The organism is Providencia sp. UF-183, assembly GCF_058246155.1.
The window spans coordinates 1-115,343 of the sequence record NZ_JBSICD010000008.1; the positions used below are offsets into that span (position 1 = coordinate 1).

Below are 115,343 nucleotides of genomic sequence, written 5' to 3' on the forward strand. Positions count from 1 at the left end.
CCATCTCAGCTAATCCCAATACCTAATCAAGTAAAACTCAGTCGGTTAGCAAAACCTCGATAAGCTGGTTGCAGGTTTAGGCCGAAGGCTAAATTCACAGAATTTAAATCCTGCACGACCCACCATCTCAGCTAATCCCAATACCTAATCAAGTAAAACTCAGTCGGTTAGCAAAACCTCGATAAGCTGGTTGCAGGTTCAGGCCGAAGGCTAAATTCGCAGAATTTAAATCCTGCACGACCCACCATCTCAATACTCAATCAAGTAAAACTCAGTCGGTTAGCAAAACCTCGACAAGCTGGTTGCAGGTTCAGGCCGAAGGCTAAATTCGTAGAATTTAAATCCTGCACGACCCACCATCTCAGCTAATCCCAATACCTAATCAAGTAAAACTCACTCGGTTATCAATGCCTCGATAAGCTGGTTGCAGGTTCAGAAACATCGAGCAAATCAAAAAACAGCATTCCCTTGCTGCTCATTATTTATAAATTACAATCCTTCAGGCAGCAGTCCGTTATCCTGTAAAAAACCAATCACTAATTCTTGCATTTTTTCAGCCATATCATGCATATCGTCATAACCTTGTAGGTTGGCGAGATCGGTACCGACTTCGGCAAAGCATTGCATTAAACACTGTAATGACAACGCCGCTTTCTCTGCTGTGCCGCAATTAAAAATGGTTTCTAGCGCTTGAACATACTTCTGTGGCATCCATTCATGGTATTTACGGCCTTTATACCAAACATGATGACCTTGAAGGGAAACAAGACCTTCAATCAGCGTTAGAAAATACTGCTTCATATCTGCGCTTCGTGACCAGGCCACCCATAACTCATCGCGGGTTAATGCAATCGCCACTTGATGGGCTTCATGCCAAAAATCGGTAACAATGTCTGCAAATTCAGAAGTGCTTAAAGGCGTAGGTAGCAGCGATGTTGAATTGGCATCCTCAGGTAGACCATCGGTGATCCCCGTTTTATCTAATAAAACAGCAAAACCCCGTGAGAATGTGGCGTCTAGGCCTTCACGCTTCATTTTTTCTAGACGTTCAGGTTCTGCAAAGGTGAAATCTACTTTACGGCCTTCTTCGTAGATAACTAAACACGTTGGCCAATCTGGCGCATCATCTTCTAAGTTTAGTAAATGGAGCGCGGCTAATGGTTTGCCAAAGTTATCAATCCAGTGCTTTTGTTGAAAGAGTTCTGTGACGCCATAGCCGATTAATTCAATATCAATATCAGAATAATGGTCGATATCTTGCTCACGACCACGTGAACCGGTTAGTACCACGGCTTCAATTCTCGGGTCGAGTAGTGAAATAGAAATTATTTTATTTATTAACGATGCAGGTGATTCCATAACTGGCCCATTTAATATAACAGGATGCGCTAAGATACCGATAAAGTGCAGTAAAAGCGAAGCTTCAAGCGTAAAAAGAATCGAAAAGCGAAAAGAATGTCTGAAAATACGTCTCAATAAATAAAATGAGTGGAGACTTATTAAGCAAAGTGGAGTATCTTGTTTAGTATATAAAACAAGAGTTGCTTTATTTTGTGGTTTTAAGCTTAAAATAAGCCTTAAAATCGCTTTATGCTAAACAGAGGCAAGAAATGAGCGTGTTTATCGATTTTGAACAGTCAGTTTACCCATTTCCACCCAAACCTGCGCTATTAAGCTCGGATGAGAAAGTGTTTTATCGCGAACAAATTAAATCACTGCTGATTGAAAAAAATGCGGTTATCGTTGCACATTACTACACCGATCCTGAAATTCAAGCATTGGCAGAAGAAACTGGCGGGTGTGTCGCAGACTCACTCGAAATGGCGCGTTTTGGCGCCAAGCATCCAGCATCAACATTGGTCGTTGCTGGGGTTAAATTTATGGGCGAAACGGCCAAAATACTTAGCCCAGAAAAAAACGTCCTAATGCCTACACTAGATGCGCAATGCTCCCTTGATTTAGGTTGCCCAGAAGAGGAATTTATTCGCTTTTGCGATGCGCATCCCGATAGAACAGTGGTCGTGTATGCCAATACATCCGCGGCGGTAAAAGCACGAGCGGATTGGGTCGTCACATCCAGTATTGCTGTTGAATTAATCGAGTACTTAGATAGCCTCGGAGAGAAAATCATTTGGGCCCCTGACCGCCATCTTGGACGCTATGTACAGCAACAAACTGGCGCAGATATTTTGTGCTGGGAAGGGGCGTGTATTGTACACGATGAATTTAAAACGCAGTCTTTAGAAAAAATGAAAGCGCTTTACCCTGAAGCTGCGGTGTTGGTTCACCCTGAATCTCCTCAAGCTATTGTCGAGCTTGCTGATGCAGTGGGATCCACAAGCCAATTAATTAAAGCAGCACAAAGTTTGCCGAATCCATCGATGATTGTGGCAACGGATAAAGGTATTTTCTATAAAATGCAGCAAGCCTGCCCAGAAAAGGCTTTATACATTGCGCCTACAGCAGGAGAGGGGGCAACCTGCCGAACTTGTGCCCATTGTCCTTGGATGGCAATGAACGGCTTAAAAGCGATTGCAGAGGCATTAGAAGGGAACGCTAATAACCATCAAATTCATGTCAGTGATGATTTACGTAAAAAAGCGTTATTACCACTGAATAAAATGCTAGATTTTGCACAGAGTCTAAAATAAAAATAACCGTGTCATTAAATGAAGTACTGAGCAATACAACATTGACTAACATTAAAAGGGTTTCGGGATGGATTTCTTTAGTACAGCCAATACATTAGTGCAGCTCCCGCTTTGGGGTTCAGTGTATGATTTATCGTATATTGAGGCCGTGGGGACAATCGCGGGCTTGCTTTGCATTTTACTGGCAAGTTTAGAAAAAACGATTAATTACCTGTTTGGTTTAATCAACGTTTCTCTGTTTGCCGTTATTTTCTTTCAGATTCAATTGTATGCAAACTTACTTTTACAGATATTTTTCTTTGTTGCGAATATCTATGGTTGGTATGCATGGAGCCGTGTGAGCAGCTCTCAACAAGCGGAATTAAAAATTCGCTGGTTAAGTTTACCGAAAGCCTCTGTCACGCTAGTCATTTCCGTATTAGCGGTGCTCTATCTTACTTTTAACATTGATGCGGTATTTGGCGTTCTTGCGACTTGGGCTGTTGAGATCTTGAATATGTTTGGTGCCAATTTAGCGATGCCAACCATAGAGCCTGATGCATTCCCATTCTGGGATTCCGCCATGACGATCCTTTCTGTAGTTGCGATGATTTTAATGACGCGCAAATACGTAGAAAACTGGCTGCTTTGGGTGATCATCAATGTGATAAGCATTGTGATTTTCTTTATCCAAGGGGTATATGCAATGTCGTTGGAATATCTGATTTTGCTGGGTATCGCCTTGAATGGCTCTCGACTTTGGATAAAATCAGCAAAAGAGAATGGCTCAGCGCCTTTGTCTCGCCCATAGACTCAAAAAAAACAGAAAACGGCTAAAGTAACATCCTCGTTATTTAGCCGTTTTACTTATTTTTAACACTGCAAAATGTGAATTTAGCCTATTTATTGTGCTGAATATCGCTATTTCACCTCATTTTATAATCAGCCCTAAATAAACCCCTTATTTCTGCGTGCGTTTGGCTGTTTACAGATGTTCGCTGAACGGTTAGATTAAAAATTCGATGCCGATTATCTTTTAAGTTATCAATTCATCTTTAAAGCGCGTTGAGGGAACTTACAGGCGATTTTTGCGCGCTAACTTGAGATAAAAAAGGTATGCAAATCAACAACAGTAAAAAATAATAAACATTGGATATACAGGTATGAACTATCAGAACGATGACGTCAGAATAAAACAAATAAAAGAATTATTACCTCCTATTGCTCTGCTTGAAAAATTTCCAGCAACCGATAAAGCTGCGTTTACCGTTCATGAAGCACGCCTTGCTATTCATAATATTTTAGCGGGTAAAGATGACCGCCTTGTGGTGGTGATTGGCCCATGTTCGATTCATGACACCAAAGCTGCACTTGAGTATGCGGAACGTTTAGCTCCGTTACGTGAAGAATTAAAAGATTCGTTAGAAATCGTTATGCGAGTCTATTTTGAAAAACCACGTACAACGGTTGGTTGGAAAGGCTTAATTAATGACCCTCGTATGGATCATAGCTTTGATATCAACGAAGGCTTGCGTATTGCGCGTGAATTATTATTAACGATTAATAACCAAGGCTTACCAACTGCAGGTGAGTTTTTGGATGTGATTAGCCCACAATATGTTGCTGACTTAATGAGCTGGGGCGCAATTGGCGCACGTACGACTGAGTCACAAATTCACCGCGAATTAGCGTCAGGTCTGTCTTGCCCTGTTGGTTTTAAAAATGGGACAGATGGCACAATTAAAATTGCCATTGATGCGATTAACTCTGCGCGTTCCGCTCACTGTTTCTTATCTGTGACTAAATGGGGGCATTCAGCCATCGTCAACACAGGCGGTAACCCTGATTGCCATATTATCTTACGTGGTGGTAAAGAGCCAAATTACAGTGCGAAACATGTGAAAGAAGTGCGTGAAGGCTTAGAAAAAGCAGGTTTAGTGCCAAGCATTATGATTGATTTTAGCCATGCTAATAGCTGTAAAAAATTCGAAAAGCAAATGGAAGTGGCGACGGATGTTAGCGAACAAATTAGCAATGGCGACCGCTCAATTACGGGTATTATGATTGAAAGTAATTTGGTTGAAGGTAACCAAAACTTAGAGTCAGGTGAACCATTAGTGTACGGTAAAAGTGTTACTGATGCGTGCATTGGCTGGGCAGATACTGAAAAAGTGTTACGTCAATTATCCGATGCAGTGATTGCTCGTCGCAATAAATAAATATATTTATATCTAAAAAGCCAATTCATAAACGAATTGGCTTTTTTATTTGTGCCTTTTAATTTATAGGTTAAATATTATTTGAAAAATTAATAATTTCAATATTATTTATCTTAAAACTAAATTTGTTTTTGGTTTTTATTTGGTATATTTTCATCTTTCACATTTTATAATTTTTATCTGTATTTTTTAAATTAATCTAATTGAATTTTTATTACACCAACCAACATGGTTTAAAGGGACTTAAATGAATAACAGTGATATAAACTATCAAGTTAAGCTAATTGACGATAGTCATTATCTTAAAGAAAAAATGGATTTTTTATTGAATCTCAAAAAGGAATATATCGAAAAAACATCGGTATATTTTAAGTCTTATTCACCTGCTAATTTGCTCAGTAACTTTGTTTTATCACCTAAAACATTGGAATACACTTATGCCATTAATCAATATAAAAAAAAGATAGGTGATATAAATTCAAAATTTGAGATATTTCAAAAAGGATTTGAGTCTTATCTCAAAGATAGAACACGTAGTAACTACGAATTATTGAAGGATTTCCATAAGGATATCAAATCGATACCTATTGATTATCCAAGGTATAATCCTTATATACAGAGGCTTAGAAGAAGGTTAAGCACTGAAAATAATAAAGATATGCAAGCATTGGAAGGAGAAACTCGCCAACTTAATCATGAGCTTAAAGGCATAGGAAATATTATTGATGATATGATGGAGACGGTTGAGTTATTTGAAATTCAAGGTGTTTATGATGGAAAAGATTATATTAAACATTCTGACTACACAAAAGAGATGAAAGGTATATGTGAAGGTTTTATTGAAGCTAAAAAAGAAATTTTAAATACTAAAGCTCATGATTATTCAGATGATGATATTGAATTGATAGAAATGGATATTCTTTATTATGAAAATAAGAACAAAGAATATTTGAAATTTATTGAAATGGTGGAGGGTGTAATTAAAAATCAAATATCTAAAAAACACACCTCTGAACTAAGCCAAATTAAAGCTGTGGATAGTAGTCAGCTAGATATATTAACTAATTTAATAGCGAGCTCTCAGGTAGTAAGTTTGAATACAATAGCAAACGATAAAAAAATAGGGAGCGCAGTTACCGATTTTTTCTTTCCAAATCAACAAATAGTATAATTTAAACTTAGTTAAACCCCTGCCAGTTAAGTGGCAGGGGTGTTCGCAAAAATTATTTTGGAATATGGTTTAGAAAAGCTTCAAGTTTCTCTTTTTCTTCTGGTGTTGCATTTGCTGGAGTTGCCGTTAATTGTAAAACACCCTCTGGCATTTGGACGTCAAAGAACACTTTCCCTTTTTCGCCTTTCACATAAGTGACATCTTTTAGTGGAATGCGGTAGCAATGCGCAAAAATATTTGGGCGAATATAAAACTGGGCATCTTTAACGGCTAAATAGAGGTTATCACCGGCTTTTTTACCAAAGTAACCAAGGAAAATGGTTAGGACAAACAAAAACATGCCTAAACTTTGGCTCAGTAAAATAAAGGCAATACTGATAATACCGAGGGAAATCACGACAATACGGTTATTGCGTTTATTAAATTCAATTTTTTGTGTAAAACCGATATTGAGGCTAGTATCAAATGGTTCTAATTGGCGATAACGCCAGCGAGTAGCCGAAAAAATCATTCCCATAGCAAATACAATGGTAATTGGCATCAATGCAACGCTACTGATAATTGCTAAAGCGATAGAAAGTTTAGGCTTATAGGCCAGCACCATCATGCTGACAATTTGAATTGGAAAGCTAACACAAGCAATGATCATTAGGGTTTTCATGAGCTCATGATTAGCCGCGCCATTTGAGCCATCTATAACCAGTTCCCCTGCATTGATCATGTACAGAAGCGAGCCCAAAATACTGGCGCTGAGGACTAAACCTACCCAAACATAGATATTAAATTTATTCATTTCGTTGTTTTATCAACCTTTCAAAAAATTTTCCCTATGATAGTCGGTTATTGGGTTTTCTGACACCTCGAGTTCGTGTTTTTTATGAAGAGGAGAATTATGGGCAATAAAAAAGGCTAAGCTTTCGCTTAACCTTTTATTAGCAAAATAGAGTGAATACTTACTTCGCTTTACCTTGGTTCGCTACCGCAGCTTGTTTTGCAGCGATTTCGTCTTGGTTACCTAAGTAGTAACGTTTGATTGGTTTCATGTTTTCATCGAATTCATAAACCATCGGTACCGCTGTTGGGATGTTCAGGTTCAGAATTTCATCTTCGCCCATGTTATCCAAGTATTTCACTAGCGCACGCAGTGAGTTACCGTGTGCTGCAATGATGACTTTCTCACCGCTTGCAACACGTGGCTTAATCACTTCTTCCCAATAAGGAACAACACGGTCGATAGTGGTTGCTAAGCTTTCAGTTACAGGTAATTCGCTTTCTGATAATTTTGCATAGCGTGGGTCGTGACCTGGGTAACGCTCATCATCTTTAGTCAGATCTGGTGGGGTGATTGCGAAACCACGACGCCACAGTTTCACTTGCTCGTCACCGTATTTTGCCGCAGTTTCTGATTTGTCTAAACCTTGCAGGGCACCGTAGTGGCGCTCATTCAGTTTCCAGCTTTTTTCAACTGGCAGCCATTGCTGTTCAACTTGATCAAGAATGTTCCACAGGGTGTGGATAGCACGTTTTAGAACAGAAGTGTATGCAAAATCAAAGACAAAGCCTTCATCTTTCAGTAATTGGCCCGCAACTTTTGCTTCTTCGCGGCCTTTATCCGATAACTCAACATCCGTCCAACCTGTGAAGCGGTTTTCTTTGTTCCACTCACTTTCACCGTGTCTTACTAAAACCAGTTTAGTTACAGCCATAGCTAAAACTCCTATCAGTACATTCTAATTAGAAATGAATTGTTGCTGACCTACATTATAGGGATAGTCAACTTGAACGCTAGTAGCAACTTGCGTTTTCTCCCTATCGATGTGAAAAACAAATTTTACACCCTGAGTGTGATTTGTTTTCTAGGTTGATAAACTTTTTCGATACACTAAATTTAACTCGAATTGAATCGATACAGCAAGCGATAAAATAACTGTTTACACATTCTCATGACTGACATCAAGCAAAGCACCTCGCTGTTTTAAGGAAAGTGGTCAGCAGCTCGCTGATTTTACGAATGACTAAGAATTATCGTTTTTGCCAGCTTAAATTGGGTGTCATGTTTAGGAAAAATTTTCAATGATGTAAGGTTAGTGGCTTGTTAAAGTACTGAAATTAGCATGGTGTGCTTAATAAATGACCAGATCAATGGCGCCATTATTGCTTCCATACATATTCAAAGCTTATTGCCGAAATAATTGAAATGACAGTTCATAGAAAACAATTATCCCGACCTATCTTAAATTACTTGCTGTTATAGTTTAACGTTTCACGGTAATTCCCTTATTAAGGGCAGTTAATGGAATCGTGTTTTATATAAAATCATATGAAATTAAGGTTTATTGAATCAATATAAATTTCTGGATTAATTACGCTGATTATTTTTGAATATTTAGTTTGTTATTCTGATTGTTATTTTAATAAAAAATTTTTTAAAATAAAAAATATAGTTTATATTGTTGCTAAGTACTTATTAATCAATTTTTTATTGGCAATCAAAAAAATAAAAAATACTTTTTTAGATTAAATATCAATCCAATTTAATAAATGAGGGTGGAATCACAGTAATTCTTTATTTTATAAGTTTAGAATGATGCTAATTTCTAAAGGGGAACATGATGACTTTGCATTTTGCTTCATTTTTTAAAGCCTGCTTTTTAATTTTGCTTTCGTGTGATGGCAGAGTTAAGGCTTTATTGAGCAAAATTTGCTGGTTCGTTCCGGTGTCCTCTTTAGAAAAAGATGAATCAGAGCAGGTTGATCAATTTGAAAATGATTTTTCTGTCAATTGGTCACAGTTATGGTTAAGTGCACAGAAGCTTTATACCGCTGTATTTGATAGCGAACCGAGTAAATTAGAAAGAAAATCTTGTGCGAAGCCAATGATAGCATTAAGCATTATCAAGCGTTATGAGTTATTGTTTTTATTCCTTATTTCGAGTTTACGTCACTTGATGACTTGTCGTCACTCTAGTGGTGCGCCTGGAAATATGGCTCACTTATTTTTATTGCCTTTTAAAAGCACAATGCGCGTTTTCGCCATTGTGCTTTTTTTATTACCTGAATTAAATTCTTAAGGAGTTTTTATGTTTATTGTCTGTGTCGCAGCTTGCCCTACCGGTGTCGCTCATACCTATATGGCTGCAGAATCGTTAGATATTGTTGGAAAAAAACGAGGCCACGAAATTAAAGTTGAGACCCAAGGAAGCATGGGGATTGAAAATGAAATTACGAGCGAGGACTTAGCACGCGCAGACGCAGTTATTTTAGCCGCAGATGTTGCAGTAATTAATAAGGAACGATTCGATGGAATGATTAAGCTTGAATGCAGTGTTGCAGACCCGATCAAGTATGGCGATGCAATTATTGATGCAATTGAGGAGGAAATGAAGAATGGGGCAGTTTAGTGGTGGGTCTAAATTAGGCGTTGGTACGGAAATTAAAAATGCCATTATGACGGGCGTATCATGGATGCTGCCATTTGTTATTGCTGGTGCAGTGATAATGGGGATATCGCGTATTGGTGCATCACTCTATGGTATTGATAATATTTGGGATGCTAGTCATCTTGAAGCGACAAATGTTATGGTGCAAATGTTGCACAAATTTGATGGGTTCGGTGGATTAGCCTTATCTCTCATGTTACCCATTGTTGCAGGGTATATTAGCTTTGCTATTGCGAATAAGCCCGGATTAGCGCCGGGAATGGTTGGCGGTTTATTGGCTAGCAATTTAGGGACGGGGTTTTTAGGTGCGTTGGCTGCTGGATTTATTGCAGGTTATATCGTTCGCCTGCTAGCCAAATACACCAAATTACCCAAATCGCTTGCGTCCGCAGGGCCTATCTTTATTTTGCCCGTCGGCGGTACACTACTAACCTGCATTATTATGGCATTTGTGATAGGCGCTCCATTAGCAGCACTCAATCATGGCATGGAGCAATGGCTTCTATCTATGTCGGGTTCAAATAAGGTTATTTTAGCCGCAGTGATCGGTGCGATGGTCGGTTTTGACCTTGGTGGCCCCGTTAATAAAGCGGCGGTAACGACAGCAATGGCATTATTAGCGTCAGAAATTTATGAGCCAAATACGGCAGCACAGGTTGCAATTATTATTCCACCGATTGGCATTGGTCTAGCAACGCTTATTTGGGCTAAGCGTTTCCCTGAGTCTTTACGAGAGGCGGGGAAAGCCTCAACACTCATGGGACTCATTGGTGTTTCAGAAGGCGCAATACCTTTTGCATTAGCAAATCCCAAAATCATTATTATCAATATCATAGGTGCGGCAACGGGAGCTGCGATGGCTGTGGGATTAGGGGCAATAAATCATGCTCCAATTTCGGGTTTTTATGGGTGGTTAGCCGTAGATAAATGGCCAATATATATATTATCTGTAGCTGTTGGTTCTGCAATTATCACCATTGGTTCTTTATTAATATTTCGTGGAAACGAAACGATAGAAGCTAAAAAAGCAGAAGCACCTGCACCTAAATTTAAAGTCGGACGTTAGCTGAATATTTATATTCTTAATTAGGTAGTGTTAATTATCGCGAATAACGTGACGGGTTCGTTCGGTCAAAATTATTTAAAGGTTACATCATGAAAACTGTACATTTAATTCAACATACACACTGGGATCGTGAATGGTATTTCACTGAGAATGATTCCAAAATTGTTCTTTATTATTTTATGAATGACTTAATTAAACACTTACAAGAAGATCCTTCTCTTGGGCCATTTATATTAGATGGGCAAACCGTGGTGTTGGAAGATTATTTACAGGTAGCACCGGAACAGCGTCAATGTTTACAACAATTAATTAAACAAGGACGGATTTTAATTGGGCCTTGGTACACACAAACGGACTTTTTAGTGGTAGGCGCTGAGTCCATCACGCGAAATTTACTGTTGGGTAAAGCAGATTGTGCACTATGGGGAAATTATATGCCTGTGGGATATGTGCCTGATTCATTTGGGCAAAGTGCACAGCTCCCTATGTTTTTGCAAGAGTTTGGCATTGAAAATGCGGTTGTATGGCGTGGCTGGTGTGAGCATGATATTGCAAGTAGTGAATTTATTTGGAAAGCAAAATCTGGTCATCAAGTTATTACCGCAGTATTACCTTGGGGTTACGGTTGTGCAAAATGGTTGCCCGATAATCCAGAAAAAGCATTAACGGTTTTACCTGCAATTTTAGAAAAACAGGCGCGTTTTGCTCATTCAGACCAAATATTATTACCAAATGGGAATGACCAATCGCCATTTGAATATGCTGTGCCAGCGATGCTTGAGCAGCTCAATAAAACACAAAATGAATATTATTTTGTCAAAAGCAGTTTTAGTCAGTTTTTTGATGAAATTAAAGCTAATAGCACTACATTGCCTGAGTTTGAAGGGGAACTACTGAGTCCGAAATATATGCGTGTTCATCGTGGTATTTTTTCGGCTCGCATGGACATCAAATTATTAAATACAAAGTTAGAGCAATTTGTTAGCCAGCAACTAGAACCACTGTTGTCAATTAATTGGCGACTTGGTTTACCGTATCCTCAAATCGCGGTTGATAATATTTGGCGTAAAGCTATGCAGTCACATGCTCATGACAGTATCGGCGGATGTAACTCTGACCGTGTTAATAGCATGGTGAAAGCACGCTTAAAAGATGGTTTAGAAAGCGCTAATCAATTATTTGACCTGAATATGAAGATGTTAGCGCGAGGTATTGAGGCTAAGCAAGACGGTAAAAAAATCATCATTTTTAATACGTTACCACACAAAAGAGATGCACAGGTTCGTATTACACTTTACACACCTGAAAATGATTTTTGTATTAAAGATAATACAGGAAAGCCTTGTCTCTGGCAGCTTGTTAGTGAAGAAAAACAAGATATGTCATTGATTGTACAAGAGTTGGCGAATAGCACGACAACGACATGGTATCGCAAATGCGAGATCTTACTTGAAGCGAAAGACTTACCTTCTTGTGGTTATCAGACTTTTTATTTAGTTGAAGGTGAAAGCGCAGGTTTTGAACTTAAAACGGATACTCAGGTAGAAAACACATTAGAAAATGAATGGCTAAAACTTGAAGTTAATCAAGGGCAACTGACGCTAATCGATAAGCGTAATCAACAACAATACCCGAATATTCTTCGCTTAATTGATAGTGGTGATGCGGGGGATAACTACAATTATTCGCCTCCTGAAAACGACTGGTTAATCAATAGTGATGGGCACTTACAACAATGTGATTGTGTGAGAGCACCTTTAATGGATTCATTTGTACTCCAGTGGTCTATTCCTGTTCCGCAAGATGCTGCTGCGCGTCAAGAAAAACGAGCTAATGCACATTTAGTCGCTAGCATGAAAGTCTCTTTGCCTCATGATAAGGCATGGTTAGATGTTGAAGTGACGATTAATAATACGACCGAAGATCATCGAGTTCAGGTTGAAATTCCAACGAACGTCCAACAGGCATTTCATTTTGCAGATCAGCCATTTGGCTTAATTCAACGTGAAAATAGCCCCGCAGCAATGAAAGTGTGGCGAGATGAGAGCTGGACAGAGGCACCAACAGCACTTTATCCAATGCAAAGTCTAGTTATGCAACATGATGATAAAAAAGGTATTTGTGTTGTTACTGAAGGGCTTCGAGAGTACGAAATACCTGCGAGTCATACTGAAACTATTCGAGTAACGCTTTTGAGAAGTGTCGGGTGGCTTGGTCAAGCAAACCTCACTTGGCGACCAGGTAGAGCATCGGGCATGGTGCTACCGTCACCTGAGTCACAAATACAGGGCTCGCATCATTTCCATTTTGCTGTGTTGCCAATAAGCGATGGCCTGAGTACGAAGCTTTGGCGCGATATTGAGCATTGGCGTTTGCCTGCATTTGGTTACCTAGACTCAGGTTGGTCTCAATTTAAAATGAATCCACATAATATTGTTTTCCCAAATCATTATAGCTTACTGACATGGGATAGTGAGTTACATTTCAGTACGTTAAAAAAAGCACAGAACCAAGAGTCACTCATTTTACGTGGATGGAACCCAACGAACGAAACTAAAACATATTCAGAACCAAAATCAAATACACAAATACACCAAGTAACTTTATCGGAATCGGTATGCATAAATACGGCTAAAGCAGCTCCTTGTACACCAGTGTCTTGGTTAATTAGTTAATTAGAAAAGGAAAATATTATGCAAACACTACCATTTTGTTGTGAGTTACCCAATGGTATTCATGCAAGACCAGCGAGTGCTATTGAACAAAATACCGTTGGTTTTCAATCGGATATTATATTGTTTAATCAAAGTAAAACTCGCCAAGCGAATGCCAAAAGTGTGTTGGCACTTGTGGGGGCGGACGTTACTCATGGTGATGAATGCTATTTTACAATTAGTGGCCATGATGAAAATCTCGCTTATGCAAAATTAAAGGCCTTTATTGAACACGAATTTATTCATTGCGACGAAAAATTCCCGCAAAAAGATAAGCAGGAACAAAGCATTATTCCTGTTTACCTAAGTCGAACGACTTCTCAAATGGTTCGTGGTCATGGTATTAGTCAAGGCATTGCAAAAGGAAAGGCCGTTTATGTGCAATCGTTTGATTTACAACAAATTGCCTGGTCTGAGCCCTCGAGTACCCAAGCAGAGCAAGGCGCTGCGTTAACACATGCGTTGCAATGTGCTCGTCAGCAGTTTACTCAAGATATTGAACAAGCTGATAAGGTGGCAATAAATATTTTAGAGGCGCAGAGCCAATTACTCGATGATGAGGATGTTGAGGCGTGTCTATTGGAGCCCAGAGAAGCGCATAATGCGATAGCCGCATTATCAATGGCAATTGAAGAGCTGAGTTTGCCATTTCGGGAAAGTAGTAATGAATATTTACGCCAACGCGAGCTAGATATTCAAGATTTAGGTTTGCGTATTGCAAAGTACCTTGGTATTCAAACTAAAATACAATTTCCTGAATTAACAGAAGATTCAATTGTTGTCTGCCAAGGGGTATTAACGCCAAGCGAATTATTGGCGTTAAGAGGAGAATATCTGCAAGGTATTGTAATGGGGCAAGGGGCAGAAACATCCCATACCGCTATTTTGGCACAGTCTTTTGCTCTGCCTTTAATGTGTGTAGCACCTCCAACTATTGAGTCGATTCAATCTGCTCAAGTCATATTATTAGACTCGAAATATGATTTGTTAGTACTTGAACCCGATGCTTATGCAGATAATTGGCTAAAATTTGAAAAAGAAAAATTATCTCACTTATCAGTGTCTTTAGATGAATCGAATATTGAATATGCTGTATTGAGCCCATCCTTAATTTTACTTGATGAAAGTATGGCAAGTAAGGATGAGGTTATTAAACGGTTAACAGATAACTTAGAAATTAATCATCGAACAAATTCTGGTGTGCAAGTTGAGCAAGCAATATGGCAAAGAGAGGAAATATTTAGTACAGCCTTAGGGTTTTCAATTGCAATTCCACACTGTAAATCACCTTTTGTTAAACATAGTAGTATTTCAGTATTACGTTTACCTAATGAATTAGCGTGGGGGGATAACGTAGATGTTAAATTAGTTATTATGTTAACGATTAATGATTCTGATGAAAGTCAACATATGCGAATATTTTCTATATTAGCTCGCAAATTAATGCATGAATCTTTTCGAGAGAAAATATTAAAAGCAAAAAATGAAATTGATATTGTTGAATTGTTAAAAGTTGAGTTGGAATTATGACTTAATTAAATGAGAGTCTAATTAAAATAAAATCCTTACCTTCCTTTTTAGTTTTACTTTAAAGGCTGAGACTCTTTGTTTTTAAAATATATGAAATTAGATAGTTAGACTGGAGGGGACATACCATAAAAAACCAAAATTTAAAGAAGAATTAATAATTTTCACTATTTAATACAACAAAATAAATATTAATTATATAGGAATGAACTTATGAAACATTTAACTCTAGGTATCTCTACATTATTATTTTGCACAGCAGCGAATGCGACGTATATAGACTATCGCCATGAGTGGTTAGGTGATGAACACCGTCATGAAGACCGTGTCAAAATTGGACACAGCATGAAAAATGGGACTTATTTCAGTCTTGAAGGTAAATGGCGAAGTCGAGATGGTGGATTTGGTGAAAATTTATCATCAAAAGGAAATGAAGTTGAAGTCGGTTACAAATATAAAGCGACAAAAGATTTTGTTTTAACGCCTTCTTTTGCTTTAGATTCAGGGGATAAAGATACGGCTTATAAATTTAGTGTCAAAGCTGCTTATAACTTAACAGATGATTTTAATGTTGGTACTCGTTTACGTTATGGAGTAAGGCATTTTGACAATTCCAATAAACCGAAAAAAGATAACCAGCATTATTGGCAGAGTAATTTTTATTTAGGCTATAAAATACAAGATGTTTCATTAAGTTATGACTTTGAATATAAGTTTGATACAGACTACCCTGCATATAAAGGAAAAGAAAAAGATTATGCACATAATCTAAATGTATCTTGGATTGGGAATAAAACTTGGGTTCCTTATGTTGAATTAGGGTATGTCTCTTACGATGATGGTTCATATGTCAAAGATGGAAAAACTTACCGCGATGCATGGCAGTGGCGTTATCGCGTTGGAATTGCCTATAACTTCTGATAGAAATAGCTAATTATCTAAAGGGAACAAATATGAACAATAAAATCAAATACGGTTTTGCCCTTGCTTTGATGTCTGCGGGAACGCTGGCATTGGCTAATGATTCAACGAGTAACGCGTATAACTATCGTGTTGCTTTTATGCCGGACATCCATTTTCATGACGTATATGGCCAATTTTCCGATAATGCATTTGATGGGTTAAAAAACAGTAAAAGCGGCCAAAATGCAGTTATTCGTTCTATGTATGCACAATTAACCTCTACTCGCTTGTTTAATGAAAATTATTTTGCATTGCGTGCGGCGTTAGATGATGCAGGCAAGAAAGGAATTAAGCTCATTGCATTACCCGGTGATTTTACCGATGACGGGCAGCCTATCCATTTGCGTGGTTTAGTGAAAGTTTTACAAGAATACGAGCAAAAATACGGTATGCGTTTTTTTGCAACACCGGGCAACCATGATCCAAATCGTCCATTTGATATGCCGGCAGGAAAGGAAGATTTTCTTGGTGTAGATGGTAAAACGCAACGTATCTTTAGTTTAGGTGCCAGTGAATGTACGGGGTACCAAGGTAAAACAGCGATTATAGAAACGGGCGCTGAACTCCCCACCATTTGCTCAGAGGAGATGGTCTACAGTGGCTACGGTCGTGTAATGGATGCAATGAAGTCCTTTGGTATTAATCCCCTACCGGAAGATATTTATTGGGAAACACCTTACTCGAACTACGGCTCAAAAGGTTATAGCTATGAAGCCGCTCTAAATGCGAGTGAATTTAGCCAAAGACAGTATGAAATTTGTGCTCAGGGAACCGGTGGACAATACAAACAAGCAGGTTATGGTCCTTGTTTTGATGTGGCAGATAGTAGCTATCTTGTTGAGCCAGTTCCAGGTTTGTGGTTAATGGCGGTTGATGCCAATGTTTATGTACCTTCAGAAAAGGCGGATATTAATAATCCGAAAGCCGCTAAAAACTTTGCAGGTTCAGGCAATGCAGGTTACAACAAAATGTTGACGCACAAACAGCACACTGTTGAATGGATGACGGATGTCGCCAAACGCGCTAAAGAGCAAAACAAAACACTAATCACCTTCAGCCATTTTCCGATGGTTGAATTTGATAATGGAGCAGCTGACGACCTTGAAACTATTTTTGGTAAAGGCAAATTCCAGTTAGAAAGGGCGCCTAAAGAAGACACTAGCCATGCAATGGCAAAAACGGGAATTGGTGTTCATGTCGGCGGTCATATGCATTTTAATGATACGGGTGTGCGTCAGTATCCAGATGGTAGTTTGCTTTTTAATATTCAGGCTCCATCGATGGCGGCATATGTTCCAGCGTATAAAATCTTGAATTTTAAAAATGCCAATGAGATTGACGTACAAACTATTGTCATAGAAGACGTTCCACGTTTTGATGAGCTATTTGAGCACTACCAGCAAGAGTGGGATCATCTCAAGAATACAAACTCGTCACATCTTTGGAATAAAGATATTTTAAAAGCGAGTAACTATTATGATTTCACAAATTGGCATATTACGGAGCTCACTCGCTTACGTTTTATTCCTGAAGAGTGGCCATGTGAAATTCGCCAAATGTTATTTAGTTTAAATGGCGAAGAAATGCTGATTTTGAGCCAATTAGATACTCAGAATGCTTACAGTGATGTGTTAACCGCTCCACTAAGTCAAAATCATGAAATATGCGTGAAAGATTCAGACCCTGGAACCGTCAATATCACTGAGGTTTATTTAAAGAAAGATTCAGATGCATGGAAAAAAGCTCGTGATAAAGCCGCTGTCGTGGCGAAGAAAGCTGGCTACCAATTAAATGATTTTGCGAAGTGGAATGGTTTTGATCTTGCTGTTGATTTTTACCGTTTACGCAATGCTGATGAACTTGCATTGCAAGATATTCCTGTCGAAAGGTTGAATCAGTATCGTTTTCTAACAGGAACATTATTATCATCGTTACCAAGCACAACAGACAAAATTAATACTGATAGTACTTTCGAAAATATTTTTAAATTACGTTTTGGCAGTATTTTCACGGTGATTGATAAATACTTACAAGGTAATCCTAGCCGAGATTTTTATATCAACGTTGAAACAGGTGAAATTAAGCCGATGAATGTAGAGCAGGGAAATAAGTAATTTAAATGTTGTAGTTAATAAATAAGATAATAAAAATCACTGGCAATATTGTGTTGTCAGTGATTTTTTTATGCATAAAGCCACTCAAAGAAGAGTGGCTTGGATAGGTTTTAACTAATTGATTTATTGATAAACTTCTTCAATATCGTAACGATATTTTCCGTTTTCAGGAACGAAAGTTAGCCGGTGAGTAATACAGGCTGGTGCATCTTCTTGATGGTGAGTGACAAATAGCAGCTGAGTGTTGCCTTGCTTGAGCATCACATCAATAAAGCGCAGAACGAGTAAACGGTTCAGTCCATCAAGCCCTTGAAGCGGCTCATCTAAAATCAGCATCGCTGGGTGTTTGACAAGTGCCCGTGCGATTAATACTAACCGTTGTTGACCCCACGAAAGGCTATGGAAAGGTTGTTGTGCAGTTTGGGTTGGGAATCCCAACAGCGCTAACCATTCATATGCTAATTGTATCTGGCGGTCTGATGGTGTTTGGTATAAACCGATTGAATCATGGAAGCCTGAAATGATTACATTCAGCACGCTAGTGGCAACACGGTATTCTTGGTGAATACTGTTACTGACATAACCGATATGGCGTTTGATGTCCCAAATGGTTTCTCCGCTACCACGGCGACGACCAAATAAGGTTAAGTCGTTGCTATAGCCTTGCGGATGGTCACCCGTGATTAAACTTAATAAGGTGGATTTCCCCGCGCCATTTTCACCGATAATTTGCCAATGCTCACCGGGGTTAACATGCCAAGTTAACCCATGCAGAATGGGTTTGTCGTTATAACTGATAACACCATTATTTAATATGATGCGAGGCGTCGTATCATCCAGTTTTTCATCGTTTGTTGGGTCTTCCGTTTCAGGAATGGCAAGCTGCTTAATTTTTTCACTGTGCTGTAACTGGCTGATTAGGGTGTTAGCAAGTACTGACTCTCTATCACCAGACATTGTTAATTTACAATCAGCGACCACCCCCATGTTTTCAATATAATCAGGAAGTTCATCAAAGCGGTTTAACACCAAGACTATCGTAAGGCCTTTTTCAGATAAACTGTAGAGCAACTCACTCAAGTTACTTCGTGAATAGACGTCTAAGCCATCAAAGGGCTCATCTAAAATTAATAGGTCGGGATTGCCCATTAATGTTTGGCATAACAGTACCTTACGTGTTTCCCCTGTAGAAAGGTATTTAAAGCGGCGAGAAAGTAAATCGCGAATGCCAAACCGTGTGGCGAGCTCTAAGCAATATTCATTGTCTTTATGGTTTAATTGAATGATTTCAGCAGCGGTATAACCCGTATCTTCCTCATCATCACTGAGCAAGTCGGTATTATTGCGTTGCCACTCTTCGCTAATAATCTTTTGTAGCTGCTCAAATGAAAGACGAACAGGGGAGTTAAAGGTATTTTTAACAACTCCAGAAAGCGGTTTGAGTTCATTCGATAGAACACGTGCCAGTGAGGATTTACCACTGCCGTTAGAACCGATAAATGCCCAGCTTTCACCCTTATTAATATTGAGTTGTTGAATATCAAGTGTTTGCGTTTCGCTGAGCTTAAAGCTGCTATGTTGTATTGTTATTGAGCTCATCAAGCTTCCTTATCATGAATATTTACCTTGTCACCTAACAGGAATAATCAGGATTGGGGATAAAGTCAACAATTGAGCGAAGAGGGGCGAAAAAAAAGGTGAATGCTTACTTACTTTCTCAAGCAAGTAAGCCGATTTATTTAGCAAAGGGTAGCAACAATCACTTGGTCTGCATTGAAAAGTGCCGTAATCGTATCGTTAACTTGCAAAGATTGTGCATCAACATCACTATTTGGCAGGGTTGAGCAGAGCGTTTCGCCGCCTGTTAGTGTGACAATCACTTCGCTATTATCTTTACCACGTTCTAATGTGGTGATTTTGCCTTCAAGGCGGTTATCGAACTCAGTTTGGTTTGGTTTCTTGCTGAGCTTAACCCAAGGTGCTTTAATTAATGCGAGCACTTCTTTGCCTTCGACTAACCCTAAACGGTTAGCACTTTGCTCAGTCAATGCGGCATTGATCACCGTACTGTTATCCGCTAAACGGATTTGCACGTGTTGTTGGACATGCGTATGGTCACGAGCAATCAAGGTGCCGAAAAACTGGTTACGTGCACTGGTTTGCAGTGAAAAGCGTGAGATTGCTGCAAGTAGGCTATCAAGAGGCAAATTGTCTTCTTTGAGAACATCAAAGGCTTTTTGTTGAATTTGTGCTAATAAATCATATAACTGAAGCAGTCTTTCACCGTAATGGGTTAATGTGGTGCCGCCACCGCCTTTCCCCCCAGTTGCACGGTCAACCAGAATATCATCGGTGAGTTGGTTCATCTCATTGATAGCATCCCAAGCACTTTTATAACTGATACCAGCGAGTTTGGCACCTTGGCTGATAGAACCTGTCGCTTTAATTTGTTTGAGTAGCGCGATACGGCGTGGATCAGCAAATAAACTGCCTTGCAATTTAAGTGTGAGTAAAATTTCTGCCTGCATATTTTTCTCCCTTCCGGCTCGGTTGGTGGTGACAGAGTTAAAAAGCACGTTTAGTATGTCGTTAGTATAATATTTTGTCTAAAATAGTCTGCATTATAACGCTATTATGCGTTATTATTTTGATTTGATTTATAATCATTGTGTTTATAATAGATGTATTGAGAGTCGAATTTTCCCTCGTCAGCGTATCTTGTAGGCTGGTGGGTACAGTATCACTGAAGAGGCTTTTTTATGTTAGAACTCATTAAAAGTTTAGGTTTCGCTCTGATGATGGTCCCAGTAGTGATGTTTTTAATCATGGGCTTGATTTACGGCTTAGGCGCATTTTTTAACTTGTTGTCGAAAGCGCACGTACCTCATCATCATAACACTGAGAACAAGTAACGCTTAGCGAGTGCTGTTCGAATTGATCATAGACCCCTTGATTGTTAATGCAATCAGGGGGTTTTGCATTCTATCCCGTCCAAAATATGCACTAAGCCATCATTTTTAGATGAATGTTAATTAAATTATGCACTATATGACTATGAGTAATTTTATTATTAAATAAAAAACTTAATATCATCATGGTTTTTATTTACCTGTAATACCTATTGAAAAAACGGTTATTTAAAATATATTATGGTGTTAAAATTCTTATAGGCCAAACTATCAATATAGGTGCATTATGAAACGTACAGCAACAATACTTCTGTCATTATTTTTCACTAATATCTCTTTTGCTTCTACGCTCATTAATAATTTATTACAGTGTGATACTTCATTCTTTCAATCAGCAAAGAAAATGCGCCAATTTACACCCATAATTGAAGATTTCTATCAGCAAAAACTTACTGATAGCATAAATTATACGAAACCCGTTAATATGGTTGAAAATGGCGTTAAAATAGTTAACTTTACGGTGACATATACGGATTTCGATAAATACAAAGGTCTTATTCCTAATACACCAATGGGTAAATATTATTATTGGGGAGTTGAATCTTCCCAACCTATCGATGAGGTAGTAGCTATTTTATCTAAAGATATCCACTTGATTAAGTTAGATAAAGATAATTATGTGTATAACCCAATGTATCGAAAATCACCTTCTGAAGATTGGCTAGTAAATAGCTCTCCTGCGGGTAGCATTGCCCCAAGTGAACAAGAGGCTGAAAAATTATTAATTGTCGAAAATGACAGTGAAAATAACAAAGTAAAAATCTTTTGTACGTTACAAGGTAATTTAACAGAAAAAGATTTACGCCATGCAGGGTTAGTTAAATGAAAACAAAATTGGTCATACTCTTATTAAATGGGTTTGTTTTAATAGGGTGTCAAAAAAATACGCTGAATGAAAAAGCAAAAGATAATCACGAAGAAGCAATTCCTGAAAATTATACAAAAGCCTTTGAGACTTCTGTCGGCGTAAATTATTTTGTGAGGGAGGAATCTTTATTTTATCGAAATAACCCAGACCTCGTTCAAATAGATTTAGTCACATCTCTGAGTAAAGAAGATGAACTAAATGGCGTTAAAATTAACTCCATGAAGACTAAACATATTTTTGATTGTCGCCAGAAATATAAATACACAGAAAAACCAGAGGGTTTTTTTACCAATCGCTATGCAACAGGCAAGCCTACTGTGCCTTATCCGGCAAGTAGTAGTGTATGGAAAATAGCTGAAGAAAATTCATTAGATGGTATGTTCTGGACAAATTTATGTGACATCAAAGATCAAATAAATCTGATTGCGGATGCTTTCGTCACGACCACCAATGACAAAGCACCGTATGTGTTGGATGAAAATACGATAATTAAAAGTGCTATTAATGAAGCGGGTGCGGTAAAAATTAACTACCAAATAGTTAACCAAGATAAAGCGTCGTTTATGAAGCGTTACCCTGATATCCAAGCGAAGAAAAAACAGGACTTCTGCTTAACAAATGCCTCGTTTAAAGGTTTATTGAAGCCTCGAATGGCAATCCATGAATATTTTATTGAAAGCCAATCGATAGCCAAATTTGAAATCAGCACACAAGATTGTCATTAAGTAAATATGTCATAAGTTCATTATCATGCATGTAACCTTGAAAACTAAAGTTACATGCATGATTGTCGATATTGGATTTAATTGAGCTTACTGTTTTGAGTCGTTTCTTATTTATAAATTTATTTTCCAGTTAGCAAAATTGCATCATTTCTTGAGCCAGCACACTTTTATACGTAGTTTAACTTTAAGTTATCGCTGTGTCCTGATATATATAGCGTGTTAACTCATACTATGGTGGATTAAAATGAAAAAAGGTTTGGTATCTCTTCTTGCTGGTGCAACATTAACGTTAACCATGGCAAGCAACAGCTTTGCCGCTGATAAAATTACCGTTTTCGCTGCTGCCTCTTTAACTAACGCGCTGAATGAAATTTCAGAGCAATACAAAAAAGAGTCCAATGTAGAAGTGGTGGCATCTTATGCTTCGTCTTCAACATTAGCCCGTCAAATTGAACAGGGCGCACCTGCTAATCTGTTTATTTCTGCTGACCAACAGTGGATGGATTACGCTATCGATAAAAAATTAATGGTCGAAAATACACGCTACACCTTATTAGGTAATGAGCTAGTATTGATCGCACCAAAAGATTCAAAAATCGATAAAGTCGAAATTAATAAACAAACAGATTGGAAAAAACTGTTAGATGGTGGCCGTTTAGCCGTGGGTGACCCTGATCACGTGCCAGTCGGTATCTATGCTAAAGAAGCATTAGGTAACTTAGGTGCATGGGAAACCGTAGATCCATTATTAGCGCGTACCAATAACGTGCGTAGTGGTATGGCACTGGTTGAACGCCAAGAAGCCCCTTTAGGCATTGTTTATGGCTCTGATGCGGTTGCAAGCCAAAAAGTAAAAGTTGTGGGTATTTTCCCAGCAGATTCACATAAACCTGTTGAATACCCAATGGCTATCGTTAAAGATCAAGACAATAAAGCAACTCGTGACTACTACGAATACCTGAAAACCCCAGCGGCTTCTGAAGTGTTCAAACGTTACGGTTTTGAGCCACGTACTAAATAAAAATTAAGAGAGTGTTTCGTTGCAGATGTTAAGTCCTTATGAATGGGAAGCAATCTACCTGAGTCTTAAAGTATCCAGTGTCGCTGTGATCCTCAGCTTACCACTTGGTATTTTAACGGCTTGGATACTGGTTCGCTGTAATTTCCCAGGTAAAACACTGCTCGATAGTATTATCCATCTACCATTGGTGCTGCCACCAGTGGTAGTGGGGTATTTATTATTGATCAGCATGGGAAAACGCGGTTTTATTGGTGAATGGCTGTATAACTGGTTTGGTTTTAGCTTCACATTTAGTTGGCGAGGTGCCGCACTTGCATCTGCGGTGGTGGCTTTTCCCTTAATGGTGCGAGCGATCCGTTTAGCACTGGAAGCGGTTGACCGAAAACTAGAACAAGCCGCAAGGACGTTAGGGGCTACGCCGCTGCGCGTCTTCTTCACTATCACTATTCCACTTTCTTTACCGGGTATTATCGTGGGTACTGTGCTGGCTTTCGCTCGTTCTCTGGGTGAATTTGGTGCCACGATTACCTTCGTGTCCAATATACCGGGTGAAACCCAAACTATTCCCCTTGCCATGTATACACTGATTGAAACACCCGGCGCGGAAGTTGATGCTGCCCGCTTGTGTATCATTGCCATCGTTTTAGCCTTGATTTCATTATTAATTTCAGAATGGCTAACCCGTTGGGGTAAAAAACGTTTGGGGGTAGCGTAATATGTTAGAACTCGACTTTTTCCAAAAGTTAGGGGATTTACAGTTGGAAGTGAATACCCAGCTACCCACTGAAAGTATTACTGCCGTTTTTGGGTTATCAGGGGCAGGAAAAACCTCCTTAATTAACGTGATTGGTGGGCTAACGAAGCCTAACAAAGGGCGCATTGTGTTAAATGGCCGTACGTTAGTCGATATCGAAAAGAAAATCTGTTTGCCACCTGAAAAGCGCCATATTGGTTATGTATTCCAAGATGCTCGGCTCTTCCCGCATTATCGTGTCAAAAATAATTTACGTTATGGCATGGCACCCGAAATGAAATCGCGTTTTGACGATATTGTTGAATTATTGGGTATTGAACAACTGCTTAATCGCTACCCAATCACCTTATCGGGTGGGGAAAAACAGCGTGTTGCTATTGGCCGTGCATTGTTAACTGCGCCTGAAATTTTATTGATGGATGAACCGCTAGCCTCTTTAGATTTACCACGCAAACGCGAGCTATTGCCTTATTTAGAAAAGCTGTCTCAAGACGTTAAAATTCCCATTTTGTATGTAAGCCATAGTTTAGATGAAATCTTGCGCTTGGCGGATAAAGTGATTGTGATGGCAGACGGGAAGGTCAAAGCGTTTGGCCCACTTGAAGAAGTGTGGGCGAGCAGTGCGCTACGCCCTTGGCTACAAAAAGAAACGTTAAGCAGCGTTGTCAGTGCCACAGTACACAGCCAGCACCCAGATTATGACATGACTGCGGTGGTTGTTGGTGGTCAAAAATTATGGATCCCGCGAGTTGATAGCCAGCAAGGTGCAGAATTACGTATCCGTGTCGATGCATCGGATGTTTCGTTGGTGCTAGAAAAACCGCAAGTCAGCAGTATTCGCAATATTCTCTCCGCAGAAGTGGTTGAATGGATTGAAGATGGCGAGCAAATAGATGTGAAGCTGGATTTAGGCGATGAGCACTATTTGTGGGCGCGTATTACGCGTTGGGCACGAGATGAGCTGTCGATTCGTAAAGGTCGCAAGGTGTATGCGCAGGTTAAGGCGGTGTCGTTGTCTCGCCATTTATAATTTTACTCGTCGTCCTTGGCGCCGTGGCGTTGTTGGCTTCAATCAGCCAATCAAGTCACATACTTATGTATGCTCCTCAATCCTCGTCATATTTCGTACTACAGCGTTGTTGGCTTCATTCAGCTACCCAAGTCACATACTTTTGTATGCTCCTTGGGATAGCTTCATTTGCCGCCTAGCTGTAGTGCGAACTATTTAGAGGATTGACGTAAAAGTTTTAATAGAAAACAGAAAAAGGAAAGCGGGGCTTTCCTTTGGATTGATAAGTAAAAATGGGGTTACAGAACGTATTTGCGGATCACTTCAGCGATACCGGGTTCGGTATTTTCGCGGGTGACCAGTTTGGCTTGCTGTTTGATTTCATCGACGGCATTGCCCATTGCGACGCCAAGACCTGCGGTGGTGAGCATGCTTAAGTCATTGAAGTTATCTCCAAAAGCGACAACGTTCTCCATTGTCATACCTTGGGATTCAACCCACTCTTTTAAACGTTGGCCTTTACTATTACCTTTGCGGCCAACATCCACCTGATCCATCCAAGACCATTCACAATCTAAGCCAAAATCATTTTCGATTTCGTTGACGACTTGGTGCAGCTGTTCTTTATCTTGTGAGCTAACCGCAAATTTCCATATTGAATCGTAGTTGTGCATCACATCCGCGTAGTCTTCAACAAATTCAATGGTTGGACGTTGTGCGGTGGGTAATGAATCGGCCCAGTTCAATGTGCGTTTAATGCCTTCTGTTTTTGCGTTATATAACATCGCATTATCCACATACATTAAATGTTGGATATCGGTTCCGCGCAGTTTATCAATCATTTGTGTGACGGAATCGAGGGTCATTGGGTTTGATTTAAGCACTTTTTTCCCAAGATAGTCATATAGGTATGTGCCGTTACAGCAAATAGCCGGAGTATCCAGATCAAGGGCTTGGTAAAAGGGGTGAATAGCGACATGGTGACGACCGGTCACGATGATCACTTTAACGCCTTGGCGACGGGCTTCTTGTAGGACAGCTAACGATTCAGGCAGGATCTTCTTTTGATGATCAAGCAGTGTTCCATCGAGATCGAGCGCAATAACGCGGTATGACATAAACGGCTCCACGTGATTTTAGAAGTGACCTATAGGCGAGCTATAGGAATGAGGTCATTTTATCATCATAGCTGATAATAGTAACGAACTGAACCGTTTTAGTTTAACGTTTTTGGTTTAAGCTAATAGCGACATTGGCGTTAATTACTCACAGTAATTTAAAAAATATAAGGTATAGTGGCCTAATACATTTAGGTTATCGATGCGGCTGAGCATTTTTATCATGAATTAAGGAGTCAGGATGAATCAGGTTGTTTATATTGCGAGTCCCGAAAGTCAGCAAATTCACGTGTGGTCAATGAATGAAGTGGGGGAGTTGACGCTTCTGCAAACTGTGAACACACCGGGGCAGGTACAGCCAATGGTGTTAAGCCATGATAAAAAGCACCTGTATATTGGTGTACGCCCGAATTTCCGTGTCGTCACCTATGCGATTGAAGAAAAAGGCACACTACGTTTAAAAGCACAAACGTCGGTACCCGGTACACCAGTTCACTTATCCCTTGATAATACGGGTAAATACTTGTTTGTTCCTTCTTATCATCAACACAATTTATCTGTGTTGTCGATCAACCAAGATGGCGTGCCTAGCCAAGTGATCCAAGTACTTGAAGGCCTACGTAACCCGCATTCTTCTCATGTGGATGTCGACAATCAACAGCTTTGGGTTCCTTGTTTAGGGGAAGATCATATCCGCTTGTTTGATCTGAATGAAAATGGCTATTTAACAGAAGCGACGGCAGACCAAATCACGACAGCGCCAAATTCAGGCCCACGTCATTTGGCATTCCACCCAACGCAGAAAGTGATTTACTGCGTAAATGAGCTGGATTCAACTATTGGTGTTTACCGTAAATTCACCCGTTACCGCACCATGCTAACGCTGGCAAACTACCCAGCAGGCAATGAAAGCCAACGCTGGGCAGCCGATATCCATGTGACGCCAAATGGTCGCCATTTATATGTCAGCGAGCGTTCAGAAAGCTACATCAGCCACTATATAATTTCTGATGATGGTTGTGAGCTCACGTTAGAGGCGCGTTACCCAACCGAGGTACACCCTAGGGGCTTTAATATCGATGCAACAGGGCGCTTTTTAATCTCCAGCGGGCAAAAGTCTGACCATATTTCGGTCTCAGAGATTGACCCGATCACAGGAAAATTGACGCAAATAGGTAGGTATAAAGTAGGTAAAGGCCCTATGTGGGTACTGTCTTTCATCCTTTGAGCCGTAGCTGCGTTAGCTACGCTTACTAACCCTAGTCACATACTTATGTATGCTCCTAGGGCTTAGTTTCACTTGCCGCCTTGCTACAACTCAAATGATTTTAGATATTAATGCCCTATTATAATTTCGAGTTGTAGCAGTGTTAGCTTCACTGGATACCCTCGATTGCTGCCTTGCTATAACTCAAATTATTTAGGAGATTATTTGTTTAAAAATCTGTTTAAAACAAATAATTAATGGTATCGCGCTGATTACCCTAATACTTTTGTCATAGTCGCGGTGACCTTCGTGAGCTGCTCAGGGGTAATGATATAGGGCGGCATAATATAAATTAACTTGCCAAATGGGCGTACCCACACGCCATTTTCCACAAATACCTTTTGCAAAGCAGCGGTATTTACCGGTTGCTTCATTTCAATCACGCCAATGGCGCCAAGAACACGCACATCTGCAACAGCAGAGTGAGAAGCTAAAGGCAGCAGTTCGGTTTTTAATTGCTGTTCAATATCAGCAATCGTGTGTTGCCAAGGGCTATTGAGCAACAGGGTTAGGCTTGCATCGGCGACAGCGCAGGCAAGGGGGTTACCCATAAAGGTCGGCCCGTGCATAAAACAACCCGCTTCACCGTTGCTAATCGTGTCTGCAACGTGGCGCGTTGTGAGTGTCGCTGAAAGTGTCATATAACCGCCAGTTAATGCTTTGCCTAAGCACATAATATCCGGTGATATATTGGCATGATGGCAGGCAAACAGTTTCCCTGTGCGGCCAAAACCGGTAGCGATTTCATCGGCAATCAGCAAGATCCCATATTCATCACATAACTGGCGCACACCTTTCAAATACTCAGGGTGATATATCCGCATACCGCCAGCCCCTTGCACGATCGGCTCTAAGATGATCGCCGCGACTTCACTGTGTTTTTTTGCTAATTCATCGATTAACGGTACAAGATCATTTGGATCCCATTCATCATAAAAACCGCATTGTGGTGCATCCACAAAGAGATGCGGTGGTAAATAACCTTTGTACAGGCCGTGCATGGAGTTATCTGGGTCGCAAACGGCCATTGCACCAAAGGTATCCCCATGATATCCATGGCGTAATGTTAAAATTCGTTGACGTTTTTCACCTCTTGCCTGCCAGTATTGCAACGCCATTTTTAGTGCAACTTCGACGGCAACGGAGCCTGAATCCGCCAAAAACACACACTCCAAAAGCTCAGGTGTAATGGCGACTAACTGCCTGCATAAATTTACAGCTGGTGGGTGAGTTATTCCGCCAAACATCACGTGAGACATCTGACTTAGCTGATTTGTAACGGCTTGGTTGAGCACGGGATGATTATAGCCATGAATAGCTGACCACCACGAAGCCATCCCATCAATCAATTTTTTTCCATCAGCCATTTCGAGCTCAACCCCGTGCGCAGCAACAATAGGGTAGGCTGGAATAGGGCGGCTCATTGAGGTGTAAGGGTGCCAAATGTGTTGGCTATCAAAAGCGATATCGTGACTATTCATGATTATCCATCGTAAACTTTTTTAGATCATTTTGGTTGACATGATAACCACAATATTTAAACTGGCAACAACTTTTTCAACGGGAGCGTCTCCATGAGTACATTAAAACAGTGGACAATAAAACAAGCTAATGAACTGTTTTCAATACCTTTTTTTGAGTTGTTATTTCAGGCTCAGCAAACACATCGCCAACACTTTGACCCACAGCAAGTGCAAGTTAGCACCTTGTTGTCTATCAAAACAGGCGCGTGCCCTGAAGATTGCAAATACTGCGCGCAGAGTGCTCGCTATAAAACAGGTTTGGAAACTGAACGTTTGATGGAAGTGCAGCAAGTACTTGAATCTGCGAAAAAAGCCAAGCAAGCTGGGTCAACACGTTTTTGCATGGGGGCAGCATGGCGCAACCCAAAAGAGCGTGATATGCCTTACCTAGAAATGATGGTGAAAGAGGTGAAATCCCTAGGGATGGAGACCTGCATGACCTTAGGCATGATTGATGATACTCAAGCCCAGCGCCTTGCTGAAGCGGGTTTAGACTATTACAACCACAACCTTGATACATCCCCTGAATATTACGGCAATATTATCACCACAAGAACATATCAAGACCGTTTGGATACCTTGGGCAATGTTCGCAATGCAGGGATTAAAGTCTGTTCAGGCGGTATTTTGGGTTTAGGCGAAAAAGTCAGCGACCGTGCCGCATTGCTGGTGCAATTAGCCAATTTACCCAAACCACCAGAAAGTGTTCCAATCAACATGCTCATGAAAGTTGAAGGCACGCCAATGGCAGACAATGAAGATGTTGATGCCTTTGATTTTATTCGCACTATTGCGGTTGCCCGTATTATGATGCCGACCTCATATGTCCGTTTATCTGCGGGTCGCGAATATATGAATGAGCAAACGCAAGCACTCTGTTTTATGGCAGGTGCAAACTCAGTTTTCTATGGCTGTAAGTTACTAACCACACCAAACCCAGATGAAAACAAAGACTTAGCTCTGTTTAGAAAGCTGGATATTAACCCTGAGCGAATTGATACAGACGAAGGGGATAACCTGCAAGCCGCTAAATTGGCAGAAACATTGTTAACCGCGGATAACGCCCAATTCTATAACGCAGCGGTATGATGAGCTGGCAAACATTTCTACAAGAGCAGGAAGAACAGCGCAAACGCTCGTCGATTTGGCGTCAGCGGCAATGCATTGATGGCGCTAATGGCCGAGAACTGCACCAGCATGGAAAGAAATACCTTAATTTCTCCTCTAATGATTATTTAGGGTTATCTCATCACCCGAACATTATTGCTGCATGGCAACGCGGTGCGGATATTTATGGGGTCGGTAGTGGGGGCTCTGGTCATACCACGGGGTATACCCAAGCCCATGCCGAACTAGAAACGGAGCTGGCGCAGTGGTTGGGGTACTCGAAAGCGCTGTTGTTTATTTCGGGCTTTGCAGCAAACCATGCGGTAATTACGGCGTTAATGATGCCAAATGACCGCATACTGGCCGATAAACTCAGCCATGCGTCGATCATAGAAGCCTCGATACATTCAGCGGCTCAATTAAGGCGGTTTCATCATAACAATACATCTTCACTTGAAAATTTAATTCATAAGCCAGCAGCAGGGAAAACCCTCGTGATAAGCGAGGGGGTTTTTAGTATGGATGGGGATAGTGCTCCCCTTGATACCTTGCATGATATTGCGAAAAAACACTGTGCATGGTTAATGGTTGATGATGCACATGGTATTGGTGTTTGGGGGGAGCAAGGACGAGGAAGTTGCTCTGCTTATGGTATCAAACCTGAAATTTTAGTCGTCACATTCGGTAAAGCGTTTGGCTCAAGCGGAGCAGCCGTGCTTTGTGATGAGCAAACCGCCGATTATTTGCTTCAGTCTGCGCGCCATTTGATTTACAGCACGTCTATGCCACCCGCGCAGGCAGTTGCATTATTAGAAGCCGTTAAACAGATTAAATTGGCAGATAAACCGCGTGAAACTCTTAATCATCATATTGAATACTTAAGAGAAAATACCAATTTTAAGCAGATGAAATTAGCGGATTCAAAGACAGCTATCCAGCCTTTAATTATTGGTGATAATGAAGCATGCCAACATGCAGCCGCATTTTTACGCCAGAAAGGTATTTGGGTACAAGGGATCCGCCCGCCAACGGTTCCGCCAGGAAGTGCACGGTTGCGGATCACGTTGAGTGCAGCACATCAACAAGACGATCTTGATAAATTGTTGGAGGCGTTATATGACTTCGATAATTTGTCATGATAAGCAAAAAATTGCGGCGGCATTTGGTCGAGCAGCGGCAAGTTACGATGCAATTGCGAATTATCAGCAAGGGACAGGAAATCAACTGCTCAATAAATTGAAATCGACCCTTGTTGCAAAGCAAATCAACAAGCCCTTACGGGTATTAGATGCTGGATGTGGGACGGGTTTTTTTAGCCAAAAACTGAAGAATCAAGGCTATATTGTTACTGCGTTAGACTTATCTTCAGGCATGTTAGATGTCGCCAAAAGCAAAGATGCAGCAGATGAATATGTGTGTGCGGATATGGAGTCGATCCCTGTTAGTTCAGCACAGTTTGATGTGGTGTTTTCCAATTTATCCATTCAATGGTGTGAAAGCTTGCATGGTGTATTGAGCGAATTGTACCGCGTGACAAAACGTGGTGGTGTGATTGTTTTTACAACGCTTGCAGAGAATTCGCTGAGTGAATTATCACAAGCTTGGCAGTCACTAGATGGATATTCTCATGTGAATACCTTTTTAAGCTCACAAGACATTACTGCGAGTTGCCAAACATGGCGTCATGATGTGTCTTTTCATCAAGATACGTTGCTTTTCCCTGATTTAATCAGCTTATTGAATTCGCTAAAAGGGATCGGTGCAACCCATTTAACGGCAGGGCGCCAAGCTGGGCTCATGACGCGTAAGCGCCTTCAACAATTAGCTTTAGCTTACCCGATGGCTCACCAAGGGCTACCGTTAACTTATCAAACCGTATTTGGAGTCATCTATTGTGACTAAAACGTATTTTGTAACAGGAACGGACACTGAAGTCGGTAAAACCGTGGCGAGTTGCGCTTTATTACAAGCCGCTAATGCGCAAGGGGCTAATGCAATAGGTTATAAGCCTGTCGCTTCTGGCAGCGAACAGACTTCAGAAGGGCTGCGTAATAACGATGCTTTATTATTGCAAGCCAATAGCCGCGTGAAATTACCTTATTCAATGATAAACCCCATCGTATTTGAAGCACCGACTTCACCGCATATTATAAGTGAAAAAATGGGGTTACCTATTGATTTCTCTGTCATTAATCAAGGGTTATTAGATATTCAGAGACAAGGTGATTGGGTGCTAGTTGAAGGTGCTGGTGGCTGGTATACCCCATTATCCACTGAAAAAACCTATGCAGATTGGGTCATTGAACAGCAACTTCCGGTTATTTTAGTGGTGGGTGTGAAGCTGGGTTGTATTAATCATGCACTATTAACACTAGAGGCGATTCATGCTGCTGGGTTATTGGTTGCCGGCTGGATTGCTAATGAAGTGGAACCTGCTGGGGCTTATCAAGCTGAATACCTTGCCACACTCAAACGCATGATTAAGCCGCCTTGCTTGGGGATCCTTCCTTATCAACCTGAACTTAATGAATCTACATTAGGGCAATATTTGGATCTTTCATTATTGTGAAATAAATAAAGGGCTTAGCATTATCGTTAAAGCCCTTTTTTCCTTCGTAAAAAAAGATCAATTGTTAAATGTTCGGTTGATCTTGTGTAACGTTCTTAACCTATTTTTTGTCAAGTTTTACCGTAGAAATAGTCTGACGATCGAACTAAAACAGATAAAATCCCTTTTTATTAGCGGATACTACGTAAAAATTTTTTCATATAACTGCCATCATTTTGTCATTTAGTCCACGTTTATCAAATTTTACCAATGTCGAGAAAGCATGAGCCCTAAGGGCTTCAAGAGTTATCCACCATTTCTGTGGATAACCTTGTGCATTAACGTTATAAAACGACTTCTATGCTAGGCGACGAGCGGCTTTGCCTTTATTTGATGTGATTCTGGACTTAAAAATAATTTCATTTAAATACAAATGGTTAAATAAAATCAAGACTTCAATTTGCATTTGCGATAGGGCGATAAAAACCAATAGCATAAAATATAAAGTTTTCCAAAGGTCAAGCATTATTTTGGGGATAACATTTTTATAAACTCATTGGAACGTCGGATAGACAAAATATTAAATTCAGGACTTGAAGCTGTTTTTTTATCCAGTATTATAGCAAAAGAGATAAGTGATGAGGCGGTAATATGAGTAAGGATTTTAAGCTGTATTCTGAGTTTCAGCCTGCAGGGGACCAACCTGAAGCAATTCGTAAATTACGCGAAGGGCTGCAAGACGGCTTAGCACATCAAACCTTATTAGGTGTTACAGGGTCAGGGAAAACATTTACGATAGCCAACGTTATTGCAAAAGAAAATCGCCCAACCATGTTGATGGCACATAATAAGACCTTGGCGGCGCAGCTCTACAGCGAAATGAAAGCGTTTTTCCCTGATAACGCAGTGGAGTATTTCGTTTCTTATTATGATTATTACCAGCCTGAAGCTTATGTACCTAGCTCTGATACATTTATCGAGAAAGATGCTTCTGTAAACGAACACATTGAGCAGATGCGCTTATCGGCGACTAAGGCCTTACTTGAACGTCGTGACGTGATTGTAGTGGCTTCAGTCTCAGCCATATACGGGTTGGGCGACCCAGATAGCTACTTAAAAATGATGCTGCACCTAACGGATGGCATGATCATTGACCAACGCTCTATTTTGAGGCGTTTAGCTGATCTGCAATACAGTCGTAACGACCAAGCTTTTACTCGCGGTACTTTCCGTGTTCGGGGGGAAGTGATAGACATTTTCCCTGCAGAATCTGATGAATACGCGCTACGTGTCGAGCTATTTGATGATGAAGTCGAGCGCCTATCTCTTTTTGACCCTCTGACGGGGCAAATCCAACACCGTGTGCCTCGCTTTACGGTTTACCCAAAAACGCACTATGTCACCCCAAGAGAGCGTATTTTGGAAGCGATGGAGCATATCAAAGAAGAGCTGGTGGATAGACGAAAAGTGTTGTTGGAAAACCATAAACTGGTTGAAGAGCAGCGCATTACCCAGCGCACTCAGTTCGATTTAGAAATGATGAATGAACTAGGTTATTGCTCAGGGATTGAAAACTATTCACGTTATTTATCCGGTCGTGCACCGGGCGAGCCACCTCCGACACTGTTTGATTATTTACCAGCGGATGGCCTACTGGTGGTGGATGAATCTCACGTGACGATCCCACAAATTGGGGCGATGTACAAAGGTGACCGCTCCCGTAAAGAAACCTTAGTCGAATACGGTTTCCGTTTGCCTTCGGCATTGGATAACCGGCCAATGCGTTTTGAAGAATTCGAAGCTCTAGCACCGCAATCTATCTATGTCTCTGCAACACCGGGCAAATATGAGCTGGAAAAATCGGGCAATGAAGTCATTGAGCAAGTGGTTAGGCCAACAGGCTTACTTGACCCGATCATTGAAGTTCGTCCTGTCACCACGCAAGTGGATGATCTACTGTCTGAAATTCGTATTCGTGTACAGAAAAATGAGCGAGTGTTGGTCACCACATTGACCAAACGGATGGCGGAAGATTTAACGGAATATCTGGAAGAGCATGGGGAGCGTGTTCGCTACCTTCACTCAGATATTGATACGGTTGAACGAGTGGAAATCATCCGTGATTTACGGCTCGGTGAATTTGATGTGCTTGTTGGGATCAACTTATTGAGGGAAGGTCTCGACATGCCAGAAGTTTCGTTAGTGGCTATTTTAGACGCTGACAAAGAAGGCTTCCTGCGTTCAGAACGCTCTTTAATTCAGACAATAGGCCGTGCAGCGCGTAACTTAAACGGTAAAGCGATCCTCTACGGCGACCGAATCACCAATTCGATGGAAAAAGCGATAGCAGAAACCGAACGCCGTCGTGCAAAACAAATGGCGTTCAATGAAGAACATGGCATCGTGCCGCAAGGGCTGAACAAGAAAATTGGTGATATTCTGCAAATTGGCCATAAAGTGGGTGGAAAAGGCAAAGGTCGCTCAAAAGACAACGCCAAAAATGAGATATCAATTGATATCCAAGGCATGTCAACGAAAGAGTTGGAGCAACGTATTTCACAACTTGAAGCGCAAATGTATAAGCACGCACAAGACTTGGAGTTTGAAGCGGCAGCGCGTGTGCGTGATGAGTTGCAAGAGATTCGGTCTCAGTTTATCGCTAATTCCTAATCTTCTTCATATTTCGCGTTGTGGGGGTGTTGGCTACGCTCAATCACTCGGGTCACATACTTATGTATGCTCCCCGAGATGCTTTCGCTTGCCGCCTACCCACAACACGAACTATTTTGAAAATGATTTTTCATTGTATTTCATTATGTTGGGAAGCAGGGCAATCACTCGGGTCACATACTTATGTATGCTCTCCGAGATGCTTTCGCTTGCCGCCTACCCACAACGCAAATTATTTTGAAGATGATTTTTCATTGTATTTCATTATGTTGGGGAGATCAGGGGCCATCACTCGGATCACATACTTGTGTATGCTCCTTGGAATAAACTCTTTTGCCGCCTAGCCACAATGCTAGCTATTTAGAGGATTTGCGTGAAAATAATTAGAAAATCAATAGGATTGATATAAAAATTGTCTTTAAAATAGAGAAATATTCCACCTCTGGGAGCCAAAGGTGGAATAAATTACAATAGCGGGATGGTTTCTTCGATGGCTTGTAGGAGCAGCTTTCTATCGTGGCGGTAAGGGATATCGTCCGCTTCGAGGACACGCTGGATAATCTTACGGTCACTGCTGATATCACTGATTTTTGTGCGTGGGCCAAGGATCAACGCATCAATTTTTTTGCAGCCAATATAGTTTTCCATCATCTGCAATTTTTCAGGCAAAGTTAAATTTGCGGCGGAGGAGCACACTTCTTTACCTAAGTTGCCAATATAAATCATCGGTGCTTTACATTCGCGCAGGGCTGTTGCAACTTCTTCAAGTAACAGCAGTGGCATTAAACTGGTGAAGAAACTGCCGGGGCCAATAAGAATCAAATCAGCTTGGTGAATAGCATCTAACGCTTCTCGTGTGGCTTTCACGGAAGGGTATAAGCGTAACTCTTTCGGGATTTCGCGTAGAGCGTCTACATTGACCTCGCCATAAACTTCATTACCCATCTCATCAATTGCCATCAAATCAACGGGGGATTCTGACATTGGAATGAGTTGTGCATCCACTTTGAGCATATTACGAATTAAATTAATCGCCTCAAGTGGTCTAACACTCAGGTGATCTAATGACTTTAACATTAGGTTACCCAAATTATGGCCAGACAGCTCGCCATTGCCACCGAAACGGTATTCAAACATCGCCGAAGCAATCGACGGTTCAGTAATTAACTGATTCAAGCAGTTCCGCATATCGCCCCAAGCAATCCCGCCTTCAGAACGACGAATTCGACCTGTAGACCCCCCATTATCCGTGGTGGTTACAATTCCAGTTAGGCGAGGCCCTAAAGAGGAAAGGGAAGACATTACGCGGCCCAGCCCATGCCCGCCACCAAGGGCAACAACATGTTTCAGGCTCGCCAGACTACTATTTGGCATAGTGTTCCTATATCAATCAGTCAATATTCGGCAAATAAACAGCCACTACTTGAGGCTTTTTATCTGTGATTTTGCCGTGTTTACAGAACCGAACGTATTAAAAATGAAATCTAAAATAAATTGGGCGTTAATCTACCATAAAATATCATTGCCCGCTGAGTTACTGTGATAAAAAACAATAAAAGGCAATATTCCAGATTTACCTTAATTTCTTCGCAAAAAAATACCTGAATGTTTCCATTTTGCACATTTACCTATATAGTGTAAATAATTCTCATTTTCACTATTTGTGTTATGGCTCAATATGTCTGATTCTGAGTTGCAACGCTTGTTTGCACGCCATTCTTCCTCATTATGTCGCTATCTCAACATGTACCTTAAAGACCATAGTTTAAGCATGGATATTGTGCAGGAAAGTTTTGTGCGAATGGCTGAATTGATGAAACACTCGACGATCCAAGACTTTGATGCTTATCTTTATCGCGTAGCGAAAAACCTGATGATTGATCACTTTAGGGAACAAAAAGCTCGCCCTTCAATGGCCATCAGTGATGAGCAGTGGCATGAAATACCAGCACAAACAAAAAGTCTTGAAGCAACGGCAATCAGAGAGCAGCAACTGAGCCAGATACAAACCATTATTCAAACATTGCCTGAGAGAACACAGGCTATTTTTCGTTTGCACAGAGAAGAGGGATTGACGCAAACCGAAGTGGCTCAATTGTTGAATATTTCGCTCAGTACCGTTGAAAAGCATTTAGCCAATGCATTGGCTGTTCTGATTCATCAATGGAAGGATTAATCATGAAACCAACATCTCCATCTGAAATCGAAAATACAGCAGCGATGTGGGTCATCAAAACCACACAAAGAGAACTAAACGCGCAAGAAAATAGCGAGTTCCAGCACTGGGTGAGCGCATCAACAGAGCATGCAAATGCTTATTACCGTGCAAGGCAAATCTGGGCATTAACTTCCTGTCATCAACAGCCTAAAAAAATAATAAAACCGATTAAAGCGGCAAATAGTTATTTGAAAAAAACCATTGCAGCTAGCGTATTAGTGTGTGGCTTGGCGACGCTACTTTGGTGGAGTGAAAATCACGAACAGATTGATTACCAAACCAAAATTGGTGAGGTTCAACACATTACATTGCCCGATGGTAGCCAAGTTGACCTCGATAGTGGTGCGCAATTACAGTTAGCTTTTGACGGGCAATATCGGCAAGTTAATTTGCTTCAAGGACGCGCCTATTTCTCTGTTGCGCCTACCACTGGCAGTGAACTTCGTCCTTTTCAAGTTAAGGCGAAAAATGGAGTAACGCAAGCACTGGGAACCGAGTTTGCTATTGATAATGAAGAGGATAATGTTGATGTGAGTGTTTATCAGCACAGCGTTAAAATATCGCTATTATCAGGACAAGAAGTGGTGGTTAAAGCGGGCAACTTTACACAATACCAACAGCAAATTTCCCCTATATTGCCTCTCGCCAAACAGAATTCAGAAGGGTGGCGTGAGGGGCAGATTATTTTTCAACAGCAAACGCTTTCTGAGATCGCCGCTAAAATCAGCCGTTACCATAAAAAGCAAATTATTATTTTAGCCAATGACAATGATGGGAGGTTAAGTGGCGTATTGCAAATAAACGCGCTAGAAAGCGGGCTTAAGCACCTTGCGTCATCAAAAGGGCTTTCGGTTTATGAAGTGCCATTCTTCACATTAATCTACTGATAGATAATAACATTATTATTTTTCACAATTATTTAAATTATTTTTCACAATTATTTAAATTATTTTTTACGGGTTTCTTGCATTTCTGCGTCTTAATCTAAGTGATTATGATTTTTATTACCATTATCATTTTAGGGATGGGAAATGACTCAAAAAAAGCACCAATATAAAAAAGCCTCACTCTGTGTTTACCTTGTATTAGGGGCACTACCTGCATATTCATTGTTTAACATTGCACACGCGAATCAACCAATAACGGCTGCACAGCAGAAAATTTCATTTTCGATAGGGGCAGGCTCACTTGAGAACGCGTTGTTACAATTTGCCCAACAGGCAAAAGTTGAAATTATTATTAATAGCCAAGAAATGAATGGCTTAAAAAGCCAAGGCATCAAAGGACAGTTAACCTTGCAAGAAGGGTTACAGCAGCTTGTTGGTGCAAATCCAGTTCAGTACCAAATACACAATAATCGTATTTCTATTCATCGGGTAACTAACTCCCCCGCGGGTGAAAAAGTCATCAAGCTAGATAATATTACGGTGACTGCAAGCCAAATTCAGCAAGGGGACTGGGTTTACAGTAGCCCCTCATCGGTGAGTGTGATCAGTAAAAAGCAAATTGAAGACAGGCCACCGAAGCATATTGCTGATGTATTGGAACTCACGACGGGCGTGTATTCCAGTGTCAGCCAGCAAGACCCGTCATTATCAGTGAATATTCGTGGGATCCAAGATTATGGGCGTGTGAATATGAATATTGATGGGATGCGGCAAAACTTCCAAAAAAGCGGCCATGGGCAGCGTAACGGTTCAATGTATATTGATTCTGAGCTACTTTCTGGCGTTGAAATTCAAAAAGGAAATAGTAGTGGGATGGGGAGTGGGGGAACACTCGGCGGTGTTGCCACATTTAATACGGTAAATGCATCTGATTTTTTATCGAAAGATAAAACATTTGGTGGAAAATTACACGCAAGCACAGGGACAAACAATACCCATTTTATCGGCAGTAGCGCATTTGCCTTGGGTAATGAAAAAGGGGACTTACTGTTTGCCGCCAGTGAACGTCGATTAGGTGACTATAAACCAGGGACGCACGGCAGTATTGGTGACATCCGTGTTAACAATGAAACGGGGCATTATGACGAATTAGTACGTGGTTTAAAACATAGCCGAATTAACGATAGCAATTACCAAATGACGTCCTATCTGGCGAAAGCAGGCTGGAATCTCAGTGAGTCACAACGTTTACAATTCAATTATTTAGAAACCAAAGTGGCAACCCCTAATGCAGGAACGTTGACCAATTTGACGCAAACATGGCCGTACAAGCTTGGGTGGAAAAGTAGTGGATTTAGTGATGTGACAACTCAGAATTACTCTCTTGATTATACACAATTTAGTGACAGTCCATGGAGCACTGAATTTAAAGGGAAAGTATATTTTGTCGATACGAAGGACGACACGGAAACTTATTCAACCAGCCCTGTTTTTAATAATGGCTACCAGATGGATACTCGGGTTAAAACACTCGGGTTACAACTTGAAAATCATTCAGAGGTTGAATTTAATCATAATAATGTAGTAAAAGCGCATTATGGTTTTGAAACTTTCCAAGATAAAGCCAGTAGCTCATCAACGCGTGAAGCCGCATCAGGAGTGACACCGGATGGAAAACGCACGTTGAGCTCTCTGTTTACTAATTTAACATATGAATATGATGACTGGCTGACCGTCGAAGGGGGAGTGCGTTACGACTACTATACCCTTAAAGGGCAAACCAGTATGCGTTATCCTATCTTTCCCTATACCAAAGAAAACCCATGTACGGGGAGGCGGTTACGTGATTGCCCTAGCACGATGTACACAGAGCATTGGAATGTTGATAAATCAGAAGGAGCGTTTTCACCTAACGCTCGACTGGCTATCCGTCCCGGCGTTGAATGGATGGAGTTCTTTACCAGTTATGGCCGTTCGTGGCGTCCGCCTGCGATCACTGAAACACTCACCACGGGCAGTGCTCACAGCTCCTCAACACAGTATCCTAACCCATTTTTGAAAGCAGAACGTTCGAATGCGTGGGAAGTCGGGATGAACCTGAATTACCCGCAACTGGTGCTCGAAGAAGACCGACTATTGGCTAAAGTGGCTTATTTTGATACGCGAGTTGATAACTACATCAACCTTTCTATTAACCGAACTAAGCCAGGATTGGTTAACCCAAGTATTGGAAATGCTGCGTACAGCAATAACTTAAATACGACACGTTTTAGAGGGTTTGAATACCAACTCAACTATGATGCAGGGTTTGTGTATGCCGATTTAACGTTCACTCATATGATTGGCAAAAATAAATTCTGTGCTAACCGTGCGTGGTTAGGTGGCGTCTTGAAATTCCCAGAAGGTGTGGGGCCTGGTAATTGGTACGCAGAATCTGATGAGCAAGCAAACAATTATGTGAACTGTGATAGCGGCTCCATCTTTGGTAGCGCAGCAAACCTGCCCGGTGACAGAGGGTCATTCACACTTGGTGGACGTGCCTTTGATAGAAAATTGGATGGTGGAATGGTTATCCGTTTTACCCCCGGCTTCCAAGACTATTCCGCACAATCAAATTACCCATATTTAGCGGATTGGCCGAAGTATACCCTTGTGGATTTATACGCAAGTTATTCAATTACCGATAATTTAATTATCCGCGGGAATGTGGAGAACTTAACCAATCGGGCCTATGTGGTGAGCTACGGAGAAAGCTTAGCGAACACGCTAGGACGTGGAAGGACGATATCTGGCGGGATTGAGTACCGTTTCTAAATACGTTCAATTAGTTGGAGCATAGGCGTTCGCTTTTGATTGGCATAATGCTTAGCGAGAAATACGAAGCGATTGGTAACAATATTTATAACGGAAACAATAGGATGGGGAGCTTGCTCCCCATTTTAGATCTATATCAAGAAATGTTTAATTAAATAATAAGAGATGTTAATCATTTAAAGTGAAATTGTATCTGTGACTAGGCTATTTTTAAGAAAATTGTCTATGATAATAAGAGCTTCGGAGATTACCGCTGATGTTCTGTAAGTCGTTGTATATTATATTATATACCGAATTCTGATTCGCTTTTTCATATTCTATACGCTAGAATCCTTACAGAAATTAAGTGAACAAAGTGGCCTGTTTTCGTTATTAAATTAGCGGCTTTGTTCCAAATAAAACTCCTAGCCTTTGCGTCTAAGTTTGTTTCCACAAATATGATGCTCTGGCCGTGGCCTTAGAGCCACCAGGGTGCAAGATAGAAATGTCTGCATCTCCCGTATTTGGAAAGGTGTGATTATGCAGCAACTCGTCGATCAATTTGACCGAAAATTTTACTATCTTCGGCTTTCTATAACAGATGTTTGCAACTTCCGTTGCACATACTGTCTACCTAATGGTTATCAGCCAAGTGGCCGCCATGAATTCCTCACACTGGATGAAATTCGCCGTGTCAGCAGCGCATTCGCTGAATTAGGCACAGAAAAAGTGCGTATCACAGGCGGTGAGCCTACCATGCGCAAAGATTTCAGTGAAATCATTGCCGCAATTCATGAAAATGCCGCGATCAAAAAAATTGCAGTGACCACTAACGGTTATCGCATGGCGAGAGACGTTCAAGCATGGAAAGATGCAGGTCTAAATGCGATTAACGTCAGTGTGGACAGCTTAGATCCACGTCAGTTTGCGGCAATCACCGGGCAAGACAAATTCTTCCAAGTGATGAAAGGAATTGATGCTGCGTTTGAGGCTGGTTTTGAAAAAGTGAAAGTCAACGCTGTGCTGATGAAAAATGTCAACGATATCGGGCTGAAGTCATTCCTAAATTGGATTAAGCACCGCCCAATTCAACTGCGTTTTATTGAATTAATGGAAACAGGGGATGGCAGTGATGTTTTCCAGCGTTTTCATGTTTCTGGCGAAACCATTCGCGACCGTTTAATTGAAGAAGGTTGGTATCGACTTCCTCGGTCACGCAATGATGGTCCTGCTCAAGTCTTTAGTCATCCTGATTACCAAGGTGAAATCGGTCTTATCATGCCGTATGAAAAAGACTTTTGCCAAAGCTGCAATCGCCTTCGCGTATCTTCTTTAGGCAACCTCCATTTGTGCCTATTTGGTGAAAATGGCATTCCTCTACGTGATTTGTTAGGGGACGATAACCAAAACGAAGCACTAAAAGCGCGGATACAACGTGGTTTGCATCACAAACGCGAAACGCACTTTCTACATATGGGTGATAGCGGTATTACCCCTAATTTATCCGTTATTGGCGGTTAACTCTTTTTCAGATTTTCAGGAGAAAATATGTCCCAACTGACTCACCTCAATGCGTCGGGCGAGGCGCATATGGTTGATGTTTCAGCTAAAGCTGAAACTGTCCGTGAAGCTCGTGCAGAAGCTTATGTCACAATGACCCCCGAAACCTTAGCCATGATTGTTGATGGCAGCCACCATAAAGGGGATGTGTTTGCAACGGCACGTATTGCAGGCATCCAAGCCGCTAAAAATACATGGCAGTTAATTCCATTATGCCATCCACTGTTGTTAACTAAAGTGGAAGTCACCCTTGAAGCAGAACAAGCACATAACCGTGTTCGTATCGAAACATGTTGCCGCCTAACCGGTAAAACTGGGGTGGAGATGGAAGCATTAACGGCGGCCTCGGTAGCGGCATTGACCATCTATGACATGTGCAAAGCAGTACAAAAAGACATGGTCATTGGCCCTGTTCGTTTGTTAGAAAAAACAGGCGGCAAATCTGGACATTTTAAGGTGGAATGATGATTACCGTATTATTCTTTGCACAAGTTCGCGAATTAGTGGGAACAGATAAACTCGAAATAACTGAAAAATATCAAACGGTTGAGTCTCTACGCTTTGCCCTGTCACAAAAAGGTGATCGCTGGGCACTGGCGTTAGAAAACGGCAAATTGCTGGCGGCAGTTAATCAATCATTTGTTTCCCTAGAACATCCTCTGGTGGAAGGGGATGAAGTGGCCTTTTTCCCACCGGTGACAGGGGGATAATCATGGAAAACACCCATATTGCTGTCCAAACACACAATTTTAGTGTTGGTGAACAATATCAGTGGCTTGCGAAGTGTGATAGTGATGGCGCTGTCGTTACTTTCACTGGCAAAGTTCGCAATCACAACCTTGGTGATAGTGTCGCAGCCTTAACCCTTGAGCATTATCCAGGAATGACGGAAAAGGCCTTAGCAAACATTGTCATAGAGGCAAGAGAACGTTGGCCTTTGCAGCGTGTGAGTGTGATTCACCGCATTGGTACTTTGCAGCCGGGGGAAGAAATCGTATTTGTTGGGGTGACGAGCGCACACCGTAATGCAGCATTTCAAGCCGCTGAATTTATTATGGATTACTTAAAGACGAAAGCACCGTTTTGGAAAAAAGAGACCTTGCCAGATAACGAACGCTGGGTTGAAGCGAAAGATAGCGATGAAGCATCAGCAAACCGCTGGTAATCGCACTTTTTCCTCCGAAAAATACGAATTTGCCGAATGGTAATGTCATAATAATGTGTTAGACTTTGGTTAATTTTCTCCGATTGCAGTATTTTTACTGTGTCGATTTTTATTTTAGCGGAAGGGTAACCATCATGGGTCAGTTTGATCAACGTAATGATTCTCTTGTCCAGAGGGCCGAAACTGGCGTTCAGGCATTTATGTCTCAGGTCTACGGCTGGATGACAGTCGGTCTACTGTTGACAGCATTTGTGGCTTGGTATTCAGTGAGCAGCGGTTTGTGGTTCACCATTGCCTCAAATAAAATTTTATTTTTTGGAATGATCATTGCTGAACTGGGTTTGGTAATGGGAATTTCATTCTTACTGCAAAGAATTAGTGGAATGATGGCAACGGGCATGTTTATGCTCTATTCATTACTAACTGGTTTAACTATTTCTGTCATTCTTGCGGCGTATACTGGTGAATCTGTTGCGAGCACCTTTGTTATCACTGCGGTCATGTTTGGTGCATTAAGCTTCTACGGCTACACCACTAAGCGCAGCTTAACAGGAATGGGTAACTTTCTGTTTATGGCACTGATTGGTATCGTTGTGGCTTCTTTAGTTAACATCTGGCTACAAAGCACAATGATGTACTGGGTGATCACTTACGGTGGTGTGTTACTGTTTGCTGCGTTGACGGCTTATGACACACAAAAACTGAAAGAAATGGGCTCACAAATTAATGAAGATGACAGAGAAACAATGCGTAAATACTCCATCATGGGTGCGTTGTCTCTATACTTAGACTTCATCAACCTGTTCCTGATGTTACTGCGTATTTTCGGTGACCGTCGCTAATTGCGAGTAACGCATTCATTAGTTGAATGTTTTAACCAGTAAAACTCAAAACCCTTGTTGCTTCGGTAGCAAGGGTTTTTTCATGGTAATCGTACCAAAAAATATAATTTGATTATTATTTACTCGCTAATTCAGGGTTTAGTTAAGTGCTTTACAACGCTAAATCTATTCACCTTAATAACGGCATTAGGCAATTTTCTTTCTAAAGAGATAATACGCTGCAGAACTGGTGATGATAGCGATAATCAGTAATGGCCATAAACTTTGGAAAATCACCGAAAAATCAGCGTCTTTTAAGTAGATTTGTTTAGTGATTTCAGTAAAGTGGCGAATAGGGTTAACCCAAGTGATATCTTGCAGCCAAACAGGCATGTTCTCGACTGGGGATATATAACCAGATAGCAGTACAGCTGGCATCATAAACACAAACACCCCAATGAAGGCTTGTTGTTGCGTCGAGCAAAGGGCTGAAATTAATAAGCCAAACCCCACTAATGACAAACCATAAAATAGCATCGTGGCATAGAACAGTAGCAGTGAACCTGCAAATGGGATCTGGTAACAAAAAATGCCGATAACCAACACAAGGCTTGCTTGGGCTGTCGCCACAATTAACGCAGGTACTGCTTTACCAATAAAAATTTGCCATGTTGTTAATGGGGAAACCAGGAGTTGATCCAGCGTCCCTTGCTCCCTTTCGCGTGCAATGGAAAGCGAGGTCACAATCAGCACGCCAATCGTTGTTATGAGCGCCACTAAAGAGGGCACAATAAACCACTTATAATCTAAGTTTGGGTTATACCAGTTACGAATAACCAACTCACTATTATTGGGCTTGATTTGGTTTTGTGTTAACTCTTGCTGATATTGCATCACAATTTGTTCGACATAATTCGCTGCAATTTGCGAACTGTTTGAATTACGCCCATCGAGTAATAACAACATATTTGCAGGGGAATGCGAGTCGATATCTGCACTAAAGTTTTGGCTAAAACGCACGGCTAACAGGGCTTTACGGTTATCGAGGGTATCGCGTACTTCATGCTCACTTTTGACGAGTAACACGTGGGAAAATGCACTGGCTTTGGCTAACCGTTGAGTAAGCTCAACAGCGTGTTTACCGCCATCTTGGTCAAAAATTGCAATAGTGGTATTTGTTACTTCTAATGTGGCGGCAAGCGGGAACAAAATCATTTGAAAAATAACAGGTAAAATCAAAATAACTCGAGTTTGTGGCTCTTGTAATAATGATTGTAACTCTTTCATAATTAAGGTGTATAAACGATAAAACATAGTGCACCTCAATCAAGACGGCGGCGAGTTTTCAGCGCCGTCAGACCAATAAATAAGATTGCAGAGGCAATCAATAATAAGAAATCAACCAGCAACACCCAGTAAATATCCCCTGCAAGGAACAACGTTTGCAAGCTGCTGACAAAGTAACGTGCTGGGATAAAATAGGTTACCCACTGAATGATGGCTGGCATGCTATCAATCTCAAAAATAAACCCTGATAGCATAATTGCAGGCAAAAATGCCGCATTTAAGGCCACCATCGCGGCATTAAATTGGTTGCGAGTAATCGTTGATATTAATAGCCCCATGCCAAGGGCGGTTGCAAGGTACAGGCTCGTAATAACAAACAGCACTAATAATGACCCGCGATACGGTACGCCCAGAACAAAGGTTGTCACGACCATGCACAGCACCATCACAAAAGTGCCAAGAACTTGGTAAGGTAATAATTTTGAGAGCAACAATTCAGTGCGAGTGATTTGGGTTGAAAGCAAGGCTTCCATAGTGCCGCGCTCCCATTCACGGGCAACCACCAGTGACGTTAAAATCGCCCCCACAACGGTGATAATAATGCTAATGGCGCCTGGAATAATAAAATGTTGGCTGATTGCCGCCTCATTAAACCAGTAACGCATATTAAGCTCAATTAATGGTGAAACTGTATTTGCACGGTTTTCACCTTGTTGCTGCTGCCATATTTGCCAGACGCCTTTGGTGTAAGCTTGAACAAAGTTAGCCGTGTTCGGTTCACTTCCATCGGTGATAATTTGTATCGCAGCGTGCCCTTCAGGTTGCAGTAATTGGGCCGAAAAATTCACTGGGATCACGACAATTCCACGAATTTCACCTGCTTGCATTTTGTCGATTAACGCTTTTCGGTTATCACTGATAGTGGCATCAACAAAAGGAGAACCTGTAAAGGTATCCACGAGCTCGCGTGCAGGCTGGCTTTGTTGCTCCATTAAAATGCCAAGACGTAATTTACTTGAATCCAAGTTAATGCCGTAGCCAAAAATAAATAGCAGCATCAATGGGATCAACACTGCAATTAAGGCACTACTGGGGTCGCGGACAATTTGTTTGGTTTCTTTCCAGCACAACGCTTTTAGTCGGCGCCATGAAAAATGAGAGGTAGAATGATTCATTTTACCCCCTGTTGTTTGTCGTAATTCATAATGAGCTCGATAAACGCATCTTCCATAGAGGGATCTGGGTTATCACGGGTAGCAACTTGCTGTTTTAGCTCATCAGGTGTGCCAGCTGCGATAATTTTGCCGTGGTACACAAGCCCAATTCGGTCGCAATATTCTGCCTCATCCATAAAATGAGTCGTCACCATTACGGTCACACCTTTATCTACCATCCCATTGATATGTAGCCAAAATTCTCGGCGAGTTAATGGGTCGACACCTGAAGTGGGTTCATCTAAAAATAAAATATCAGGTTCATGCATGAGTGAACAAGCAAGGGCAAGGCGCTGTTTATAGCCCAAAGGAAGGGATTCAGTGATTTGATTGATAATAGGCTTAAAGCTAAAGGCATCAACCATTTCTTGGATTTTGCTAGACTGCTGTTTATGGTGCAATCCATAAACTCCAGAGAAAAATTTTAGGTTTTGCCCTACCTTTAAATTGCCATAGAGCGAAAATTTTTGTGCCATATAGCCAAGGTGTTGCCTTGCTTTATTAGAACTGGTTTTTAAATCCATACCCAGCACTAAAGCTTGCCCTTCAGTGGGTTTCATTAGGGCACACATCATTTTAAAGGTGGTGGATTTCCCTGCGCCATTAGGCCCTAATAGGCCAAAAATTTCCCCGCGCTTGACTTGGAAATTGACGTGGTCCGTCGCTGCAAAATCACCAAACCTTTTAGTCAGATTGCGAGCTTCGATCACTGTTTCTTGGGGATTAGCAGGGATCTGCGGCACAATGGCCGCTAATTCTGAACGGTGGGAAGGGCCGCCACCAAGAAGGTCAATGAACGCATCTTCAAATCGTGGTTGTGCGGCAATTAGCTTATTTTCTTGCATATTGAGTGCATTTAACAGATTTTCTTGAGATGCATCAGGTTTTAGAATTAAGCGAACATAACGGCCTTGGATCACGCCATCTGTTGTTTCAGGAAGTACTAATGCATTTTGCAATACCGTACGTTTTTGTGCGGCTGGAACTTCAAGTAAATAGGAACGACCCGCCATTTTTTGTGTTAATAACTCAGGTTTTCCCGAGTAAAGCAGTTGGCCTTTATTGAGGAGAAGGACCTCTTTACATTGCTGGGCTTCATCTAAATACGAAGTACTCCACAATATTAACATTCCATCATCAGCAAGAGTATGAACCATCTGCCAGAGTTCACGTCTTGCGATAGGATCGACACCAACACCCGGTTCATCCAATAGCAAAACTTTCGGTTTACCCAGTAAAGTACAGGCTAAACCCAGTTTTTGCTTCATGCCGCCTGAAAGCTTACCCGCAAGGCGCTTAGTAAAAGGGGCAAGGTTAGTGAATGAAAGTAACTGTTGGTAGGTTTTTTCTCGCTCTTCTCCAATAACACTGCGCAAATCGGCGTATAAGTCCAAATTTTCTTGAACCGTTAAATCTTCATATAAACCAAACTTTTGGGGCATATAACCAAGGTTTGCACGTACTGCGATACTGTCTTTAATGGGGTCTAAACCCATCACGCTAATCTGCCCTGCATCAGGTTTAAGCAACCCAGCGAGCATACGCATTAACGTCGTTTTCCCTGCGCCATCGGGACCCACTAACCCGGTGACAGATCCACCGCGAATATCTATTGTGAGGCTTTCAACCGCAGGCGAATCTAAGCCACTAAAGCTTTTTTCAACCCCTTGAAGTCGGATGCTGTAATCATCACTCATGGCTATTTCTTATTGTTTGTTATCTGCAAAGTTAATGGTAACAGGCATTCCTTGGCGCAAAGCATCGTCTGCATCATCAACAATAATACGTAATCGATAAACTAAATCAGTTCGTAAATCAGGGGTTTGTACACTTTTAGGTGTAAATTCAGCGGTTGGAGAAACAAAACCAATCGTGCCATGGTAGGGTTGATTAGGGCGGCTATCCGTATAGAGCGTGACTTTCGTCCCTGGAACGGCGTTACCAAGGTGCGGTTCGCTAACATAGGCACGCACCCAAACAGGGTGAGTAAGGGTAACACTAAAAATACTGTTTCCGGCGCCAACATTGGTTCCCGGCTCAATGGCCCGAGTCAAAATAGTGCCATCGGAAGGGGCTACCAGCACGGTATCTTGCAAATCGAGCTCAGCTTGGGCAACGGCGGCTTCTGCTTGCAGCCATTCCCCTCTAGCCGCCGCTATCTCTTCTTGGCGAAAGCCACTTTGGTATTGGTTTAGTTTGTCTTGAGCGGCTTGAAGAGCAGCAAAGGCTTGATTACGATTATTTTTTGCATTATCAAGGTCATTGGCTGAAATGACGCGAGAAGCCGCTAAGCCTTGTTGGCGCTTATAAAAGTTATCCGCATATTGCCAAGCAGCTTGCCGTTGGGCGACCTCCGCTTCAACTTGGGCTACTTCTTGGGTGCGGTAACCGCTCTCTTTTAACGCTAACTGTGCTTTGGCGCTTTCTCTCATACCTTTAGCTTTATTCAATGCATTGATAAAAGGTGCATCATCCAATTGGCCAAGTTTATCGCCTTTTGCAATGCGCGCGCCCTCATCAACCGTTAAGGACACGAGCTTGCCGGGTACTCTAAAACTCAAATTCACCGTTCGAACATCAACATTGCCATATAATGTTAATGAGTTATCTTGTTGAGATTGATAGTAATAGTAACCGCCAACTGCTGTACCGATTAATAAGACAATAATAAAAACAAAAATAGAACGGCTTTTATTGTTCATCGCTAACCCTAGTTAATAGTTAAAAGATGATTTCACTTAATGGTTTAATCATATCACTTTTCAATCTGTTTGCGGTGACGTAACCCCGCTAATAATATATTAGTATGTTCAATAAGGACTTGATTAATAATTTTAAATTCATTTTCATTGATATGTTTCCACCCTGTTTGGCGTAATAAGGTTTCTCGCGCGATACGAAATGACAGTGTTTCACCTAAAATGGCGTGAGTATGAATGAGTGTTGTGAGGTGATTGGGGTCAGCCCCAATATAAACAGCGATTAAACGGTTGAGGCGTGAATGGATAGGGCCTAAAGCTTGCTCATGAATGATGGTGTAGGCTTCGGTGGGGTTAAGCTGTTCACGTGCTAATATACGAGAAAAGCTTAAGTTTTTCTTTTCCAATTGAAAATAGTTATAGGCGATGACTGTTTTTTGCAGTAAATCGAGAGCTTCCTGAGGTGTTCTTTCATTAACAGGCTGATTTAAAAAGTGATCAATAGCACTAAACACATCATGGAAACTCTCTTTAATATTTTTAGCAATCATCTTTGCGACCGCTAAATAAAGCCCTTCTTTGGAACCAAAATAGTAGGAAATGGCAGCAATGTTTTGCCCTGAGGCTTGTGCGATTTTGCGGGTTGTTGCCCCATCAAGCCCTTGTTCCCCATAAACATCCGCTGCAGTAAGTAGTAGTTGTAACTTTGCGTTTTCTCCCCGCAAGGTTGGTGACGAATTTATATTCATAAACATTCCTTTAAATCAGAATTAAATCATACTTTATAAGCTCTAAGTGGCTCTTTATGTTTAAAAGGGGTCATAAACGACAACTCATAGTGTTGTATAAGTATATATACTATATAGAGGGAATTTTATATTAATTTATGACCCAAACTAAATTAATATATTTATCACCATCAAATAATGTTAGAATTTTGCAATGTCGCACGGCAGTTTGCGCTTTTTTCTTCTGACTCACTTCCCCCAGAACTGCCACAATCAACTTGAAGCGGTGAAGCCCGGAGTAATTTAATTTGACAACTTTTTCAGACCTCGCGTTAAACGAGGAAATTTTGCTTGCCATTAATGAGTTAGGCTATGAAAGTCCAACGCCTATTCAACAACAAGCTATCCCAGCTGTGCTTGCAGGAAACGACCTTCTTGCGAGTGCACAAACCGGAACAGGTAAAACAGCTGGTTTTACACTGCCGATTTTACAAAAACTGGTTTCTAATCCTCGCGGTAATAACCGTCGGCCAATCCGTGCACTAATTTTGACGCCAACGAGGGAGCTTGCGGCTCAAGTTGCTGAAAATGTAAAAGAATATAGCCGTCACTTGCGTATTCGTTCATTTGTTGTTTTTGGTGGAGTGAGTATTAATCCGCAGATGATGAAACTGCGAGGTGGGGTTGATATTTTAATCGCCACGCCGGGTCGTTTATTGGACTTAGAACATCAAAATGCCGTTGACCTTTCTCAGGTCGAAATGTTTGTATTGGATGAAGCTGATCGTATGTTAGATATGGGCTTTATTCACGATATTCGCCGTGTTATCAATAAATTACCTAAAAAGCGCCAAAATTTACTGTTTTCAGCAACCTTTTCTGATGACATTAAACAGCTTGCGAATAAGTTGCTAAATAACCCTGTTACTATCGAGGTTGCACCACGAAATTCAGCGTCTGAGCAAATAACGCAATATGTTCATTTAGTGGATAAAAAGCGTAAAGCTGAGTTATTGTCATTTATGATTGGCCGTGACAACTGGCAGCAAGTTCTTGTTTTCACAAGAACAAAGCACGGGGCAAACCGTTTAGCAGAACACTTGAATAAAGATGGTGTTAAAGCCGCGGCTATTCATGGTAATAAGAGCCAAGGTGCAAGAACACGTGCTTTAGCGGACTTTAAATCAGGGGATATCCGTGTTTTAGTGGCAACTGATATTGCTGCTCGCGGCCTTGATATTGAGCAGCTGCCTTATGTGGTCAATTTTGAATTACCAAATGTCGCCGAAGACTATGTTCATCGTATTGGTCGTACAGGTCGTGCAGATGCAACTGGTATGGCGGTATCATTAGTGTGTATTGATGAAGCTAAGCTGCTTAAAGATATCGAAAAACTGCTGAAAAAATCGATTCCACTGATGGCGATTGACGGTTATGAGCCTGATCCATCTATTAAAGCAGAACCGATTCAAAAAACGCCACAACGCAATGAACGTCGCTCTGGTGATAGAAACCATGGCAACAATACTAAGTCTCCACGTCGTAGTCATTCACCCGCGGCGAAAGCCGGTGGTAACAGAGGCTCTGCATCTACATCACCGTGGAAAAGTGCCCAGAAAAAAGTGAGTCAAGGGCGTAAGGATAGCTAGTTACATCAAAAAATGATGTGACTATAAGTAACATAATGAGTGTACTAAATTTTAAGGGAGTAAGGCTTGGCTTTATTTCCTTAAAATTCACCTTTCATTCTTTTAATCTATTGTTTGAACCAATCATTTGATTAATACCAATCCTCCCAGCTTAATATTAATTTCAGCTCGATACTATCTCGGTGATCATCAAATTGAGATGTGCAGCATAAGATAACAATATTTTCACAAAATCCCTTTCAAATTTTAATAAAACAAATTAATTTCATCAGTGAATTATCAAAACGGGCGCAAACGGGTTTATGCGGGTAAATACGGGCTTTTGTGTTTTTCTTTGTATTTGCCCGTATTTGACCGATATGCAAACTATTAAGCGATACAGCATCGCTAAGTTAGGGGGAATTTGTGTTTTCTGAGATAAAAATCACAGAAAATGGCTTTTTTCCCTGATCCTAACGTTCTGAGAAAAACGGCTCAGTAATCATGAATTGGTACGGCTATACTCATCACCATATTGAAAGGGGACAAATATGCTACAACTCGAAAGACACAATGCTATTGTTGCCCTCATTCAAGAACATGGCGCAATGCGTGTTAATGATTTGGCCGAGCGTTTACAGGTATCTCGGGAAACGGTGCGGCGAGATTTAACTGACCTTGAACATCAAGGAATGGTGAATCGAAGCCATGGTGGGGCGTTGTTATCAAATAAGCTAAAAACGTCGTTGATACCCTATTATGCACCTCAAGAAATGCCTCCTTCAGTAAAACAAGGCGCATTTCGAGTTCGAACGGCGTTAAATATAGAAAATAAAACACGCATGGCGAAAGTTGCTTTGGATTTTATTCAACCGCAGCAAATTATTTTACTAGATGGTAGCAGCAGCAGTTGGTTTTTAGCTAGGCAACTTCCTGAGTTTGAATTAACAGTTGTTACGCCTTCTATTGCGATTATTCAAACGCTGATGCCGCGGACATCGACGCGTGTTGTCGGGTTAGGTGGGGAATTTTCTGTCGCAGAAGAAGCTTTTTTTGGTGAAACGACAATCAAACAAATTAATGAACAGAATGTCGATACACTATTTTTTTCCTGTCAAGGAATTGATAGAGATAGAGGCATTTATGCGGATAGTGAAGCTCATGCAGCACTCCTTAGGCAAATGTTTTTAATATCGCGTCGAATTGTTTTATTAGTTGACCAAAGTAAGTTTGGAAAGATAGGAACAGCTCGAGTTTGTGGGTTTGGTGATATTGACCTATTAATTACTGAAAAATTTGATGACCCATTATTCCAAAAGGAAATGACGTGGCATAACGTTAAAGTCATTACGATTAATTAAATTTATAATTAAATAGTAAAACTCTGAACTTATATATGTCAGAGGCAGCATTGTATTAAATAAAATATTTATTAGGATGAAAAGATGAAATACTTAATTTCACCGTCTTTAATGTGTATCGATATGATGAAAGTATCTGAGCAATTATCATTTTTAAATGATAATGCGGATATGCTGCATGTGGATATAATGGATGGGCATTATGTCAAAAACTTAGCATTGTCAGTTGATTTTATTAGACAAATTAAACCCTACACACAGCTACCCATTGATGTTCATCTCATGGTAGAACACCCAATGGATTTTATTGATGATTTAATTTCTGTTGGAACTGACAGTATTTCTTTGCATGCGGAAATTATAAGTTCATATGCATTTAGAGTTATTAATCATATTCGTAATAAGGGAAAAAAAGTTGGGATTGTTTTAAATCCTGCGACAAGTATTGAGGTGTTAAATCCTTATATTCATTTAATTGATAAAGTTACTGTGATGACGGTTGATCCGGGTTATGCAGGGCAAGCATTTATTCCCGAAATGGTAGAAAAGATCCATGCTTTGAATCAGAAAAAAGCAGAAGGGAATTATTCATTTTTAATTGAGGTTGATGGTTCTTGTAATAAAAATACGTATAAAGCCTTATTAAAAGCAGGTGGGCAAGTTTTAATTATGGGAAGTAGTGGGTTATTTAAAAAAGGTATTCCGCTATCTGAAACGTGGCAAACGATGCAAGAAGATATCCACACCTCACTGAATTATGCTTAGTTTTAAGGATTAATTATGGCAGGAAAAGTCTGTGTATTCGGCTCGTTTAACTTTGATATGGTTGCTAGAGTATCTCGCTTCCCTTTTCCAGGTGAATCACTTGTCGCAAACAGCAGTATGACAAGTGCAGGCGGGAAAGGAGCAAACCAAGCAACGGCGGCTTTAAAATCAGGTGCAAATGTCCATTATATTGGAAAAATAGGTGAGGACGCTTTTGGGCAGTATGCGCGTAGGCATCTAAAGTCAGTTGGTTTTAATGCCGTTACCTTATTAGTAACAAATGAAATTTCAACTGGGAATTCACTCGTTTATGTCGCTGAGCGTGATGGTGATGCTGAAAATATGATAGCCGTTGACCCCGGCGCAAATATGACAGTAACAGACGACGAAATCAGCCAGTGTGAGCCAACAATTTCTTGTGCAGATGTTGTATTAGTTCAATTAGAAAATAATTTGCAAGCTATTGAGCGCGTGATTGCTATTGGTAAGGCGAATAATGCTTTTGTCATTTTAAACCCAGCACCTTGGCAGCCTGTGACGAGTGAGATGTTACAACAGGTTGATTTAATTACACCTAATTCAACAGAGGCATGGCTAATTACAGGGTGCAAAGTGGAAGATTATGAAAGTGCGAGCCAAGCTGCTGACTTAATCCACGCTAAAGGATGCAGAAACGTCATTATCACAATGGGCTCGCTTGGTGCATTGTTATCAGATGATGAAGGGAAGATGGTTATTCCGTGTTTCCCCTCACAACCTATTGATACGACGGGTGCTGGAGACGCATTTAATGGCGCATTAGCGGCGAGATTAGCAATGGGAGATTCAATCCGTTTAGCGACCCGTTTTGCATCTGCCTATGCGGCTGTGAGCGTTGAAAAGCTAGGGGCTGGCACGTTACCTGATTTATCCGAAGTAGAAGAAAGGTTACTCACTCAGTCTATTTAATTAATTAAATTTAATAATAAAGGCATTAAGAAAATTTAGTTATATAGTTATCAAAATAATAGAAAGCACCATCCCTACATATAAAGGTAAATATAATGAAAGCTATTAATAAATTATTGCTTTGCACTATTGTTGTTTCTGCATTTTCAACAGGTTTTGCTAATGCTGAAGATAAAATAAAAATTGGTTTTGCAAATAGAACATTAAATGGCGCATTTTTTAATGGACTTGATCAATACATGCAAAAGCATGCTAAAGAAAAAGGTTATGAAATAATCACGACAGATGCTCGTGGGGATTTAAATAAGCAAATCTCAGATGTAGAGGATATGTTATCTCAAGGAATTAATTATTTAGTTTTAAATCCACAAGACCCAGAAGCAGGTATTCGTATTACGAATATGGCAAAAAATAAAGGTATTCCAACCATTATTCTAGACAGTGATATTCCACTAAGTGCACCTGTCATAACACGTGTTCAGGCTGATAATGGAAAAAACAATGTCTTAATGGGAGAGTATGCAGTTGATTTATTTGGTAAAAACCCAATGAACTGTGTCTTTATTAGTGGAAATCAAGGTAATTTAGTGGGTGAAGCACGCCGAGCAAACTTTGTTCGTGGCGTGATGGAAGCGCAACTTAGAAAATATAACCAAACAAATTTAACCGTGTTAAGCCAAGGTTGGGGAAATTGGGACCAGCAAGGTGGTCTTAAAGCAATGGAAGATTTGCTCGTTGCACAGGGAGATAAAATTAACTGCGTTTATACCGAATCTGATGAAATGGTCTTAGGTGCAGTTTTATCTTTGAAAGCCGCAAACAAATTAGATAACGTGAAAATTTTCTCGAATGATGGATATAAAAAAGCACTTGAAGCGATTTCACGTGGTGAATTGCAAGCAACATCTTCAAATAACCCAGATACACTGACATCTGCTGTTATCGATGTTATTGCTAAGCATAAAGCAGGCCAAACAGAATTCCCTGATTATTCTTACATCACGCCAGTTGTCATTAATAAAGATAATGTTAAGAAATATTATGATGAAAAAGCACTGTATTAATTAAGTGCGTGAGGTGCGGTAACAGAATGCCGCACCTCTAAAAATCTATCATAGTTAATAAAGCAAAAGGTATTTATGATGGAAGAATATGCAATTGTGACAAAGGGTGTGAAAAAAAGTTTTGGTGGGGTTCATGCCTTAAAAGATATTAACCTTAAAGTTAAGCGGGGTGATATACATGCAATTGTAGGTGAGAATGGAGCCGGAAAATCAACATTAATGAAAATTCTATCTGGCATATATACAAAAGATAGTGGACAAGTTTTTATTAATGGTGAAGAAGTGAACTTCACAACACCAAAGCAAAGCAGACAACATAAAATTGGTATTATTTACCAAGAACTTGCTATTTCACCTGAGCTAACTGTTGCCGAAAATATTTTTCTGGGGGACCTTGGTTTTGGGAAAGCGACTATAAACCGAAAATTATTAAATAAACGTGCTAGTCATGTTTTAAAAAATTTAGGTTTTGATATTGATCCCACCGTTAAGGCTAAAACACTGAGTATTGCATATCAACAAATGGTTGAAATAGCGAAGTCATTGGCTCGAGATGTTAATATTTTAATCTTAGATGAGCCTTCAGCAGTATTATCTGAGCGTGAAATTAATATTTTATTTAGCCAATTAAAATTTTTAAAGGCACAAGGTGTCACTATTTTATATATTTCCCATCGATTAGAAGAAATATTTAGAATAGGGGATGCAATTACGGTTATTAAAGATGGTGAAACGACTAAAGAACTGGATCCTAAAACGTGCACAGAGGACGATATTATTACAGGCATGGTGGGGCGAAGTTTTGAAAATCTATACCCAGCTAAAAATACGCCAAGTAATGAAATTGCTTTACAGGTCGAAAATTTATCCACTAAAAGCTTACTTAATAATATTAATCTTTATGTTAAAAAAGGTGAAATTGTAGGTCTAGCTGGGCTCGTCGGCTCAGGACGCACGGAAATTGCAAGGTGCTTATTTGGCATCGATAAAACAACGTCGGGTAGAATCTTTAAAGATAACAACGAAATTATTATCCACCACCCAAGTGATGCAATGAGCAAAGGTATTGGATTAGTTCCAGAAGATAGAAAAATTCAAGGTGCAATTTTATCTAGACCTATTCGTGAAAACATTAGTTTGACAAAGTTACGCTCTATTTGCCAATTAAAAGGTGTTATTCGGGTTAGTAAAGAACGTGCATTAGCGAGCATCTTTAAAGATAAGTTAAAAATTAAATTTAATAATATGGATGACCCAATTTCGAGTTTAAGTGGTGGAAACCAACAAAAAGTCGTTATTGCCAAATGGTTAAATACAAACTGTGATGTATTAATCTTAGATGAACCCACTCGAGGTGTTGACGTTGGCGCGAAAGTTGAAATTTATCACTTAATTAATGAATTAGCGCAAAAAGGCTTTTCAGTAATTGTTATTTCATCGGAAATGATTGAGGTCATTTCACTTTCTCATCGTGTTTACGTTATGAGTGAAGGGCGAATTACCGCTGAGTTACAAGAAAATGAACTATCAGAAGAAAATATCATGCGTCACGCTATTGTCAAACATGAAAAAACAGCTGCAATGGCAAATTAACTCATTTTTAAATGTAGCGCTGTAATCTAAGTTACAGATAAAAATAAAAAGGATACACCATGGAAACACTAGAAAACTCAAATTTGAGTGTGGATAATAAATCGAACAATCAACCATCTTTATTAAGAAAAATAGCAAAGTTGATCGGCGAGAATTCAACACTACTTGTTTTTATTATTATGCTTGTTGTCGCGGGTTTTTTATCGGATCGGTTTTATAGTGCCGATAATATTACTAACGTATTAAGGCAAAGCGTTCCTCTCGGGCTAGCTACACTAGGTATGCTATTTGTTATTTTAACAGGGGGAATTGATCTATCCGTTGGTGCAATTATGGCCTTAGTTTCTGTGGTTGTTGCATTAATGATACCTGATATTGGTCTATGGCCCGCATTAGCCGTTGGTATTATTATGGCAACCATTATTGGTGCTTTTGCAGGCATTTTAGTGACCTGGTTTAATATCGCACCATTTATTGCCACATTAGCAATGATGACAATTGCTCGGGGCTTAGGGTTGATAATATCAAAAGGACAGCCTGTATTTATTGATGACCCTGCATTAATCGAATTTGGTACTGGTTATTTATTTGGGATCCCTTTACCTGTTTACGTATTCGGTATCTTTATTTTACTAGCTCAATTTTTATATAAGCATACGGTATTTGGTCGTTTAGTGGTTTCAATTGGTTCAAATGAAACGGCAACACGCTTTGCGGGTATTCGAGTTAATTATTACAAATTAGCTGTTTATGCACTAAGTGGATTAGCCTGTGGGGTTGCAGGAATTTTAGCCACAACAAGAACGGGTGTTGGTTCTCCGGTATTAGCGGTTGGTTTTGAATTAGATGTTATTGCAGCGGTGGTTGTGGGGGGGGGCAAGTTTAGCGGGGGGTCGAGGCACTGTTATTAACACGATTATTGGTGTTTTAATTTTAAGTATTATTTCTAATTTGATGAACTTGATGAATATCTCTGGTTATAACCAACAAGTGGTTAAGGGCGTCATTATTATTATTGCTGTGATGCTGGAAAGTATTAAATCAAAAGTAAAATTGTAAGAACAATAGGTAGTGAGCTAATAAATAGAGCTTATTTCCTGTAAAAAACGAGCAAATAATTATCCATTATGGAGAGCGCGATTATGAGTAGTGATATTTTTTCTTTAAAAGGGAAAGTTGCCATTGTCACTGGTGGCAAGCAAGGCATTGGAAAAGTTGTCGCACAATATTTAGCGAATGCAGGTGCTGATATTGCTATTTTCGATCTTGCTGATGCCAGTGATATCGCTGAGCAATTAGAAAAAAATTATCATATCAAAGCAAAAGCCTATCGCTGCAATGTGGTAGACCCTGAAAATGTGAAGGCGTGCATTGAGTCCGTTGGAATTGATTTTGGTACCTTAGATTTATTATTTAACAATGCAGGAATTTGCTTGCATAAACCGGCAGTTGATTGCGCTCCTGACGAGTGGCGTAAAATTGTTGATGTTAATTTAAATGGTGTTTTCTTTGTTGCTCAAGCATTTGCTCGTTATCTGATTAAAAATAATAAACCAGGTAGTATTGTGAACACAGCATCAATGTCTGGGACTATCGTGAATATACCACAAGAGCAAGCGTCCTATAATGCATCAAAAGCGGCTGTTGTACATTTAACCAAATCTTTAGCCGTTGAATGGAGCCAGTTTGGTATTCGCGTTAATTCAATTAGCCCTGGCTATATTCGAACTGAAATGACGGCGACAGTAAGACAAGATTGGCAGGATGAATGGGTTAAAATGATTCCATTTAAACGAATGGGGACACCTGAAGAGCTTGCTGGTGCTGTCATTTATTTATTATCTGACGCTGCAAGTTATACCTCTGGTGCTGATTTAATAATCGATGGTTGTTTTACTATCGTTTAATTGTTCATATTTTGAATGAAAAACACCTCAGTAAGTTATACTTATTGAGGTGTTTTTTTGTCATTGCAAAACACGCTCATTTTTATACTTATTTAGCCAAGAAAATGTATTATAGTCAGCTCAAATTCGTGCCTTTATTTTCCATGTGAACATATTGAGCTACCCCATGGCCAATATGGCCTGTAAAAATTGATTTTTACCTTTGTTGTTTTTGTGAGCCATTTATGCGTGTTTTACTAGCTCCTATGGAAGGAGTTTTAGACCCCCTTGTTCGTTCTTTATTAACTGAGGTCAATGATTATGACCTTTGTATCAGTGAGTTTGTGCGAGTGGTGGATACACTATTGCCCGCAAAAACATTCTACCGCCTATGCCCTGAGCTCAAATATCAAAGTCGGACCCCTTCGGGGACTTTAGTTCGTGTTCAATTGCTTGGTCAGCACCCGCAATGGTTGGCTGAAAATGCTCATCGAGCGATTGAATTAGGGTCGTGGGGAGTGGACTTAAATTGCGGTTGCCCTTCAAAAACAGTTAATGGTCATGGTGGCGGGGCAACATTGCTTAAGCAGCCAGATTTAATTTATCGAGCGGCAAAAGCGATGAGAGATGCCGTGCCGAAAGAACTTCCGGTGTCCGTCAAAGTGCGCTTAGGTTGGGACAGTATTTCATTCGCTCATGAAATTGCGGATGCTGTTCAACAGGCGGGAGCAACGGAGTTAACGGTGCACGGGCGCACAAAAGAAGATGGTTATAAAGCGGAACGTATTAACTGGCAAGCCATCGGTGAAATCCGCCGTCGGTTATCAATTCCAGTCATCGCGAACGGTGAAATCTGGGATTATGGCAGTGCTCAGCGCTGTCTTGAGGTTACAGGTTGCGAAGCGGTGATGATAGGTCGAGGGGCGCTTAATACGCCAAACCTTAGCAGAGTGATTAAATTTAACGAAGCTAAAATGCCATGGGTACAAGTTGAGTCACTGTTGTTAAAATATACAGAATTAGAAAAACAAGGTGATACAGGGCATTATCACGCTGCTCGTATTAAACAATGGTTGGGTTATTTACGCAAAGAATACCAAGAAGCAGATGAGCTATTTTCACAGGTTAGAGCCTTGAAAAATGCGGAGCAAATTGCGGCCGTGATCCTGAAAGTTGTTAGCCACTAATTGTAAATAATCCTGTTTAGTTATTATTTTCATTTGCGAATTTAGCGCATAGCGTCTTTACTTAAAGCATATGTTAGGTGTATTCATTACCTATGATTGAGTAAAACCTAGTCTTGGGAGGCTTTAAATGGGTGTTATTGCGTGGATCATTTTTGGTTTGATAGCCGGTGTTTTAGCGAAGTGGTTAATGCCAGGTACTTATCATATGGGCTTCATCATGACAACAGTACTAGGGATTGTTGGGGCTGTAGTGGGCGGTTATATCAGCACATTTTTTGGTAAGGGCAAAGTGGATGGTTTTAACTTCGGTAGCTTTGTTGTCGCGGTCATAGGTGCTATTGTTGTGCTCTTTTTAGCAGGGTTGTTTGCAAAATAGCGCGCTCATAAGCTAAAAAATGTCTTAAATAAGCCACTTAATATGAGTGGCTTATTTCTTCCATGAGCTTAAAAACTAAGGTTCTATTGGTAAGCCATTATCTTGGCCCCATTGTGCCCATGAACCATCGTATAAACGCACATTCGTATTGCCTAATAGCGTTAATGCCATAAGAACCACAGCAGCTGTCATTCCAGAGCCACAGGTGGTCATTGATGGGGCTTGGATATCAACGCCTTGCTCTGCAAAGATGGCTTTTAAGTCTTCAGGGGATTTAAACTCGCCATTAGCGACTAACAAGTCCCAAGGAACATTTTTACTTCCCGGAATGTGGCCCATGCGTAAACCAGGGCGAGGCTCTGGCGCTTGTGCAAGAAAGCGAGGAGCAGCACGCGCATCAATAATTTGAATTTGGCCTTCGTTGACAATCTGAAGAACTTGTTGTTGGTCTAATGCATTTGTGCCTTTACGTGAGGCTTTAAACTGCTTGTGAGTAGGTGCAATAACCTCACCTGATTGAATGGCAAAACCCGCAGCTTTCCAAGCATCAATTCCCCCAGAAAGAATTTTTACGTTTTTGCATCCCATTGTTGTGAATGTCCACCAAGCACGTGGTGATGAAAATAAATTGTTCTGCGAATAAATGATAACTTGCGTATCATTATCAATACCCATTGCACCAACAGCTTGGCTAAAGACTTCAGCGCTTGGCAACATATGGGGTAGATCGCAAGTTTTATCTGCAATTTCATCTTGGTGGAAAAACTGCGCGTTCGGAATATGCTCTTCCAAATAACGTTGGCGGCAATCATAGGGAGCCGTCGGGGGAGGAGATGAAGCATCAAGTACAATGATATTACCATCCGATAAATGCGTATTAAGCCATTGAGGGGTTACAAAATAATCGTTGTACATAAGCTATCTCCGTCCTGGGTTGATAAATTATTCGAAGCTATTGAACTTGGTTTGGCGCAGGCAATAATGATGGCGATTGTGGTTGCCCTTGTTCTAGCGGGGTTGTGGAACGAGTGTAGATGTTCATTCCTGCAAGAACGATGCCGCCTACGGAACCAAAAGCGCATAATGCGCAAAGTGCGATAACAACCTTTTTCATTTTATATAGCCTGCGTAGAAATAAGAACCCAAAGTATAACTGGATGAGTGTTGCAAACAAGTTAAAAGCGATTTTTTCTGTCTCAGAATTGGTGTTTTGCAAAAGGCTTCCCAATTTTTATGTATAATGGGTTTTAATACAGTAGTTTTGCGAAGCGGTTGGCAAATGTTATCTTTCGCGTTTCCCAGCCGTTGTTATTTTCATTACCTTACATCTCACATTTGGTCATCAGCGTAATTTATGTCCCTATCAAATAAAATTAAAGAACAAATAACCCAATGGTACAAAGGGTTGTCACTACAAATTGATGGGTTTGTTTCCCGTGCGCCACAGCGCCAAATGATTGCGGAAGTTGCTAAAAATTTAGCCGATGATGATGGTCGGCATCTTGTTATCGAAGCACCAACAGGAGTAGGTAAAACCCTTTCATACTTGATACCTGGCATTGCGGTGGGGAGAGAAGAGGGAAAAACGCTGGTTGTTAGTACGGCAAATGTGGCATTGCAGGATCAAATTTTTAGCAAAGATTTGCCCTTATTGAGCAAAATTATCCCAGACTTAAAATTCACGGGGGCATTTGGGCGTGCTCGTTATGTTTGCCCGCGAAATTTAGAGGCTATTTGTGCTGCGGAAGGGGAGCAAATTGATTTAATGCTGCTGGTGGAAGATAAAGCGGAGATAGCTAATAGCGAAGAGCGAGCTATTTGCCAACAGCTACGTAACGACTTTAATGCTTTTTCATGGGATGGCTTACGTGATCACCATAAACGGGCTTTTCCCGATAGCTTATGGCGTAAAGTCAGTACGGACAAAATGAATTGCTTAGGGCGTAATTGCCAATTTTATCAACGGTGCCCGTTTTTTATTGCACGGCGTGAAATCGAAGATGCTGATGTTGTGGTGGCGAACCATGCTTTAGTGATGGCGGCGATGGAAAGTGAGTCAGTTCTACCTGATCCGAAAAAACTGTTATTAGTTTTGGACGAGGGGCACCATGTGCCAGATGTTGCGCGGGATGCCCTCGAAGTTGAAGGCGAAATTACATTAGTACAATTGAACGCTCAGGTAGATAATTTTATTAGTCATGTAGGGCAATATTTAGCGCAATTTCGGCCAGTTAAACCGCCTAAACTAGCCAATCCAGAAAAGTTACAATTGCATGCGGAAAAACTGCGTGAGACATTCCGTGATTTTTCGTTGTTAGCGAATGCATTATTGCCTGAAACGTCAAAAGAAAGCGAATACCTTTTCCCGTTAGGTGTGTTACCAGAGGCAATGCAACTGTGTTGCCAAGATCTTTTTAAACAAACGGACGCATTAAAAGGTTTAGCAGAGTCAATCTTGAATGATTTGACAGAACAAACCGCAAAACAAGATATCGTGCGTTTGCATCGTTCCATACTCACAACAAGCCGTGCGATGGGCTACTTTGAAAATATGGCTAAACTATGGCGATTAGCGGCCCTAGAGCAAAGTTCAGGAGCGCCTGTTTCGAAATGGTTAAGTCGGCGTTACGAGAAAAACCAGTCCCGTATCTTTATGCACTGTGCGGGGATCCGGGTTAGTGAACAGTTACAGCACTTATTGTGGCGTAATGTGCCACACATTGTCATTACCTCGGCAACGCTTCGTTCATTAAATAGTTATTCACGGTTTATGGAATTAACTGGGCTATCTGAAAAGAGTGATGATCGTTTTGTGACGTTATCTTCCCCCTTTAACCATGTTGAGCAAGGGAAAATTATTATTCCTAAAATGGAATATGAACCCACAATAGCCAATGAGTCACAGCACCTTGCTGAAATGGCTAGTTTTTTCCGTGAGCAGTTTACTCAAGGTCTGCATCGTGGTGTTTTGGTGTTATTTAGTAGCCAAAGAGCGATGGAAGGGTTTCTGGAGCACGTAAAAGATTTACGATTACAGCTATTGGTTCAGGGCGACCAACCACGCTATCGTTTGGTAGAAACTCATTGTGAAAGAGTGAACAAAGGTCAAGTGAGTGCTTTGATTGGCTTACAGTCATTTGCGGAAGGGCTGGATTTAAAAGGTGAGTATTTAACGCAGGTACATATCCATAAAATCGCATTTCCACCTGTCACTAACCCTGTCATTGTCACTGAAGGTGATTGGTTAAAATCATTAAAACGCTACCCTTTTGAGGTGCAAAGTTTACCAAGTGCATCATTCAATTTAATTCAGCAAGCAGGACGTTTAATTCGTAGTCATGAATGTTATGGTGAAATTATCATTTATGATAAGCGACTTTTGACCAAAAATTATGGAAAGCGTTTATTAAATGCGTTGCCTGTTTTTCCAATAGAGCAACCTGAAATGCCGAAAGAGATAAATAAAAAATAGCTTTATGTACTCTCAAAATAAAAGGCCACAATTAAGTGGCCTTCAGGTCAATTTAAATTGACTCTATTGCACGACATTACTCAATATTTGCTTCTAAAAACCACAGGAATTTGTCCATATCACGAGACGCTGCGGTGAACATATCGGCAGTATCCTCATCTTCGACTTCATCAATGGCTTTACGAATATCATTCGCAACAACAGCATAGCGGTCTGCGAGTGCTTTTAAATGGTCTTGTACGCTGTGAATATTTATTGGGTAAGCTTCTAGTGATGTGAAGCGATTGACTTCCTGAGTCGTCCCAATCGCAACGCCACCTAATTGGACTGCGCGCTCTGCAAATTCGTCTAAATGCTCAACCAATGTCGTTCTAAAGCCATCTAGCATTTCATGAACAGCAATAAAATTACGCCCGCGCATGTTCCAATGAGCCTGTTTGGTCATCAAAGACAAGTCTGTAAAATGAACTACCATAACATTTAAAATACCAATGGTTTCTAATTTTACGCTATCTTCCAAGTCGTTACGTGTATATAAAAGTTCAGTTGAAGATGTTTTAAATAATTTAGCTGTGCTCATGGTTCATCCTCTTTTTAAATATTGAAACTGGTTAATAACCTCATCTGTTAATAAATATAAAATATTCAGTTTAATTTGTCATAGTGTAATAAACGATTAATTTAATAGGTGGATTCGATATGGTTATTACACGTTATTTTATTGTGGCTGCTGAAAATTAATTGTTTTTTGCAATAAGTGCGATAGGTGAAATTAATATTAATTTAAAACAACTTTAATAAATAAATATGACAAAAATATGAAATGTTAATGGCAGGATAACAGGTTAATAAACTGAGTGAACAAGTTTATTAACCTAATTAAGACTTCAAAAAACAAGGTATTATTTGTCTTATCTACGAGACTTCTTCAATTTTGGGCTTCGGTGAGGCTGTTGATGTTGAGCCGATTGAGGCACAAACGATACATAACAGTGCTAACCACTGAGTTAATGTTAGGTGCTCTTGCAAGAAAACGATACCTAAGAATGCGCCCATACATGGCTCAAGGCTCATTAGCGTACCAAATGTTCTTGCAGGTAGGCGTGTTAAGGCAATCATTTCAAGGGTATAAGGAAACGCTGTTGATAAGATAGCTACCGCTAATGCAAGAGGTAAAATTGATGGGTCAAACATCACCTCAAAGCCAGTTTGCATTAGTCCAATAGGGAAAAATATAAGGGCAGAAATAAAAGAACCAATAGCGACTGTTGCAGCGCCATAACCTGCACCTGCACGTTGACCGAAAATGATATAAATCCCCCAACACACCCCAGCGCCTAACGCATAAATAGCACCAAGTGGGTCGATGGAATTAATATTATCACTGATAGGCAGTAAAAAGAGTAACCCAACGATGACCAGTCCAATCCATAGAAAATCGATAGGCCTACGCGAAGAAAACATCGCAACAGCCAGAGGTCCCGTAAATTCCAGAGCAACGGCTATCCCAAGCGGGATGCGCTCAAGGGACAGATAAAACAGGTAATTCATTGTTCCGAGGGACAAACCATACGTTAATAATGGCACCAATGAGCTTTTTCTAAATTTTAAGCGCCAAGGTTTAAAAATAACAAATAAAATGATGGTAGCGAGTAATAAACGTAAGCCTGTTACACCGGGAGCGCCGATAAGAGGAAATAATGTTTTAGCTAAAGACGCACCACTTTGAATTGAGGTCATTGCAAGTAATAATAACCCTATTGGTAATAGTGGAAATGCGCTCTTTTTGGTATCGGCAGACATAAATAATAAAACCTCAGAAAAACGTTACTAAGTTAGCAAACACAGATAAAAGTAATCAGTGTTAAAAAAATAAAGCACGATGAAAAGTAATTTCCTAATGATTATCTCATAAAATTGGCGTGCTTTATATTTGTTTGTTGATTAACCGCACGCCTTGGGGAGGGTTAAAATGCGATATAGGGCAATTGATATTGGTTTAGTGAAATAGCAATGGTATAAACAGTGATTAATAAGATTTTATTATGGCAAATAATCTGGGTTGAGCTTCTTTAGCGCTCCCGTATAATTCTTTTTCCGCAAAAGTCATAATAAAATGAGAAAATGAGGACGTAATGGGAAAAATTAAAAGCATTGCAGTGTATTGTGGCTCAAGTATGGGCAAAGATGATACTTATAAACAAAAAGCAATTGAATTTGCTAAAGAAATGGTCAAGCGTGATATCACATTAGTTTATGGTGGCGCCAGCGTCGGTATTATGGGCACAATCGCCGATACCGTTTTATCGTTAGGTGGCAAGGCGATAGGGGTTATACCGTCATTGCTTGAAGAGCGGGAAATTTCACATAAAAACCTGACTGAGTTGTACAAAGTTGAAACGATGCATCAGCGCAAAGGTAAAATGATTGAGCTGGCGGATGCCTTTGTTGCTTTACCCGGCGGATATGGCACGTTAGAAGAATACGCAGAAGTGTTTACATGGAGCCAAATTGGCCTGCATACCAAGCCTTGTGCATTGTTTAATATCAATAATTACTGGCAGCCATTGATTGATATGACGAATAAAATGGCGGACGAAGGTTTTTTACACGAAAAGTACCGTCATATGGCGATTGTCAGCGATTCACCAGCGGCGTTGATTGATAGTTTTGAATCTTATATTGCACCGCCAGTAAAAACATACGATTAAGCTGTATAAAAATAACGGGTTAATGATGATAAGAGAAGCAACACGAGATGATTTAAATGCTGTTTTATCTCTCTACCACGCTTTGTTTACTGAGATGGCATTGCTGGATCCTGAACGAATGAGACCCGCAGAGCAATCAAGAGAGTTTGTTGAAAATGCCATTTATGATGATAGGTTTCACCTTTTAGTTGCTGATTTTAATGGCGAAATTATAGGTTTTTGTATTGCTCAACATCAATCTGCGGCGTCATACAGTTGTATGGTTCCACGGGATTTTGGCTATGTTTTTGATTTGATTGTTGCGCCTGGTTTTCGTGGCGAAAATACAGGACATCAGTTATTAGATGGCATGAAAAATTGGGCGAAAGCTAAGGGCTTTGGTCATTTGGAATTATCTGTGTTAGCGCAAAACCATAAAGCGGTTCGCTTTTATGAGCGTGAAGGTCTATCTGAAATTTCGCGTACGATGGGAATTAAGCTCTAATCCATTTATAGTCGGCCAATCATGGCCGATTCATTTTTCATTGAGTTCATAATTAGTTATCTACTTACTTATTATGTAATTATATTCTTAATATATTGTTTTATATTAACTTTATTTTTTTTAATATTTTTAAAATAACCAATTTCGATTACTTTCGTTTTTACATTAAAACTAAGGTAGTTAGAAATATGATGGAATATCCATTTCAAATAAAGCGTATGGCACCTGCGTTAGGCGCTATTATCAGTGGTATTGATTTATCCCAAGAATTAAATGATAAACATTTCTTAGCATTAAAATATGCGTTGAAAGCCTATCATGTGCTCTTTTTTAGAAATCAGCCTATCCAGCCTGAACAACAAAAGCAACTTGCGCAACGGTTTGGCTTATTACATGTGCACCCAATTTACCCCCATACTCCAGAGTGTGATGAAATAATGGTGCTAGACACGGATAAGCATAATCCACCCGATAATGACAATTGGCACACTGATGTGACATTTATAGAAACGCCCCCAATGGGCGCCGTATTAGCAGCAAAGCACATCCCAACAATAGGTGGAGATACCTTATGGGCAAGCAATATCGCCGCTTATAACACGTTATCTATTCGGTGGAAGCATATGCTTTTAGGGCTGAAAGCTGTCCATGATTTTACAAAATCGTTTCCCGAATACCGTTTTAGTCATTCAAAAGAGACTCACTCTAGTTGGCTGAAAGCCAAAAAAAGCAACCCGCCAGTATTACACCCTGTTGTTAGAACGCACCCACATTCAGGACGAAAAGCTTTATTTATTAATGAAGGTTTTACGACACGGATTATTGGGCTAACACCCAAAGAGAGTGATGCTACGTTGGCTTTTTTATTCCAACATATTAATAAACCGGAGTTTCAAGTACGTTGGCAATGGGAACAAGATGATATGGTGATTTGGGATAACCAAATTACGCAACATTATGCAACAGCCGATTATTTGCCAGAGAGGCGCATAATGCACAGAGCGACAATCATCGGTGGCGTACCTTACTAGAATTATTGATGAATAATAATTATCAAAATCAGCACAAGATCTAAGCGTCTTATTATGGCATAATGCGCCGCTATTTATACCCGTCGTACTTTAGGTCATAGGAATCTCTATTTTCTTTGCTGTTTGAGACTACATTATTCATTTTTCTATGATGAACATTCTTTAAGACAGGTAACTCTACACCGTTTAATTTAAGGCATAGCAGTGTTAACAACCAACAATATCACTATGCAGTTTGGCAGCAAGCCACTGTTTGAAAACATCTCAGTTAAGTTCGGCACAGGCAACCGTTACGGTTTAATCGGCGCAAATGGTGCGGGTAAATCGACGTTTATGAAGATCTTAGGTGGTGATTTAACCCCAACAGCGGGTAACGTCAGTACAACGGATCCGAATGAGCGTATTGGTAAACTTCGCCAAGATCAGTTTGCATTCGAAGAATATACGGTTCTGGATACGGTCATTATGGGCCATACTGAATTGTGGAATGTGAAGCAAGAGCGTGACCGTATTTACGCATTACCTGAAATGAGCGAAGAAGATGGCTACCGAGTTGCTGACTTGGAAGTGGCTTATGGTGAAATGGATGGTTACAGCGCAGAAGCACGTGCAGGTGAATTATTACTCGGTGTCGGTATTCCCGTTGAGCAACATTATGGGCCGATGAGTGAAGTTGCACCGGGCTGGAAGCTGCGTGTATTACTGGCTCAAGCCTTGTTCTCTAACCCAGACATTCTGTTACTCGATGAGCCGACGAACAACTTGGATATTGATACTATCCGTTGGTTAGAACAAGTGCTGAATGATCGTAACTGCACCATGGTCATTATTTCCCATGATAGGCACTTCCTCAATACCGTTTGTACACACATGGCGGATTTAGATTACGGTGAATTGCGTTTATTCACGGGTAACTATGATGAATATATGATTGCAGCGACACAAGCACGTGAGCGTTTAATTTCTGATAATGCGAAGAAAAAAGCGCAAATTGCTGAACTGCAATCTTTCGTTAGTCGCTTTAGCGCTAACGCATCTAAATCAAAGCAAGCAACGTCACGTGCTCGTCAAATTGATAAAATTCAATTGGATGAGGTTAAAGCCTCTAGCCGCCAAAATCCGTTTATTCGTTTTGAACAAGAGAAAAAACTGTTCCGTAATGCTCTTGAGCTAGAAGGGGTTGCGAATGGTTATGACCAAGGCCCACTCTTCAAAGACGTCAATTTGCTGCTTGAAGTGGGTGAAAAAATGGCAGTTATCGGTGCCAATGGTATTGGTAAAACCACGTTCTTAAAAACCTTAATGGGTGATCAACCGGCTACAAGTGGGATGGTTAAGTGGTCAGAAAACAGCAGTATTGGTTACTATGCACAAGACCATGCTGAAGATTTCGAGACTGATCTTAACGTTTTTGACTGGATGAGCCAGTGGAAAAGTGAAGGTGATGATGAGCAGGCGGTACGCAGTATCTTAGGCCGTTTATTGTTCTCACAAGACGACATTAAGAAGAAAGTGAAAGTGTTATCCGGTGGTGAGCAAGGGCGTATGTTATTTGGTAAGTTGATGATGCAACAACCAAATATCTTAATTATGGATGAGCCAACTAACCACTTGGATATGGAATCCATCGAATCATTGAACTTAGCACTTGAGATGTACCAAGGAACGCTAGTATTTGTCTCCCATGACCGTGAATTTGTTAGTTCACTGGCAAGTCGCATTTTAGAAATCAAAGAAGATAAAGTTGTTGATTTCAAAGGGACATATGACGAGTACCTAACAAGCCAAGGTGTTGTGCTGTAAACCTTGCTTTACCTAAAAATAAAACCCCAGTGACGTAATGTGACTGGGGTTTTTTGTTTGTCTAAACGAGTAACTGGGTTACCTAGTTCTTTTTCACAAACTCCGATTTCAGCTTCATTTGGCCAAAACCATCAATTTTACAATCGATATTGTGGTCACCTTCGACTAAGCGAATGCCTTTCACACGTGTACCGATCTTGAGCATGGTCGAGCTGCCTTTCACTTTCAGGTCTTTGATTACAGTGACGGTATCGCCATCCGCTAACAGATTGCCGTTGGCATCTTTAACAATCAGTTCATCAATCTCTGCCACAGGTTCTGCGTCATTCCATTCGTGCGCACATTCAGGGCAAATATACATATCGTTATCAGTATAGGTGTATTCAGACTGACATTTCGGGCAAGGAGGGAATTGCATATTCATACTCTCAGTAGCATTATCAAAATAATAAAACGTGGTGATGTTTATACATATAGGCACCACAAAAGAGAGATAGTATAAGCTCAAAGGGCAATTAAATTATTTTTTCGGATTAATCTTAATTTTATATCTAAGGAGAGATTAAAAAGGCGAAAATAATTTCGCCTAGTTGAACAATTAATTTGCCTTAGCGGCAGACTTCGCAGTGTGGGTCTTTGCTCAGTTTAAACTGGCGAAAATCCATCGTCATCGCATCAAACAGTAACACTTTGCCTGAATTCACTTTGCCATAATTGGCGAGCAGTTTAATGGTTTCCATCGCCTCTAATGTGCCGATAGTTCCAACGAGTGGAGACATCACACCCGCCTCAACACAAGTTAAGCTATTTTCACCAAATAAACGGCTTAAACAGTGATAACAGGGGGTGCCATCTTCATAAGTAAAAACAGACAGTTGGCCTTCCATTCGTATTGCGGCGCCAGAGACCAACGGTTTTTTCTGGGCCAAGCACAAACGGTTAAGTTGCTCACGAATAGCAACGTTATCAGTGCAATCTAAGATGACATCATGGCGAGTAATTAATTCACTAAGTTGTGCATCGTCAAGTTGTGCATTAACCACATCAATATGAATGTGGGGGTTAATCGCACAAAGTTGCGACTTTGCAGAATCAACTTTGGCTTCGCCAATAGTGGCATCGCGGTGCAAAATCTGCCGTTGTAAGTTAGAAAGCGATACGGTATCAAAATCAACTAACGTTAAATGGCCAACACCCGCCGCCGCAAGGTATTGCGTTGCGGCACAACCCAAGCCACCTAAGCCAATGACCAGTACTTTTCCCGCTTTGAGTTTTTCTTGCCCGTCAAAATCAAAGCCACGAAGGATGATTTGGCGGTTATAACGTAGCATTTCGTTATCGCTAAGTTCTTGCACGGTAATTATTCGCTTTTTAATAAGTAGTTAAACATTTCAACTTCAACGGTTTCGCCTGCTTCGACACGGCCACGTTCTCTTTCTAACACGATAAAGCAGTTCGCTAAGCTAAAAGAGCTAAATACATGTGAGCCTTGATGGCCTGTTGTAGCAACTTGAAGTTGACCTTGCTCATTGGCACTTAAAATGCCGCGCTGAAAATCCAGACGACCCGGTGTCTTTTTCAGTGGGGTAATAACTGGCACTTTGAATCGAAGTGGTGCACGCCATTGGCTGTTGCCTGCAAGGCGGGCGATCAACGGCTGAACCAGTTGATAGAAAGTTAATGCAGCAGAAACGGGGTTTCCTGGTAGCCCGCAAAACCAAGAATTGCTGAGTTTACCGAAAGCAAAAGGTTTGCCCGGTTTGATAGCTAATTTCCAAAAACCAATGGTACCTAACTCGTCAAGAATTTGTTTGGTGTAGTCGGCTTCACCGACAGAGACGCCACCACTACTGATCACTAAATCCGCTTGTTGATCCGCTTCAATAAAGATCTGTTTTAGTTTTTCAGGGGAATCGGGGATCACACCTAAATCTAACACTTCACAATTGAGCTTTTCTAACATCAAGCGGACAGTAAAGCGGTTAGTATCATAGATTTGCCCGTCACTAAGTGGCTGGCCTACAGCTTGTAGCTCATCACCAGTAGAGAACACGGCCACTTTTAAGCGACGATAGACTGTCACATCAGCAATACCGAGTGAGGCAATTAATGGCAATTGAGCGGTTGTGAGTAAGGTTCCTGCAGGGAACACCGCACTGCCTTGGGCAATATCTTCGCCAGCTTTACGGACGTTGCTGCCTTTTTTAATTGGCTGAGTAAATAGGATGCCGTCATCTGTTTGTTCAGTGGATTCTTGCATCACTACCGTATCAACGCCTTGGGGGATAGGGGCTCCGGTCATAATACGCACGCAACAGCCTGCTTTCAGTTCACCTTCCATTGGGTTACCTGCGAACGACTTGCCTGCCACTGGCATCGGTGTTTTTCCATCCCAATCTGTAAAACGCAAGCCATACCCATCCATCGCTGAATTATCAAAGGGAGGGACATTGATAGGGGAAATAAGGTCAGTGGCAATGATCCGCTGTGCTGATAAAGTCAGTGGAATGATTTCTGTGCTTGTCACGGTTTTGGTTTGAGAAAGTAATTTTTCCAATGCAAGATCTAAAGAAATCAAATCGTTAGTATGACACTGATCCATAAATAATGACCCTCATTATTGTGATATGCCTTGAGGCTTAAAATGTGTTCTTAATGCACATTATGGCAGAAATCATAGGTTGGGTGAATGAATAGAAATTGATTACAGATAGCTTTTGGGCAGATATTACCGATTTATAGAACAAACAAATGCACAAAACGATAAAGCTGTTTTTGTTGTATTAATGTTAAATAGTAAGAAAGTGAACTATTCTAGGTGCAATATTTCTAGAACTTAACGAGTGAAAATTGTGTCAATAAAGCCGATTGTGACCTCACTAAGCCGTAGTGCTACCGCGTTTCATATTGCTTTTACTGGTTTTCTTTCATTAATTGTGGTGATGGGGATAGGGCGATTTACGTTAACACCTCAAGTGCCCCTAATGATTGAAGAGCACCAATTGACCTTATCGAGTGCCAGTATTGTGGCTGCTTGTAACTACCTTGGTTACTTGCTGGGGTCTTTTGACGCTATGCGAGCACGTTCCCATGTCGAAAGGGGTATGTGGTTAGGGGTATGGGGCGCTGTCGCCATTACATTACTCAGTGCACTGCTGAATGGCCCGATATTACACAGTATTGCCCGTTTTGTGATTGGCTGGGCGAGTGGTATTGCGTTGGTCTTGGTGGCGGCGTGGGCCAATGAAACCCTTGCGAGGCTTAATCGACCCGCGCTTAGTGTGGCGGTGTTTGCAGGAACAGGAACGGGGATTTTCGTTAGCGGCATGTTAGCGGTAGGGATCCAACGATGGCATCTAACAGCAAGTGAAGCATGGGTAATTTATGGTGTTCTCGCGTTAGTTTTGAGCCTATATATCAGCCGTTATTTACCGCGCACAGGGCAGTGGCAACGGCCTGCGGGGGAAATTAAAAAACTAACGCTAACCCCTGAAATCAAACGCTTAGTTTGGTGCTATGGACTCGCAGGGTTTGGGTATATTTTACCCGCCACTTTTTTATCACAAATGGCGGCGCAGCGTTTCCCTGACAGCCTGTTCGCTCAGTTTGTCTGGCCTGTTTTTGGGGCATCTGCGGTGGTCGGCATTTTATTAGCGATGCTACTGCGGAATTTATCGACAACACGTAATCGACTAGCGATTAGCTTATGGCTACAAGGTATGGGGATATTGTTAGCGGAGGTTATTCCCTCAATTTCAGGGCTGGTTATCTCGGCGGTATTAGTTGGAACTGGGTTTATGTGTACAGTGCAATTAGCGTTGCAGCTTGGGCGTGAATTGGCACCTGATCATAACCGTTTTATGGCAGGATTATTGACCACCTTTTATGCTATCGGTCAGTTAGTCGGGCCAACGCTGTCATTTATTTCTACGTCTTTAACGGGAAAATTAGAGCCCGCATTGTACATCGCACTTATCGCGTTGGTGATAGGCGGGTTATTGGTTTATCGTCGTTCTAATAAATAGCTTTGTTAATAAATATTTAATTAATTATATTTTATAAATAATGGCGATTTGCAGCAATGGGTTTACCATAGTGAATAAAGTTGTTTATGGGAATGCAAATATTTCACACCCGTTGTTGCGGTTGTACTGGATTATCTGCACCTGCTGTTTTAGAGTACGGCGCACACCTGCATTTTTATAAAAATAGTCACACCATTTGTGGAGGATCACATGTCATCTCTCAGTAAAGAGGCCGAATTAGTTCACGCTGCGTTGGAAGCCAGAGGGTTAGAAACCCCTTTGCGTATTCAGCCAAAATCAGGCGATGAGCGCAAGCAACTGATTGAAGGGCACATGACAGAGATCATGAAGCTGCTCAACCTTGATTTAACCGATGACAGCCTCGCGGATACACCTCGTCGTATTGCAAAAATGTACGTTGATGAGATCTTTTCAGGGCTGGATTATGCCAATTTCCCTAAGATCACATTAATTGAAAATAAAATGAAAGTGGATGAAATGGTGACGGTGCGTGATATCACGCTAACCAGCACTTGCGAACACCACTTTGTCACTATTGATGGTAAAGCGATAGTGGCTTATATCCCAAAAGACAAAGTCATTGGGCTATCGAAAATCAACCGCATTGTGCAATTTTTCTCCCAGCGCCCGCAAGTTCAGGAACGTTTGACACAGCAAATTTTAGTTGCACTGCAAACCTTACTTGGAACTACGAATGTCGCTGTTTCCATTGATGCGGTGCATTATTGCGTTAAAGCACGTGGTATTCGTGATGCAACCAGTGCGACCACCACAACATCATTAGGTGGGTTATTTAAGTCGAGTCAAAATACACGACAAGAGTTTTTACGTGCGGTTCGTCACTTGTAATTTATGACAACCATCACTCCATCAAGCCGCATCGAGCAGCTTGATACCGTTCGTGGCATGGCAATTCTTGGTATTTTTTTGTTGAATATCTTTGGTTTTGCTTTGCCACTTGCGGCCTATTTAAATCCTTATTACACCGCTAGCACGCCCCCTTCCGAAGCCTTTATTTGGGTTATTTTCAATCTGTTTTTTCAAGGGAAAGTCCTCGCTATTTTTTCGATTTTATTCGGTGCAACACTAGCGCTATTGCAGTCGCGAACCTTGAAATGGAACCATCGACGTTTATTTATTTTAGCTTTATTTGGGGTGATCCATGGAATTGGTCTCTGGGATGGTGACATTCTACTGGCTTATGCATTAACGGGGTTGGTGACTACGTATTTATTGAACCAATATGACGACGGAGCGTTATTGAAAATAGCGGCATCCATTTATTTAATTGGCTTATTTATTCTGCTTATTTTAGGTTGGGGGGTTGATCCTCAAGGCTTTTGGCAGACATCAGATGAACAAATTTATTTTGAATACAGCGCAAAAACGGTGGGTGGCATCGAGGGTGTTATTTATCGCATAAAAGAAATTCAAGCGATGCTGCAAATGTTATTTATTCAGTATGGTTGGCAGTTAATTGCACTGATGATTATTGGTGCGTTATTAATACGAAATGGTTGGTTACGCGGGCAATTTAGTGCCCTGCATTATCGTCGTATGGCACTGGTTTTTATTGTGCCTTCGCTGCTTGTTCAAGTGGTTGCGTTATATGGACAGAGCCAGTTTGGTTGGAGTTATTTTTCAACTTCAATTGTTGGTTATATCATTAATGAGCTAGTCATTCCTTTCCAATCACTGGGTTATATTGCTTTGGTATATGGTTTTTGGGGCTATATTCAGCATGCTGTGGTTGTTTCATGGTTACAAAATATTGGTCGGATGGCGCTGAGCAACTACATTTTACAAACATTGATTTGTACCACTATTTTTTACCATATGGGGTATTTTGCACAATTTACCCGTTTTGAGTTATTGGCTTTTATTCCACCTGTTTGGCTAGGGAATATGCTATTTTCGTATTATTGGTTACGGTTTTTCAACCAAGGCCCACTGGAATGGGCGTGGCGAAAGCTAACAGAAAAGTTAAATCAAACGAATGAGTATCATTAATTTAATTTACTGACTTCATCAGGGGATACCGCAGGGTAGCCTTTGATGCCATCGGGCATTTTTATTGGGGCAGGAATGGATTCTTGCTCACCTAAAAACTTTGGCTCACGTTTTAAAATATACACATCAGCAAGTGCACCTAAGCGTGCAAAAACTTCACGAACACGAACTTTGAACATCCCAGCTGGCGCTGGAACCGCATAACACTGCGCATCAATGCCTTTATGCTTAGCGATAAAAACGGCACGCTCACAATGGAAACGTTGTGTGATAATCGTGAAGTTATCGGTATCAAACACTTTTTTGGTGCGTACCACTGAGTCTAAAGTGCGAAACCCTGCAAAATCCATCACAATTTTGGAGGCTGGGACTCCTGCTTTAATTAAATCCTTACGCATATTAATGGGCTCATTGTAATTGTGCGCGCCATTATCACCACTGAGTAGCAAATATTTTACTTTTCCACTGTGGTAGGCCTCCGCGGCACCTTTGATACGGTTGGTATAATAAAGGTTGGTGGCACCAGAGGTGTAGTATTTGGATGTGCCAAGTACCATGCCAACATCACGGGCAGGCAACTGCGCTACATCTTCATAGATATAGGGCGCGGTATCCCAGCTAATCCAGCGATCAAGTAGAATAATGGTCGTAACTGCTATCCCTGCAAGAATAAGAAGACCAATAAGCAGACGTTTCCTCATGTCCTAGCCTTGAAAATAAAAATCATAATAGAAAAGTGTTAGCCTCAGTAGAGCAGCTTCTAGGCTACTTGACTTAAATTAGTGACGCAAGTCGCCTAACGTAAAGTCATGTCAATGTTGATAGCGGATCCAAAGTTGACTGCTATTAAGCCTGAAAATCGATTTAAAATTAATCAGATATTGGATGAAAAGTGGGTGAGTGAAGATTATTCAAAAAGTGAGTTGCTTCACAGAGCGAAATTTTTTGCCGCGATTGACTGTTTGTTTTGAAATTTTAATTCTATATTTAATTCAATTGATGAAATTTCATTTCTTTTAGGTGGGAGTCATCAGTCCGTAAAACAAATATGAAAATCTGATACGTGAGGGAAATATGAAACTGACCACATTACTTGCCGCTAGCGCGATGATAGTGACAGCCAGTGTTGCGGCGAAAGAGTACCAAATTAATCATACTGACCAATTAAAATCATTAAATGATGCACAAAACGAAGCGGTATGGCAGCAAGCTGAAGTATTAACCGACTTTATTTATCCATGGGAAAAAGAAACACCACCAAAAACCGATTTTCGTGCACTTTGGAGTGATGATACCCTTTATTTTCGCTTTATCGCCGATGATAAGGACATTCAGCTAGGTGATAACGCCGATAAAGACCAAGCGGTATTAGATTCCGACCGTGTTGAGCTGTTTTTTGCTACCAGCCCTGAGCTCAAACCTTATTATACCGCCGAAATGGACCCAAAAGGCCGCACGTTCGATGCAAAAGCCAACTACTACCGTGAAGTTGACCCAAGTTGGAACTGGGAAACGTTACAAACAGTGGGAGAAATGACACCAAATGGCTATGTATTAACGGGGAAAATCGATTTGGATGAATTTACACGTTTAAATCTATGGCAAGACAAAGACAAGCAAACGTTAATGTGTGCCATTTTGCGTGGCGAATTCAGTAAGGGTGAAGAAAAACAAGTGCGTAAATGGATCAGCTGGATTAAACCTGATTCCGTGAAACCGGATTTCCATATTCCATCCGCCTTTGGCACCTGCAAATTTGTGAAGTAATCAAAGTGCCGGTCTTTTATGGCCGGCAAATACCTGTTTTTTCGTTGAATGGACTGTGAGAGCGATCATATTCGCTGACGAAATTATTCATTTGTTGTGATTTGATTTGAAATTAAAATTCACATATAGTAGCTTTTAATGAAATATAATTTCAATGTGAGGGCGTTTTAATGTCTCTAGCGGAAAATACACTGAGTGACTGCCTAAAAAATGAATTCAACCAAGAGACGCTACAGTTTTCACGGTTGGATACGTTAGCGATGGCCACTGCGATTAACCAAGCGGATGCAACGGTTGCAGGGGCGATTCAACACGTTTTGCCGAATATTGCGGTGGCGGTTGATGCAATCGCAGCGTGCATGAAACAAGGTGGACGGTTATTTTATATTGGTGCAGGGACCTCTGGTCGTCTGGCGGTATTAGACAGTGCAGAGTGCCCCCCGACATTTGGTACCTCCCCTGAATTAGTTCAATCCATTATTGCGGGTGGTCATGATGCCATGCTAAAAGCGGTTGAAAATATTGAAGACTCAACGGATGCAGCAATTGATGAACTCAAAAAACGCCAACTCACTGCAAAGGATGTTGTTGTCGGCATCGCAGCAAGCGGGCGAACACCTTTCACCCTTGCAGGCATTGAATATGCCAATGAAATTGGGGCATTGACCGTTGCGATCACCACGCGGGGTCATGGGCTAATTAGTGATGTAGCGAAATTAGCCATCGCTCCTGATGTTGGGCCGGAAGTGTTATCGGGCTCGACACGCATGAAAAGCGGCACTGCACAAAAAATGATTTTAGGTATGCTCAGCACATGTGTGATGGGGCGTTTAGGGCGTATTCATACCAATTTAATGGTTGATGTTGTCGCAAGCAATTATAAGTTATTACGCCGCGCAGAGCGCATTGTCAGTGAGGTTTGCGGTATTGATATCGAAGCCGCAGCACGGTTATTAGAGCAAGTGGACTACCATCCTCGACGCGCAATTTTGATGTTTGAATTACAAATTAATGCACAGCAAGCAACGGAACTCGTTCAACAGCATCCAAATACTACATTGGATAGCCTGTTAGAAACACGCCGTTAATAAATGGGAAAGAAATGCGGGTAAGTTATGAAAATAGCTGCGCCAACATTAGGGGAACGATATGGCTAATAAAATAGAACATCTGGAAGTACTCGCCAGAGAAATAGAAAAATATGCGGGCGGCTTTGAGAACGTGGCAACATTGACCCACTGTATGACTCGTATCCGTTTAGTCTTAAAAGATAATGAAAAATTTGATGCCGACGCCTTAAAGCAAATCGAAGGGGTGAAGGGCGTGATTTTTAATGGTGAACAACAACAAGTGATTGTTGGCATGGGAACCGCGGCAAAAGTGTTTTCGGTGATGAATAAGCGCATGCAGGGCAGTGGCACAGCGAGCACAGAAAATACAGAACCTGAAAAGAAAAAAGGTTTCTCAATTCGTCGTACGCTGAATACATTAGCCGCGATTTTCGTACCAACCATTCCCGCGCTAATTGGTTGTGGTCTGATTATGGGGCTGATTAATATTGTTCGATTAGTCGCGCCTGAAGTGGTCGATCAGTTCCCTGAATTGTTCAAATTATTAAAATTAATCGGTAGTGCGGTGTTTGCTTACTTGTCGATTATGATTGGGGTTAATACCGCAAAAGAGTTAGGGGCATCAACGTCGATTGGTGCTGTGATGGCGGGCTTATTATCAATGCCAGGGTTAGCGGATATCACCTTATTTGGTTCAAAATTAGTACCAAATAGCGGCGGTATTTTTGCGGTCTTAATGGTGGTGGTGTTCTCCTCTAAATTTGAAGTATGGTTTAGAAGCATCATCAAAGAGAGCTTAGACCTGATTGTGACGCCATTTGTGACTATTTTAGTTTCGGCGATGGTGGCAATCGCAGTCTTCCAACCTGCGGGCCATTATTTAAATCAAATTCTGGCGCAAGGTGTCTCCGTTGCGTTATTAAATAGTGGTGGCGGTGCGGTCGCAACGGGCGGGATCTTAGGCGGCAGCTTCCTGTTCTTATTGTTAACAGGGTTACACCAAGGCTTAATTCCAATTCACGCAGAAATCTTACAAACCTTTGGTTTAAATTACTTATTCCCTATCTTAGCCATGGGCGGTATGGGGCAAGTGGGTTCTTGTTTCTGGGTATTCTTAAAAACCAAAAACCAACGCCTGAAAAAAACCTTAGTCGGTGCATTACCGGTGGGGATCTTTGGTGTGGGCGAGCCACTGTTATTCGGTGTGTCATTGCCACTGGGTAAACCTTTCATTGCGGGTTGTATTGGCGGCGCAGCGGGCGGGGCATTAATGGCGTTCTTCCATGTGGGGATCATCATCCCATTTGGTACTGCAGGGTTATCTTTAATTCCATTAGTGGGTGATGGCCAAATCCTTGATTTCCTCATTGCCGTTGCAGGTGCATGGATTGTCGGATTCATTGCCAGTATGATAATAGGCTTCACCGATCCTGAAAAATAATTAAATAAGGAATAGCCATGTCGACACTGACGGTAAAACTGGAAAGCTTGCAGACAAGAGGTAAAGGCACTGAACAGCGGATCGCGAAATTTTTACTTGATAATCGCGAAAGCTTAATTGCCATGAATGCCGCTGAATTAGCCCAAGCGGCAGGGGTTAGTAGCGCGTCTGTCATTCGCTTTTCACGCCAAATGGGTTACCGTGGCTATCCTGAATTTAAGGTGGATTACCTCTCTGATGAGAAACAACATAAAGCGGAAAGCCTGTATGGTAATTTGAGTCGCAGCGATGATACTTCTCAAATTATTGCAAAAACGGGGCAAATGTTTATTTCAGCGATTGAAAAATCCCTTGAGCTATTAGAGCCATCAATGGTTGATGAGGTCGCTAAGCGTATGGTCAATGCCAAACGTATTGTGTTGTTTGGGATTGGCTCCTCAGCGATTGTGGCGAGTGATATTTTCCATAAACTGATCCGGGTAAATAAGCACACATTATTTAGCTATGACCTGCATGTTCAACTGAGCTACTCTGCAAACTTGAGTGCCGATGATTTTGCTATCGCGGTGACTGCTCGTGGAAACACGCAAGAAATCAATAATATGTTGCGCTCCGCTAAAGACGCTGGTTGTTCTACTGTGGCTTTATGCCGTTTTGGTCAAGATGATGCGACAAAACTGGCCGATTTCACTTTACCGTACTTTTATGATGAACAGCACACGCAGCTTGGTGTCATTACCCCACAAGTTTTGCAGATGGTGACGTTCGATACACTGTTTTTTAAATACCTCACACTCGCAGACAGTGATGCAGATGCAGCACTGCAAAAAGGGCGAAGAGCCCTGATACAAGGCAAGAATTAATGATTTTAACGGAGTTAGCCATCGGTGCGGTGATCGGGCTGATCATTAGCACCACGGGTGTTGGCGGCGGGGTGATTGTCTTGCCAATACTCACCTACTTTTTCGGCTTAAATGCATTGGCGGCGGTGGCAACGGCGAACTTTTTATCGATGTTGATGAAAATTTCCTCCTCATATATGCATTTTCGCCTCGGCAATATCCCATTCAAAGGGGCCATGATTGTTTTAGCAATTATGTTGCCAAGTACGTTTTTAGCCAGTTTATTGGTGACATGGCTGGGTAGCCTTGAGGGGTATGAAAAACAAGTTGAATGGGGGATTAACCTTCTCGTTGCAGCTGCAATTATTTTTTCCCTTTATTTATTTGTACAGAGAATGTTTTTCGCCGCGCCAGCAAAAATTACCGTGGTGCAAACTTCCCAATTGAAGTCGATGGCTTTCCCTGCAGTGTTAGCGGGAATTGTTCTCGGGGCAACGGGGGTTGGTGGTGGTGTGGTGGTCTTGCCTATGTTGTTGCGTTATATGCAATTGAATATTAAGCAGGCTATAGGGACATCGATTTTTGTCACAACGGTCTTGTCGGGGTCATCTGCCTTAGCTTATGCGCAGGAAGGGTATACTGACTTAAAACTGGCACTTATTTTGTGTGCAGGGGCATTGATTGTGATGCCAGTGGCAAAATACTTACTGATCCACCTTTCTGAACGCACATTCCAATACATTACCCTGTTACTGATCACCTGTAGTGCAGTTATGATGACACTGAATTTATTCTCTTTTTAAATAGGTAGCCCTATTATTGATATGACAAATAATAGGGCAAGTTAGCTAATCTAAATCCCATTTTTTTAAATGATTCAGTTCTTTTTCCATCTCTTGGTAAATAAAAACACGCTCATCATTTAAGTCTTCATCTTGTGAGGAGGAATAGTGCTGCAAAGTGAAAATAAGTAGTCCCGCTGCAATCACAGAAATTAATAAACTGGAAAGGTGTTTCGCGAGCGGTGTGGATTGTGGTGCAAGAACAAAAGCACTACTAATAACGGCACCTAAAATAGCGCCGCCGATATGTGCCGCATTATCAATGCCAGACTGTAAACCATTCACTAAAGTTAAAGCAATCATCCCAATGATATTATACAGCGGGCGTTTTAATTGGCTTTTTTCTTCACCAGATAAATTGGGGTTATTCAGTGCTTTTAACAGGTAAATAACCGAGGCGGCAGCCAGCCCCATAATGGCACCTGATGCACCAATACTGACAGTAATATAAACTGTATTATCAGGTAAATATAAGCTATTCCATGAGTTCATTGATGCGCGACTGGTGGCTTCTCGAATACTTTCGCTATATTGCCAATAAGCACTAAAAAATGCTGCGCCAATACCTGAAAAGAGGTAAATAGCGAGGTATCTGAATTTACCGTACGTTCGTTCACATTCTATCCCTATCACAAACAGTGCCAAGGTATTTAAGGCAAGGTGAAAGCCCCCTGAATGCAACACCATACTCATTGGATAGCGCCACCAATCCCCCGTTAAAGAGAGTTGGTAAACATTTGCACCAAATATTAATAAGTTATTTTCTTGGGAATCAAGGGGGGCAGCATAGGTAAGCTGATAAAAATAAACGGTGATATTTACGGCGACTATCAATAAAGTGAGTGCCATGGCCCAAATGGAAAACTTCGGTTTATGGGGAGAGTGAGTCTCTAAAGGGTCAGCCATTTCAATATCCTATCTCTGCGTTGTATTGATATATTAAATAAGCTAAGTCATTAGCGCAATTTACCATTATCTGAACTCGTGTAATTTTTATGTTTTTTCAGACAAATAACAAAAATAAAAAAGGCGCATAAATATGCGCCTTTCAATTTGAGAAACAATAAATTAGAACGAAGTACGTTTATAAGTACGGTACTCTGGTTTCCAGAAATTGCGCTCAATAGCTTCATCCAATGCGCTATCAGAGGTGACAGTTGCCACGCCTTGAACCTGCGCTTCTTTAGCGACTTGTTTCGCAATAATCCGTGAAACATCTTGGATATCAGATAACAAAGGTAATAAAGCCCCTTCGCCATTTTTTGCCAGTGGTGAACAGCTTGCTAATGCGCGGCTAGCGGCCATCAACATGCCATCTGTGACACGTTTTGCGCCTGACGCGATAACCCCCAAACCAATTCCTGGGAAAATATAGGAGTTATTGCACTGGGCAATTGGGAAAACTTGGTCTTTATAAGAGACTGGGCTGAACGGGCTGCCTGTCGCAACTAACGCTTTTCCATCGGTCCAATTAATGATGTCTTCAGGGCGAGCTTCAACGCGTGAGGTTGGGTTCGACAATGGCATCACAATCGGGCGTTCACAGTGCTTGTGCATCTCTTTGATGATTTCTTCGGTGAATAAGCCTGCTTGACCAGAAACCCCAATCAAAACGGTTGGTTTAGCATTGCGAACAACATCCAGCAGTGAAATTGAATCGCTGTCTACATCCCAACTGGCTAAGTTAGCACTGTTTTGCGTTAATTTGGCTTGGAAATCGAGTAGGTTAGGGAGCTTATCCGTTAATAAACCAAAACGGTCAACCATGTAAATGCGTGAGCGAGCTTCTTCATCGCTTAACCCTTCGGATTTCATTTGGGCAATGATTTGCTCGGCGATACCACAACCCGCAGAGCCTGCACCCAAGAACGTCACACGTTGGTCACTTAATTTACTGCCTGCGGCATTGCTAGCGGCGATGAGGCTACCTAATGCGACGGACGCAGTCCCTTGAATATCATCGTTAAAACAGCACAACTCATCACGGTAACGGGTTAACAATGGCATCGCATTTTTCTGTGCGAAGTCTTCAAATTGCAGTAAAACATTTGGCCAACGGCGCTTAACTGCTTGCACAAACTCATCGAGGAATTCGTTATATTCGTCACCGGTAATACGTGGATGACGCCACCCCATATACAGCGGGTCATTCAAGCGTTGCGGGTTATTCGTTCCCACATCAATAACAATTGGTAAGGTATAAGCAGGGCTGATACCACCACATGCGGTATACAGTGACAGTTTACCAATTGGAATGCCCATACCGCCGATACCTTGGTCACCAAGGCCTAAGATGCGCTCACCATCCGTCACAACGATAACTTTTACGTTTTGTTTTGTGGCGTTTTGCAGCATATCATCAATATGTGCGCGGTTTGGATAAGAAATAAATAACCCACGGGCACGACGGTAGATATCAGAGAAATGTTCGCACGCTTCACCCACGGTTGGGGTGTAAATGATTGGCATCACTTCTGTTAAGTGGGCATCAATCAAGCGATAGAATAAGGTTTCGTTGGTATCTTGAATGTTTCTTAAGTAGATGTGTTTATCGATATCGGTTTTAAAATCAATTAATTGACGATAAGCACGCTCAACTTGCTCTTCGATAGTTTCAACTTGCTCAGGCAGTAAGCCATGCAGGTTGAAGTTCGCGCGTTCTTCTTCAGTGAACGCACTGCCTTTATTCAATAAAGGGAATTCCAGTAAAATTGGACCAGCATAGGGAATATAGAGAGGGCGTTTTGTTTCGTATTCATGTTCCATGAAATATCACTCTTCGGACGATTAATCAACAAAGTCAGGGTAGATCCTAAGCTAAACAGGAAATATGTACAGTAAATAATGATGCAAAATCGTTAAAAATTTTATAGACATAATAAAGAATTTAGTTAAGGAAGGAAACTAAAGCATACTTTTACGTTGCAATTACGGTAGGTAGATCACGGTTAGTAAAATAATGGTTTTAATCAACTTTTTTAAATTTAAAGGTGAAAATCTAGTTTGATTTTGTTTTTTTGGGAGTTGTTAATTTATTTTTATCTTTAGCCTAGAAAATGTTTTTTTTAACTAAATAGCAACAAAATTATATTTTAAAATATCATATATTGCTGCATGTTTTTATTTTTCATAAATTGTCAAAGCTGTTATGTCTTAAATTATCTTTAATAAGGAGAATTACCGTGTTTGGTTTAATTTTGAAATATAAAAAATCGATGTTATTGATAGTCGTTTTCTTCTTGAGTATTTTTAATTATTCAAAGGCTAATTATAATTCAGCAGAAACAATCAGAACAGTCGACCAATATCTTTATGAGAATAAATATGGTTCACCCCTCTTTGGCCGCATTGTGGCAGATTACTTTTATTTGGTAATGAAAGAAAAAGATAAGCCTACCAATAAAGACTTAATAGATAAACTACATTATGACCATGCATTAGAAACTCTCACCGTATTAAATAGTAAGCTAATAAAGCAAAGTACTGGGGAAAAAGTCGCTCGCGATATGACTTACAAAGAAGCCGATGAGTTACATTATTTAGTCATGTTACGTAATAAAATCCCAGAAGAGGCTTGGGTATTAGGCGTCGTATTTTCTGTATTAGACGAAAAACAAAAAGAATTCTACTGGCAAAAAATCATGGAAGCGTCAGGCGATAGAGGGCAAGAATTATCGGTGATATACAGCTTAATGAAAGTGATGTTAGAAAAAGGAAAAAAAGCAAACGACAAAGAAAAAATCATAATTAATAAATGGCATAAACGGATGGGTAAAATATTATCCATGGCAAAGTATTGACCATATATATGAATTAATCAATCTTGAGGTATAAGAAAAATATGCGATTGAATATTTTTTTAATATTTCCATTGTTATTATTTTCGTGTGCTATTAATGCAAACAATCGGCCCGGATTTGTGTGTGGGAAGTTTAACGGTAATGTTGTTGAAGTGCCCAATGAATACGTATATATGCCAGTGGAATATCAAGGTTACAGCTTTTTTGATCCTAAATTTATAGAGAATAAAAAAGGGTGTAATGAAAATTATAGGGAGTTAACCTTGATGACATATTGGCCTCATATGAGAAGTGTTGATGTTAAGGAAAAGTATAAAACAGAAAGTGATGAAAAAATTATAAAAATAATATTGAAGCCTATAAGAGAAAATGAATATTCTTTGACACAGAAAATGAATAATTATCTAAATGCATCATATTTAGGAAGGCGAAGCCAGATTTTATATGACGATGATGCAGACCTTAAATATATAGAATATTATGAAACCTATAATGAAAATAAAAGCTTTGATAATAAAAATAGCCAAAAGAAGAAGGTCTTTTTCTGGTCGGAAAATGAACGTGAGGTTGAGGCTATCTTAGAATGCTTATGGTCACCGTTAGAAAATAAATATTTAAGCTGTAATATGATTTTTTCAATACAAGAGATAAGTATATTAGTAGAGGTTAGATTTGGCTTTAATAATTATAACCAGTGGAGTGATATAATGAATCAGACTAAGTTATTTATAATTAATTATGTTAAGGATAAATTGCATGATTAATAATATAAATGGTATTTTAATTATGACGATCTAAGTAACTAATAAAAATATTAGCGGTATTGACTGGTGGATGAATGGAATGAGGAAATCCCCTTAGTTATTGAAATGGTAAAAAACATGGAAGCTGTTGAAGATTTATTCATTTATTCTCATCTGGAGATTATTCAATAATTTTTAAAGTAATATTAAGGTTTAAATAGAATATGCGATTTAATATTTTTTTAATATTTCCATTTTTACTATTTTCATGTGTTGTTAATGCAAACAACCGACCCGGATTTATGTGTGGAAAGTTTAATAATACAATAGTTGAGGTACCGAGTGACTATGTGTATAACTTTGCAGAATATGAAGGGTATAGCTATTTTGATCCGAGGTTTATTAAAAATAAGAAGGGATGTGAAGCTAATTTTAGGGTATTACCATTGAGGATGAGTTGGCCAGAAATGAAACCTGTTGATTATGATGAATATACAACAAAGAAAAAAACGATAAGAGTCTCTATTGAACCATTAAATGACAAGGTAAAGGGGTATCTAGAGCATAAACGTTATATATACCTTGACTGGGGGGAGGAGAAAATAAAAGGAGATGTTGTATATGATGAAAAGCTAGGATTATATTTTAGTGAAGTTAAATTAAAAAAACTAACTAAATATAGTGATTCGGAAAATGATAAGTTTGGCTATTATTGGAAAATAGATAATGATGAGATAACAGACTTTTTCAGATGTATTTGGGTTATTCCTAAGCAAAAGTACAGTAGATGTAATGGGGTTTTTCTAGTTCCTGAATATAAAGTAAAAGTAGAGGTTAAGTTAAGTATAGAAGAGTTAATTATTTGGGGTGAAATGAAAAATACGACAATAAATTTTATCAACCAACACATAAAAAAATAGGAGTAATATATGGAAAGAGAAACTCACAGGCAAGGGAATATGAAATTAAATAGACATGATATATCTATGGCTTCTAGAATATTGAATGTGACCAATAACCCAGAGATAATGTATACATATTTAGAGGCCAAAGGGGATTGCTATGCAGTATTGGCAAATAGTGTGGTAAAAGGGGACTCATTTTCAGGTGCTTTTGCATTAAATTACTTAGAAGAAGTAATGGAAGAAAATGAACTGGAAATTAATAGTAATAGTCTTAATAGAATAAGGATGGACATGGCTTATGGTTATATAGAAACACTCAAAAGTCGATTTAAAGATGGCGAAATAGAAATAAACGGAGATATAAACCATGAGGAAGCAATGGTATTTCATGAAAATGTTTTTAACAAACATGGACTGCCGGTAGAAGCGTGGACCTTACAACTTGTTTTTGATGTACTCCCTGATGAAGAAACGCGAGAAGTATATTGGCAAAAAGCATTAGAAGCGGTAGGGAATACAGAAAAAGAAGCTGAATTAAGTCTAGGTATCTTAAATACGATGGTTGATAGTATGTATGATGCACCTGCTAGTAAGCAGCCTCAAATACATCGTTGGCTTCGACGGATTGCGGATATAGACAACATTTATGACAGTGGAATTATTACTTTAAAAAATACTTATGATTTTTTTGACTCACCTAAAGTGTATGTAGATATGGATTACATTAAAGGGTTAACATATGAAACAGGTAACCCTTTAATCGATAGGGGAACTAACAGATTTTCATTCTGGGATTTTCCATCTGGCGATAATAACCGATTTTCTGTATAAACTGATTGGCGAGGGCAAACTGAATTTGAACATAAAAACCCTCTTTCAGATTACTATCTTGAAAAACCTGATTATATGTTGCCTGAAACGGGTTTATTTGATTCACCATCGATTAATTATAAACCTGATGTGGAATATTATGATCGTATGATTGATAATTTAAGAGATAGTATGTCATCAATGAATAATTCAATGAGCTCATTTGACGATAGATACTCAATGCCTACAATGCCAAGTGTACCGGAGTTTAGTTATAGTGGTTATTCTTCTGGTGCATCTTTCAGTTTTAACTGAAATTTAAAATTGATAATAATAAAAGATAAATGTGTACTATGATCGCTTGCAACAATAAACGGTTATTGCTTTCTATTCATCTTATTAGCAATAACCGTTATGTTTAACTAAATATAAAACTAATCCAAATAAACCAATTCCACTTGTCGGCAACCTAGCGCACTTAAGGTATTTTCAGTGGTACACCATTGTTTCACTATCGCATCTTGTTTTTCAACCAACTTAGCTTGCTCAATGGCATGGATATCTTTACCGGCAAGGTTAATCATAATTAACGCGGCTTGCAGTGGTGGTAAGCTTGGGTTGAATGCGGCATTTTCAGCGTAGCGCCCTGTAAACAGTGAACCATCTTTAAGCTGCACTGCAATACCTGAATGGGATTCACTATAAGGTGCATGGGATTGATTAGCAGCCTCAATAGCGGCACTTAACAGCCTGTCGCGGCTTTGGTTGTTATAACCATGCTGGACAGAATCAAGCAATAGTGTCGTAATGTTTAAATCGGCTGGGCCAAATGAATCAGGTAAATAGTGATGAAGTACCGCAGGCTCACGGCCCGGTAAATGCACCATAATTTTACCACCTTCGCGCAATTCATTCATAAATTGTCGGCAATGGCCACATGGGGTGTAATTCACGGTGATCGACGTAATTTGCTTTTCGCCTTTCATCCACGAATGGGTGATCGCACATTGCTCCGCGTGGATCACTTGCCCCATCGAAACATGACTAAACTCCATATTGGCGCCGAAATATAAATTACCGCTAGCGCCGCAAGCGATTGCACCAACGTGAAAATGGGAGATAGGAGTGACGGCATAGGCCGCTGCAAAAGGGAGTAGTGAGAATGCTAATTCTGAGTCGCTAACACCGCTTTGCGCTTTAATGTGTTGTACTTGCTCAGCCGTTAGCATTCCGGCGAAATCGGATTTATCAATGATAGGTCTAAGTACAGACTGTAGCTTCTCTGGAAGCTCGGCCCAAGCGGCCTTAAATCTTGAATGCATGAGTTACCCTCCCTATTTAATTGCTTTCATTCTATTCAATAAAGCACATAATGAAATGTGACTTAAATCACTAATTTAAATGAAACATATGAAACAAATTCTTTAATTGAGAGATATATCTCATGTTTTTAGTGTTCAATGATAAGTAAGAGAATATCGTTTTCCCTTACTCATCATATTTAACTGGGCGTGTAACTAATAAGATTAGCTAAAAAGATGCAAAATGACAGGAAATATAAATGGCGCACTTAACGAGGTGATCACCCCACAGGTCATCAATGCGAGTGAACTATAAGCCCCCTCAATGTAATTGACTTCAGCGCAACGTGCGGTACCTAATGCGTGGGAAGCCGTTCCCATCGCAAGCCCGCGAGACGCATGGGTGCGAACACGTAGGGCATCAAATAAACTGTGCCCGAACATTGCGCCTAAAATACCCACAAACAGCACGCAAGCAGCGCTAATTGCGGGGATCCCTCCAATTGAATCAGCAACTGCCATCGCGATGGGGGTTGTGACTGATTTCGGCAATACAGAGGCAGCGATATCCGGCGTTGCTCCAAGCCAAAATGCAATTGCTGCACCACTGAACATCGCGACGATGCTACCCGCAAAGCAGATGCTAAATAGGGATTTCCATTGGGCACGAATTTGGTGCATTTGCTCGTAAAGAGGGAAAGCCAGTGCCACAACGGCAGGTTGCAGTAAATCATTCAGGATTTTACTGCCCGCAAAATAATGTTCATAAGAGGTATTGGTGATAACCAATATGGCAATAAGCACCGCAATGGTGATTAATAATGGGTTTAATATTGGTAGCTTAAATTTTACTGACAGTTTGCGAGCAAGATAAAACACCACAATTGTCAGCGGTAATGACCACCAAATGTGCGTTAACATTATTCGTTCCCCTTAGTTTTATCATTATTAATCACCGAAGAAATTGGCTCTTCAGGGGGAAGGGGAACTTCATCAGGTTTAGCGCCGATGACAGGGCGTTCTTTGTGAATATAGTTGGAACTGATAGCGACTACTATCATGACTATTAAGGTGCTGATCATGCAAGAAACCACAATCGGGATCAGTTGCTGACTCAGTAAGTCATAGTAATTCATGATCCCCACACCGATAGGCACAAACAGAATGGTCATATTTTTCAGTAAAATACTGCATCCGGGTTGTGCCCAGTGAGCAGGGATAATTTGCAGTGCCAGTAGTGCAAACAGAATGAGCATACCAACAATACTGCCGGGAATGGCAAAAGGAAGTAGGGTAGAGATAAGGTTTCCGACAATCAGGCAGAGGTAAAGTATTGCGAAAGCGCGCAAATACTGCCATCCCGTTATCAGCACCTGTTTAAATGACATGAGATTTGTCCTGTAGCTTGATATCTATTCATCATACAATTAACTTGATAATTGTGCTACTGATCACAATAAAAAAGGCAATAAAAAAGTGGAGAGTTTTTGCTCTCCACTTTCACTGGCTTAAAGAACCGCTATAACAAGTTAGTGTTACTTAACTTGCATACCCGGCTGTGCGCCGCTATCAGGGCTAAGCAAATAGATATCTTTCCCACCAGGGCCTGCTGCCATGACCATACCTTCGGAAATGCCAAAGCGCATTTTACGTGGTGCAAGGTTAGCGACCATCACCGTTAAACGGCCTTCCAACGCTTTTGGATCTGGATAGGCAGAACGGATGCCTGAGAACACTTGGCGTGTTTCACCACCGATATCTAACTGTAATTTCAGTAGTTTATCTGACCCTTCAACAAAATCCGCGTGTTTGATTAGTGCAATTCGCAGATCGATTTTTGCAAAATCATCAAAGGTGATTGTATCTTGGATTGGGTCATCCGCCAGTGGACCAGTCACTTGCTGGATTGGCTTGATACTTTCTTTTGATGCTTCAACCATCGAATCCACTTTTGTCATTTCAATACGGTTAAACAGGGCTTTGAAAGGTGCAACATTGTGGTTAAGTAATGGTGTGCTAATCGCATCCCAAGACAGTTCAGTATTCAAGAACGCTTCTGCACGTTTGGTCAGACCCGGTAAAACGGGTTTCAGGTAAGTCATCAGAATGCGGAACAGGTTGATACCCATTGAGCAGATATCTTGCAATTCTTGGTCTTTACCTTCTTGTTTAGCAACCACCCAAGGGGCCTTTTCATCCACATAACGGTTCGCGATATCAGCTAATGCCATGATTTCGCGGATCGCTTTATTGTATTCACGATTGCTAAAATCTTCACCGATGACTTTTGCCGCGTCAACAAACTGTTGATATAGCTCAGGCTCTGCTAAGTTTGCAGATAACTTGCCATCGAAGCGTTTAGCAATAAAGCCTGCGTTACGCGAAGCTAAGTTAACCACTTTATTCACGATATCGCTATTGACGCGCTGGACGAAGTCTTCAAGGTTTAAATCGATATCATCGATACGTGAAGACAGTTTTGCTGCGTAGTAATAACGTAAGCAGTCTGCATCCAAATGGTCTAAATATGAGCGCGCTGTGATAAATGTGCCACGGGATTTGGACATTTTCGCTCCGTTAACCGTGACATAACCATGGACAAACAGGTTAGTTGGTTTACGGAATTGACTGCCTTCTAACATCGCAGGCCAGAACAGGCTGTGGAAATAGACGATATCTTTACCGATAAAGTGGTAAAGGTCTGTTTTCGAATCTTTATTCCAGAACTCATCGAAATTCAGATCACCACGTTTGTCACACAGGTTTTTAAATGAACCCATGTAACCAATTGGTGCATCCAACCAGACGTAGAAATATTTGCCCGGTGCATCTGGGATTTCAAAGCCGAAATACGGTGCATCACGGGTAATATCCCACTGTTGCAGGCCAGACTCGAACCATTCTTGCATTTTATTCGCCACTTGCTCTTGCAGTGCGCCTGAGCGAGTCCATGCTTGTAGCATGTCGCTAAATGCAGGTAAATCAAAGAAAAAATGCTCTGAATCACGCATCACAGGCGTTGCACCAGAGATAACCGAACGTGGGTTGATTAATTCTGTTGGGCTGTAGGTTGCGCTACACACTTCACAGTTATCACCGTATTGGTCTTCTGCTTTACATTTCGGGCAAGTGCCTTTAACGAAGCGGTCTGGTAAGAACATGCCTTTTTCTGGGTCGAAAAGCTGAGAAATAGTGCGATTTTTAATAAAACCGTTATTTTTCAGTTTCCCATAAATCAATTCTGATAATTGTTTATTTTCTTCACTGTGTGTGGAGTGATAATTATCATAGCTAATGGAAAAACCCGCAAAATCGTTCTGATGTTCTTGGCTCACTTCTGCAATCATAGCTTCAGGTGTGACACCCAGCTGCTGTGCTTTAAGCATGATTGGGGTTCCGTGCGCGTCGTCGGCACAGATAAAATGAACCTCTTTGCCGCGCATTCGCTGATAACGGACCCAAATATCAGCCTGAATGTGTTCCAGGATATGACCAAGATGGATTGAACCGTTAGCATAGGGTAACGCACAGGTTACCAGTAATTTATTCGCGACTTGAGACATAGTAACTTTCTTACTTCCATTATTTGAAAAGGGTCTTTGATGTTAACCGATCAAAACCATCGCTGCTAGGGGTATAAAAGATTAATTGGAAATTTGTTGGAAAAAGAAATTTTTGCCTCTTCGTGGCTTTTCCTGCGCTTGGTAATCACTATTTTTCGTGTTCTCTGTTATGATTAACCTCAGTCAAAGTATATCCGTCTAATCTCAGGTACCTTATCGAGTTATATAGGATATCTATAGTTCAAAAATATAAATAAAGGAGCCGGGATGAACGATAAATCCCCCGAGCAGAACAAACCAGAACTGCTGACTGAACAAGTCTCCAAAGTTTTGGCTTCATTTACACACCCAACGCTGCAACGTAATCTGATTTCTATCAAAGCGTTACATCATTGTGCGATGTTAGACAATGTGCTGCACGTCGAATTAGTCATGCCATTTGTTTGGAAAGGCCCTTTCCAAACGCTGATTAGCGAAAAAACGGCAGAGCTAAAACAACTCACAGGCGCTCATGCAGTTGAATGGAAATTACGCCACGATGTGACAACGCTAAAACGCGCGAACGATTTGCCTGGCATTAAGGGCGTGCGCAATATTCTGGCGGTGAGTTCAGGTAAAGGCGGCGTGGGGAAATCCAGCACTTCCGTCAACCTCGCGTTAGCACTGGCGCAAGAAGGGGCGAAAGTCGGTATCCTTGATGCGGACATTTATGGCCCGTCGATTCCAAATATGCTAGGCACAACATTAGAGCGCCCAACGTCTCCAGATGGCCAACACATGGCGCCAATTATGGCGTATGGTTTAGCGACTAACTCAATCGGTTATTTAGTCACTGATGATAATGCGATGGTCTGGCGTGGCCCGATGGCAAGTAAGGCGTTAATGCAAATGCTGCAAGATACCTTATGGCCAGATTTAGACTATTTAGTTATCGATATGCCACCGGGAACCGGTGATATCCAATTAACACTATCACAAAATATCCCTGTAACAGGCGCGGTTGTGGTGACAACACCACAAGATATCGCCTTAGTTGATGCCATGAAAGGTATCGTGATGTTTAAGAAAGTGAATGTGCCAGTGCTAGGTGTTATCGAAAATATGAGCGCACATATTTGCAGTAATTGTGGCCATGTTGAGCCAATTTTCGGTACCGGTGGTGCAGAAAAACTGGCTGAGAAATACAACACGAAGCTGTTGGGCCAAGTTCCGCTGCACATTTCTTTGCGTGAAGACCTTGACCGTGGTCAACCAACCGTTATGCGCGACCCTGAAGGTGAATTTGCGGATATTTACCGTGAAATCGCATCAGGTATTTCGGCATTAATGTATTGGGAAGGGGATAAAATCCCAACGGAAATTTCATTCCGCGCAGTGTAATTTAGCGTAATTTAATAAGGGCTATTTAGTGTTTAACATTAAATAGCCTTTTTTATTTGTATTGAACACCAACCCAGCAATTTCCCTTTTTCTGATTTATCAGCGGATTGTTTCTCTATTGAGAAAGGATAGCGTAGAATAAAGCGATATGGTTGTTGATGAATTCTTTCCTATGGGCAAGCCCTAAAAGGTGATTATGAAATTTTTAATTTTTATTGTCGTAGTGGTGCTGATCGTTATTTATTTTTATAACCGCATTGTAGCATTACGCGAAGCCGTAGTTTCCAGTGAAACTGAAATTTCAGTTCAATTAGACAGACGCGGAAAAGTGTTTGATAGCTTACTTGCGACGGTGAAAAAATATTTAAGCCATGAAACGGAAGTGTTCAGTAAAATTACCGAACTGCGTACTCAGGCTCAAAATGCAACGGGTGATAAAGCACGTGAAGCGGAAGATGCATTATCCAAAATGGTGAGCAGTGGGGCGATTAACGTTGCAGTTGAAGCTTATCCAGAGCTGAAATCTGACGCAATCATGGCAAATCTGCAAGAAGAAATTGTGTCTTCAGAAAATAAGCTTTCTTTTGCGAAACGTGGTTATAACCGTACATTAGAAACCTACAATGCTTATATCGCGTCGATGCCTGCCGCGCTTATTGTTGGCATTATTCCTAGCTTAAAAATATCGAAAGAATATTGGCGTCTTGACGAAGAGACGATTAAGTCTGAAGAGTCACGTCGTATTAATTTCGACTAATTATCGGTTAATTGTTATTTAGAAAAATTATCGGAACAACTTAGGACGTTCCGATAATTATCTGTGATAGAAAGCAGGGTATTTTATGGATTTTCGTAACGTCATACGCAAAAATAATATTCGGACTCGTTTTGTGGTAATGAGCTATATTTTTATTATGCTTATCATTGGGTTATTAGCGGATATTGCCACGCATCCAAATGAACAGTTAGATTTGTTTGATAATGCAATGGAATTTGTGACGTTAAAAGAAATGCCAATTGCGACATTTATCGTTTTAGGTTTGACATTCCTAGGTTTGATTTATATTCATTTTCGGGGCCATAAAATGATGTTGGCAGGGATGAATGCGAAAGAAATCAACCCAGAAAATGCCATCAGTTCAGAAGAAAAACAGCTGTTTAATATTATTGAAGAGCTTAGCTTAAGTGCAAGTTTAGGCTATATTCCTCGTTTATATATTTTAGAAAGTGATGAACCAAATGCATTTGCCGCAGGTTGGAATGGCCGTAATGCATTGGTTGGTGTGACTCGCGGTCTACTTCAAACATTGAACCGGCAAGAAGTGCAAGCCGTTCTGGCGCACGAGGTCGGTCATATTATACATGGTGACTCGAAGCTGACCCTGTATGTGGGTATTTTAGCGAACGTGATTTTGACGGTAACTAACGTATTTAGTCAGATTTTTATTCGTACCGCAGGACGAAGCCGCAATAATGCGGCGAATAAAGCCCAAATGATTTTAATGGTCTTGAATTTTGTGTTGCCATGGATCACGCAAATTCTGTATTTTTATTTATCCCGTACTCGTGAATATATGGCGGATGCGGCGGCAGTTGATCTCACTTCTGATAACCAAGCGATGATCAGTGCATTGAAAAAAATATCAGGCAAGCACGAAACGCATGAGTATGATGAGAGCAGTACAGGGCAGGCTTACCGTAAAGCGGCTTATATTTTTAATAAAGGGGATTCTGTGTTTTCCACTCATCCCTCTATTGAAAATCGCATTGCTGCATTAGAAGGTAAGAAGCCATTTTAGCCCTATAAATTAAAGGGCTAATCATCAATTCCCCATTTTCTATCAAATATTGGCGTTTTTTTTAGCGAACTTTGTCGAGGGACGCTGGAACAACACGCCATTACCCCCTATAATTCCGCCAACGTAACATTTTGATGTTATGTATTTTCATTTCTAAAATATTTAACCAGGTTATCATTTTATGACTGACATAGCGCATCACTGTACCATTGTAGGTATATCGGGAGCCTCTGCATCTGGCAAAAGCTTAATTGCAAGCACTCTATATCGTGAATTACGAGAAAAGGTCGGTGATCATAATATCGGTGTTATTCCAGAGGACTGTTATTATAAAGACCAAGCAGACGTGCCAATGGAAGAACGGCTTAAAGTGAACTATGACCATCCGAATTCAATGGATCACAGTTTGCTTTTTGAACACCTCCGATCACTAAAAAGTGGTCAAGCAGTAGAAATCCCGCAATACGACTATGTCGCTCACACTCGCAAAGAAAAAACCATCACATTTAAACCTAAAAAAGTCATTATTATTGAAGGCATTTTATTGTTAACCGATAAACGCCTACGTGGTGAGATGGATTTTTCGATTTTTGTTGATACACCACTCGATATTTGCTTGATGCGCCGCATTAAACGTGATGTAAATGAACGGGGCAGAACATTAGATTCCGTGATTGACCAATACAATAAAACGGTTCGCCCAATGTTCTTACAGTTTATTGAGCCATCGAAACAGTATGCCGATATTATTGTGCCTCGCGGTGGAAAAAACCGTGTGGCAATTGATATCTTAAAAGCGAAGATCGGGGAATTCTGCCAAGATTAATTAAGGCAGAAACTAACATTATGAAGGGGGAAACAGCCATGCGTCTTTGTGACCGCGATATAATTCAATGGATGGATGATGGTAAATTAGTGATTAGCCCGCGCCCACCTGTTGAACGGATCAATGGTGCAACCGCAGATGTCCGTTTAGGAAATCAGTTTCGTGTTTTTCGTGGACATACCGCGGCATTTATCGATCTTAGTGGCCCAAAAGATGAAGTAAATGCTGCTCTGGATCGTGTAATGAGTGATGAGATCGTGCTTAGCGAAGACGAGCCATTTTTCTTACATCCAGGGGAATTAGCACTTGCAGTGACGCTTGAGTCTGTTACGCTCCCAGATAACCTTGTGGGTTGGCTTGATGGTCGCTCATCACTGGCTCGATTAGGCTTGATGGTACATGTTACTGCGCATCGTATTGACCCCGGTTGGAAAGGGCAAATCGTGTTAGAATTTTATAATTCAGGTAAGTTACCATTAGCATTACGTCCTGGCATGGTCATCGGGGCGTTAAGTTTTGAGCCATTATCGGGCAGCGCAGACCGCCCTTATAATAGCCGCCAAGATGCAAAATATAAAAACCAACAAGGGGCTGTTGGTAGCCGTATCAGCGAAGACTGATACTCGCTAAACTTCGCGAAAATTGTGTCATTAATGGATTTTAATGGCGTAATTTTCGCCCATTTTCAGGGAAAGTAATGGTGTGAGTTCACGTTGGTGATGGTCGCAGGCAGAGTTTAAGAGAGGGAAGCATGAAACGTTTTTTAACGACACTGATTATTTTACTTGTTGTCATTGTTGCGGGTTTAACCACATTAGTGATGTTGGTAAATCCGAATGATTTTCGTCATTATATTGTCGAGCAAGTAGAGAAAAAAAGTGGCTATCAACTTGAGTTCAATGGGGATATGCGTTGGCACGTTTGGCCGACACTGAGCATTATTACAGGCCCCGTCTCTCTGACTGCACCAAATGCATCCAAACCTGTCTTAAGCGCTGAAAATATGCGCTTAGATGTTGAATTGTGGCCTTTGATTTCCCACCGCTTGTCTGTCGAACAAATTGTGATTGATGGTGCTGTTATCCGTAAAACACCGGAAAGTGAACCTCAAACGCACAGTAGCGACCCTATTGCTCCTGGGGGCTCTACCTCTCAAACGACCTCTGTTGATAAGAGCAACTGGTTGTTAGATATTGAAAAAGTTGATATCTCTAACAGTTTAGTGATTTGGCAAACGTCAAAAGATGAATTTAACCTGCGCAATATTAACCTGTCATTGAAAAAAAATAACAATAAGCAAGTGGCGGTCAAATTCAGTGGTAACTTAAATAAAAACCAGCAAGAGTTTGTGTTCGATACACGTGCGGATATCGATTTATCGGCAATCAATCAAAAAATTAGTGGCCAATTAACGCAGTTTGATTATTCGCTTAGTGGTGTGGATTTGCCTGAAAACGGAATATCTGGGCAAATCATCACAGATTTTTTATATAACAAAGGGCAGGAACCTAGCGCGAGTTTAACTAATCTATCGATTAAAGCCAATGAAAGTCTGTTAACAGGGAATGTTAGCGTAAAATTAAGTGAGATCCCGCAGCTGGCAGTTGAATTAGCGTCTGAAAAATTAGATTTAGATAGCTTGTTAGGCACTGCACCAACTGCGACAACGCCTGAGGCGGAAACCAATAATAACCGTGTTGGAGTCAAGCCTGTTATTTCAGGAACGAGTACACAACGGTATGATTTATCAGGTTTAAAATCATTTACGGCCAATGTTGATTTATCGGTAGGGAATTTAATTTATCGAGGAATGTCGGTAAATGAAGTGGTGATTAGTGCCCAAAATCAAACTCCCCGTTTAACGGTTTCTAAATTACAAGGTAAAGCGTTTGGTGGTGAGTTCTCATTACCTGTTACGTTAAATTATAGCGCGGTGCCAGCGACGGTTTCGGCAAAACCCGACTTTAAAAATATCGATTTAACACCGTTATTAAAAGCGTTTAATATGCCACAAAAACTCAGCGGCATTATCTCCCTCAATGCGGCGTTATCGGGTGTCGGCTATGATGATTATGCAGTGAAAAACCAATGGCAAGGGCCTGTTAATTTCGAGCTGAGAAATGCAAAATTGCATGGGCTGAATATTCCGCAATTAATTCAGCAGTCTATTTCTCGTGTGACGAATAAAATTAATGCCCCCGTGAATACAGGGAATTATACAGAAGTTGAATTATTCACAGTTAAAGGCTATTTAAATAAAGGCAGTATGAATATTTCATCAATGAATGCGAAATCTGCTTTGGTGAATATTAATGGCCAAGGCCGCGTGAATATTCCAAATGAAAGCATTGATGTAAATTTAGGCGTTAATATTTTTGGTGGTTGGGCAGGGGATTCACGCCTAGTTCAGCAATTACAAGGCATGAATATTCCACTGCGTATTTATGGCAATTGGCATAGCTTGCAATATGAGCTGGATGTGGAAAAATTGCTGCGCAATGAATTGCGGACGCAAGCCAAAGAGGCTATTGGTAATTTCTTGAAGAAAGAAGAAAATAAAGGGCTGAATGAGTTATTGAATGCCTTGTAGATAAATTTTATTTAAATAGAAAACGCCTTATTATTCGATAAGGCGTTTTTAATTAACGATTCCTTTTAATATCGTTTCTTTTTATTTCTCGCTCTATCATTTCTCTTTCACTTTTTTTGAGTTCATTGGCAATTTTTGTTTTTAGTTCTTTACTCTTCCCTAACTTATTATTTAATTGGCTTTCTAGTTGAGTTGATTCATTAATGAGAGCATTCAGCTTACCTGTTTTTTTTGTATTGTGTTTATAGCTTGTGATATCTAAAGCCTTTTTTTTATACTCAGCAATACTGTCTTTAAGTTGTGTTAAGCTTTTATTCATTGATTCACATTCATTGGCGCTAGGCCTTATAGATGCATTTGAACTCATCATATTATTAATAAAAGCTCTCACTTCATTCAAAACTAAGTCAATTTGCTTGGCTAATGGCTTGAGTTCCTTATTGTGAATAACGCTGTTAGTTCGTTGTTCTTTAGGTAACTTGTCTGTTTGCACATTAACCGCGCGAATTGCAGCCTCTATCTTGGATGAAGGCTTAAGATTTAAGCTATGTAAGCTGCTAGCATCACATACAGGGCTTATCAGTGGTTTCTGAGTTCTCATATTTTTCTCGCTAAGATAGATATTAAACTGATTTAATTATTCAAGGTTTCAATGTTTTCTGCTTTTAAAAAACGATGAAGAGTACATTTTTACCGTATTATTTGATGTGTAACGGTACGGTATACTGCTTTTCTGTTATGAATTTTTCAAATTTTAGTTGGTACTCAATTTTTAACATCTGGTTTTTTAAAGAGGTTAATATTTTCTGTTTCCTTTTATTGTGCGGGTAACTCGAGTTATTGAGTAAAATCTGGCAATTATTCAAGCAGGTAACTATGGAGTTAAATTCAGATTGCATCTTTATTATGTCATTTGAATGTAATGCCTCATTGTTTGATATCAGTGGTATTATCTTATTATTGAGGTCATTAATTTTCGGTATCATACTTTTTTCAAGTAGCTGAATATCTTTTAAATGAACAGTCTTTTTTGTTTCGGTGGATAATGAATTTTTTTTATTAGGCTGTATTTTTAGTAGTCCAATCGCATCGTTGGTATCGCAGTGTTGGATTTCACATATGGACGAAAAACGGACATTAGTGGTCATTTTTTTACCATGATTACGTGGTGTTTCAACTGCGCTAGGAAAATCAATTGAATAGTTTTTTAGCCTTGTTGCTTGATTTGCAATTGAATTAGCGGTTCTATTGATTTGTGAATTACTGGTTATCTTACGTACAATGAGACTCGATTTTGAAATTGGCAACATGAATTAACCCTTAAATGAATATTATTTAATGATGATAATTATTCACAAAGAAAATGGGTTATCTTGCAAAAAACGCGATTAATTCGTGCTTTGTATAAATCTAATAAATAACTCGTAGGGTTATAGGCAAAAAAATACCGACCTATTGGCCGGTATTTCGGAATTTAGTTAAGGTTAATCATCTTCATATTCATAACCATCCCCTTCACGAGCGGGTGGTATGATTAACACTTTATTGACACGATGGCTATTGACTTCCAATGGTTGGAATATGCAGCCATTAATGGTGACTTGCTCGCCAACTTCTGGAACACGTTGTAAATGCTCCATTAACAGACCCGCGATGGTTTCGTATTCACGTTTGTCATCTAATTCCATCGGCACAAACATGATCAAGTCTTCCAGTGGCATAAAGCCATTGGCAATCCACGTACCGTCATCAAGTTTTTGAATATCATGACGTGAATCATTTTCTTCATCACCAACGGGTAAGTTACCGGCGATGGTTTCCATCACGTCGGTCAATGTCACGATACCTTCAATAGAGCCAAACTCATCGACGACAAATGCAAAGTGAGTATGTGCTTTACGGAACTGTTCCAATGCTTTGAGTAGTGAGAGACCTTCAGGGAAGATCAGCGGTTGAGTGATTAACGCACGTAAATCCAGTGGTTTACCATTTAGTTGCTGCTTCACTAAATCCATCACATGTACAACACCAACAGGCTCATCGCTAATCGTTTCATCAATCACTACAAGGCGTGAGTGCGGGTTTTTCTCCATCAATTGCAATAAATCGCTAGAGGATTTATTGATATCAAGATAGTCCACATCGTGGCGTGAGGTCATGATACTTTCAACATTGCGCTGCGCCATCCCTAACACACGAGCAATCATCAGGCGCTCTTGCGGGTCGAAGACAGATTTGTTGTCAGCGATAAGGTCAGACGTCCGTGGGTCTAATTCACCTCTTTCGTTATTACCGCTTAAAATGCGCAATACCGCTTCAGCTGTACGTTCACGCAGTGGGCGCGAACCAGTCAGGAATTTACGACGGTTAAATTGTGCAAATTGGTTTAGCACCTCAATCATGATTGAGAAGCCGATAGCCGCGTATAGGTAGCCTTTCGGAATAGCGTAGCCAAAACCTTCAGCCACAAGGCTGAAACCAATCATCAACAAGAAGCTTAAACACAGTATGACAATGGTTGGGTGCTGGTTAACAAAGCTAGTTAACGGTTTACTTGCCCAAATCATTAATGCCATTGCAATGGTCACTGCCGCAATCATAACGCCGATATGGTCAACCATACCTACCGCAGTGATCACAGAGTCCAGAGAGAATACGGCATCAAGAACAATAATTTGTGCAACAACAGCCCAGAAATTCGATGTCTTTCTTTGGGTATTAGTGTGTTCGTCTTTACCTTCTAGCCGCTCGTTTAGTTCCATCGTTGCTTTAAACAAGAGGAACAGCCCCCCGATTAGCATGATCAAGTCTCGGGCACTAAATGGGTGCTCGAATAGCGTGATTATCGGTTTGGTGAGGGTAATGAGCCACGACAAGCTGAATAGAAGCACAACACGCATAACTAAGGCTAATAAAAGTCCAGTTACACGGGCTCTATCACGCAGCTTTGGCGGGAGCTTATCTGCCAGAATGGCAATGAAGACGAGGTTATCAATACCAAGAACGATTTCTAGAACGATTAGGGTAGCGAGGCCCGCCCAAATCGAAGGATCTGCGATCCATTCCATACAGTTTGTTTTACCTTCTGATATGACGGCTTATACCGACTGGAGAATAATGCGGTTTGTTGAACGAAATATCAATAAAAATTCACTTTAGTCGGACAATTCTTGACAAAAATGGCGTTGTGTACGTCATCGATTGCATCAATAACTACCATGCTGCACAATCCTAGGTTAATATGTGATCCCGTTAACAGAATGTCAGCACATTGAGGCTGACTTGGTCCTAATCAGACAGGAGTTGTTCATGTCAAAGCAGCAGATTGGTGTTGTCGGAATGGCGGTTATGGGGCGTAACCTTGCGCTCAACATTGAAAGCCGCGGTTACTCAGTGTCTATCTTTAACCGTTCTAAAGATAAAACAGACGAAGTAATTGCCGAAAATCCAGGGAAAAACCTCGTTCCCAACTATACAATTGAAGAGTTTGTTGACTCTCTGGAAAAACCACGCCGCATCTTACTGATGGTTAAAGCGGGTGAAGCAACGGACAAAACAATTGCCTCGCTGACTCCTCATCTGGACAAGGGTGATATCCTTATCGACGGCGGTAACACGTTATTTACGGATACAATCCGTCGTAACCGTGAATTATCCGCACAAGGTTTTAACTTCATCGGTACCGGTGTTTCTGGTGGTGAAGAAGGCGCATTAAAAGGCCCTTCAATTATGCCAGGTGGTCAAAAAGAAGCTTACGAATTGGTTGCGCCAATCCTAAAAGAAATCGCAGCGAAAGCAGAAGGCGAACCTTGCGTGGCTTATATGGGACCAGACGGGGCAGGCCACTACGTTAAAATGGTACATAACGGTATCGAATACGGTGACATGCAATTAATCGCTGAAGCCTATTCATTGTTAAAAGGTTCATTAAACCTGAGCAATGAAGAGCTGGCAGGCACCTTTGCAGAGTGGAACAAAGGTGAATTGAGCAGCTACCTGATTGAAATTACCGCGGATATCTTCAAGAAAAAAGATGAAGATGGTAAATACCTTGTTGACGTGATTTTAGATGAAGCGGCAAACAAAGGCACTGGTAAATGGACGAGCCAAAGTGCGCTGGATTTAGGCATTCCTCTGACATTAATCACTGAGTCTGTTTTCGCACGTTATATTTCTTTCTTAAAAGACCAACGTGTTGCAGCGTCTAAAGTTTTAACAGGCCCAGTCTTAAAACCCGTTGAAGGGGATAAGAGCGCGTTTGTTGAGAAAGTACGTCGCGCGCTGTACTTAGGCAAAATCGTTTCTTATGCACAAGGCTTCCAACAGCTGAAAGCAGCATCAGACGAGTACAATTGGGACCTGAACTACGGTGAGATTGCAAAAATCTTCCGTGCGGGCTGTATCATTCGTGCACAATTCCTGCAAAAAATCACGGATGCTTACAACCAAGATGCAAAAATTGCCAACTTACTGTTAGCGCCATATTTCAAACAAATCGCGGACGAATACCAACAAGCTCTGCGTGATGTTGTGTGCTACGGCGTACAAAATGGTATCCCAACACCAACGTTCTCTGCGGCGATTTCCTATTACGATAGCTACCGCTCAGCGGTATTGCCTGCAAACTTAATCCAAGCGCAGCGTGACTACTTCGGTGCTCACACTTATAAACGTACGGATAAAGACGGTGTTTTCCACACAGAGTGGATGGAATAACGTTAACATCATCCTTTATCGATGATGCAAGAGGCGCTAAATTTAGCGCCTTTTTTGCCTTTCATAGGCAGAATGAATAAATGATGAATTTATTTACTTTATCATTTCTTTTTTGATAGTTTGATTAATCGTTTCTGCTACATTATTCATCAATCATTGAATAACATAACTTTTTACTACGGTATCTGAGCATAGCTTCATGCGTAACTTTCTTATTTTATTGCTTTTATTAGTCTTACTTGGCCCATTGGGTATCGATTTATACCTGCCGACGATTCCTGATATTGCAAAGGATTTAGGCAGCAGTGAATCCGTTATTCAATCGACCATTGCGCTATTTATTTTAGTCCTAGGTTTAGGGCAATTGATTTCTGGGCCGCTGGTGGACAGATACGGGCGCAAACCTATCGCGATGGTTGGTATGGTGCTCTACATTATTGGTGCGGGTGTTGCCATTGCAGCAACGACCCCGACGCTATTTATTGCCTCACGTTTATTGCAAGGGGTTGCCGTTTGTTGTACCTCTGTGGTGGCATTTAGCTGTGTTCGTGACCGCATGAACGGCACTGAAGCGGCTCGCGCATTTGGTTTTCTCAATGGTACATTGAATATTGTGCCAGCTCTCGCTCCGTTATTAGGTGGGTTACTAGCAGAAGCATGGGGTTGGCGCGCACCATTTTGGTTCCTTGCGTTGTATGCCGTCATCATACTGGTATTGATCGCGGTATTTTTGCCTGAGACACGCCCTGCAAACTTACCTAAAGTAAAAGTGATCCCTGTGGAAACCTATTGCCGTGTCTTAGGGAATCGCCAATTTATCATTTTTGCTCTCGTTAATGCGGGCACCATGGGAATGGCATTAACTTATGTTTCCCTCGCACCCACGGTATTGATGGGGGATGCTCAATTAAGCCCGTTAGTGTTTTCCATTGTGTTTGGTATCAACGGCTTTTGGATCATGTTTGCCAGTTATATTGCGAACCACTTTATTCATAAAATTGGGCGACCAGCCTGTTTGCTAGTGGGTAGTTCAATGATGGCAATTGGCTGTTTAGGGTTGATATTGGGCTTTGTTATGTTGCCAGAAGCTATTCAAAGCCATTGGGTTGTCTACATGTTACCTGTGGCCTGTGCCTGTACTGGGCTTGCCTTTATGATGGGTACCGCAACCAGCTATGCTTTGGAACCTTTTGGTAATGAAGCGGGTACGGCATCTGCGTTAGTGGGGTTTGTCCAAATGGCTGGCGGTGCTGGGCTTGGTCTATTAGCTATCGCATTACCTATCGCACCAAAATTATCGTTAGCAATCGTGATGCTTATCGGGTGTATTTTTGGTTTAGTAGCTCGAAAGGCCAGCTTGAGGTTAGCTGAGCCCCATTAATAATGTAAGAGCAGGACGGTAGGCCTGCTCTTATTCATATTGGTTTAAATGGTTAGCCCATTAATGGTCGTGGGTAATTTAAGTTCTCTAATTTCAATATCTTTAGATTCTTTTAGCTCACCTTTAATAAAAATTTTAACTTTAACGGGCTTTAAGTCTCGCTCAATATTCACATGAAAACGGTTCATATGAGATTTTCTGAAATTGGTACCATGGAGTTTGTATTGTCGCGCTGTTCCATCTTCAAGATCGAACTCCAAATAAGAAGAACAAGAATCTAGATTCTTATTGTCTTCATAAACCATACCTGAAGAACCATATAAAATATCTTGTACATGGTTTGATTTTTGTTTTTCAGGATCGGTGACTAAAATTTGCCCTTCAGGATCATAAAAACCAAGTACGGTAATAACGGGAACATCTTGTTTTATTGGTTTTCTGTGTAACCCGTGGAGATGAGATTTAACCCATGACTTACCATCGGAAATATAGGTTATTTTTTCATTTTTTTTAATTTTTTCAGTTTTACCATTAAGGTGAACAGTCGTATCCCAGTCAGCACAAGTTTCTATTATGATGGTATCTTCCGCATTTCTCGATGATGCATCAGGTAAATGTATATTTTTACTATGATAACCATTACCTAGTTTTATTTTAAGCACATCATATTTTTCGAGCGCTTTACATAATTTGTATAGAGAGATATCTTCACCATTTTTAACTGGAACATTAAATTGGAGAAAGCCTGGTAACTCTAAATAGGCATCTTCCATTTTGCTTGTTTCAGAATTCCATTTTTGATAACCCGTTGAGGAATCAGTATTAAACGCGTGAAGTTTTTCTAGTCGCTGTTGGATAGCGGCTAATGTATTTGGCGTATAGAGTGAATAAGCATTATTTGTTTCATCTTTCGGGCTTCCACCATTCATTGCATCATGGTCTGCTCTCCCAGACTGTTCGAAATTTGGAATAAACATATTGTTATCCGCGTCCCAGCCCCATGCTGAGTTCTTTTGATGAGCAGGGCGATGGATACCAAGTTCTGTACGTCCACCATGGAAGTCATTAATATCAAAGTTATGACCTAATTCATGGCTAAACTCATTGCCTATTGAATCCTCAACAGAAGCAAGTCCACCTTTATAACTACCCAGCCCCCCATGGATGACCCTACCATTTTGATATTGGCCAACAGAGTTATAGACGACTATTTGCGGGGTTGGTACAAATGCGGGACCATCATCTGGTGAACTATTAATGCCAGATGTCGCCATATGAATGCCTTCTCCATATGCCCAGCGAGTTATTTTTAAACTTGACTTTTCATGCCAACCCCCATTTTCAGGAATAGCCTCTTTTAAAATCGTTCCATCACTGAAGACAAATTGATCGACCCGCGTTGATTCATAGCGGTTTACGTGGAGTGTTGAGGCTGGAATTTGTTGATAATATTGCCGATTAAACTCGGGAGTATCCCTAAAATCGAATTTATCTCTCGGCTCAGTGAAAATACCAATATCCAAAAGATGTAATTTTACCGTCGTTGGTGCGCCTATCGTGGTCTTTGGTAAGATACCCATTTTATTTTTATGTATAAAATCAATTTTTATATTAGGCTGAATATATTCACCGGGGATCGTTGTTGACCAAGTATTCTCCATATACTCAAGGTTATTCATATGTTCAGGAAGGACTATTAATGGGTTATTTCTCCATTTCTTAATATCAGTGAGAAAATCGAGATGGAGATTTTCCCCTTGTTTGAGCTCTAAATAGTTTCCATCAATATGGATCTTTGTGCTCTTGCTTGCTGCCGTATTAAAGGTGAGATAGCAATCACGATTTCCATTTGGTAATTTGATGGAATCAACCCAGTTTTCATCATTAATATTTATTCTGATTTGTCTTGGATTTCGTAATAGTAGGTTTTCCATAAACTGAGTGCTTTCTTGCATTTGCTCTAGTTTTTCTTTTTCATTGATGACTTCATCATATTGGAAACGTCTCCCTAAGCTCAGTTTTGATGCATCGGCATTGATTGACAGTTTTCTCCAAACACCTTTTTTATCGCAGACAAAATAAAGAAAATCCCCTTTTTTTAAAGTTATCTCCTTATTATTATAATCAATTTTTTTCGTTTCCATAGACTCCGAAGAAAATTGTATTATTTTTGATGCGTATTTTTTATTATTTATTAATTTAAATTTTTTGACGTCATAGCTATCGTGAAGATTTATTTTTATACTTGCGTGTCTATTTAGCAATAGGGGGATCTCAGTATCATAATTTTCTATTTTATCTTTATCATTTAATGCATAATCAAAAGTTTTAGGGATTTTTTTACTCACAGATAGTTCTTTTAGTCTTTTTGTTTCAGATTTTGTTAGCCATCTCCCATTGTTATCACAAATAAATTGGATAGAGTGATTTTTTTCTAGTTTATGATCTTTATTACTATATCTGATAATAATATTTGAATTGGTACTATTATAAAAAACTATATTTTTATCCTGATATTGTGGGTTTGAGTTAAGATGAATAGGTTTAGTCCAATTATCGAATTTTATCCCATTGAAATTAAATTTGATATTATTTGGCTTGGAAATAAGTTGATTAAAATAGTTGGGGCTTTCTAGTACCTTATTGAGCTGATTTACATCTCTAACTTCTAAATCAAAAAAACTCGGTTTTTTAAAGTCTCGAGGCCTTAAATTTGTTTCATAAATACTTAAATAGGATAACTGGGGGAGCTTTGATGGAGGTGACAGCTTTTTAAGATATGACCCTGTTGTTTTATTGTCTGTTATTTCTATATAAACATCTTCGTTATCGGGAATTTTATGTTGGGGTTTAAACATCATTAAGGTTTTTCGGTTAGGCACTAATGTTGGTTGTGTATCTCCTTCAATTCGATTAATAGCTGGAATGATTGAGTTCTGTGCAAAATAAACACTTCCTTTTAGATCTCCGTATGTGTCACTGCTCTCTTTTTGTGTTGAAGTACCAACAAATTTATTTTGATTATAATAAAATTTTCTGTCTTCCTTATTATAAATGGCTGGATTAAGAGGATGAAAACTTTCATTTAAATCTAGATTGGCGTATGGACGTTTGGAAAAGAAATCAGATGTCATGCTATTTAGAACATCCACACAACCATAGAAATGGTCTATATTATCGATTGAATAATTGTTGGTTGGAGCCCCAGATATTAAACTTCTTATGAATGTGCTGAGTAAATTTGTATTTTCAGTCATGGTATGCCTTATGATTTTATTTCTCATCATTAGTTTTAAAGTTCAATATTAATTTATTAAATATTTAATTAAACGTTAAGCGTTTTTTTCTGAATTAAGTCTGAAATAAAGTTTAATAATTATTAATTAATCAATTATTAATTAAATTATAATAATAATAGTATTTATTATTATTAATATGATATTGTGTGATAAGTTTATAGGTAGACTATGAGAGGGCGTTAGATGTTAAATCCCTTATTAAAACAGCCCCGAGTGGCTAAAGGTGATGTGTTTTGAGCGCGAATACATCACCATAGAAAGCGTTCTATGGTAATCATAAACAACTAAAATAGGTTTATTACCATGAATAAGAAACATTGGTCAAAATATCAGTTATTACATGAAGTTGTGAAAAACCCGAACATTCATATTAAAGGCTGCCATAGCTATTACAGTGATTGTTGGGATGACGGTTTTGAAAATTCCGTTGTGCGTTATTTGCAAGGGGATGAGCAAAGTCGCGATTGGCAGCTTGCGTGGGATGTCGACCAACTGTATATCGGCGATTATGTCTGCATTGGCAGTGAAGCGGTGATTTTGATGGGGGGAAACCATACCCATCGGATGGACTGGTTCTGTTTGTATCCTTTTCTTGAATTTATTGATGAGGCTTATATCGGTAAAGGGGATACGGTTATTGGGGACGGTGCATGGATAGGCATGCGGGCGTTTATTATGCCCGGTGTCAAAATCGGTGAGGGTGCCGTCATTGCGACTAACAGTGTGGTCGTGAAGGACGTCGAACCTTATTGCATTGTGGGGGGGAACCCTGCGAAGCTAGTTAAACATCGGTTTGCGCCTGAAATCATTGCAGAGTTATTGGCGTTGAAAATCTATGATTGGCCAGAAGAAAAATTCACTGCATTAAAGCGTGTGATTTGTGGTTCTGATTTTAAGGCATTAAAACAAGCCAGTCTCGAATACGACCAACAGCGTCATTCGTAATTGTTATAAAGGGATTCTGAGGAATCCCTTTTTTGTGATTAGCCAGTTAGCTTTCTTCTGTGCGAATAAATTCAACCAACGTAGGTTGTGCAATCCGTTGGTAATCTTGCGTATTTAAAATAATTGACCGCTCTAACGTTCCTGCATTGAATGCCAGTTCATCAAAACGTGCAAACAGTAACGGATCGGCAATAAGCAATAAATTTGGGTGAAAGCTAAACGGCGGGATCGCACCAAATACGCACTGAGTCAGTTCATCCACTTCTTTTGGGCTTGCCAGTGATGCGCGAGTTCCGCCAATGGCGATGGCGATTTTGCTTAAATCTGCTTGCTTGTCCGCAGGTAAAATGGCTAAAACATGTTGCTTCACCCCATTTCCTTTTACATGGCAAACTAAACCTTTCGCCCCTTGCCCTAATTGCGTGCCACGAATTTTCGCGACTTCTTCTGATTTCCCTGCGGTGGAGTGTTCCATCACACGGTATTTGGCTTGGTTATCATCTAATAACTGCGTTAATTGCCTAAAAATAACGTTCTCTGACACCGTTTTTTTCCCTTTAAAACCCCATCAATAACAAGGAATGATAACAAGTTCATTGGGAGATACAACCGCAAAACGCAAAGGGCAATAAAGACGCTAATTTGGGAAATAGTATAAATTGCATATCAGATGCGTTTTTTACCTGTATTGTCCATCCATCCACGGATTTTATTACGGTATATTCTGAGACGTTTTTATTTATCAATAAATTCAATTGGTTAAAAATAACAAATTCATGTTAATAATGAGAATGGATATTGTTAAGAATTGAGCTTGATCATTTACGCTCTGTTTTATTCTCGGTGGTATAAATTTTTATATAACGAAAATAGATAACATGAAACGTAAAACTCACTTATATGTCATAACGTCGCTGATCGCAGGGATCGCGCCATCCATCGTTGCTGCTCAAGTTTCCGAACAAATCAGCAAACCGAAACAAGATAAAATGCTCGTCACGGCAGCACCGACAAATGTCACCGCAGAGGCCCAAGCTGGCGCAGGTTTCTTTACTTCTCAAATTGACCTTGGGCCATTAGGCGATGTGGAATGGATTGATACCCCTTATTCCACCACCACGATTAGTCGTGAAATGATTGATAACCAGCAAGCAAAAAGTGTCAGTGAGCTGCTGAAATATGCCCCAAGCGCACAGATGCAAGCACGCGGTGGGATGGATGTCGGCCGCCCACAAAGCCGTGGTATGCAAGGTAGCGTTGTTGCCAACAGCCGCTTGGATGGGCTCTATATGGTGTCGACAACGGCATTCCCTGTGGAAATGCTCGACCGCTTAGATGTTATCAACAGTTTAACTGGGGCATTGTATGGCCCAGCAAGCCCCGCAGGGCAGTTTAACTTTACGGCCAAACGCCCTGAAGATATTCAGCGTTTATCATTAGGTTACCAAAGCCGCAATGCCTACAGCGGGCACGTTGACCTTGGGGGGTATTTCGATGCCGATAAACGTTTTGGTTACCGTTTGAATTTAATGGATGAGGAAGGGACGGGTAACTTAAAAGATAGCACCTTACGCCGCAAGCTGGCATCGGTTGCTTTTGATTGGAACATTCAACCAGGCACACAATTGCAACTTAACGCCAGCCACTACAATTTTGTGCAAAAAGGCTATGTTGGCAGCTTTAGCTATGGCCCTGACATTAAATTACCCAAAGCGCCAAACCCACAAGATAAAAACTTAGCTCTGCATACCGCGGGGAATGATTTAACTACCGATACCGTTAGCACTCGTTTAATTCATGACTTCAATGAAGATTGGAAATTAACGGCGGGTGTTGGTTTCCAGCAAGCGGACAGGGCGATGCGCACGGTTTCAAGCCAAATTGTTGATAATCAAGGTGGGATAAAACGCTCATTGTCAGACTCCCCTGCATCAGGGCGTTTTCGCGTTCTGAGTAACTCAGCGGTACTCAATGGCCATGTGGACACGGGCTCCATTGGCCATGATTTATCATTCGCCACCAATGGCTATGTTTGGTCAATTTACAGCTCAAAAGTAAAACCAACGACACGAGATATAAACGGGGGGGAGATCACCAATATATATCGCCCTTCACCAATGGAAGAGCCATCTGATGGGCGTATCCATACAGGTGGATCCCGTTATAAAGCCAGCGAAAACCGTCAACAAAGTATCACCGTAGGTGACACTATCACTTTCGACCCGCAGTGGTCAGCAATGTTTTATTTGAGCCAAAGCTGGATTGAAAGCCAAAGCTTTGACAAACAACACCATAAAACCAGCAAAACCAATGATAATGGGCTAAGCCCACAAGCGGCGGTGATGTATAAAATCACCCCGCAAGTGATGACTTACGTGAGCTATGCGGATTCTCTGGAAGAGGGGGATACCGCGCCAATGAATCAAAATATTAAAAATGAAGGGCAAACGCTCGATGCTTATCGCAGTAAGCAATATGAAATTGGGATCAAAGCGGATGTGGCTGATTTAAACCTTGGTGCAGCACTGTTTCATTTAGAGCGCCCATTTGCTTATGTCGATAATAATGATGTATTTCGTAAACAAGGGGAACAAGTCAACAGGGGGCTTGAACTCACGGCTACAGGCCATGTTTGGCAAGGGTTGAATGTTTATAGCGGCATTACGTTTTTAGACCCGAAATTGAAAGACACGAAAAAAATCGAAGCGCGTGATAAACGCGTTGTGGGGGTGCCTAAAGTCCAAGCGAATATGTTAGTGGAATATGCCCTGCCATCCATGCCTGAATTGGTGTATAGCGCTAATGTGCATTACACCGGTAAACGTGCCGCTAATGATACCAACACCAGTTGGGCGGGAAGTTACACGACGTTAGATCTCGGTACGCGCTACAGCACAAAAATCAATCAAACCCCAACAACGGTTCGCTTATCGGTGAATAACGTCACTGATGAACGTTACTGGGCATCCATCTTCCCATCAGGGATCAATGGTGAAGGCCGTGGAGGGAGTGCCTTCTTAGGGGCAGGCCGTGAAGTTCGCGCAACGGTTACGTTTGATTTCTAATGATAAAAGTCTAGGAGCACGCCGTTTTACATTAAGGTAAAGCGGTGTGATAAATATGAGAAAAACAATTTTCCTGCAATTGGTCATTTTACTGTTTGGGCTGTTCATGGGCAGTGCAATACAGGGGAAGACAGATAACCCGCAATTGCGCATCGCGACGCCTTGGCCTGCACAAAATACCATTATTATGATGCTTGGTTACGGCGAGCAAATTGTCGGTACCTCGGTGATTGCGAAAAAAATTCCGTTGTTTCGCCAAATGTTGCCAAATATTGATGATGTTCCGGTGATCAGTATTAGCAACCAACTGAGTCCCGAACAGATCATTTCATTACGCACCGAATTACTGTTTGTCGCCAAAGGAATGGAAGTCCCACAGCGTGATTTATTAGAAAGTGCAGGGGTAAAAGTGGTTGAATATCCCGCTAACTCTTTAAAATCGTTACAAGAAAGGGTACAGGCTACGGCAAAAGAGCTGGGCCCCGATGCACAAAGCAAAGCGATTGAATATCAACATTATTTCGATCGCAATGTGGCATTGGTCAATGCGCGGCTGGCGGGCTTAACGGAAGCGGAAAAACGCACGGTTTACCACAGTATGGGAAGCACGTTGTTTACCTCGGGGCGACCGTCATTAAATCAAGATTGGATGGATTTAGCCGGGGCAAAAAATGTGGCAGAAACATGGTTTGCAGATAAAAAAAATAACTCTGGTGAGGTATTACTGGAAACGATTATCGCAGCGAACCCCGATGTGATTGTGGCGATGAACAAGGAAGATGCCAATATCATCAAATCATCTTCCCAATGGCAAGAGATGGACGCGGTTAAAAATCAGCAAGTGTATGTGAACCCGAAAGGCATGTTTTGGTGGTGTCGTGAAACGTCTGAAGAAGCGTTGCAGTTCTTATGGCTAGCTCAAACGCTGTATCCAGAGCGTTTTGCGGATATCGATATGCAGCAAGAAACGGCCGATTTCTACCTGAAATTCTTTGGTATTTCACTGAGTGAGGCGCAAATCGATAATATTTTGCACCCATAAAATAATACTGCCTGCTAAGCAGGCAGTGTTTAGATTACTGGTGACGCTCTTTTAAG

101 protein-coding genes, 1 pseudogene and 1 riboswitch (1 of these 103 running past the window's edge) are annotated in these 115,343 nt (G+C 40.6%); of the genes and pseudogenes, 69 read left to right on the forward strand and 33 right to left on the reverse strand.

Annotated elements, in window-relative coordinates; translation table 11 throughout:
• Window positions 1–489: 489 nt before the first annotated feature.
• Window positions 490–1,359: an aminoglycoside 6-adenylyltransferase gene (locus tag AC4IFT_RS09265; RefSeq protein ID WP_490751176.1), complete on the reverse strand. Its 870-nt coding sequence runs from the start codon at window positions 1,357–1,359 to the stop codon at window positions 490–492.
• A 251-nt stretch (window positions 1,360–1,610) separates the two neighbouring features.
• Here AC4IFT_RS09265 and nadA point away from each other — a divergent pair, with 251 nt between their 5' ends.
• The 4 genes from nadA (at window position 1,611) to AC4IFT_RS09285 (ending at window position 6,020) form a co-directional block, all read left to right on the forward strand.
• Window positions 1,611–2,651: a quinolinate synthase NadA gene (gene nadA / locus AC4IFT_RS09270; protein WP_490751177.1), complete on the forward strand. Its 1,041-nt coding sequence runs from the start codon at window positions 1,611–1,613 to the stop codon at window positions 2,649–2,651.
• Between the two features lie 67 nt (window positions 2,652–2,718).
• On the forward strand, window positions 2,719–3,441 hold the full coding sequence (gene pnuC / locus AC4IFT_RS09275) for a nicotinamide riboside transporter PnuC (RefSeq protein WP_490751178.1): 723 nt from the start codon (window positions 2,719–2,721) through the stop codon (window positions 3,439–3,441).
• Between the two features lie 352 nt (window positions 3,442–3,793).
• Window positions 3,794–4,849, forward strand: coding sequence for a 3-deoxy-7-phosphoheptulonate synthase AroG (gene aroG / locus AC4IFT_RS09280; protein ID WP_219244286.1), 1,056 nt, complete (start codon window positions 3,794–3,796; stop codon window positions 4,847–4,849).
• A 247-nt stretch (window positions 4,850–5,096) separates the two neighbouring features.
• Entirely contained in the window at window positions 5,097–6,020 is a 924-nt protein-coding gene (locus tag AC4IFT_RS09285; RefSeq protein WP_490751179.1) for a hypothetical protein, read from the forward strand.
• Between the two features lie 52 nt (window positions 6,021–6,072).
• On the opposite strand, the gene AC4IFT_RS09290 is transcribed toward AC4IFT_RS09285, so the two are convergent.
• Window positions 6,073–6,813, reverse strand: coding sequence for a hypothetical protein (locus AC4IFT_RS09290; protein ID WP_490751180.1), 741 nt, complete (start codon window positions 6,811–6,813; stop codon window positions 6,073–6,075).
• Between the two features lie 160 nt (window positions 6,814–6,973).
• A complete protein-coding gene (gene gpmA, locus AC4IFT_RS09295; RefSeq protein ID WP_206085318.1) occupies window positions 6,974–7,726 on the reverse strand; it encodes a 2,3-diphosphoglycerate-dependent phosphoglycerate mutase in 753 nt (250 codons plus the stop codon).
• A 903-nt stretch (window positions 7,727–8,629) separates the two neighbouring features.
• Between gpmA and AC4IFT_RS09300 the strand changes: the two genes are divergently transcribed.
• From AC4IFT_RS09300 to AC4IFT_RS09330, 7 genes are all read left to right on the forward strand, one after another.
• Window positions 8,630–9,091 carry a hypothetical protein gene (locus AC4IFT_RS09300; protein WP_490751181.1) on the forward strand — a complete coding sequence of 154 codons (462 nt, stop codon included), beginning with the start codon at window positions 8,630–8,632 and terminating at the stop codon, window positions 9,089–9,091.
• A gap of 9 nt (window positions 9,092–9,100) precedes the next feature.
• Window positions 9,101–9,421: a PTS fructose transporter subunit IIB gene (locus tag AC4IFT_RS09305; RefSeq protein ID WP_219244283.1), complete on the forward strand. Its 321-nt coding sequence runs from the start codon at window positions 9,101–9,103 to the stop codon at window positions 9,419–9,421.
• Window positions 9,408–10,526 (forward strand): PTS fructose transporter subunit IIC, encoded by a 1,119-nt coding sequence (locus AC4IFT_RS09310; RefSeq protein WP_490733211.1) that lies wholly within the window; start codon window positions 9,408–9,410, stop codon window positions 10,524–10,526. The genes AC4IFT_RS09305 and AC4IFT_RS09310 overlap by 14 nt, the downstream gene beginning before the upstream one ends.
• 89 nt (window positions 10,527–10,615) lie before the next feature.
• The gene (locus tag AC4IFT_RS09315; protein WP_490751182.1) at window positions 10,616–13,201 is read left to right on the forward strand and encodes a glycoside hydrolase family 38 N-terminal domain-containing protein; all 2,586 of its coding nucleotides are present in this window, start codon (window positions 10,616–10,618) and stop codon (window positions 13,199–13,201) included.
• 18 nt (window positions 13,202–13,219) lie between these two features.
• Window positions 13,220–14,770 carry a fructose PTS transporter subunit IIA gene (locus AC4IFT_RS09320; RefSeq protein ID WP_490751183.1) on the forward strand — a complete coding sequence of 517 codons (1,551 nt, stop codon included), beginning with the start codon at window positions 13,220–13,222 and terminating at the stop codon, window positions 14,768–14,770.
• Window positions 14,771–14,980: 210 nt separating this feature from the next.
• Entirely contained in the window at window positions 14,981–15,688 is a 708-nt protein-coding gene (locus tag AC4IFT_RS09325; RefSeq protein WP_490733205.1) for an oligogalacturonate-specific porin KdgM family protein, read from the forward strand.
• 32 nt (window positions 15,689–15,720) lie between these two features.
• Window positions 15,721–17,844 (forward strand): metallophosphoesterase family protein, encoded by a 2,124-nt coding sequence (locus AC4IFT_RS09330; RefSeq protein WP_490751184.1) that lies wholly within the window; start codon window positions 15,721–15,723, stop codon window positions 17,842–17,844.
• Window positions 17,845–17,967: 123 nt separating this feature from the next.
• Here the strand turns inward: AC4IFT_RS09330 and modF are convergent, their stop codons facing one another.
• Together modF and modE are read right to left on the reverse strand one after the other, a co-directional pair.
• Window positions 17,968–19,443 carry a molybdate ABC transporter ATP-binding protein ModF gene (gene modF / locus AC4IFT_RS09335; protein WP_490751185.1) on the reverse strand — a complete coding sequence of 492 codons (1,476 nt, stop codon included), beginning with the start codon at window positions 19,441–19,443 and terminating at the stop codon, window positions 17,968–17,970.
• Window positions 19,444–19,583: 140 nt separating this feature from the next.
• A complete protein-coding gene (modE, locus tag AC4IFT_RS09340) occupies window positions 19,584–20,372 on the reverse strand; it encodes a molybdenum-dependent transcriptional regulator (protein WP_490733199.1) in 789 nt (262 codons plus the stop codon).
• 231 nt (window positions 20,373–20,603) lie between these two features.
• Here modE and AC4IFT_RS09345 point away from each other — a divergent pair, with 231 nt between their 5' ends.
• The 6 genes from AC4IFT_RS09345 (at window position 20,604) to modC (ending at window position 25,211) form a co-directional block, all read left to right on the forward strand.
• Window positions 20,604–20,756, forward strand: a complete 153-nt coding sequence (locus tag AC4IFT_RS09345; RefSeq protein WP_004256731.1) for an AcrZ family multidrug efflux pump-associated protein — start codon at window positions 20,604–20,606, stop codon at window positions 20,754–20,756.
• 283 nt (window positions 20,757–21,039) lie between these two features.
• Window positions 21,040–21,639, forward strand: a complete 600-nt coding sequence (locus tag AC4IFT_RS09350; protein ID WP_490733197.1) for a hypothetical protein — start codon at window positions 21,040–21,042, stop codon at window positions 21,637–21,639.
• A complete protein-coding gene (locus AC4IFT_RS09355) occupies window positions 21,636–22,406 on the forward strand; it encodes a surface-adhesin E family protein (RefSeq protein WP_490733195.1) in 771 nt (256 codons plus the stop codon). The genes AC4IFT_RS09350 and AC4IFT_RS09355 overlap by 4 nt, the downstream gene beginning before the upstream one ends.
• Before the next feature lie 244 nt (window positions 22,407–22,650).
• Window positions 22,651–23,427, forward strand: coding sequence for a molybdate ABC transporter substrate-binding protein (gene modA / locus AC4IFT_RS09360; RefSeq protein ID WP_490733193.1), 777 nt, complete (start codon window positions 22,651–22,653; stop codon window positions 23,425–23,427).
• A gap of 25 nt (window positions 23,428–23,452) precedes the next feature.
• Entirely contained in the window at window positions 23,453–24,142 is a 690-nt protein-coding gene (modB, locus tag AC4IFT_RS09365; protein ID WP_219244273.1) for a molybdate ABC transporter permease subunit, read from the forward strand.
• 1 nt (window position 24,143) lies between these two features.
• The gene (gene modC, locus AC4IFT_RS09370; RefSeq protein WP_490733191.1) at window positions 24,144–25,211 is read left to right on the forward strand and encodes a molybdenum ABC transporter ATP-binding protein ModC; all 1,068 of its coding nucleotides are present in this window, start codon (window positions 24,144–24,146) and stop codon (window positions 25,209–25,211) included.
• A 278-nt stretch (window positions 25,212–25,489) separates the two neighbouring features.
• On the opposite strand, the gene AC4IFT_RS09375 is transcribed toward modC, so the two are convergent.
• Window positions 25,490–26,308: a pyridoxal phosphatase gene (locus AC4IFT_RS09375; protein ID WP_353243334.1), complete on the reverse strand. Its 819-nt coding sequence runs from the start codon at window positions 26,306–26,308 to the stop codon at window positions 25,490–25,492.
• A 241-nt stretch (window positions 26,309–26,549) separates the two neighbouring features.
• Between AC4IFT_RS09375 and pgl the strand changes: the two genes are divergently transcribed.
• Window positions 26,550–27,536 carry a 6-phosphogluconolactonase gene (gene pgl / locus AC4IFT_RS09380; RefSeq protein ID WP_490751186.1) on the forward strand — a complete coding sequence of 329 codons (987 nt, stop codon included), beginning with the start codon at window positions 26,550–26,552 and terminating at the stop codon, window positions 27,534–27,536.
• A 251-nt stretch (window positions 27,537–27,787) separates the two neighbouring features.
• Here the strand turns inward: pgl and bioA are convergent, their stop codons facing one another.
• The gene (bioA, locus tag AC4IFT_RS09385) at window positions 27,788–29,056 is read right to left on the reverse strand and encodes an adenosylmethionine--8-amino-7-oxononanoate transaminase (RefSeq protein ID WP_490751187.1); all 1,269 of its coding nucleotides are present in this window, start codon (window positions 29,054–29,056) and stop codon (window positions 27,788–27,790) included.
• A gap of 93 nt (window positions 29,057–29,149) precedes the next feature.
• Between bioA and bioB the strand changes: the two genes are divergently transcribed.
• From bioB to uvrB, 5 genes are all read left to right on the forward strand, one after another.
• Window positions 29,150–30,187, forward strand: coding sequence for a biotin synthase BioB (bioB, locus tag AC4IFT_RS09390; RefSeq protein WP_490751188.1), 1,038 nt, complete (start codon window positions 29,150–29,152; stop codon window positions 30,185–30,187).
• On the forward strand, window positions 30,187–31,344 hold the full coding sequence (gene bioF, locus AC4IFT_RS09395; RefSeq protein ID WP_490751189.1) for an 8-amino-7-oxononanoate synthase: 1,158 nt from the start codon (window positions 30,187–30,189) through the stop codon (window positions 31,342–31,344). The genes bioB and bioF overlap by 1 nt, the downstream gene beginning before the upstream one ends.
• On the forward strand, window positions 31,322–32,107 hold the full coding sequence (gene bioC, locus AC4IFT_RS09400; protein ID WP_490751190.1) for a malonyl-ACP O-methyltransferase BioC: 786 nt from the start codon (window positions 31,322–31,324) through the stop codon (window positions 32,105–32,107). Before bioF ends, bioC begins: the two co-directional genes overlap by 23 nt.
• Window positions 32,100–32,774 (forward strand): dethiobiotin synthase, encoded by a 675-nt coding sequence (bioD, locus tag AC4IFT_RS09405; protein ID WP_490751191.1) that lies wholly within the window; start codon window positions 32,100–32,102, stop codon window positions 32,772–32,774. Before bioC ends, bioD begins: the two co-directional genes overlap by 8 nt.
• A 630-nt stretch (window positions 32,775–33,404) precedes the next feature.
• On the forward strand, window positions 33,405–35,423 hold the full coding sequence (uvrB, locus tag AC4IFT_RS09410; RefSeq protein WP_490751192.1) for an excinuclease ABC subunit UvrB: 2,019 nt from the start codon (window positions 33,405–33,407) through the stop codon (window positions 35,421–35,423).
• Between the two features lie 465 nt (window positions 35,424–35,888).
• On the opposite strand, the gene AC4IFT_RS09415 is transcribed toward uvrB, so the two are convergent.
• Window positions 35,889–36,797, reverse strand: a complete 909-nt coding sequence (locus AC4IFT_RS09415; protein ID WP_490751193.1) for a gluconeogenesis factor YvcK family protein — start codon at window positions 36,795–36,797, stop codon at window positions 35,889–35,891.
• Between the two features lie 304 nt (window positions 36,798–37,101).
• On the opposite strand from AC4IFT_RS09415, the gene AC4IFT_RS09420 reads away from it, so the two are divergent.
• From AC4IFT_RS09420 to AC4IFT_RS09455, 8 genes are all read left to right on the forward strand, one after another.
• Window positions 37,102–37,599: an RNA polymerase sigma factor gene (locus AC4IFT_RS09420; RefSeq protein ID WP_490733173.1), complete on the forward strand. Its 498-nt coding sequence runs from the start codon at window positions 37,102–37,104 to the stop codon at window positions 37,597–37,599.
• A 2-nt stretch (window positions 37,600–37,601) separates the two neighbouring features.
• The gene (locus AC4IFT_RS09425; RefSeq protein ID WP_490751194.1) at window positions 37,602–38,528 is read left to right on the forward strand and encodes a FecR family protein; all 927 of its coding nucleotides are present in this window, start codon (window positions 37,602–37,604) and stop codon (window positions 38,526–38,528) included.
• A gap of 144 nt (window positions 38,529–38,672) precedes the next feature.
• On the forward strand, window positions 38,673–41,342 hold the full coding sequence (locus AC4IFT_RS09430) for a TonB-dependent hemoglobin/transferrin/lactoferrin family receptor (RefSeq protein ID WP_490751195.1): 2,670 nt from the start codon (window positions 38,673–38,675) through the stop codon (window positions 41,340–41,342).
• A gap of 389 nt (window positions 41,343–41,731) precedes the next feature.
• Window positions 41,732–41,872, forward strand: a riboswitch (molybdenum cofactor riboswitch).
• Window positions 41,862–42,842 carry a GTP 3',8-cyclase MoaA gene (gene moaA / locus AC4IFT_RS09435; protein ID WP_490733167.1) on the forward strand — a complete coding sequence of 327 codons (981 nt, stop codon included), beginning with the start codon at window positions 41,862–41,864 and terminating at the stop codon, window positions 42,840–42,842. Its footprint overlaps the riboswitch before it by 11 nt.
• A 27-nt stretch (window positions 42,843–42,869) precedes the next feature.
• Window positions 42,870–43,346 carry a cyclic pyranopterin monophosphate synthase MoaC gene (gene moaC / locus AC4IFT_RS09440; RefSeq protein WP_219244257.1) on the forward strand — a complete coding sequence of 159 codons (477 nt, stop codon included), beginning with the start codon at window positions 42,870–42,872 and terminating at the stop codon, window positions 43,344–43,346.
• Complete coding sequence (gene moaD, locus AC4IFT_RS09445; RefSeq protein WP_490751196.1) at window positions 43,346–43,591, forward strand: molybdopterin synthase sulfur carrier subunit; 246 nt, start codon at window positions 43,346–43,348, stop codon at window positions 43,589–43,591. Before moaC ends, moaD begins: the two co-directional genes overlap by 1 nt.
• 2 nt (window positions 43,592–43,593) lie before the next feature.
• Window positions 43,594–44,046, forward strand: a complete 453-nt coding sequence (moaE, locus tag AC4IFT_RS09450) for a molybdopterin synthase catalytic subunit MoaE (protein WP_490733164.1) — start codon at window positions 43,594–43,596, stop codon at window positions 44,044–44,046.
• Window positions 44,047–44,180: 134 nt separating this feature from the next.
• Window positions 44,181–44,888, forward strand: a complete 708-nt coding sequence (locus AC4IFT_RS09455; protein WP_490733162.1) for a Bax inhibitor-1/YccA family protein — start codon at window positions 44,181–44,183, stop codon at window positions 44,886–44,888.
• A gap of 186 nt (window positions 44,889–45,074) precedes the next feature.
• On the opposite strand, the gene AC4IFT_RS09460 is transcribed toward AC4IFT_RS09455, so the two are convergent.
• Genes AC4IFT_RS09460 through AC4IFT_RS09480 form a run of 5 tightly spaced genes read right to left on the reverse strand, consistent with a single transcriptional unit; the run spans window position 45,075 to window position 50,822 of the window.
• Window positions 45,075–46,181 (reverse strand): ABC transporter permease, encoded by a 1,107-nt coding sequence (locus AC4IFT_RS09460; protein WP_490733160.1) that lies wholly within the window; start codon window positions 46,179–46,181, stop codon window positions 45,075–45,077.
• Between the two features lie 8 nt (window positions 46,182–46,189).
• A complete protein-coding gene (locus AC4IFT_RS09465; RefSeq protein ID WP_490751197.1) occupies window positions 46,190–47,329 on the reverse strand; it encodes an ABC transporter permease in 1,140 nt (379 codons plus the stop codon).
• Window positions 47,326–49,065 carry an ATP-binding cassette domain-containing protein gene (locus tag AC4IFT_RS09470; protein WP_490751198.1) on the reverse strand — a complete coding sequence of 580 codons (1,740 nt, stop codon included), beginning with the start codon at window positions 49,063–49,065 and terminating at the stop codon, window positions 47,326–47,328. Before AC4IFT_RS09470 ends, AC4IFT_RS09465 begins: the two co-directional genes overlap by 4 nt.
• A gap of 9 nt (window positions 49,066–49,074) precedes the next feature.
• Entirely contained in the window at window positions 49,075–50,070 is a 996-nt protein-coding gene (gene hlyD / locus AC4IFT_RS09475; protein ID WP_490751199.1) for a secretion protein HlyD, read from the reverse strand.
• Window positions 50,071–50,123: 53 nt separating this feature from the next.
• A complete protein-coding gene (locus AC4IFT_RS09480; protein WP_273804425.1) occupies window positions 50,124–50,822 on the reverse strand; it encodes a CerR family C-terminal domain-containing protein in 699 nt (232 codons plus the stop codon).
• Window positions 50,823–51,103: 281 nt separating this feature from the next.
• Between AC4IFT_RS09480 and rhlE the strand changes: the two genes are divergently transcribed.
• From rhlE to AC4IFT_RS09530, 10 genes and pseudogenes are all read left to right on the forward strand, one after another.
• Complete coding sequence (rhlE, locus tag AC4IFT_RS09485) at window positions 51,104–52,444, forward strand: ATP-dependent RNA helicase RhlE (RefSeq protein WP_490733152.1); 1,341 nt, start codon at window positions 51,104–51,106, stop codon at window positions 52,442–52,444.
• Between the two features lie 530 nt (window positions 52,445–52,974).
• On the forward strand, window positions 52,975–53,784 hold the full coding sequence (locus AC4IFT_RS09490) for a DeoR/GlpR family DNA-binding transcription regulator (RefSeq protein WP_490751200.1): 810 nt from the start codon (window positions 52,975–52,977) through the stop codon (window positions 53,782–53,784).
• Between the two features lie 84 nt (window positions 53,785–53,868).
• On the forward strand, window positions 53,869–54,549 hold the full coding sequence (gene alsE, locus AC4IFT_RS09495; RefSeq protein WP_490751201.1) for a D-allulose 6-phosphate 3-epimerase: 681 nt from the start codon (window positions 53,869–53,871) through the stop codon (window positions 54,547–54,549).
• A gap of 15 nt (window positions 54,550–54,564) precedes the next feature.
• The gene (locus tag AC4IFT_RS09500) at window positions 54,565–55,497 is read left to right on the forward strand and encodes a ribokinase (protein ID WP_490733147.1); all 933 of its coding nucleotides are present in this window, start codon (window positions 54,565–54,567) and stop codon (window positions 55,495–55,497) included.
• Between the two features lie 95 nt (window positions 55,498–55,592).
• Window positions 55,593–56,561, forward strand: coding sequence for a substrate-binding domain-containing protein (locus AC4IFT_RS09505; protein ID WP_490733145.1), 969 nt, complete (start codon window positions 55,593–55,595; stop codon window positions 56,559–56,561).
• 78 nt (window positions 56,562–56,639) lie between these two features.
• The gene (locus AC4IFT_RS09510; RefSeq protein ID WP_490733143.1) at window positions 56,640–58,154 is read left to right on the forward strand and encodes a sugar ABC transporter ATP-binding protein; all 1,515 of its coding nucleotides are present in this window, start codon (window positions 56,640–56,642) and stop codon (window positions 58,152–58,154) included.
• Between the two features lie 179 nt (window positions 58,155–58,333).
• A pseudogene (locus tag AC4IFT_RS09515) lies at window positions 58,334–59,213 on the forward strand (ABC transporter permease).
• Between the two features lie 83 nt (window positions 59,214–59,296).
• Window positions 59,297–60,061 carry an SDR family oxidoreductase gene (locus AC4IFT_RS09520; RefSeq protein WP_490751202.1) on the forward strand — a complete coding sequence of 255 codons (765 nt, stop codon included), beginning with the start codon at window positions 59,297–59,299 and terminating at the stop codon, window positions 60,059–60,061.
• Window positions 60,062–60,285: 224 nt separating this feature from the next.
• Complete coding sequence (gene dusC, locus AC4IFT_RS09525; protein WP_490751203.1) at window positions 60,286–61,227, forward strand: tRNA dihydrouridine(16) synthase DusC; 942 nt, start codon at window positions 60,286–60,288, stop codon at window positions 61,225–61,227.
• Between the two features lie 127 nt (window positions 61,228–61,354).
• Window positions 61,355–61,603, forward strand: coding sequence for a GlsB/YeaQ/YmgE family stress response membrane protein (locus AC4IFT_RS09530; RefSeq protein WP_273839124.1), 249 nt, complete (start codon window positions 61,355–61,357; stop codon window positions 61,601–61,603).
• 75 nt (window positions 61,604–61,678) lie between these two features.
• Here AC4IFT_RS09530 and sseA read toward each other — a convergent pair whose 3' ends face one another.
• The gene (sseA, locus tag AC4IFT_RS09535) at window positions 61,679–62,518 is read right to left on the reverse strand and encodes a 3-mercaptopyruvate sulfurtransferase (protein WP_490751204.1); all 840 of its coding nucleotides are present in this window, start codon (window positions 62,516–62,518) and stop codon (window positions 61,679–61,681) included.
• Window positions 62,519–62,555: 37 nt separating this feature from the next.
• Window positions 62,556–62,717 carry a hypothetical protein gene (locus AC4IFT_RS09540; RefSeq protein WP_219244245.1) on the reverse strand — a complete coding sequence of 54 codons (162 nt, stop codon included), beginning with the start codon at window positions 62,715–62,717 and terminating at the stop codon, window positions 62,556–62,558.
• A 240-nt stretch (window positions 62,718–62,957) separates the two neighbouring features.
• On the opposite strand from AC4IFT_RS09540, the gene dinG reads away from it, so the two are divergent.
• Window positions 62,958–65,075 (forward strand): ATP-dependent DNA helicase DinG, encoded by a 2,118-nt coding sequence (gene dinG / locus AC4IFT_RS09545; RefSeq protein WP_490751205.1) that lies wholly within the window; start codon window positions 62,958–62,960, stop codon window positions 65,073–65,075.
• A gap of 76 nt (window positions 65,076–65,151) precedes the next feature.
• On the opposite strand, the gene dps is transcribed toward dinG, so the two are convergent.
• Both dps and rhtA read right to left on the reverse strand, forming a co-directional pair.
• Window positions 65,152–65,655: a DNA starvation/stationary phase protection protein Dps gene (dps, locus tag AC4IFT_RS09550; RefSeq protein ID WP_206085362.1), complete on the reverse strand. Its 504-nt coding sequence runs from the start codon at window positions 65,653–65,655 to the stop codon at window positions 65,152–65,154.
• A gap of 335 nt (window positions 65,656–65,990) precedes the next feature.
• Window positions 65,991–66,878 (reverse strand): threonine/homoserine exporter RhtA, encoded by an 888-nt coding sequence (gene rhtA, locus AC4IFT_RS09555; RefSeq protein ID WP_490751206.1) that lies wholly within the window; start codon window positions 66,876–66,878, stop codon window positions 65,991–65,993.
• A gap of 332 nt (window positions 66,879–67,210) precedes the next feature.
• Here rhtA and AC4IFT_RS09560 point away from each other — a divergent pair, with 332 nt between their 5' ends.
• The 4 genes from AC4IFT_RS09560 to AC4IFT_RS09575 all read left to right on the forward strand — a co-directional run bounded on the left by AC4IFT_RS09560 (window position 67,211) and on the right by AC4IFT_RS09575 (window position 71,104).
• Window positions 67,211–67,786 (forward strand): LOG family protein, encoded by a 576-nt coding sequence (locus AC4IFT_RS09560; RefSeq protein ID WP_490733130.1) that lies wholly within the window; start codon window positions 67,211–67,213, stop codon window positions 67,784–67,786.
• Window positions 67,787–67,811: 25 nt separating this feature from the next.
• Window positions 67,812–68,270 carry a GNAT family N-acetyltransferase gene (locus AC4IFT_RS09565; protein WP_490751207.1) on the forward strand — a complete coding sequence of 153 codons (459 nt, stop codon included), beginning with the start codon at window positions 67,812–67,814 and terminating at the stop codon, window positions 68,268–68,270.
• A gap of 191 nt (window positions 68,271–68,461) precedes the next feature.
• Window positions 68,462–69,301, forward strand: a complete 840-nt coding sequence (tauD, locus tag AC4IFT_RS09570) for a taurine dioxygenase (protein WP_490751263.1) — start codon at window positions 68,462–68,464, stop codon at window positions 69,299–69,301.
• A gap of 204 nt (window positions 69,302–69,505) precedes the next feature.
• A complete protein-coding gene (locus AC4IFT_RS09575; RefSeq protein ID WP_490751208.1) occupies window positions 69,506–71,104 on the forward strand; it encodes an ABC-F family ATPase in 1,599 nt (532 codons plus the stop codon).
• A gap of 82 nt (window positions 71,105–71,186) precedes the next feature.
• On the opposite strand, the gene AC4IFT_RS09580 is transcribed toward AC4IFT_RS09575, so the two are convergent.
• The 3 genes from AC4IFT_RS09580 to moeA form a co-directional block, all read right to left on the reverse strand.
• Window positions 71,187–71,522: a zinc ribbon domain-containing protein YjdM gene (locus AC4IFT_RS09580; RefSeq protein WP_219244239.1), complete on the reverse strand. Its 336-nt coding sequence runs from the start codon at window positions 71,520–71,522 to the stop codon at window positions 71,187–71,189.
• Window positions 71,523–71,712: 190 nt separating this feature from the next.
• Complete coding sequence (gene moeB, locus AC4IFT_RS09585) at window positions 71,713–72,459, reverse strand: molybdopterin-synthase adenylyltransferase MoeB (RefSeq protein WP_490733123.1); 747 nt, start codon at window positions 72,457–72,459, stop codon at window positions 71,713–71,715.
• 5 nt (window positions 72,460–72,464) lie between these two features.
• On the reverse strand, window positions 72,465–73,706 hold the full coding sequence (moeA, locus tag AC4IFT_RS09590; RefSeq protein WP_490751209.1) for a molybdopterin molybdotransferase MoeA: 1,242 nt from the start codon (window positions 73,704–73,706) through the stop codon (window positions 72,465–72,467).
• Window positions 73,707–73,956: 250 nt separating this feature from the next.
• On the opposite strand from moeA, the gene AC4IFT_RS09595 reads away from it, so the two are divergent.
• The 3 genes from AC4IFT_RS09595 to yeiB all read left to right on the forward strand — a co-directional run bounded on the left by AC4IFT_RS09595 (window position 73,957) and on the right by yeiB (window position 77,160).
• On the forward strand, window positions 73,957–75,129 hold the full coding sequence (locus tag AC4IFT_RS09595; protein ID WP_490751210.1) for a YbfB/YjiJ family MFS transporter: 1,173 nt from the start codon (window positions 73,957–73,959) through the stop codon (window positions 75,127–75,129).
• A gap of 210 nt (window positions 75,130–75,339) precedes the next feature.
• Window positions 75,340–75,999: a GTP cyclohydrolase I FolE gene (gene folE / locus AC4IFT_RS09600; protein WP_206085371.1), complete on the forward strand. Its 660-nt coding sequence runs from the start codon at window positions 75,340–75,342 to the stop codon at window positions 75,997–75,999.
• Between the two features lie 3 nt (window positions 76,000–76,002).
• Window positions 76,003–77,160: a DUF418 domain-containing protein YeiB gene (gene yeiB, locus AC4IFT_RS09605; RefSeq protein ID WP_490751211.1), complete on the forward strand. Its 1,158-nt coding sequence runs from the start codon at window positions 76,003–76,005 to the stop codon at window positions 77,158–77,160.
• Here yeiB and sanA read toward each other — a convergent pair.
• Window positions 77,157–77,861, reverse strand: coding sequence for an outer membrane permeability protein SanA (gene sanA, locus AC4IFT_RS09610; RefSeq protein ID WP_490733115.1), 705 nt, complete (start codon window positions 77,859–77,861; stop codon window positions 77,157–77,159). The genes yeiB and sanA overlap by 4 nt on opposite strands.
• Before the next feature lie 373 nt (window positions 77,862–78,234).
• Here sanA and AC4IFT_RS09615 point away from each other — a divergent pair, with 373 nt between their 5' ends.
• The 5 genes from AC4IFT_RS09615 to AC4IFT_RS09635 all read left to right on the forward strand — a co-directional run bounded on the left by AC4IFT_RS09615 (window position 78,235) and on the right by AC4IFT_RS09635 (window position 83,083).
• The gene (locus AC4IFT_RS09615; protein WP_490733113.1) at window positions 78,235–78,927 is read left to right on the forward strand and encodes a carbohydrate-binding family 9-like protein; all 693 of its coding nucleotides are present in this window, start codon (window positions 78,235–78,237) and stop codon (window positions 78,925–78,927) included.
• Window positions 78,928–79,097: 170 nt separating this feature from the next.
• Window positions 79,098–80,015, forward strand: coding sequence for an N-acetylmuramic acid 6-phosphate etherase (gene murQ / locus AC4IFT_RS09620; RefSeq protein ID WP_490751212.1), 918 nt, complete (start codon window positions 79,098–79,100; stop codon window positions 80,013–80,015).
• A gap of 61 nt (window positions 80,016–80,076) precedes the next feature.
• The gene (locus AC4IFT_RS09625; protein ID WP_490751213.1) at window positions 80,077–81,438 is read left to right on the forward strand and encodes a PTS transporter subunit EIIC; all 1,362 of its coding nucleotides are present in this window, start codon (window positions 80,077–80,079) and stop codon (window positions 81,436–81,438) included.
• A gap of 17 nt (window positions 81,439–81,455) precedes the next feature.
• Complete coding sequence (locus tag AC4IFT_RS09630) at window positions 81,456–82,301, forward strand: MurR/RpiR family transcriptional regulator (protein ID WP_490751214.1); 846 nt, start codon at window positions 81,456–81,458, stop codon at window positions 82,299–82,301.
• Complete coding sequence (locus tag AC4IFT_RS09635; protein WP_490733106.1) at window positions 82,301–83,083, forward strand: sulfite exporter TauE/SafE family protein; 783 nt, start codon at window positions 82,301–82,303, stop codon at window positions 83,081–83,083. Before AC4IFT_RS09630 ends, AC4IFT_RS09635 begins: the two co-directional genes overlap by 1 nt.
• Before the next feature lie 45 nt (window positions 83,084–83,128).
• Here AC4IFT_RS09635 and AC4IFT_RS09640 read toward each other — a convergent pair whose 3' ends face one another.
• Window positions 83,129–84,028: a rhomboid family intramembrane serine protease gene (locus AC4IFT_RS09640; RefSeq protein WP_490733104.1), complete on the reverse strand. Its 900-nt coding sequence runs from the start codon at window positions 84,026–84,028 to the stop codon at window positions 83,129–83,131.
• Between the two features lie 162 nt (window positions 84,029–84,190).
• Complete coding sequence (locus tag AC4IFT_RS09645; RefSeq protein ID WP_490733102.1) at window positions 84,191–85,888, reverse strand: NAD-dependent malic enzyme; 1,698 nt, start codon at window positions 85,886–85,888, stop codon at window positions 84,191–84,193.
• Window positions 85,889–86,304: 416 nt separating this feature from the next.
• Here AC4IFT_RS09645 and AC4IFT_RS09650 point away from each other — a divergent pair, with 416 nt between their 5' ends.
• From AC4IFT_RS09650 to AC4IFT_RS09665, 4 genes are all read left to right on the forward strand, one after another.
• Window positions 86,305–86,922 carry a hypothetical protein gene (locus tag AC4IFT_RS09650; protein ID WP_490751215.1) on the forward strand — a complete coding sequence of 206 codons (618 nt, stop codon included), beginning with the start codon at window positions 86,305–86,307 and terminating at the stop codon, window positions 86,920–86,922.
• A 41-nt stretch (window positions 86,923–86,963) separates the two neighbouring features.
• Window positions 86,964–87,686, forward strand: coding sequence for a hypothetical protein (locus tag AC4IFT_RS09655; protein ID WP_490751216.1), 723 nt, complete (start codon window positions 86,964–86,966; stop codon window positions 87,684–87,686).
• Window positions 87,687–87,889: 203 nt separating this feature from the next.
• Entirely contained in the window at window positions 87,890–88,585 is a 696-nt protein-coding gene (locus AC4IFT_RS09660) for a hypothetical protein (RefSeq protein ID WP_490751217.1), read from the forward strand.
• A 9-nt stretch (window positions 88,586–88,594) separates the two neighbouring features.
• Window positions 88,595–89,401 (forward strand): hypothetical protein, encoded by an 807-nt coding sequence (locus AC4IFT_RS09665; RefSeq protein ID WP_490751218.1) that lies wholly within the window; start codon window positions 88,595–88,597, stop codon window positions 89,399–89,401.
• A 413-nt stretch (window positions 89,402–89,814) separates the two neighbouring features.
• Here AC4IFT_RS09665 and cdd read toward each other — a convergent pair whose 3' ends face one another.
• The 4 genes from cdd to metG all read right to left on the reverse strand — a co-directional run bounded on the left by cdd (window position 89,815) and on the right by metG (window position 94,244).
• On the reverse strand, window positions 89,815–90,702 hold the full coding sequence (gene cdd / locus AC4IFT_RS09670; RefSeq protein WP_273827235.1) for a cytidine deaminase: 888 nt from the start codon (window positions 90,700–90,702) through the stop codon (window positions 89,815–89,817).
• Between the two features lie 204 nt (window positions 90,703–90,906).
• Window positions 90,907–91,602 carry a CidB/LrgB family autolysis modulator gene (locus AC4IFT_RS09675; RefSeq protein ID WP_273804439.1) on the reverse strand — a complete coding sequence of 232 codons (696 nt, stop codon included), beginning with the start codon at window positions 91,600–91,602 and terminating at the stop codon, window positions 90,907–90,909.
• Window positions 91,602–92,069 (reverse strand): CidA/LrgA family protein, encoded by a 468-nt coding sequence (locus tag AC4IFT_RS09680; RefSeq protein WP_490751219.1) that lies wholly within the window; start codon window positions 92,067–92,069, stop codon window positions 91,602–91,604. The genes AC4IFT_RS09675 and AC4IFT_RS09680 overlap by 1 nt, the downstream gene beginning before the upstream one ends.
• 147 nt (window positions 92,070–92,216) lie before the next feature.
• On the reverse strand, window positions 92,217–94,244 hold the full coding sequence (metG, locus tag AC4IFT_RS09685; RefSeq protein ID WP_490733091.1) for a methionine--tRNA ligase: 2,028 nt from the start codon (window positions 94,242–94,244) through the stop codon (window positions 92,217–92,219).
• A 267-nt stretch (window positions 94,245–94,511) separates the two neighbouring features.
• Here metG and apbC point away from each other — a divergent pair, with 267 nt between their 5' ends.
• The 6 genes from apbC to asmA all read left to right on the forward strand — a co-directional run bounded on the left by apbC (window position 94,512) and on the right by asmA (window position 100,839).
• On the forward strand, window positions 94,512–95,624 hold the full coding sequence (gene apbC / locus AC4IFT_RS09690; protein ID WP_219244217.1) for an iron-sulfur cluster carrier protein ApbC: 1,113 nt from the start codon (window positions 94,512–94,514) through the stop codon (window positions 95,622–95,624).
• 196 nt (window positions 95,625–95,820) lie between these two features.
• Entirely contained in the window at window positions 95,821–96,381 is a 561-nt protein-coding gene (locus AC4IFT_RS09695) for a LemA family protein (RefSeq protein ID WP_273804443.1), read from the forward strand.
• An 85-nt stretch (window positions 96,382–96,466) separates the two neighbouring features.
• The gene (gene htpX / locus AC4IFT_RS09700) at window positions 96,467–97,423 is read left to right on the forward strand and encodes a zinc metalloprotease HtpX (RefSeq protein WP_490751220.1); all 957 of its coding nucleotides are present in this window, start codon (window positions 96,467–96,469) and stop codon (window positions 97,421–97,423) included.
• A gap of 181 nt (window positions 97,424–97,604) precedes the next feature.
• A complete protein-coding gene (udk, locus tag AC4IFT_RS09705) occupies window positions 97,605–98,249 on the forward strand; it encodes a uridine kinase (RefSeq protein WP_219244214.1) in 645 nt (214 codons plus the stop codon).
• A gap of 38 nt (window positions 98,250–98,287) precedes the next feature.
• Entirely contained in the window at window positions 98,288–98,869 is a 582-nt protein-coding gene (gene dcd / locus AC4IFT_RS09710) for a dCTP deaminase (protein WP_206085396.1), read from the forward strand.
• 131 nt (window positions 98,870–99,000) lie between these two features.
• Window positions 99,001–100,839, forward strand: a complete 1,839-nt coding sequence (asmA, locus tag AC4IFT_RS09715; RefSeq protein WP_490751221.1) for an outer membrane assembly protein AsmA — start codon at window positions 99,001–99,003, stop codon at window positions 100,837–100,839.
• 52 nt (window positions 100,840–100,891) lie between these two features.
• Here the strand turns inward: asmA and AC4IFT_RS09720 are convergent, their stop codons facing one another.
• The 3 genes from AC4IFT_RS09720 to AC4IFT_RS09730 all read right to left on the reverse strand — a co-directional run bounded on the left by AC4IFT_RS09720 (window position 100,892) and on the right by AC4IFT_RS09730 (window position 103,907).
• The gene (locus AC4IFT_RS09720; protein ID WP_490751222.1) at window positions 100,892–101,440 is read right to left on the reverse strand and encodes a hypothetical protein; all 549 of its coding nucleotides are present in this window, start codon (window positions 101,438–101,440) and stop codon (window positions 100,892–100,894) included.
• 97 nt (window positions 101,441–101,537) lie between these two features.
• A complete protein-coding gene (locus AC4IFT_RS09725; protein ID WP_490751223.1) occupies window positions 101,538–102,149 on the reverse strand; it encodes a hypothetical protein in 612 nt (203 codons plus the stop codon).
• Between the two features lie 174 nt (window positions 102,150–102,323).
• Window positions 102,324–103,907: a TerC family protein gene (locus AC4IFT_RS09730; protein ID WP_490733082.1), complete on the reverse strand. Its 1,584-nt coding sequence runs from the start codon at window positions 103,905–103,907 to the stop codon at window positions 102,324–102,326.
• Between the two features lie 241 nt (window positions 103,908–104,148).
• On the opposite strand from AC4IFT_RS09730, the gene gnd reads away from it, so the two are divergent.
• Both gnd and AC4IFT_RS09740 read left to right on the forward strand, forming a co-directional pair.
• Window positions 104,149–105,555 (forward strand): NADP-dependent phosphogluconate dehydrogenase, encoded by a 1,407-nt coding sequence (gnd, locus tag AC4IFT_RS09735; RefSeq protein WP_219244209.1) that lies wholly within the window; start codon window positions 104,149–104,151, stop codon window positions 105,553–105,555.
• A 199-nt stretch (window positions 105,556–105,754) separates the two neighbouring features.
• The gene (locus tag AC4IFT_RS09740; protein ID WP_490733079.1) at window positions 105,755–106,936 is read left to right on the forward strand and encodes a multidrug effflux MFS transporter; all 1,182 of its coding nucleotides are present in this window, start codon (window positions 105,755–105,757) and stop codon (window positions 106,934–106,936) included.
• 44 nt (window positions 106,937–106,980) lie between these two features.
• Here the strand turns inward: AC4IFT_RS09740 and AC4IFT_RS09745 are convergent, their stop codons facing one another.
• On the reverse strand, window positions 106,981–110,193 hold the full coding sequence (locus AC4IFT_RS09745) for a M66 family metalloprotease (RefSeq protein WP_490751224.1): 3,213 nt from the start codon (window positions 110,191–110,193) through the stop codon (window positions 106,981–106,983).
• 345 nt (window positions 110,194–110,538) lie between these two features.
• On the opposite strand from AC4IFT_RS09745, the gene AC4IFT_RS09750 reads away from it, so the two are divergent.
• Window positions 110,539–111,180 carry a CatB-related O-acetyltransferase gene (locus tag AC4IFT_RS09750; protein ID WP_490751225.1) on the forward strand — a complete coding sequence of 214 codons (642 nt, stop codon included), beginning with the start codon at window positions 110,539–110,541 and terminating at the stop codon, window positions 111,178–111,180.
• Window positions 111,181–111,226: 46 nt separating this feature from the next.
• Here AC4IFT_RS09750 and AC4IFT_RS09755 read toward each other — a convergent pair whose 3' ends face one another.
• Window positions 111,227–111,724 carry a YbaK/prolyl-tRNA synthetase associated domain-containing protein gene (locus tag AC4IFT_RS09755; protein ID WP_490733073.1) on the reverse strand — a complete coding sequence of 166 codons (498 nt, stop codon included), beginning with the start codon at window positions 111,722–111,724 and terminating at the stop codon, window positions 111,227–111,229.
• A 334-nt stretch (window positions 111,725–112,058) separates the two neighbouring features.
• Between AC4IFT_RS09755 and AC4IFT_RS09760 the strand changes: the two genes are divergently transcribed.
• Together AC4IFT_RS09760 and AC4IFT_RS09765 are read left to right on the forward strand one after the other, a co-directional pair.
• Complete coding sequence (locus AC4IFT_RS09760) at window positions 112,059–114,245, forward strand: TonB-dependent receptor (protein ID WP_490751226.1); 2,187 nt, start codon at window positions 112,059–112,061, stop codon at window positions 114,243–114,245.
• 67 nt (window positions 114,246–114,312) lie between these two features.
• Entirely contained in the window at window positions 114,313–115,287 is a 975-nt protein-coding gene (locus AC4IFT_RS09765) for an ABC transporter substrate-binding protein (protein WP_490751264.1), read from the forward strand.
• A 34-nt stretch (window positions 115,288–115,321) separates the two neighbouring features.
• Here the strand turns inward: AC4IFT_RS09765 and hisIE are convergent, their stop codons facing one another.
• Window positions 115,322–115,343: the final stretch of a bifunctional phosphoribosyl-AMP cyclohydrolase/phosphoribosyl-ATP diphosphatase HisIE gene (hisIE, locus tag AC4IFT_RS09770; protein ID WP_490733067.1), read on the reverse strand. The gene runs 590 nt beyond the window's last position; 22 of the gene's 612 nt are visible here — the last part of the coding sequence; the start codon falls outside the window, past its right edge; its stop codon occupies window positions 115,322–115,324.

Excerpts from the sequence above, each read along its gene's own strand:
- bioA (WP_490751187.1), bottom strand. The coding sequence starts at position 29,056 with ATGAATAGTCACGATATCGCTTTTGATAGCCAACACATTTGGCACCCT.
- AC4IFT_RS09635 (WP_490733106.1), top strand. The coding sequence starts at position 82,301 with ATGATTTTAACGGAGTTAGCCATCGGTGCGGTGATCGGGCTGATCATT.
- AC4IFT_RS09745 (WP_490751224.1), bottom strand. The coding sequence starts at position 110,193 with ATGACTGAAAATACAAATTTACTCAGCACATTCATAAGAAGTTTAATA.
- tauD (WP_490751263.1), top strand. The coding sequence starts at position 68,462 with ATGGAATATCCATTTCAAATAAAGCGTATGGCACCTGCGTTAGGCGCT.
- dinG (WP_490751205.1), top strand. The coding sequence starts at position 62,958 with ATGTCCCTATCAAATAAAATTAAAGAACAAATAACCCAATGGTACAAA.
- htpX (WP_490751220.1), top strand. The coding sequence starts at position 96,467 with ATGGATTTTCGTAACGTCATACGCAAAAATAATATTCGGACTCGTTTT.
- AC4IFT_RS09425 (WP_490751194.1), top strand. The coding sequence starts at position 37,602 with ATGAAACCAACATCTCCATCTGAAATCGAAAATACAGCAGCGATGTGG.
- gnd (WP_219244209.1), top strand. The coding sequence starts at position 104,149 with ATGTCAAAGCAGCAGATTGGTGTTGTCGGAATGGCGGTTATGGGGCGT.
- sanA (WP_490733115.1), bottom strand. The coding sequence starts at position 77,861 with ATGAGGAAACGTCTGCTTATTGGTCTTCTTATTCTTGCAGGGATAGCA.
- AC4IFT_RS09660 (WP_490751217.1), top strand. The coding sequence starts at position 87,890 with ATGCGATTTAATATTTTTTTAATATTTCCATTTTTACTATTTTCATGT.
- moeA (WP_490751209.1), bottom strand. The coding sequence starts at position 73,706 with ATGGATCAGTGTCATACTAACGATTTGATTTCTTTAGATCTTGCATTG.
- AC4IFT_RS09500 (WP_490733147.1), top strand. The coding sequence starts at position 54,565 with ATGGCAGGAAAAGTCTGTGTATTCGGCTCGTTTAACTTTGATATGGTT.
- modF (WP_490751185.1), bottom strand. The coding sequence starts at position 19,443 with ATGAGCTCAATAACAATACAACATAGCAGCTTTAAGCTCAGCGAAACG.
- AC4IFT_RS09740 (WP_490733079.1), top strand. The coding sequence starts at position 105,755 with ATGCGTAACTTTCTTATTTTATTGCTTTTATTAGTCTTACTTGGCCCA.
- AC4IFT_RS09350 (WP_490733197.1), top strand. The coding sequence starts at position 21,040 with ATGAAACGTACAGCAACAATACTTCTGTCATTATTTTTCACTAATATC.
- AC4IFT_RS09345 (WP_004256731.1), top strand. The coding sequence starts at position 20,604 with ATGTTAGAACTCATTAAAAGTTTAGGTTTCGCTCTGATGATGGTCCCA.
- AC4IFT_RS09305 (WP_219244283.1), top strand. The coding sequence starts at position 9,101 with ATGTTTATTGTCTGTGTCGCAGCTTGCCCTACCGGTGTCGCTCATACC.
- AC4IFT_RS09655 (WP_490751216.1), top strand. The coding sequence starts at position 86,964 with ATGCGATTGAATATTTTTTTAATATTTCCATTGTTATTATTTTCGTGT.
- cdd (WP_273827235.1), bottom strand. The coding sequence starts at position 90,702 with ATGCATTCAAGATTTAAGGCCGCTTGGGCCGAGCTTCCAGAGAAGCTA.
- bioF (WP_490751189.1), top strand. The coding sequence starts at position 30,187 with ATGAGCTGGCAAACATTTCTACAAGAGCAGGAAGAACAGCGCAAACGC.
- AC4IFT_RS09415 (WP_490751193.1), bottom strand. The coding sequence starts at position 36,797 with ATGCCAAATAGTAGTCTGGCGAGCCTGAAACATGTTGTTGCCCTTGGT.
- alsE (WP_490751201.1), top strand. The coding sequence starts at position 53,869 with ATGAAATACTTAATTTCACCGTCTTTAATGTGTATCGATATGATGAAA.
- dcd (WP_206085396.1), top strand. The coding sequence starts at position 98,288 with ATGCGTCTTTGTGACCGCGATATAATTCAATGGATGGATGATGGTAAA.
- AC4IFT_RS09430 (WP_490751195.1), top strand. The coding sequence starts at position 38,673 with ATGACTCAAAAAAAGCACCAATATAAAAAAGCCTCACTCTGTGTTTAC.
- AC4IFT_RS09300 (WP_490751181.1), top strand. The coding sequence starts at position 8,630 with ATGATGACTTTGCATTTTGCTTCATTTTTTAAAGCCTGCTTTTTAATT.
- AC4IFT_RS09725 (WP_490751223.1), bottom strand. The coding sequence starts at position 102,149 with ATGTTGCCAATTTCAAAATCGAGTCTCATTGTACGTAAGATAACCAGT.
- moaC (WP_219244257.1), top strand. The coding sequence starts at position 42,870 with ATGTCCCAACTGACTCACCTCAATGCGTCGGGCGAGGCGCATATGGTT.
- AC4IFT_RS09290 (WP_490751180.1), bottom strand. The coding sequence starts at position 6,813 with ATGAATAAATTTAATATCTATGTTTGGGTAGGTTTAGTCCTCAGCGCC.
- modC (WP_490733191.1), top strand. The coding sequence starts at position 24,144 with ATGTTAGAACTCGACTTTTTCCAAAAGTTAGGGGATTTACAGTTGGAA.
- AC4IFT_RS09470 (WP_490751198.1), bottom strand. The coding sequence starts at position 49,065 with ATGAGTGATGATTACAGCATCCGACTTCAAGGGGTTGAAAAAAGCTTT.
- pgl (WP_490751186.1), top strand. The coding sequence starts at position 26,550 with ATGAATCAGGTTGTTTATATTGCGAGTCCCGAAAGTCAGCAAATTCAC.
- asmA (WP_490751221.1), top strand. The coding sequence starts at position 99,001 with ATGAAACGTTTTTTAACGACACTGATTATTTTACTTGTTGTCATTGTT.
- rhtA (WP_490751206.1), bottom strand. The coding sequence starts at position 66,878 with ATGTCTGCCGATACCAAAAAGAGCGCATTTCCACTATTACCAATAGGG.
- AC4IFT_RS09640 (WP_490733104.1), bottom strand. The coding sequence starts at position 84,028 with ATGGCTGACCCTTTAGAGACTCACTCTCCCCATAAACCGAAGTTTTCC.
- AC4IFT_RS09720 (WP_490751222.1), bottom strand. The coding sequence starts at position 101,440 with ATGAGAACTCAGAAACCACTGATAAGCCCTGTATGTGATGCTAGCAGC.
- AC4IFT_RS09320 (WP_490751183.1), top strand. The coding sequence starts at position 13,220 with ATGCAAACACTACCATTTTGTTGTGAGTTACCCAATGGTATTCATGCA.
- AC4IFT_RS09580 (WP_219244239.1), bottom strand. The coding sequence starts at position 71,522 with ATGCAATTCCCTCCTTGCCCGAAATGTCAGTCTGAATACACCTATACT.
- hlyD (WP_490751199.1), bottom strand. The coding sequence starts at position 50,070 with ATGAACAATAAAAGCCGTTCTATTTTTGTTTTTATTATTGTCTTATTA.
- AC4IFT_RS09265 (WP_490751176.1), bottom strand. The coding sequence starts at position 1,359 with ATGGAATCACCTGCATCGTTAATAAATAAAATAATTTCTATTTCACTA.
- bioC (WP_490751190.1), top strand. The coding sequence starts at position 31,322 with ATGACTTCGATAATTTGTCATGATAAGCAAAAAATTGCGGCGGCATTT.
- folE (WP_206085371.1), top strand. The coding sequence starts at position 75,340 with ATGTCATCTCTCAGTAAAGAGGCCGAATTAGTTCACGCTGCGTTGGAA.
- AC4IFT_RS09560 (WP_490733130.1), top strand. The coding sequence starts at position 67,211 with ATGGGAAAAATTAAAAGCATTGCAGTGTATTGTGGCTCAAGTATGGGC.
- AC4IFT_RS09530 (WP_273839124.1), top strand. The coding sequence starts at position 61,355 with ATGGGTGTTATTGCGTGGATCATTTTTGGTTTGATAGCCGGTGTTTTA.
- aroG (WP_219244286.1), top strand. The coding sequence starts at position 3,794 with ATGAACTATCAGAACGATGACGTCAGAATAAAACAAATAAAAGAATTA.
- AC4IFT_RS09540 (WP_219244245.1), bottom strand. The coding sequence starts at position 62,717 with ATGAAAAAGGTTGTTATCGCACTTTGCGCATTATGCGCTTTTGGTTCC.
- AC4IFT_RS09465 (WP_490751197.1), bottom strand. The coding sequence starts at position 47,329 with ATGAATCATTCTACCTCTCATTTTTCATGGCGCCGACTAAAAGCGTTG.
- pnuC (WP_490751178.1), top strand. The coding sequence starts at position 2,719 with ATGGATTTCTTTAGTACAGCCAATACATTAGTGCAGCTCCCGCTTTGG.
- AC4IFT_RS09420 (WP_490733173.1), top strand. The coding sequence starts at position 37,102 with ATGTCTGATTCTGAGTTGCAACGCTTGTTTGCACGCCATTCTTCCTCA.
- AC4IFT_RS09750 (WP_490751225.1), top strand. The coding sequence starts at position 110,539 with ATGAATAAGAAACATTGGTCAAAATATCAGTTATTACATGAAGTTGTG.
- AC4IFT_RS09505 (WP_490733145.1), top strand. The coding sequence starts at position 55,593 with ATGAAAGCTATTAATAAATTATTGCTTTGCACTATTGTTGTTTCTGCA.
- modE (WP_490733199.1), bottom strand. The coding sequence starts at position 20,372 with ATGCAGGCAGAAATTTTACTCACACTTAAATTGCAAGGCAGTTTATTT.
- dusC (WP_490751203.1), top strand. The coding sequence starts at position 60,286 with ATGCGTGTTTTACTAGCTCCTATGGAAGGAGTTTTAGACCCCCTTGTT.
- AC4IFT_RS09520 (WP_490751202.1), top strand. The coding sequence starts at position 59,297 with ATGAGTAGTGATATTTTTTCTTTAAAAGGGAAAGTTGCCATTGTCACT.
- gpmA (WP_206085318.1), bottom strand. The coding sequence starts at position 7,726 with ATGGCTGTAACTAAACTGGTTTTAGTAAGACACGGTGAAAGTGAGTGG.
- apbC (WP_219244217.1), top strand. The coding sequence starts at position 94,512 with ATGAACGATAAATCCCCCGAGCAGAACAAACCAGAACTGCTGACTGAA.
- AC4IFT_RS09315 (WP_490751182.1), top strand. The coding sequence starts at position 10,616 with ATGAAAACTGTACATTTAATTCAACATACACACTGGGATCGTGAATGG.
- AC4IFT_RS09645 (WP_490733102.1), bottom strand. The coding sequence starts at position 85,888 with ATGGAACATGAATACGAAACAAAACGCCCTCTCTATATTCCCTATGCT.
- modB (WP_219244273.1), top strand. The coding sequence starts at position 23,453 with ATGTTAAGTCCTTATGAATGGGAAGCAATCTACCTGAGTCTTAAAGTA.
- moaA (WP_490733167.1), top strand. The coding sequence starts at position 41,862 with ATGCAGCAACTCGTCGATCAATTTGACCGAAAATTTTACTATCTTCGG.
- AC4IFT_RS09285 (WP_490751179.1), top strand. The coding sequence starts at position 5,097 with ATGAATAACAGTGATATAAACTATCAAGTTAAGCTAATTGACGATAGT.
- AC4IFT_RS09455 (WP_490733162.1), top strand. The coding sequence starts at position 44,181 with ATGGGTCAGTTTGATCAACGTAATGATTCTCTTGTCCAGAGGGCCGAA.
- AC4IFT_RS09375 (WP_353243334.1), bottom strand. The coding sequence starts at position 26,308 with ATGTCATACCGCGTTATTGCGCTCGATCTCGATGGAACACTGCTTGAT.
- murQ (WP_490751212.1), top strand. The coding sequence starts at position 79,098 with ATGTCTCTAGCGGAAAATACACTGAGTGACTGCCTAAAAAATGAATTC.
- AC4IFT_RS09355 (WP_490733195.1), top strand. The coding sequence starts at position 21,636 with ATGAAAACAAAATTGGTCATACTCTTATTAAATGGGTTTGTTTTAATA.
- nadA (WP_490751177.1), top strand. The coding sequence starts at position 1,611 with ATGAGCGTGTTTATCGATTTTGAACAGTCAGTTTACCCATTTCCACCC.
- AC4IFT_RS09625 (WP_490751213.1), top strand. The coding sequence starts at position 80,077 with ATGGCTAATAAAATAGAACATCTGGAAGTACTCGCCAGAGAAATAGAA.
- moaE (WP_490733164.1), top strand. The coding sequence starts at position 43,594 with ATGGAAAACACCCATATTGCTGTCCAAACACACAATTTTAGTGTTGGT.
- moaD (WP_490751196.1), top strand. The coding sequence starts at position 43,346 with ATGATTACCGTATTATTCTTTGCACAAGTTCGCGAATTAGTGGGAACA.
- AC4IFT_RS09490 (WP_490751200.1), top strand. The coding sequence starts at position 52,975 with ATGCTACAACTCGAAAGACACAATGCTATTGTTGCCCTCATTCAAGAA.
- uvrB (WP_490751192.1), top strand. The coding sequence starts at position 33,405 with ATGAGTAAGGATTTTAAGCTGTATTCTGAGTTTCAGCCTGCAGGGGAC.
- bioB (WP_490751188.1), top strand. The coding sequence starts at position 29,150 with ATGAGTACATTAAAACAGTGGACAATAAAACAAGCTAATGAACTGTTT.
- AC4IFT_RS09630 (WP_490751214.1), top strand. The coding sequence starts at position 81,456 with ATGTCGACACTGACGGTAAAACTGGAAAGCTTGCAGACAAGAGGTAAA.
- yeiB (WP_490751211.1), top strand. The coding sequence starts at position 76,003 with ATGACAACCATCACTCCATCAAGCCGCATCGAGCAGCTTGATACCGTT.
- AC4IFT_RS09330 (WP_490751184.1), top strand. The coding sequence starts at position 15,721 with ATGAACAATAAAATCAAATACGGTTTTGCCCTTGCTTTGATGTCTGCG.
- AC4IFT_RS09480 (WP_273804425.1), bottom strand. The coding sequence starts at position 50,822 with ATGTTTATGAATATAAATTCGTCACCAACCTTGCGGGGAGAAAACGCA.
- AC4IFT_RS09665 (WP_490751218.1), top strand. The coding sequence starts at position 88,595 with ATGGAAAGAGAAACTCACAGGCAAGGGAATATGAAATTAAATAGACAT.
- AC4IFT_RS09675 (WP_273804439.1), bottom strand. The coding sequence starts at position 91,602 with ATGTTAACGCACATTTGGTGGTCATTACCGCTGACAATTGTGGTGTTT.
- modA (WP_490733193.1), top strand. The coding sequence starts at position 22,651 with ATGAAAAAAGGTTTGGTATCTCTTCTTGCTGGTGCAACATTAACGTTA.
- udk (WP_219244214.1), top strand. The coding sequence starts at position 97,605 with ATGACTGACATAGCGCATCACTGTACCATTGTAGGTATATCGGGAGCC.
- AC4IFT_RS09680 (WP_490751219.1), bottom strand. The coding sequence starts at position 92,069 with ATGTCATTTAAACAGGTGCTGATAACGGGATGGCAGTATTTGCGCGCT.
- AC4IFT_RS09565 (WP_490751207.1), top strand. The coding sequence starts at position 67,812 with ATGATAAGAGAAGCAACACGAGATGATTTAAATGCTGTTTTATCTCTC.
- AC4IFT_RS09760 (WP_490751226.1), top strand. The coding sequence starts at position 112,059 with ATGAAACGTAAAACTCACTTATATGTCATAACGTCGCTGATCGCAGGG.
- AC4IFT_RS09695 (WP_273804443.1), top strand. The coding sequence starts at position 95,821 with ATGAAATTTTTAATTTTTATTGTCGTAGTGGTGCTGATCGTTATTTAT.
- AC4IFT_RS09615 (WP_490733113.1), top strand. The coding sequence starts at position 78,235 with ATGAAACTGACCACATTACTTGCCGCTAGCGCGATGATAGTGACAGCC.
- sseA (WP_490751204.1), bottom strand. The coding sequence starts at position 62,518 with ATGTACAACGATTATTTTGTAACCCCTCAATGGCTTAATACGCATTTA.
- AC4IFT_RS09325 (WP_490733205.1), top strand. The coding sequence starts at position 14,981 with ATGAAACATTTAACTCTAGGTATCTCTACATTATTATTTTGCACAGCA.
- AC4IFT_RS09730 (WP_490733082.1), bottom strand. The coding sequence starts at position 103,907 with ATGGAATGGATCGCAGATCCTTCGATTTGGGCGGGCCTCGCTACCCTA.
- dps (WP_206085362.1), bottom strand. The coding sequence starts at position 65,655 with ATGAGCACAGCTAAATTATTTAAAACATCTTCAACTGAACTTTTATAT.
- AC4IFT_RS09310 (WP_490733211.1), top strand. The coding sequence starts at position 9,408 with ATGGGGCAGTTTAGTGGTGGGTCTAAATTAGGCGTTGGTACGGAAATT.
- metG (WP_490733091.1), bottom strand. The coding sequence starts at position 94,244 with ATGTCTCAAGTCGCGAATAAATTACTGGTAACCTGTGCGTTACCCTAT.
- AC4IFT_RS09510 (WP_490733143.1), top strand. The coding sequence starts at position 56,640 with ATGGAAGAATATGCAATTGTGACAAAGGGTGTGAAAAAAAGTTTTGGT.
- AC4IFT_RS09460 (WP_490733160.1), bottom strand. The coding sequence starts at position 46,181 with ATGTTTTATCGTTTATACACCTTAATTATGAAAGAGTTACAATCATTA.